Source organism: Pseudoalteromonas sp. XMcav2-N (assembly GCF_024124545.1).
Lineage (GTDB): Bacteria > Pseudomonadota > Gammaproteobacteria > Enterobacterales > Alteromonadaceae > Pseudoalteromonas.
The window spans coordinates 1-115343 of sequence record NZ_JAMXSF010000002.1; the positions used below are offsets into that span (position 1 = coordinate 1).

Annotated in this window: 73 protein-coding genes, 1 pseudogene and 1 riboswitch; of the genes and pseudogenes, 27 read left to right on the plus strand and 47 right to left on the minus strand. The window is 48.8% G+C overall.

Going from position 1 to position 115343, the window contains the following annotated elements; genetic code table 11:
• The 8 genes from NH568_RS03030 to NH568_RS03065 all read right to left on the minus strand — a co-directional run.
• A partial coding sequence (locus tag NH568_RS03030) for a non-ribosomal peptide synthetase (RefSeq protein ID WP_253044517.1) occupies nucleotides 1-9178 on the minus strand: 9178 nt, incomplete at its 3' end.
• 116 nt (nucleotides 9179-9294) lie between these two features.
• On the minus strand, nucleotides 9295-10968 hold the full coding sequence (locus NH568_RS03035) for a cyclic peptide export ABC transporter (protein ID WP_253044518.1): 1674 nt from the start codon (nucleotides 10966-10968) through the stop codon (nucleotides 9295-9297).
• Between the two features lie 111 nt (nucleotides 10969-11079).
• Nucleotides 11080-18525 (minus strand): non-ribosomal peptide synthetase, encoded by a 7446-nt coding sequence (locus NH568_RS03040; protein ID WP_253044519.1) that lies wholly within the window; start codon nucleotides 18523-18525, stop codon nucleotides 11080-11082.
• The gene (locus NH568_RS03045) at nucleotides 18522-25268 is read right to left on the minus strand and encodes a non-ribosomal peptide synthetase (protein ID WP_253044520.1); all 6747 of its coding nucleotides are present in this window, start codon (nucleotides 25266-25268) and stop codon (nucleotides 18522-18524) included. Before NH568_RS03045 ends, NH568_RS03040 begins: the two co-directional genes overlap by 4 nt.
• 211 nt (nucleotides 25269-25479) lie before the next feature.
• Nucleotides 25480-32169: a non-ribosomal peptide synthetase gene (locus tag NH568_RS03050; protein WP_253044521.1), complete on the minus strand. Its 6690-nt coding sequence runs from the start codon at nucleotides 32167-32169 to the stop codon at nucleotides 25480-25482.
• 358 nt (nucleotides 32170-32527) lie between these two features.
• Nucleotides 32528-32725, minus strand: a complete 198-nt coding sequence (locus NH568_RS03055) for a hypothetical protein (RefSeq protein ID WP_253044522.1) — start codon at nucleotides 32723-32725, stop codon at nucleotides 32528-32530.
• Between the two features lie 879 nt (nucleotides 32726-33604).
• Entirely contained in the window at nucleotides 33605-34669 is a 1065-nt protein-coding gene (locus NH568_RS03060; RefSeq protein ID WP_253044523.1) for a hypothetical protein, read from the minus strand.
• A 206-nt stretch (nucleotides 34670-34875) separates the two neighbouring features.
• On the minus strand, nucleotides 34876-35841 hold the full coding sequence (locus NH568_RS03065) for a hypothetical protein (protein WP_253044524.1): 966 nt from the start codon (nucleotides 35839-35841) through the stop codon (nucleotides 34876-34878).
• A gap of 241 nt (nucleotides 35842-36082) precedes the next feature.
• Here NH568_RS03065 and NH568_RS03070 point away from each other — a divergent pair, with 241 nt between their 5' ends.
• From NH568_RS03070 to NH568_RS03085, 4 genes are all read left to right on the plus strand, one after another.
• Complete coding sequence (locus NH568_RS03070; protein ID WP_253044525.1) at nucleotides 36083-36919, plus strand: pirin family protein; 837 nt, start codon at nucleotides 36083-36085, stop codon at nucleotides 36917-36919.
• Between the two features lie 38 nt (nucleotides 36920-36957).
• Entirely contained in the window at nucleotides 36958-37929 is a 972-nt protein-coding gene (locus tag NH568_RS03075; protein ID WP_253044526.1) for a glutathione S-transferase family protein, read from the plus strand.
• A gap of 411 nt (nucleotides 37930-38340) precedes the next feature.
• Nucleotides 38341-38517, plus strand: coding sequence for a hypothetical protein (locus NH568_RS03080; protein WP_171045266.1), 177 nt, complete (start codon nucleotides 38341-38343; stop codon nucleotides 38515-38517).
• Between the two features lie 71 nt (nucleotides 38518-38588).
• Nucleotides 38589-38903, plus strand: coding sequence for a hypothetical protein (locus tag NH568_RS03085; RefSeq protein WP_253044527.1), 315 nt, complete (start codon nucleotides 38589-38591; stop codon nucleotides 38901-38903).
• 49 nt (nucleotides 38904-38952) lie between these two features.
• Here NH568_RS03085 and NH568_RS03090 read toward each other — a convergent pair whose 3' ends face one another.
• Both NH568_RS03090 and NH568_RS03095 read right to left on the minus strand, forming a co-directional pair.
• Nucleotides 38953-39453: a zf-TFIIB domain-containing protein gene (locus NH568_RS03090; RefSeq protein ID WP_138550930.1), complete on the minus strand. Its 501-nt coding sequence runs from the start codon at nucleotides 39451-39453 to the stop codon at nucleotides 38953-38955.
• Nucleotides 39454-39549: 96 nt separating this feature from the next.
• Nucleotides 39550-40722: an EAL domain-containing protein gene (locus NH568_RS03095; RefSeq protein WP_253044528.1), complete on the minus strand. Its 1173-nt coding sequence runs from the start codon at nucleotides 40720-40722 to the stop codon at nucleotides 39550-39552.
• Nucleotides 40723-40880: 158 nt separating this feature from the next.
• Between NH568_RS03095 and NH568_RS03100 the strand changes: the two genes are divergently transcribed.
• The 3 genes from NH568_RS03100 (at nucleotide 40881) to NH568_RS03110 (ending at nucleotide 43695) form a co-directional block, all read left to right on the plus strand.
• Nucleotides 40881-41474 (plus strand): cytochrome b, encoded by a 594-nt coding sequence (locus NH568_RS03100; protein WP_253044529.1) that lies wholly within the window; start codon nucleotides 40881-40883, stop codon nucleotides 41472-41474.
• A 132-nt stretch (nucleotides 41475-41606) separates the two neighbouring features.
• A complete protein-coding gene (locus tag NH568_RS03105) occupies nucleotides 41607-43232 on the plus strand; it encodes a hypothetical protein (RefSeq protein WP_253044530.1) in 1626 nt (541 codons plus the stop codon).
• A gap of 10 nt (nucleotides 43233-43242) precedes the next feature.
• Nucleotides 43243-43695: a hypothetical protein gene (locus NH568_RS03110; RefSeq protein ID WP_253044531.1), complete on the plus strand. Its 453-nt coding sequence runs from the start codon at nucleotides 43243-43245 to the stop codon at nucleotides 43693-43695.
• 91 nt (nucleotides 43696-43786) lie between these two features.
• Here the strand turns inward: NH568_RS03110 and NH568_RS03115 are convergent, their stop codons facing one another.
• Entirely contained in the window at nucleotides 43787-45142 is a 1356-nt protein-coding gene (locus NH568_RS03115) for a trypsin-like serine protease (RefSeq protein ID WP_253044532.1), read from the minus strand.
• Nucleotides 45143-45599: 457 nt separating this feature from the next.
• On the opposite strand from NH568_RS03115, the gene NH568_RS03120 reads away from it, so the two are divergent.
• Nucleotides 45600-50009: a hypothetical protein gene (locus tag NH568_RS03120; RefSeq protein WP_253044533.1), complete on the plus strand. Its 4410-nt coding sequence runs from the start codon at nucleotides 45600-45602 to the stop codon at nucleotides 50007-50009.
• 99 nt (nucleotides 50010-50108) lie between these two features.
• On the opposite strand, the gene NH568_RS03125 is transcribed toward NH568_RS03120, so the two are convergent.
• The 7 genes from NH568_RS03125 to NH568_RS03155 form a co-directional block, all read right to left on the minus strand.
• Nucleotides 50109-51437 carry an ATP-binding protein gene (locus tag NH568_RS03125; protein ID WP_253044534.1) on the minus strand — a complete coding sequence of 443 codons (1329 nt, stop codon included), beginning with the start codon at nucleotides 51435-51437 and terminating at the stop codon, nucleotides 50109-50111.
• Nucleotides 51437-52822 carry a sigma-54 dependent transcriptional regulator gene (locus NH568_RS03130; RefSeq protein WP_253044535.1) on the minus strand — a complete coding sequence of 462 codons (1386 nt, stop codon included), beginning with the start codon at nucleotides 52820-52822 and terminating at the stop codon, nucleotides 51437-51439. Before NH568_RS03130 ends, NH568_RS03125 begins: the two co-directional genes overlap by 1 nt.
• A 32-nt stretch (nucleotides 52823-52854) precedes the next feature.
• Complete coding sequence (locus NH568_RS03135; protein ID WP_253044536.1) at nucleotides 52855-55281, minus strand: ABC transporter permease; 2427 nt, start codon at nucleotides 55279-55281, stop codon at nucleotides 52855-52857.
• The gene (locus NH568_RS03140) at nucleotides 55278-56015 is read right to left on the minus strand and encodes an ABC transporter ATP-binding protein (RefSeq protein WP_054016253.1); all 738 of its coding nucleotides are present in this window, start codon (nucleotides 56013-56015) and stop codon (nucleotides 55278-55280) included. Before NH568_RS03140 ends, NH568_RS03135 begins: the two co-directional genes overlap by 4 nt.
• A 112-nt stretch (nucleotides 56016-56127) precedes the next feature.
• Nucleotides 56128-57384 (minus strand): HlyD family efflux transporter periplasmic adaptor subunit, encoded by a 1257-nt coding sequence (locus tag NH568_RS03145; RefSeq protein WP_253044537.1) that lies wholly within the window; start codon nucleotides 57382-57384, stop codon nucleotides 56128-56130.
• A gap of 250 nt (nucleotides 57385-57634) precedes the next feature.
• Entirely contained in the window at nucleotides 57635-58150 is a 516-nt protein-coding gene (locus NH568_RS03150) for a hypothetical protein (protein WP_253044538.1), read from the minus strand.
• A 479-nt stretch (nucleotides 58151-58629) separates the two neighbouring features.
• Nucleotides 58630-58953, minus strand: coding sequence for a hypothetical protein (locus NH568_RS03155; protein WP_253044539.1), 324 nt, complete (start codon nucleotides 58951-58953; stop codon nucleotides 58630-58632).
• A 636-nt stretch (nucleotides 58954-59589) separates the two neighbouring features.
• Here NH568_RS03155 and NH568_RS03160 point away from each other — a divergent pair.
• The 4 genes from NH568_RS03160 (at nucleotide 59590) to NH568_RS03175 (ending at nucleotide 64692) form a co-directional block, all read left to right on the plus strand.
• On the plus strand, nucleotides 59590-59988 hold the full coding sequence (locus NH568_RS03160; protein ID WP_253044540.1) for a hypothetical protein: 399 nt from the start codon (nucleotides 59590-59592) through the stop codon (nucleotides 59986-59988).
• A 986-nt stretch (nucleotides 59989-60974) separates the two neighbouring features.
• Complete coding sequence (locus NH568_RS03165; RefSeq protein ID WP_253044541.1) at nucleotides 60975-62336, plus strand: hypothetical protein; 1362 nt, start codon at nucleotides 60975-60977, stop codon at nucleotides 62334-62336.
• A gap of 9 nt (nucleotides 62337-62345) precedes the next feature.
• Nucleotides 62346-63272, plus strand: coding sequence for a hypothetical protein (locus NH568_RS03170; RefSeq protein ID WP_253044542.1), 927 nt, complete (start codon nucleotides 62346-62348; stop codon nucleotides 63270-63272).
• Between the two features lie 1057 nt (nucleotides 63273-64329).
• Entirely contained in the window at nucleotides 64330-64692 is a 363-nt protein-coding gene (locus NH568_RS03175; RefSeq protein ID WP_253044543.1) for a hypothetical protein, read from the plus strand.
• A 24-nt stretch (nucleotides 64693-64716) separates the two neighbouring features.
• Here NH568_RS03175 and NH568_RS03180 read toward each other — a convergent pair whose 3' ends face one another.
• Nucleotides 64717-65499, minus strand: a complete 783-nt coding sequence (locus tag NH568_RS03180; RefSeq protein ID WP_253044544.1) for a class I SAM-dependent methyltransferase — start codon at nucleotides 65497-65499, stop codon at nucleotides 64717-64719.
• A 225-nt stretch (nucleotides 65500-65724) separates the two neighbouring features.
• On the opposite strand from NH568_RS03180, the gene NH568_RS03185 reads away from it, so the two are divergent.
• Nucleotides 65725-66636: a hypothetical protein gene (locus tag NH568_RS03185; RefSeq protein ID WP_253044545.1), complete on the plus strand. Its 912-nt coding sequence runs from the start codon at nucleotides 65725-65727 to the stop codon at nucleotides 66634-66636.
• 107 nt (nucleotides 66637-66743) lie between these two features.
• Here NH568_RS03185 and NH568_RS03190 read toward each other — a convergent pair whose 3' ends face one another.
• Nucleotides 66744-67163: a hypothetical protein gene (locus NH568_RS03190; RefSeq protein WP_253044546.1), complete on the minus strand. Its 420-nt coding sequence runs from the start codon at nucleotides 67161-67163 to the stop codon at nucleotides 66744-66746.
• 465 nt (nucleotides 67164-67628) lie between these two features.
• Nucleotides 67629-67711: riboswitch (cyclic di-GMP riboswitch) on the plus strand.
• A gap of 284 nt (nucleotides 67712-67995) precedes the next feature.
• Between NH568_RS03190 and NH568_RS03195 the strand changes: the two genes are divergently transcribed.
• From NH568_RS03195 to NH568_RS03205, 3 genes are read left to right on the plus strand one after another with little or no spacing between them, the layout of a single operon-like run.
• Nucleotides 67996-69738, plus strand: coding sequence for a cellulose binding domain-containing protein (locus tag NH568_RS03195; RefSeq protein WP_253044547.1), 1743 nt, complete (start codon nucleotides 67996-67998; stop codon nucleotides 69736-69738).
• A 12-nt stretch (nucleotides 69739-69750) separates the two neighbouring features.
• A complete protein-coding gene (locus NH568_RS03200) occupies nucleotides 69751-72921 on the plus strand; it encodes a DUF1592 domain-containing protein (protein ID WP_253044548.1) in 3171 nt (1056 codons plus the stop codon).
• A 30-nt stretch (nucleotides 72922-72951) separates the two neighbouring features.
• Complete coding sequence (locus NH568_RS03205) at nucleotides 72952-74178, plus strand: DUF1552 domain-containing protein (protein ID WP_052713331.1); 1227 nt, start codon at nucleotides 72952-72954, stop codon at nucleotides 74176-74178.
• A gap of 78 nt (nucleotides 74179-74256) precedes the next feature.
• On the opposite strand, the pseudogene NH568_RS03210 reads toward NH568_RS03205, so the two are convergent.
• The 5 genes and pseudogenes from NH568_RS03210 to NH568_RS03230 form a co-directional block, all read right to left on the minus strand.
• A pseudogene (locus NH568_RS03210) lies at nucleotides 74257-74490 on the minus strand (type II toxin-antitoxin system Phd/YefM family antitoxin).
• Between the two features lie 98 nt (nucleotides 74491-74588).
• Complete coding sequence (locus NH568_RS03215; protein ID WP_253044549.1) at nucleotides 74589-76514, minus strand: ATP-dependent helicase; 1926 nt, start codon at nucleotides 76512-76514, stop codon at nucleotides 74589-74591.
• A gap of 10 nt (nucleotides 76515-76524) precedes the next feature.
• On the minus strand, nucleotides 76525-78687 hold the full coding sequence (locus NH568_RS03220; RefSeq protein WP_253044550.1) for an AAA family ATPase: 2163 nt from the start codon (nucleotides 78685-78687) through the stop codon (nucleotides 76525-76527).
• 983 nt (nucleotides 78688-79670) lie between these two features.
• On the minus strand, nucleotides 79671-81614 hold the full coding sequence (locus tag NH568_RS03225; protein WP_253044551.1) for a RecQ family ATP-dependent DNA helicase: 1944 nt from the start codon (nucleotides 81612-81614) through the stop codon (nucleotides 79671-79673).
• 566 nt (nucleotides 81615-82180) lie between these two features.
• Nucleotides 82181-82801 (minus strand): glutathione S-transferase family protein, encoded by a 621-nt coding sequence (locus tag NH568_RS03230; RefSeq protein ID WP_253044552.1) that lies wholly within the window; start codon nucleotides 82799-82801, stop codon nucleotides 82181-82183.
• 737 nt (nucleotides 82802-83538) lie between these two features.
• Here NH568_RS03230 and NH568_RS03235 point away from each other — a divergent pair.
• A complete protein-coding gene (locus NH568_RS03235; protein WP_253044553.1) occupies nucleotides 83539-84660 on the plus strand; it encodes a heme-binding protein in 1122 nt (373 codons plus the stop codon).
• A gap of 731 nt (nucleotides 84661-85391) precedes the next feature.
• Here the strand turns inward: NH568_RS03235 and NH568_RS03240 are convergent.
• The gene (locus tag NH568_RS03240) at nucleotides 85392-85697 is read right to left on the minus strand and encodes a hypothetical protein (protein ID WP_253044554.1); all 306 of its coding nucleotides are present in this window, start codon (nucleotides 85695-85697) and stop codon (nucleotides 85392-85394) included.
• 142 nt (nucleotides 85698-85839) lie between these two features.
• Between NH568_RS03240 and NH568_RS03245 the strand changes: the two genes are divergently transcribed.
• The 4 genes from NH568_RS03245 to NH568_RS03260 all read left to right on the plus strand — a co-directional run bounded on the left by NH568_RS03245 (nucleotide 85840) and on the right by NH568_RS03260 (nucleotide 90220).
• Nucleotides 85840-88272 carry a TOMM precursor leader peptide-binding protein gene (locus NH568_RS03245; RefSeq protein ID WP_253044555.1) on the plus strand — a complete coding sequence of 811 codons (2433 nt, stop codon included), beginning with the start codon at nucleotides 85840-85842 and terminating at the stop codon, nucleotides 88270-88272.
• Nucleotides 88273-88286: 14 nt separating this feature from the next.
• Nucleotides 88287-89258: a Gfo/Idh/MocA family oxidoreductase gene (locus NH568_RS03250; protein WP_253044556.1), complete on the plus strand. Its 972-nt coding sequence runs from the start codon at nucleotides 88287-88289 to the stop codon at nucleotides 89256-89258.
• A 201-nt stretch (nucleotides 89259-89459) separates the two neighbouring features.
• A complete protein-coding gene (locus NH568_RS03255; RefSeq protein WP_253044557.1) occupies nucleotides 89460-89783 on the plus strand; it encodes a hypothetical protein in 324 nt (107 codons plus the stop codon).
• Between the two features lie 71 nt (nucleotides 89784-89854).
• Complete coding sequence (locus tag NH568_RS03260; RefSeq protein WP_253044558.1) at nucleotides 89855-90220, plus strand: hypothetical protein; 366 nt, start codon at nucleotides 89855-89857, stop codon at nucleotides 90218-90220.
• A 91-nt stretch (nucleotides 90221-90311) separates the two neighbouring features.
• Here the strand turns inward: NH568_RS03260 and NH568_RS23925 are convergent, their stop codons facing one another.
• Nucleotides 90312-90578: a hypothetical protein gene (locus tag NH568_RS23925; protein ID WP_366040767.1), complete on the minus strand. Its 267-nt coding sequence runs from the start codon at nucleotides 90576-90578 to the stop codon at nucleotides 90312-90314.
• A 427-nt stretch (nucleotides 90579-91005) separates the two neighbouring features.
• On the opposite strand from NH568_RS23925, the gene NH568_RS03265 reads away from it, so the two are divergent.
• Nucleotides 91006-93180, plus strand: a complete 2175-nt coding sequence (locus NH568_RS03265) for a phosphatidylinositol-specific phospholipase C domain-containing protein (RefSeq protein ID WP_253044559.1) — start codon at nucleotides 91006-91008, stop codon at nucleotides 93178-93180.
• Nucleotides 93181-93230: 50 nt separating this feature from the next.
• Here the strand turns inward: NH568_RS03265 and NH568_RS03270 are convergent, their stop codons facing one another.
• The 3 genes from NH568_RS03270 to NH568_RS03280 all read right to left on the minus strand — a co-directional run bounded on the left by NH568_RS03270 (nucleotide 93231) and on the right by NH568_RS03280 (nucleotide 96462).
• A complete protein-coding gene (locus NH568_RS03270) occupies nucleotides 93231-94280 on the minus strand; it encodes a kelch repeat-containing protein (protein ID WP_253044560.1) in 1050 nt (349 codons plus the stop codon).
• 131 nt (nucleotides 94281-94411) lie between these two features.
• The gene (locus NH568_RS03275; RefSeq protein WP_253044561.1) at nucleotides 94412-95458 is read right to left on the minus strand and encodes a methionine synthase; all 1047 of its coding nucleotides are present in this window, start codon (nucleotides 95456-95458) and stop codon (nucleotides 94412-94414) included.
• Nucleotides 95459-95487: 29 nt separating this feature from the next.
• On the minus strand, nucleotides 95488-96462 hold the full coding sequence (locus tag NH568_RS03280; protein ID WP_054016280.1) for a DUF1852 domain-containing protein: 975 nt from the start codon (nucleotides 96460-96462) through the stop codon (nucleotides 95488-95490).
• 435 nt (nucleotides 96463-96897) lie between these two features.
• On the opposite strand from NH568_RS03280, the gene NH568_RS03285 reads away from it, so the two are divergent.
• Nucleotides 96898-97707, plus strand: coding sequence for a sulfite exporter TauE/SafE family protein (locus tag NH568_RS03285; protein ID WP_253044562.1), 810 nt, complete (start codon nucleotides 96898-96900; stop codon nucleotides 97705-97707).
• A gap of 93 nt (nucleotides 97708-97800) precedes the next feature.
• Here NH568_RS03285 and NH568_RS03290 read toward each other — a convergent pair whose 3' ends face one another.
• The 5 genes from NH568_RS03290 to NH568_RS03310 all read right to left on the minus strand — a co-directional run bounded on the left by NH568_RS03290 (nucleotide 97801) and on the right by NH568_RS03310 (nucleotide 101368).
• Complete coding sequence (locus tag NH568_RS03290; protein WP_253044563.1) at nucleotides 97801-97995, minus strand: hypothetical protein; 195 nt, start codon at nucleotides 97993-97995, stop codon at nucleotides 97801-97803.
• A gap of 331 nt (nucleotides 97996-98326) precedes the next feature.
• Nucleotides 98327-98839 (minus strand): hypothetical protein, encoded by a 513-nt coding sequence (locus NH568_RS03295; protein WP_253044564.1) that lies wholly within the window; start codon nucleotides 98837-98839, stop codon nucleotides 98327-98329.
• A gap of 17 nt (nucleotides 98840-98856) precedes the next feature.
• A complete protein-coding gene (locus NH568_RS03300) occupies nucleotides 98857-99948 on the minus strand; it encodes a YHYH protein (RefSeq protein ID WP_253044565.1) in 1092 nt (363 codons plus the stop codon).
• 172 nt (nucleotides 99949-100120) lie between these two features.
• On the minus strand, nucleotides 100121-100597 hold the full coding sequence (locus NH568_RS03305; protein WP_253044566.1) for a GNAT family N-acetyltransferase: 477 nt from the start codon (nucleotides 100595-100597) through the stop codon (nucleotides 100121-100123).
• A gap of 207 nt (nucleotides 100598-100804) precedes the next feature.
• Complete coding sequence (locus NH568_RS03310) at nucleotides 100805-101368, minus strand: TetR/AcrR family transcriptional regulator (protein WP_253044567.1); 564 nt, start codon at nucleotides 101366-101368, stop codon at nucleotides 100805-100807.
• A 98-nt stretch (nucleotides 101369-101466) separates the two neighbouring features.
• Between NH568_RS03310 and NH568_RS03315 the strand changes: the two genes are divergently transcribed.
• Nucleotides 101467-102000: a dihydrofolate reductase family protein gene (locus NH568_RS03315; RefSeq protein WP_253044568.1), complete on the plus strand. Its 534-nt coding sequence runs from the start codon at nucleotides 101467-101469 to the stop codon at nucleotides 101998-102000.
• Between the two features lie 55 nt (nucleotides 102001-102055).
• Here the strand turns inward: NH568_RS03315 and NH568_RS03320 are convergent, their stop codons facing one another.
• The 6 genes from NH568_RS03320 to NH568_RS03345 form a co-directional block, all read right to left on the minus strand.
• On the minus strand, nucleotides 102056-102820 hold the full coding sequence (locus tag NH568_RS03320; protein ID WP_253044569.1) for a DUF429 domain-containing protein: 765 nt from the start codon (nucleotides 102818-102820) through the stop codon (nucleotides 102056-102058).
• A 47-nt stretch (nucleotides 102821-102867) separates the two neighbouring features.
• Nucleotides 102868-103374: a YfiR family protein gene (locus NH568_RS03325; protein ID WP_253044570.1), complete on the minus strand. Its 507-nt coding sequence runs from the start codon at nucleotides 103372-103374 to the stop codon at nucleotides 102868-102870.
• Nucleotides 103367-105346: a TonB-dependent receptor gene (locus NH568_RS03330; RefSeq protein WP_253044571.1), complete on the minus strand. Its 1980-nt coding sequence runs from the start codon at nucleotides 105344-105346 to the stop codon at nucleotides 103367-103369. Before NH568_RS03330 ends, NH568_RS03325 begins: the two co-directional genes overlap by 8 nt.
• Entirely contained in the window at nucleotides 105343-106620 is a 1278-nt protein-coding gene (locus NH568_RS03335) for a sensor domain-containing diguanylate cyclase (protein WP_253044572.1), read from the minus strand. Before NH568_RS03335 ends, NH568_RS03330 begins: the two co-directional genes overlap by 4 nt.
• 180 nt (nucleotides 106621-106800) lie before the next feature.
• Nucleotides 106801-107286, minus strand: coding sequence for a redoxin family protein (locus tag NH568_RS03340; protein ID WP_253044573.1), 486 nt, complete (start codon nucleotides 107284-107286; stop codon nucleotides 106801-106803).
• On the minus strand, nucleotides 107276-109381 hold the full coding sequence (locus NH568_RS03345; RefSeq protein ID WP_253044574.1) for a TonB-dependent receptor: 2106 nt from the start codon (nucleotides 109379-109381) through the stop codon (nucleotides 107276-107278). The genes NH568_RS03340 and NH568_RS03345 overlap by 11 nt, the downstream gene beginning before the upstream one ends.
• A 270-nt stretch (nucleotides 109382-109651) precedes the next feature.
• Between NH568_RS03345 and NH568_RS03350 the strand changes: the two genes are divergently transcribed.
• Nucleotides 109652-110035: a nuclear transport factor 2 family protein gene (locus NH568_RS03350; protein WP_253044575.1), complete on the plus strand. Its 384-nt coding sequence runs from the start codon at nucleotides 109652-109654 to the stop codon at nucleotides 110033-110035.
• 46 nt (nucleotides 110036-110081) lie between these two features.
• On the plus strand, nucleotides 110082-110690 hold the full coding sequence (locus tag NH568_RS03355; protein WP_253044576.1) for a LysE family translocator: 609 nt from the start codon (nucleotides 110082-110084) through the stop codon (nucleotides 110688-110690).
• Nucleotides 110691-110772: 82 nt separating this feature from the next.
• Here the strand turns inward: NH568_RS03355 and NH568_RS03360 are convergent, their stop codons facing one another.
• From NH568_RS03360 to NH568_RS03375, 4 genes are all read right to left on the minus strand, one after another.
• Nucleotides 110773-111273, minus strand: coding sequence for a GNAT family N-acetyltransferase (locus NH568_RS03360; protein WP_253044577.1), 501 nt, complete (start codon nucleotides 111271-111273; stop codon nucleotides 110773-110775).
• 40 nt (nucleotides 111274-111313) lie between these two features.
• Nucleotides 111314-111670 carry a cupin domain-containing protein gene (locus NH568_RS03365; protein ID WP_253044578.1) on the minus strand — a complete coding sequence of 119 codons (357 nt, stop codon included), beginning with the start codon at nucleotides 111668-111670 and terminating at the stop codon, nucleotides 111314-111316.
• 41 nt (nucleotides 111671-111711) lie between these two features.
• Nucleotides 111712-112338 carry a LysE family translocator gene (locus tag NH568_RS03370; RefSeq protein ID WP_253044579.1) on the minus strand — a complete coding sequence of 209 codons (627 nt, stop codon included), beginning with the start codon at nucleotides 112336-112338 and terminating at the stop codon, nucleotides 111712-111714.
• Nucleotides 112339-112470: 132 nt separating this feature from the next.
• A complete protein-coding gene (locus tag NH568_RS03375) occupies nucleotides 112471-112824 on the minus strand; it encodes a DUF5329 family protein (protein ID WP_253044580.1) in 354 nt (117 codons plus the stop codon).
• A gap of 190 nt (nucleotides 112825-113014) precedes the next feature.
• On the opposite strand from NH568_RS03375, the gene NH568_RS03380 reads away from it, so the two are divergent.
• On the plus strand, nucleotides 113015-113359 hold the full coding sequence (locus tag NH568_RS03380; RefSeq protein ID WP_253044581.1) for a LysR substrate-binding domain-containing protein: 345 nt from the start codon (nucleotides 113015-113017) through the stop codon (nucleotides 113357-113359).
• A 26-nt stretch (nucleotides 113360-113385) separates the two neighbouring features.
• On the opposite strand, the gene NH568_RS03385 is transcribed toward NH568_RS03380, so the two are convergent.
• Nucleotides 113386-113550, minus strand: a complete 165-nt coding sequence (locus tag NH568_RS03385) for a hypothetical protein (protein WP_253044582.1) — start codon at nucleotides 113548-113550, stop codon at nucleotides 113386-113388.
• A gap of 94 nt (nucleotides 113551-113644) precedes the next feature.
• Nucleotides 113645-115240 (minus strand): PepSY-associated TM helix domain-containing protein, encoded by a 1596-nt coding sequence (locus NH568_RS03390; protein WP_253044583.1) that lies wholly within the window; start codon nucleotides 115238-115240, stop codon nucleotides 113645-113647.
• Nucleotides 115241-115343: the final 103 nt, after the last annotated feature.

A 115343-nucleotide genomic window follows, 5' to 3' on the forward strand; every position in this document is an offset into this window, starting at 1 on the left:
CCGCCGACTCGACCAGCTCATGGCTCATCAGCTGAGTTTCAATCTCACCCAGTTCGACCCGGAAACCGCGGATCTTGACCTGATCGTCGCTGCGTCCGACAAACTCAATTTCGCCGTCTGCGCCCATGCGCACTAAGTCGCCGGTTTTGTATAAACGGGCGCTCAGCGCAGGATTGGCCGGGTCAAAATACGGGTTGTCAATAAAGCGCTCGGCGGTGAGTTCACTCTGATGCAGATAACCACTGGCCAGACACTGACCACTGACATACAGCTCACCCACCACACCCGGCGGGCATAATGTCAGCTGCTCGCTGAGCACCAGCGTCGCAGTATTGACGTTGGCGCGGCCAATGGGCACCGCACGCGGGTCATCGTACCCGCCGCTGATGGCATAGCCCGATGCGGTGACTGTGGTCTCAGTCGGACCATAGGTATTGAGCAACACAAAACCCGGTTTAAGCGAGGCCACCGATTGTTTATCCAGCGCTTCACCGCCGACAATCACCAGCCGCAGTGCCAGCGCTTCAAGCTCTGTTTCGCTCAGCGCCAGCATATGCCAGAACGCCGTTGGCAAACTGGCTACGCTGATGGCATGGCTGTCACAGAAGGTAATAAAGGCCTCGCGGCTCAGCGACACATCGTCGTCGCGCAGCACCAAAGTGGCGCCCTGAGTTAACGTTGCCAGCCATTCTTCGACGAAAATATCGAAGTTCATGGTAGAGAACTGCAACACGTTGTCGGCTTCGGTGATTTCGTAGCGTTGCTCGCAGTTAGCGGCAAAATTGATGAGGTTGTGATGACTGATCATCACGCCCTTGGGATTACCGGTCGAGCCCGAGGTGTACATCACATAGGCCAGATTTTCCGGGCTCAGCGCCACATCCGGGTTGCTGATTGGGTAGCCTGCGAACTGGCTGGCATCATCCAGCAGCACTGGTGTGACGTTAAAATTGCTCAGCATGGCAGCCACTTTTTGCTGGGTCAGCACTACAGACAGACCGGTGTCTTCGACCATATACGCCAGACGCTCCTGCGGATAATCCGGGTCCAGCGGCACATAGGCGCCGCCGGCTTTTAGAATGCCCAGCACGGCCACCATCATTTCCAGCGAGCGACCCACACACAGGCCAACCAAAGTATCCGGGCCCACCTGATGTTCAGCGCGTAAATAGTGCGCCAGCTGGTTGGCGCGTTCGTTGAGTAAATGGTAGGTCAGGATGTCATCGTCATAGCTGACGGCCACTCTGTCCATGGTTTTCGCGGCCTGCTGCTCAAACAGCTGATTTACCGAAGCTTGTGGTAAGGTCACAATCGGCCCTTGCTGTGCGCTCAGTAATGCCTGGCGCTGCTCGGCAGAATAGGCTGTCCACTGAGCCGGTGATTCTTCGGATTCGCGCATGACATGGTGTAATAAGTTGTCGATGGCGGTATTCATCAGATCTGCCACCAGCGCCAGCGGCACACGCGTATCAGCCTGGAAATCGAGGGTGAACGCATCACCAAAATCATTGACCGACAGATCCAGCGGATAGTTACTGCGCTCACGCACTGCTGCAATGTCGTACAGGCTGCTTTGTTGCTCGTCAAGGTTTTCAGAGTGACGGAAATTCAGCGTGGTACTGAACAGCGGCGAACTGGCATCCACCTGAGAGTGACGCTGCGCCTCGGCAAGTGCCACCTGCTCATAGGGGATCAACCCCTGCAGCTGCTCGTGCACCTGAGTCAGCAGAGTTCTGGCATCCACACCCGCCAGCTGAACACGCACCGGCAAGGTATTGATCAGCATGCCCAGCATACGCTCCACGCCCGCTTCACCGCTCATACGTCCTGACAATACAGTACCAAACACCACATCCTGCATATTACAACAGTGGCTCAGCACCTGTGCCCAGGCGGCATGGAACAGTACTGCCGGGCCCATTTGTAATTGGCGCGACAACTGACGAATACGCTCACCCTGTTCAGGTGCCAGCGCATAGCTAAGCTCCTGCGAATTAGACCCGTCTCCCAGCGTATCGGCCAGACCAAAAGGTAAGGTTGGCATATCAACATCACCCAGACGGGCCGAGAAAAATGCCGCGCTGTCGAGGGTTTTAGCAATGTGTTGTGATTTGGCAACGAACTCGCGATACGGCACCTGAGGTGGCAAGCTTTCCTGCTCACCCGCCACACACATGGCGAGTTCTTCCAGAATCAATTCAACCGACACATGGTCGGTGATCAGGTGATGATGCTTAAACAAAGCATGGACTTTGCCACTGGCCTCGTCCCGAACAACCTGCATGCGTACCAAAGGTGCCTGCTCGACATCAATTTTATGATTGCCGTGTTCAACAAAGTCATTAAAAGCCACCAGCACATCTTGCTCGGCACCAAAGTCCAGCCACTCAACCAGACTGCCTACCTCGCGCTGTACCACCTGAACCGCTTTGTCGCGACCGCGCCAGAGGATTACACTGCGCAAGATATCATGGCGGGCAACCACCTGCTCCAGCGCCGTAACAAAGCGCTCAAACTTGGTGTCATCCGCAAAGGTCAGTGCTGCAGAAATCACATAGGGGTCAAACTCTTGCTGCAAAGAATGCGCAAACAAAATGCCTTCCTGCAGTGGTGCCAGCGGATAGATATCCTGAATGTTTTGCACACCGCCGGGGATCTGCGCACAGACTGAATCAATCTCGCTTTGGGTCAGCGCAATCAATGGTAGCATCTGTGGCGTAATAACCGTGGTATCAGCCGTTATCCCATTCGCGGGCACTTGCCAGCTCAGCTCTTCTTCCAGCTTAGTCACAGTGGAGGCCATTTCAGCCAGTGTCTGGGCCTTAAAGATAGCTGCGGCTTCTGCCGTAAACCCGGCCTGTTTAAGCCGGGCATGGATCTTCATCACCAGCAGTGAATGTCCGCCCAGTTCAAAGAAGTTTGCCGTGCGACTGATGTTGCTCGCTTCAATACCGAGCAGCTGCGACCAGATGTCACTGAGCAAAATTTCCGTGTCCGTTTCAGGCGCTTCGTACTGGCCCTGCCCTGAAGCCATATCTGGTTCTGGCAGCGCGCGTTTATCAATTTTACCATTGGCATTGAGTGGCCATTGCGCCATAGCTACAAACGCTCCCGGAACCATGTAGGCCGGTAAACTATCGCCCAGTGCCTCACTTAACCAGTGACCCAATGTCTGGCCCTCAGGCACCTGAGTTGCAGGCTCCACATAGGCCACTATCATGGCATTATTGCTGAGGTCTTTACGAGCAATCACTAAGGCCTGCTCAACCTGCTCCAATGCATTGAGTGTGTGTTCGATTTCGCCTAACTCGACGCGAAAGCCGCGGATCTTAATCTGGTCGTCTACCCGGCCAACGTACACAATCTGGCCCTGCTCGTCGTAGCGTACCAGGTCGCCGGAGCGATATAAGCGCTGCGGATGTCCTTCACGCCCGGCAAAGGGATTATCAATAAAACGTTCAGCACTGAGCTCAGCCAGGTTGAGATAACCCAGCGCCAGCCCGTCGCCACCGAGATAGAGTTCGCCCACGGCGCCCACCGGCAGCAGTTGCTGCTGTGCAGATAAGACATAACAACGGTCACCACAAATCCCGCGTCCAATCGGCAGCACACCACGAGCAATATCATCGTTGTTCACCGCATACCAGGTTGAGAAAGTGGTGTTTTCTGTGGGTCCATATACATGAATAAACCGACAATTCGGGTTACTGGCCAGGGCTTTTTCCCAGCTGTTCAAACGCGCGGCTTCACCACCGGACAAGACACAACGTAATGAAGTCTGAGTGACGCCAGTTCGGCTCCACTCATCAAAGAGGCCGGTCGTCAGGAACATATCCGTGATCTGTTGTTCACCAATCACCTCATCCAGACGAGACACAGTTAAAAACTCCTCCGGGAACAGCACACAACGACCACCGTTGAGTAAGGGTCCCCAAATCTCTATGGTTGCTGCATCAAAGGCGATATTGGCACATTGCAAAAACGCCGTGTCACTCCCCAACTTAATAAAGTCAGGATTATCTACCAGACGTACCACCGCACGATGTGGCGTCATAACGCCCTTGGGGTTGCCGGTTGAGCCCGAAGTATAAATCACATACGCCAGAGACTGCGGTGACTGCGCGTCATTGCAGAGCGGATTATCCGTACCGTACTTAGCAAACCGGCTGTTGTGGCTATCCACAGACACTAACTCAGCACCACTGAACGAGAGCCGTTCGCACAGCGCTTGTTCAGTCAATATCACCTGCGCACCGCTGTCAGCCAGCATATACTCAAGCCGGGACTGAGGGTAATTGGGCTCCAGCGGTAAATAGGCACCGCCGGCTTTCACAATCGCCAATGTGGCTACCACCAATTGAATGGAGCGGCCAATGCACAGGCCCACTAAAGTGCCATTAGTCACGTTATGTTGCTCACGTAAGTAATGTGCCAGCTGGTTAGCCTGCGCGTTGAGCTCGCCATAACTGAGTGTCTGCTCATTGAGTTGCAGTGCAATGGCATCCGGCGTTTTTGCGGCTTGCGCTTCAAACACCTGTTGGATCTGCATATCACTGCGATACCAGGGCACATCCGCCTGCCACTGCACCAGCTGATGTTGCTGTGCCTGCTCGGGCAGTACGCTGTAAGCAGCGGTTTGCTCCGGTGTGTCTTCTAATGCTGTCACCAGATTTGTCAGCGCATTGGTCAGATAAGCCGCTATCTGCTTTGCATCAACCTGTTGGTCAATCTGGTACTCCAGCGAGAAGCCTTGCCCTAAATCATTTACCGACACGCCAAACGGATAATTGGTGCGCTCTTTGGCGCTCAGTAAAGTCCAGGCAGCATTGCTGTCGTGCAGCGCAGTTATATCGTCCTGCGCAGCAGAATGTCGGTAGTTCAGCATGGCACTGAACAGGGTTGCGCCGCTGGCCAGGCCACTGTATTTTTGTGCTTCGGCCAGCGATACCTGCTCGTAAGGCAACAAGGCTTTGAGGCTCTGATCGACCCGCTTAAGCTGAGTCAGCACAGGAGCCTCATCCAGTGAAACACGCAATGGCAGGGTGTTGATCATCATTCCCATCATGGTCTCAATGCCCGCCATGCCATTCATCCGGCCAGACATCACACTGCCAAATACCACCTCCTGCGACCCACAACAGGCGGCTATCACCTGCGCCCAGGCCAGATGAAACAGGGCTGCCGGACTCAGTCTTTCACGCCGTGCCAGGGTGCGGATTGCGTCACTCAACTCAATCGGTAATGTGTCATGGTGATCAACGATAGTCTCACCACTGCCTGTCACCTCACTCAGACCAAAAGGCAGTGTGGGGGTTTCTATATCGCCCAATTGCGCCGAGAAGAATTCGGCTACCTCAAGCCCTCGATTGTGTTCAAGCGTATGCGCGATAAAGGCACGATAAGGCAAGGGCGTGGGCAATGCCGAGTCGGGTTCATCACATAGCTGTTGTAACTGGGATACCAGGATATCCAGTGAAACGTGATCCGTTGTGAGGTGATGGAAAGTCAATAATGCGTAGTGCTTGCCCTCGTCACAGGCTTCTGTAACAGCCAACTTGATAAGTGGTGCCAGTTCAAGGTCCAGAGTGTGCTGATGCTCTGTCACATAGGCTTCAAATGCGGCTTTGATCGGTTGCTCAGTATCAAACACCAGATGCGACACGCTCAGCTTTGCTTCGCGCATCACCACCTGCACAGCTGTTTCGCGCTCGCGCCACATCACCGCTGTGCGCAGCACATCGTGGGTTGTCAGCATACGTTGCAGCGCCTGCTGGAAGTTCGCAAGCTGTTCAGATCCGGCAAACTCAAACGCCGCTGTGGTAACATACGGGTCAGCCTGGGTGTTTAAGGTATGCACAAATAACACGCCTTCCTGAAGGGGTGCCAGCGGATATATGTCTGCAATATTGCGGTGTGCACCGGGTATTTTTGCGGCAATCTCATCGATTTCATGCTGGCTCAACTCAACCAGATCCAGCATCTCAGGCGTCACATAGCCACAATCAGCCGGGATGCCATTTTCCGGCACTTCAAACGTGCTGCCATCTTTACCCTGCCTGTCCAGCAGTTCTGCCATTTCCCGTAACGACGCGGTAGCAAACAGATCGTGAACCCGCGCTTGCCAGTCCAGGCTTTGCAGCTGACTGGCCAGTTGCATCAGCAACAGGGAATGGCCGCCCAGCTGGAAGAAGTTGGCGGTCGCGCTTACATCATCGACTTTGAGTAACTCAGACCATAAGGCCGCCAACGTAATTTCGGTATTCGTTTGTGGTGCAAGATATTCCCCCTGCAACGCAATGGTTGTACACGCCAACAGAGCTTTCTTATCAATTTTACCGTTCGGGGTCAGTGGCCACTGAGTCAGCAATGTAAAATGCCCCGGCACCATGTGTGCTGGCAGCCCCTGCTCTAGCTCTCGTTGCAGAGCAAAGACAAACTCAGCCTGCTCCGACTCTGCCACCGGCTGCTCCGGGATCACACAGGCCAGTAACTGATTGGTGCCACCCTGGCGCTTTGCCAGCACCACACATGAGTGCACGGCCGAGAGTTTATTCAGGCCGTGCTCAATTTCTCCCAGCTCGACGCGGAACCCGCGCACTTTAACCTGATCGTCAGCACGCCCGACAAACTCCAGCTCACCATCCGGCAAATAACGAACCAGATCGCCACTGCGATACAGACGCGCTCCGGTCTGCGGGTTTTGCTGATAAAAGGGATTAGCGACAAACTTCTCTTCGCTTAATTCAGGGCGATTCAGATAGCCTTGCGCCAATCCGGCACCACCGATATACAGCTCACCAATTGAGCCAACCGGCAGCATTTTTTGATATTCATCCAGGACAAACAAAGACACATTATCGAGCGCCTTACCGATGCGAACCGCATTACCCGGCATCAATTGACACACAGTGGCACACACCGATGCCTCAGACGGACCGTAGGCATTATAAAAACCATAACGTGCAGACCATAAGTCCATCAGCTCTTGCTCGCAGGCTTCACCCGCCACAATCAGACATTGCAGGGCATAGTCTTCCCGATATTCCATGGTCGCCAAAAACGCCGGTGGCAAGGTCACATGGGTGATCTGCTGCTGGACAAATAAATCGGCCACTTTGGCCGGTTCAAGACGTGCCTCATCACTGCTGATCACTAAGGTAGCGCCGTTGAGCAGCGCCATGACCCAGTCCCAGGTGCCCGCATCAAAGCTGATTGACGCGTAGTGTAATACCCGGCTTTGTGGCTTGATGGCAAAACGGGCTTGCTGATTCTGCGCCAGATTGACAATACCACGGTGGGTACACATCACCCCTTTGGGTTTGCCCGTCGACCCCGACGTATAAATCAGGTATGCCAGCTCATCGCTATGCTGCTGTATCTCTGTGCTGAGGTTGTCCAGGCCACACTGAGCCCATTGTCCAGTCTGGGTGTCCAGCGAAATCACTTTGTCAGCGGCAAATGCCAGCGACTCACGACACCGCTCATTGGTCAGGATCACACTGACTGCGGAGTCTTCCATCATGTAAGCAAGGCGCTCCACCGGGTAATTGGGATCCAGGGGCACGTAAACACCACCCGCTTTTAGAGTCGCCAGGATGGCTATCATCATTTCGATAGAGCGGTTGATACACACGCCAACATAGCTGCCCGGCATAACCCCTTGTTGCGCTAAATAGTGAGCCAGCTGATTGGCCCGTTCATTCAGTGCCTGGTAGCTCAGGGACGCCTCACCAAACACCAGGGCGCAGTGTTTAGGCGTGGCAGCAACTTGCTGCTCAAACACTTGCTGTATCGTTAACTGAGAGGCATAGTCAACCTGATTGCCATTCCAGTCGAACAGCTGCTGTTCAACTTCCTGTTCAGTGGCTAACGTGTAATCGCCAATCAGCATGGTTGGGTTGGTTACCACATCGGCAATCATGGTCGTCAGCCGACTGACATGGCCATCAATCTCATCCTCGTTGAAGAAGTTTCGGTCAAAGTTAAACTCAACATGGACGTTATTAATATTATCATGGCTGCGCACATAAATAGACAAAGGGTATGAGCTAAAGCCACTGTTCAGTACCGCCTTGTAACTGGACACTTCGCCAAACTGGGTATCGGAAGGGTGATCTTCCACTGACAGCTGAATATCGAACAACTGACCCTCACCCTCATTCATCGGCCGAAGGTCGCGGATCATTTCATGCAGCGGGTACTTTTGATATTTGTAGCTGCGTTTGAGCTCGGCGGCCACGGCTTTAAAGGTGTCAGCAAAGCTATCGGTACGAGAAAAGGCCACGCCAACGGGGATCACCGACGCCATCATACCTATCGTCTGACGTAATTTAGCCGAGCTGCGGTTGTGGACGGGCATCCCGATGTGGACCAGATCACGCTTATCATTCATCTGCGAAAAATACACCGCGACCAGGGTGGTGAAAAAGTGTGTTGCCGAGCAGCCATAACGCGCGGCAACCGCGCCGATATGATTGTACTGCTGCTGGGTAAATTCGTATTCGCGACGGGCAAATGGCTGGTCATCAAACTGATTGGTTTTCTTCAGCAGCAGCGGATCGGGTAAGGCCTTAAACTTTTCCTGCCAGAAAGCCCGGTCTTTTTCGAACCGGCTACTCTGCCGATAGGCCTGGTCTTTTTCAATAAACTCGCTGTACGACGGGCGTTCTGGCACTTCTTTAATGAAATGCCCCTGAGCATCCATCGCCAGATACGTTTCACTGAGGTACTCAAGGAACAGACTGCCCGCGATACCATCCACTATCAGGTGGTGGAACACCATACACATGGCACTCTCCTGCTCGGAGATTTTTAACCAGTGGATACGCCATAAACAAGGGCCATAAATATCAAAGGGGGTAGACATCTGAGTCTGGCAATAGTCTGCTGCACGCTGATGCGCATCCGTATAGCCACTGAGGTCAATACACTTCCAGTCCAGTTCCAGATCATCATTGATGATTTGCCAGGGTTGGGTGTCTTCCAGTACCAGATTGATACGATAAGCATCTGTGTGCGCCACGACGTGATCCAGTGCATGCTTAAAGCGTATCGGGTCCAGTGCCCCTGTTAATACAAACCGACCCCCAACGTTGTACAGTGGGGATTCACTCTTGAATACTTGCTCCATCCAGACTGGTTGCTGAGATGATGTCAGGGGGTAACGTCTATTATTCATTCTTGGTCTATCCATACTCGCTGGCCCCGATACGCGGAGACCTTGATAATACTCTGGCCTTAAGGCATCACCGTAAGGCACAAAACGTAGCGGGCCAAAAGCCCGCGATCTGGCTTTCAGGCCAGCGCTACAGGCTGTTCAGCAACAGGTTCTGCAGATGAAAATGACGTGGTTACGTCTTCCATCTGACCAGCCTCAAATTTGAGAATACGGTCAGACAGTGAGAAGTAATGTTCGTCGTGACTGATCACGAATACGGTCTTACCCAAAGACTTAAGCTCAGGTAAGAGTTCGCGATAAAAGAAGTTTCTGAAATACGGGTCCTGATCGGCTGCCCATTCATCAAAAATATAAAGCGGTGTGTCTTCCATGTACGACAGCAATAAGCCCAGACGTTTCTTCTGACCCTGAGAAAGCTCAGTGGTCGATAAAATGCCTTTTTCTACCGTGACTTTCTGATCCAGCTTCAGCTTGCTCAGATACTGACGAATTTTGTTGTCATCGGCCAGCATGCCGTTGGCATCGATCACTTGCTCAAACAGGTAGAAGTCAGAAAAGATGGTGCTAAAGTGGCAACGGTACCAATCCATTGCATGCGCGGCATCCCGACCATCAAGGCGGATACTGCCGCGAGTTGGGGTATACAAACCACATAACACTTTGGCGAAGGTAGATTTACCACAGCCATTGCCGCCAATCAGGAAAACGATTTCGCCACGCTGGATTTGCGTACTGATAGGCCCGATGGAGAAGTGGTAGTCGTCGCTGTCATCACGACGGTATTCATATTCGATGGCCTCGATGTCCAGAGTGTGCCAGTTATGCTCAGGGTGCAGTGTGTTGTCCAGCTGATCAGTCAAAATCTCTTCCGATAGTTGCAGCTTTTCTATTTTCTGGCTCGACACTATGCCCTCAGCAACCACAGAGTAGGTGTTGATCAACACCGTCAGTGGACCAATCACATAAACCAGCGTCAGCACAAAGCTCACCACCACCTCAGTGGCTATGCCGCTCAAAAACAGCTGTGACATAAAAACCACAGACCCCAGCGCCAGGAACAAGATCAGATTGGTCCAGTTGCTCAGAATGATAAATATAATGTGCGCTGAAATTGTCGACTTTTTAATTTCCTGAATATTTGGCGTCACCACCTTTTTGTAAAAAAAACGCTTACGGTTGAAGTTAATATTCAGTTCTTTACCACCGTCAATCAGGGCACGAAAGTTCTTAAACAGGCTGTCATCCAGTTCCCGCACAGCCTGAAAGCGCTGAATGCCCAGGCTCATAAGCAGCTGAGCGACCAGCATAGCTAGCAACAACACGCCACCGACAAACAAAAACAGCTGCCAGGACTGATAGCTCATATAAGCAAAACACAGCAACACGGTAGCCAGGTTATAGGCCACATGCGGTACGGCACTCAGGGTTGCGGTGAGTGACTCAATGTCTTTGGTCAAAGTAGCAAAAATCCGATGCCCACCCACGCGCTCAATCTGCTCATAACTGGTCGACAAAACTCGCTGAACCAGATTCTCGCGAATACTTACCATGATCTGAACGGATAACTTAGTGAGAATGTACTGAGAAATCACACTAAAGGTTAGAAACCCCGCCAGTGCGACGAAAAAAATGCCCAGTGCTTTGAGCACATCAGAGTCCGGGTTAGACACATTTTCTATCTCAGCATTGACCAGTGAGATGATGCCGATGCCTGAAAGCGCACTGACAACGCTCAAAAGCGTGGCAAGTATGAGTAGTTTCTTATGAGATAAAACTAGCCGATATAACATAAAACAGCCTTGTAATGGTTACTAATTCTAAAATAGGTATTAGGCAGGCTGAAACTACTTTGCCCCAGCCTGCATGCTTGGGTCAGATAACCCGTTTTACTCTTTGTCTACTCAGGCCAGTAGCGCCATGAGTTTGTCTGCCAGGCCACTGACATAAGGACTTTTCACCATAGTGACATGCTTGCCTTCTGTGTGGATGGTCTCTACCTCTGTGCTGACATATGCCTGCAACTGGGTCTGTTTTTGCTGCCAGTATGCTTCTCCCAGCTCAGGAGTCACTATCATGCTTAGCGCACCATTGAGGCTGGCTTCGGGCTGATAGCGTCTTGACCAGTCCACCTGCTGGAAATACACATTGAACAGGCGCTGAGTCATACCCAGGCTGAGCCAGGACAACAACTGCTCTTCGCTGTCTTCAGGTTTAAGCGCTTTGGCATAGGACAGCATCAATTCCTGCTTTTCAGCATCGCTGATCTCGAACTGGGCTTCATCATCGGTTGCCACTAAACACTCGCACAGTAGCAGCTGTGTTTTACATCCTAATGACTCCAGTTTCAGTGCAGTTGCAAATGCTACGGCTCCCCCTGAACTATGGCCCATCAGTACAGCCGGTTCTGCCTCTGCGCCACGCGCATTGCGCTCACTGACAATGGCATCTGCATAGCAACTGATAAGTTCATCCCAGCTGTCGATAACCGGGTCCTGCTCGCTCATGCCCACAGGCTCCAGGCTCATGATCTGCACCTGAGGTAACGCCCGTGCCAGATCCATGTAGCCGCCGCTGGTCATGCCTGCACCGGGCGCCAGATAAATCGTTACTGTCGGGTCAAAATCCAGTGACAACACGGGGCGAATTGCCTGCCATTGCTGGTCATTATGGTGAGCAATGCACTCGGCCATGGCGCTGAGTGTGGGTCGCTCAACCACTTTGTTGATAGCAATCCCGTGGGTTTTGAAAACCTGATCAATATTCTGCACCAGCTTCATTACCAACAACGAGTGGCCACCCAGTGCAAAGAAGTTGGCGTCACGGCTGATCTGATCGGCGGGCAGTTTAAGCACATCGGCCCACACCTGCGCGAGCATCACTTCAGTATCCCCTTTCGGTGCCTCGTAACCGCCTGCCAGTGCGGACAACTCAGGCGCAGGCAGCGCCTTGCGGTCAATTTTACCGTTTGGCGTCTGTGGCCACTGACTGACATAGATAAAACTATCCGGCACCATGTATTCGGCCAGTGCCTCGCTAAGCTGTGCTCTGATGGCAGTCGTCAGTGCCTGTTCATCGTATTCACCCAGCGGTTTCACATAAGCCACCAGACGCTGACTACCATGCTCATCCGTTAAGGCCATCACCAGCGCCGAGTCTACGTCGCTGTGCTCACCGATATAAAACTCAATTTCGCCCAGCTCAATACGCAAACCGCGGATCTTCACCTGATGATCCAGCCGGCCCATATACTCAATGTTGCCGTCCTCGCGATAACGCACCAGGTCGCCGGTTTTGTACAACCGCTGGCTGCTGTTTGCTGCACAGGCATCGAAAAACGGGTTGGCGATAAAGCGCTCGTCAGTCAGCTCCGGGCGATTCAGATAGCCGCGGGCCAGGCCTTCACCGCCAATGTGTAACTCACCGCACGCCCCTTGCGGTAGCAGGTTCAGTGCTTCATCGAGGATCAGGAGCTGAATATTCTGAATGGGCTTACCTATCGGCACACTGTTGCCATACGGTTGTGCACAATCCCAGTAACTCACGTCGATGGCGGCTTCCGTCGGACCATACAGGTTATGTAACTGCGCAGTTGGTAAGCCGGCCTTAAACTGTTCGACATGACTTATCTGTAATGCCTCACCACTACAGAACACCTGTTTTATTGAGGTGCAGCGGCCCAGGTCGCCCTGTTCCAGCATCACACCCAGCATAGAGGGCACAAAGTGCAGCTTAGTGACGCCGGTGGCCACAACTAACTCACTCAGATAGCCAGGATCTTTGTGTCCACCGGGCTTGGCAATCACCAGCTCGGCACCTTTAAGCATAGGCCAGACGAACTCCCACACTGATACATCAAAACTGTAAGGGGTTTTTTGCAGAATTTTATCTGACGTATCACAACCATATTCTTTGTCCATCCAGTCGATACGGTTATGCAGCGCCTGATGCTCAAGCAGTACACCTTTGGGTTTGCCCGTTGAGCCTGAGGTATAAATCATATAAGCCAGATGCTGCGACGTCAGGCCGATTTCATCGACGGCAATATTTCGCTCGTCATGGGCGTCATAATCAAACTCATCCAGCGCCACTACCGTTGCTTCGCCCAGTTCAACGCGATTAGCCACAGCGCGGGTGCTGAGCACCACATCGGCACTGGCATTCTCAACCAGATAATTAAGTCGCGCAGCGGGTAATTCAGGGTCCAGCGGCACATAAGCACCACCGGCTTTAAGAATGCCCCAGATGCCAATCACCATTTCGAAAGAGCGTTCAACACACAGTCCAACCAGTGAATCCGGGCCAATGTTATGAGTGTTGCGTAAATAGTGTGCCAGCTGATTGGCCTTACTGTTCAGCGCGGTATAGGTGAGGGTCTGCGCCTCGAAGCGTAGTGCAATATTCCCGGGGGTCGCTGCGACCTGTTGTTCAAACAGCTGATGCACACAGGCCTCACGCGCATAACTTTGCTCAGTGTTATTCCACTGTTCCAGATAACGATGTTGCTCGTCATCCGGCAACACTGGCAGCGCAGCAACCGGCTGGAGTGAATCGCTTTGCAGCGCATCCAGTAACTGAGTCAGCGCGGTAACCAGATATGCATTGATACGCTGGCCATTCACCTTGTTGTCGATTTGCAGCGTTAGTGAAAAATCGCTGCCCAGATCGTCAACCGACATCACGCACGGGTAGTTAGTACGCTCTTTGACGCCCAATAGTTTCAGCTCAGCCGCTTCATCGGGCGCGCTCACATCATGAGAATGACGATAATTAAGTACCGCACTGAACAATGGCATATTGCCCTCAACGCCCGAAGCCTGCATGGCCTCAGAAAGCGGCGCCTGCTCATGAGGGAGCAGCGACTGCAAGGCCGCATGCACATCGTGCAAAGCCTCCTGTGCACTGCGCAGGTCCAGTGTGACACGCACAGGCAAGGTATTAATCATCATGCCCAGCATGTTTGCCATTTCAGGACCGCCCTGCATTCGCCCCGATAACACAGTGCCAAACACCACATCCTGCTGACCCGAACAGGCGGCCACTACCCGCCCCCAGGCCAGGTGGAATAACGCAGCCGGGCTCATTGCCTGGCTTTTGGCATAGTCTCTCACTTTACTGGCAAGCTCAGCCGGAATGCGCTGTTTAAACTCATCAATTTGACCACCATCGCCGTTTACTTCACTCAGCCCAAACGGGTAGGCTGGCTGGTCAAAGTCTCCTAGTTGCGCTTTAAAGTATTGCTGAGCGTCGTGATGCTGCTGGTCGTGTAGTACACGAGCGATAAAATGACGATAGGGTGTCACAGCAGGTAAACTGGCTGCGCCTTCGCTTTCTATCCGGGCCAGCTCAGCCATCAGAATATCCAGCGAGACATGGTCAATCAGCAAGTGGTGTACTTTAAGCACAACATAAATTTGCCGGGATTGTTTATCCTCCATCGCCTGTAACTGCATCATAGGTGCCGATTCCAGCTCAAGGCGGTGTGCACCGTGTGCGACATAGTTTTCGAATACCGCTTGCACCTCCTGCCCAACGTTCACCGGCAGCCATTGCGCCGCAATCTGCGCCTCACGCAGCACCACCTGGACGGGCTCTGTCCGGCCGCGCCACAAAATCGCGGTGCGCAATACATCATGACGGGCGATCAGCGCATTGAGCTGCGTCTCCAACAGCTGTAATAACGCTCGCTGAGAGAATGAAAACGCCATGGTTGTGACATAGGGGTCGCGGCCATCGCTGAGTGTATGCATCGCCAGGATCCCCTGCTGCAACGGCGCCAGAGGATAGATATCCTGAATGTTTATAGCACCACCCGGAATCTGCGCCGTTATCTCATTGATCTCGTCCTGCGTAAGGCTAACCAGATCCAGCAGTTCAGGCGTAATTTCAGTACACTCGAGAGGGATCCGGTTTTGCGGCACCACAAAGCCCTGTTCTGCATCTTCACTCAATTGAGCCGCCATCTGCGCCAGTGTGCTGCTGGTAAACAGGGCCTGACTATCAACCTGATACCCTCGCTCTTTGAGTGCAGCAATAAGCTGTATCATCAGCAACGAGTGACCACCCAGCGCAAAGAAATTAGCCGTTGCGCTGAGCTCTGCCGGGTCGCGTTCAAGCAATTCACCACACACGTCAACCACTACCTGTTCCGCCTCAGAGACGGGGGCCGTGTATGCTGCATCTACCTCTGTCAGTGCGGGTTCCGGCAGCGCACGGCGGTCGATTTTTCCGTTGCTGGTTAACGGCCAGTGCTCAATCAGGACCAGCGTATCCGGGACCATATAGCCAGGTAACCGCTGTGCCAGTGTCTGGCTCAGTTGAGTGCTATCCACGGCCCCGAGCTCCCGGGCTGCCCTGGTTAACTCAATGTAAGCAACCAGACGTTTATTTGCTTCGCCGTTTACCACCACCAGCGCACTGGCCACGCTCTCCAGCTGCGTGATTTGTTGCTCGATTTCGCCCAGCTCAACCCGGAAACCGCGGATCTTGATCTGGTTGTCGGTACGGCCCACATAGTCAATGACGCCATCGGCCTGAACACGCACTAAGTCACCGGTACGATAAAGGCGTCGATAGGCATCACTTTGAGCGTCGTCATAGAAAGGGTTCGCGGTGAATTTTTCTGCGCTCAGTGCTGCCAGGTTTAAATAGCCCAGCGCCAGTCCGGGTCCGCTGACACACAGCTCACCCACACTCCCCAGCGGTACCAGTTCATTGCCGCTGAGCACCATCACACAGTCGCCCTGTAGTGCACGACCAATCGGCACCGCATTTGCGGGATCAAAGTCCGCAGGAACCGGATAACAACAGGTAAAGGTGGTGTTTTCGGTTGGACCGTAACCGTTGACCACTTGCACTGTTGGCAAAGCGTGTTGCACCCGGGCCACAGCCTGCGGGTCTAACACATCACCACCGGCCAGCACAGTGCGCAGCGAGTTTAGCTGTGTCTGTGCCTGCGTGCTTACCTTGCTCCACTCACTAAACAGTCCGGCGGTTAACCACATAGCATTAACCCGGTGCGCCTCAATCACCTGATTCAGTGTCTCCAGCGTGATATGAGCTTGCGGATAGATCACGCAGCAACCACCATTGAGCAGCGGCCCCCAAATTTCCAGCGTTGCCGCATCAAACGCCACATTCGCAGCCTGCAAAAACACCGTATCCCGGTTCAAACTCATAAAGTTGGGCGACATCACCAGTCGGCTGATGGCCCGGTGTGGCACCGCAACCCCTTTGGGTAATCCGGTCGAGCCCGATGTATAGATCACATAAGCTGGGTTTTCTGGCTCAGGCAAGTGCTCAGTAAGCTGTGCAGAGCCAAAACGCATAAACGCATCACATCCCTCAATTGTGAGTGCAGGGGTCAGCTCCAGCGCCTGTATATTGCTGTTTTGCAGTATCGGGCGATGTTCAGCACAGGTGATCACCAGGTTAAGATCAGCGTCTGCCACAATATGGTCGATACGTGACTGCGGATAGTCGGGATTCAGCGGTACATAGGTCGCGCCACTTTTGAGCACAGCCAGCATGGCGACTATCATCTCGATACCGCGCGGCAGCAACAAGCCGATATACGCCTGGCGACCTTGTGCTATCAGATAACGGGCAAGTCGACTGGACGCACTGTCGAGTTCACCATAGCTAAGCTGACGCTGACCACACTCCAGTGCGATATGCTGCGGTGCAAGTGCGACGCTGCGGCTGAACAACTCTGTCACCGACTGATGAGCCGCCTCTGTCAGCTCACTGGGGGTCATCAGCGCCGCCAGCTGCGCCTGCTCTGTTGCATGAAGCGCCGAGATTTCACTCAACATTGGCTGACTGGCACTCGCCGCAGCACCTGCCAGCCTTTCGATAACCGCCACCAACTGGGCGTTGAAACGTGTAATGAGCGCCGGGCTGAATAAGGCTTTGTCATATAACCAGCTAATATGAACACCTTGCTCATCCAGACTCAGGTTAATCTCCAGATCAAATTTACAGATAGGTTCATCGCCACTCAGCGGTGTCATGCTCAGCTCGGGCAGTGCCACACTGTGCGCCTGTTCACTGGCTACCCCATAATCAGAGTTAGTAGTCAAAATTATCTGAAATAAAGGTGTATGAGCACTATCACGCTCAATGTTCAGTGCCTCGACAATCTGCTCAAACGGCACATCCTGGTGGGACTGAGCCTGCTGGTTGACGTGGCGAATATGGGCTAAAAAGTCTGCCAGCGTGTCATGCTCTGTGCTTACTCTGAGCACCAGAGAATTGACAAAAAAACCAATCAGGTCTTTCAGCTGGGCATCGCTGCGATTTGCAACCGGGGTGCCTATCACCACATCTGAGGTGCCGCTAAAACGCGACAAGGTCAGTGCCAGCGCACCATGCATGAGCATAAACGGGCTGAGCTGATACTGTTCACCCAGCTGAGTAAGTGCTTTGGCAACAGGTGCCCCCAGCGAGGCATCATGCCTGGCGCCCAGATACCCTTTTTGTGCGGGTCTTGGATAGCTCAGCGGCAGGCTATGCAATGCGGGTAAGTCGGTCAGTGTCTGCTGCCAGAATTTCAGCCCGGATGCGAGCACCTCTTCGCTCAGCCACTCACGCTGCCAGTGCGCATAATCTTTATATTGCAAAGCCAGCGCAGGCAGAGGACACGCATTGCCCTGCACCAGGCTGGCATAAATCGCAAAGAATTCCTGGCTCAGGATCGCCATCGACCAGCCATCAGAAGCAATATGGTGCATATTTAATAACAAGTACCCCACCTGGCCCGGAGCCGTGTGACTCATGCTCACCCAGGTTGCACGGATCATCAGATCCTGGCTCAGGTCAAAGGGCGTCTGAGCATCTTCTTGCAGCAACGCATCCAAAGCCTGTTGCGCTGCATCAGGTGCCTGCACACTTAGATCCACACAGGTTAATGAGAAAACCACATCATCGCGCACAACCTGCACCGCTTTGCCCTGTTGAGACTGGTACACAGTGCGCAACACCTGATGACGCTGCACAATTTGTGCGAGCGCCTGTTCCACCAATGCAGGCTGCAGCTGACCTTCGACACGATAGATCTGCGGCATATTATAGTGCGCACTGCCGCCGTGTAGCTCATTGAGCATCCACAGCCGTTGCTGTGCAAAAGAGAGAGGCGCGCTGCAACCCGGCGTCTTTTTCAGCGCCGGGCGCTTATGGCTGCGGGCATAAAGCTGGTGTAAAAAAGCCTTGAGTGCGTCTTTGTTTTCGGCCAGCTGACGTTTCAGCTGACTGTCCATTTCTTTGGGTAGCTTGAGGGTGATTTTTTCATCCTGAGACTGAAAAATAACACCCGCCTGTTGTAGTTGTTGAAAGAGCAACTCAACACTCATAGCTCAAAATCCTCAAATTCATTGTTGTCTTGCTGCGCTGGCAGCGTCTGGTCATGAATGGCCTGAACCGACTCAATAAACCCGGCAATTTGCTGAATATTTTCGCAGCGATACAGGTCGGCGATTTGCAGTTCAATTTCAAGATGCTGGTTAAGTGCCTGCAGTAACTTCATGACCAACAGTGAATGGCCACCCAGCTCAAAAAAGTTGGCCTGTGTACTGATCTGCTCAGCGGGCAGGTCCAGTAACTCAGACCACAGTGCAACCAGCTGCGTTTCCAGCTCGCTGGCCGGTGCCACATATTCAGCCTGCATCAGACTGAAATCCGCTTCGGGCAGAGCATGTCTGTCGATTTTTCCGTTCGGTGTTAACGGCCAGTCTTGCACCAGTACAAAGGCTGCGGGGATCATATAGGCAGGTAACTGAGCGGCCAGTGCCTGGGCCAGCCCCTGAATATGCGCACCTTGTTCCTCCTGCTTGCCACTGCAGTTTAATTCCACATAGGCAACCAGCTGTTTATCCCCCCCGGTGTGCGCTTTAATGGTGATCAGAGCCGCGGCAACATCGTCCAGCGCTTCCAGCTGGCGTTCAATTTCACCCAGCTCAACCCGAAAGCCACGAATTTTAATTTGATCATCTACCCGGCCGGCATATTCAATCAGTCCGTCAGTATTGCAGCGCACCAGATCGCCGGTGCGATACAAGATTTCAGGCTGGTTGCCCTGAGTCTGATACGGATTGCGAATAAAGCGCTCTTTGCTTAGCGCTGGCTGATTAAGATAACCCAGTGCCAGACCATCCCCCCCAACGCACAGCTCACCAACCACACCTTGTGGTACCCGACGGCCATGCGGCGTTAAGATCAGCAGCTGATCGCCTTGCACAGCGCGACCAATTGGCACGCCTGAACTTAGGTCGCTGTGTTGGGGTACCGGGTAACAACAAGTAAAAGTGGTGTTTTCCGTTGGTCCATAACCATTGATCACTGTGACCTCAGGCAGTGCCCGTTGCACGGCGGAAACCGCTTGCGGATTGAGCACATCCCCACCGGCCAGCACGTTTTGCAGCGCCAGGGTGTCAGCTGCCAGTTCATTACACACTTTGCTCCACTCGGTAAACAGCCCCGAGGTCAGCCACAGCGCCGTGATCTCCTGAGTACGCAATACCCGATTCAGCCCATTCAGTGTGATCAGGCTGTCCGGATACAACACACAGCGCCCGCCATTCAGTAAGGGCCCCCAGATCTCCAGCGTCGCGGCATCGAAGGCAATGTTGGCACTTTGCAGAAATACCGTTTGGCTATCCAGAGCCATAAAATTAGGCGCATGTACCAGGCGATTGACGGCACGGTGTGGGGTCATTACGCCTTTAGGTGTGCCCGTGGAACCAGAGGTGTAAATCACATAGGCCAGCGATTGCGGTGTCAGCGCATCTGCCCGGGTCAGATTGTCTATACTCAGGGCTGACCAGGGCGTGCCAGCGTCATCCAGCATCAGTTTTGTCACCTGACTGAAGGCCAGAGTCTCTTGTTGCGCTCGCTCGGTCAGGATCACACTCAGCTGAGTATCTTCTAACATATAGGCCAGTCGCGATTGCGGATAGTTAGGGTCCAGCGGTACGTACGCACCACCAGCTTTCAGAATCGCCAAACTGGCCACTATCATCTCTACAGAGCGGCCTATACACAGGCCCACTAAAGTTCCGGAACCAACCTGATGCGCTTCGCGCAAATAACGCGCCAGCTGATTGGCTTTGGCATTCAGCTCACCATAACTGAGGGTCTGCTCATTCAGCTGTAAGGCAATACTGTCCGGTGTAGCTCTGGCATGCAGTTCAAACACTTCATGGACACAGGCACTGCGAGGATAACTGGCTTCATCACTTTGCCTCTGACTGAGTTGTGTCAGCTCAGGCTCGCTCAGTACCGCCAGTGTCGCAACCGGCTGCTCACTGTGTTCATTCAGTGCCTCCACCAGCACGTCTAACGCTGTGTGCATTAGCTCAGCGATCCGTACTGCACTGACGCTTTGTTCAATCTGATAGTCCAGGCTAAAACTATTGCCCTCTCCCAGATCATTCACCGATAAATCGAATGGATAATTGGTGCGCTCACGCGTACTAAGCAGCGCCACGCCGGGCGACGTATCCTGTTCCCCCGCAGGTTCCGACTGTGTCGCCGAGTGGCGATAATTCACAATGGCACTGAACAGCGGCGTATTGCCGTCTATCCCACTGTAACTTTGCGCTTCGGCCAGGGATACCTGTTCATAGGGTAACAGCGCCTGCAAGGCATCATTCACTTCTTTAAGTGCAACATGGGCTGCCTGATGACCTAATGACACGCGCAGTGGCAAGGTATTGATAAGCATCCCCATCATACGCTCAATGCCCGCCATACCATTCATTCGACCAGACATCACAGTGCCAAACACCACTTCATCACGGCCACAACAGGCACTAAGTACTTGCGCCCAGGCAAGGTGAAACAAAGCCGCCGGGCTGCACTGATGGCGTTTACATAAAGTGCGGATCAGCTGAGACTGAGTGTCGCCGAGCGTCGAGTGATATTCAACTACCGAATTACCATCCCCGGTGACCTGAGCCAAATCAAACGGCAAGGTGGGTGTATCTGTGTCGCCCAGTTGTTCAGTGAAGAAGGCTTCAGTGTCCAGTTCAGCGCTTTGCGCCATTGAACGAGCGATAAATTCCCGGTAAGGCAGAGGCGCTGGCAGTGCCAACACATTGTCGGCTTCGAGTTCACTCATCAGGATCTCTAATGACACATGATCGGTGATGAGATGATGGAATTTGAGCATGGCGAATACCCGCCCCAGTTCATCCTCTGGCGTGACCACCAGCTGGATCAGCGGTGCAGACTCCAGATCAAACCCATGTGGCCCGCTTGCCACATACTCAGTAAACTGCGCCTCAATGTTGCCCTCACGGAGCGCCAGTTCAGTGACCGGTAGTCTGGCTTCACGCATGACTACTTGCATCGCCTGCTGACGACCACGCCAGAAAATCGCGGTGCGTAGCACATCATGGCGTTGGATCAGCCAGTTCAGCTGAGTCACAAATCCGGACAATTTACCTGCGGATGTGAATTCAAAACTGGCAGTAGTGACGTAGGGGTCATGCTCTGGATTCAGCGTATGAACGAAGAGTACACCCTCTTGCAGAGGCGCCAATGGGTAAATGTCCTGAATATTGCGCATCCCGCCGGATGTTGCTGCGGCGATGGCATCAATCTCAGATTGCTCAAGCGTCGCCAGCGTCAGCATGTCGGGCGTAATGGCATCACACTGAGGCGGTATTTTATTTTCAGGGATGGCAAAGGTGTCGCCGGCCTCGCAAATAACCTCCGCCATAGCCGCCAGATCAACGGCCTGAAACAGCTGCTGGGCGCTGCAACTGAGGTTGTGCTGCTGTAGTTTGGCCAGTAACTGCATAATCAGCAACGAGTGGCCACCCAGTTCAAAGAAGTTAGCGGTGGCACTGATTTTATCCTGCTCCAGCCCCAGCAGCTCGGCCCACAGGCTTGCCAGCAATTGAGCGAGCTCAGTCTCAGGCGCCACATATTGTGCACTACTTTGTTGTAACGCATCCGGCGCTGGCAGGGCTTTTTTGTCAATTTTGCCGTTTGGTGTCAACGGCCACTGTGGCATGACCACAAACAGACCGGGTACCATATGGGCCGGTAATTGTTGTCCCAGACGTAGTCTAATATCACTGATCCAGGCTGCCTGTTGCGTCTCATCCAGGATTGTCTCACACGTGATACAAGGCTGGACATAGGCCACCAATTGTTGCTGACCATCCGCCAGTGTGCGCGCCAGTACCTGTGACAATGCAACATCATCGAGTTGGTTCAGGCGATGCTCAATCTCACCCAGCTCAATACGGAATCCACGGATTTTCACCTGGTCATCGCTGCGACCAATAAACTCCAGTCGTCCGTCCTGCCGATAACGCACTAAGTCACCAGTGCGATAGAGGCGAGGGCTGCAATCCGTGCTGTGTGTCTCGTAATAGGGGTTGGCAATAAAGCGTTCTTCGGTCAGTTCAGGCCGATTGAGATAACCACGGGCAACACCGGCACCACCCAGATAGAGCTCACCAACACAGCCAATCGGCAAGCGCTCCATCGCTTCACCCAGCACATAGGCCTGACTGTTGGCAATGACATAACCTATGTCCGGCACCGACTCTAGCTGTGTGGAAAAGCGCGCACAGGTTGAGTAAGTGGTATCTTCCGACGGCCCATACAGATTACACACCTCAGCCTCGGGCAAGGCTGCAAAAATTTGGTTTACCTGTTGCGCTGTCAGTGGTTCACCGGCCAGATTAACTATGGTCAGGCTTGCGGGTAATGCGCCCACATCCAGCAACGCCTTCATTGCTGAGGGCACGGTATTGATCAGGCTGATATCCAGCGACTGATCCGCCAATGCCAGGGCATTTTTAACCACCACCACTTCGAACCCAAAGCTCAAAGGTAAGAAGATTTCATACACCGACAAGTCAAAGTTCAGTGACGTTGAGGCCAATACCCGGCGCAGCGCCTGATCGCTAAAAGCAGCCCTGGCCCAGTAAAGCATTGCGACTGTGTTTCGGTGTTCGATCATCACGCCTTTTGGTTTGCCCGTCGACCCCGAGGTATAGATCAGATAGGCCAGATGCTGTTCAGTCACGCCACTTTCACAGCGCCCGATATTTGCCGTGGAATAATGCGAGAACGCGCAGCCGGGCTGTGCAATCAGGTCATCCAGCATTACCCTCTGCGTGCCGGGCAATGACACTGTACCGGTAAGCGTTTGCTGGGTCAGGACCACTTTCAGACTGGCGTCTTCAATCAAATAAGCCAGACGCTCCTCAGGATAAGCCGGGTCGAGCGGAACATAAGCGCCACCGGCCTTGAGGATAGCCAGCATTGCAATGATCATTTCCACGCCACGCTCCAGACATATTCCGACCGGACAATCCGGTGCAATGTGATGCTCAAACCGCAAATAGTGAGCCAGCTGGTTGGCTCTGGCATTCAGTTCACCATAACTCACAGCAACATCGCCACACTGCACAGCAATGCGTTCAGGTGTTTGCTCTGCCTGTGCTTCAAACAGCTCGTGTATACAGCGCTGTTGTGGATACTCAATGGCGTTGTCGTTAAACGCGCTGAGCTGTGCAATCTCGTTATCAGTCAGCATAGGGATAGCAGCGGTGCTCAGCGTACTGTCGGCATTGAGCTGTGCCAGAAAAGCCAGTGTGTTGTTGAGGTGCTGCGCCAGGGTTTCGATGCGCTCGCGCGTGAACAGTGCCACATCATAGGTCCATTCAATTGCGCCGCCGTCATCACTTACCGATGCATTGATGTCCAGATCAAACTTAGTCGTTGCGCCATTGCCCTGCAACGCCCTGATGGACAGACCTGCCAGCTCAGTGGTATCAGCATGCGTATCGCGCACACCGTATTCGGAGTTCGTGGTCAGCATGATCTGGAACAGCGGGCTATGGGCTGTGCTGCGCGGTACTTTCAACACTTCAACGAGCTTTTCAAACGGCAGATCCTGGTGAGACTGAGCGTCCAGGTGTACCTGCCGGAGCTGAGCCAGATAGTCACCAAGTGATTGCGCCTGAGTATTCACTCTCAGGATTAATGTATTGACGAAAAAGCCGATCAGCGATTCGAGTTCTACCTGACGGCGGTTGGCCACAGGCGTACCGATGACAATATCATGGTGATTACTGTTGCGAGACAGTACCAACGCCAGCGCCCCATGGATCAGCATAAACGGGGTTAACCCATAGCGACGGGCAACGGCTGCCAGCTGCTGACATAACTGTGCACTCAAAGCCTGTGATACCAATTCGCCCTGATATGTTTTCACCTCAGGTCTGGGGTAATCTAGCCCCAGAGCATGAACTCGGGGCAGTTCGGCCAGTTGCTGCTGCCAATAACTGAGCTGGGTATCCAGCACCTCACCTTGCAGCCAGTCACGTTGCCATTGTGCATAATCGGCATACTGAATAGAAAGTTCAGGCAGTGGATTGGGCTGATCATAACCAAAGGCATGGAACAGGGCAAAGAATTCCCGGAGCAGGATATCCATAGACCAGCCGTCGGTGGCGATATGGTGCATATTGATAAACAACACACCCGCATCACCCGCTGGCAGAGTCGCAAAGCGCACGCGCAGCATAAAGTCTTCAGCCAGATTGAAAGGCTGCTCTGCGGCCTCATGAACAAAGCGCTCAATACCACGTGCCTCGTCCTGACTTGTCAGGTGTGACTGCTCAACGGTAAAGTCTTGCGGGTCAAGCAGGGACTGCTGCAAACCTTGCGCGGATTGCCGGAATACAGCTCTGAGCACCTCATGACGGGAAACAATCTCGCGAAACACCCGCTCTATCAGTGTCACATCTATTTGTCCACTGAGCCTGAACACCATCGGCATATGGTACTCGGCGGAGCCACCCTGGATTTGGTCCAGCGTATACAGGCGTTGCTGTGCAAACGATATTGGATAATGGCTGAGGTCTTCACGACGGGTCACCGGGTTTACCTGCGGGGCATCGCCATAGTGTGTCAGCGCCTCAATAATCGCACTTTTATGTTGTTTGATCTGCTTAGCAATGTCGGGCGTTATAGCCCCTTTTTTGGCTTTAGACTTTAATGCCCCGTCCTGCAGAAATAGCCGGATCCCCGCCAGCTCAAGCTGCACGAGAAGCTGTTTGATATTTTCCATAATGACTGACTAACTCATATCTGTGTTAACTGCAAAAGCGCTGCGCCCGCAACAGGTGTGCTGTTCGTGTATCCGAACAAAACCCCGACACCGGCTTAGCCTCTACGACTTAAAGCCAGCCTGAGTGAACACTCAGGCTGGCAGGTTTATACGTGCTTTTTGGTACCTGTGCTCATGTTGAACGGGCGAATTATGTAACCCGCCATCCCCTTTACCAGTCCATTTCCTCCAGCTCAGTATCATCCTGCGGCTGCAGGTCGCTCTGGCGGCTGAGCAGATAATCAATATGTAATGCCTGCTCTGTGAGCTGAGGCTGGGCAAACAGCTCTTTGATGGAGAACTCCACCGCAAAACGATGTCGGATCTGAGTCTCCAGCCGGGTTACCAAAATGGAGTTGCCCCCTTGCTCAAAGAAACGTGCGTGGCTGCTGATCATTGCGGGATCTATACCCAGTAATTCGGACCAGATCTGGGCCAGCGCCAGCTCAGTTTCAGTCTGTGGCGCCACATAGGGCTGCTCAGAGTCTTCTGCAGATATATCCGGCAGGGCTTTTTTATCAATCTTACCGTTCGGAGTCAGTGGCCATTGCATAACCACCACAAAGCGGCTCGGCACCATATATTCAGGTAATTGCTCATACATACCTTGCTCAACGCTTGGTATAAGCTCTGTGGTGTTGTCAGCCTCAGTGTGTGGCTGAATGTATGCGACCAGCATATCGACCCCGTTACTGGCTTGTTTCACTAATACCACGGCCGATTCCAATTGTGGACAGCGGTTTAATTGCGCTTCAATTTCGCTCAGCTCAATCCGAAAGCCCCTGATTTTAACCTGAGCATCCAGACGACCGACAAAGTCGATACTGCCATCGGGCAGAACCCGGGCCAGATCTCCGGTCTTATACAAGCGTGTGCTGTCACGATGGGCCGGGCAATAATAGAACGGGTTATCGACGAACTTCTCAGCGCTCAGCAGGGGACGTTGATGATAGCCACGAGCCAGACCATCACCGCCAATATGCAACTCCCCGATCACACCCGGTGGCACCAGGTTCATCTGCTTATCCAGGACATACAGGCTGACATTGTTTAGTGGCCTGCCTATGGTGATTGGCGCGCCCGGATAGAGCCGCTGATAGGAAGCACATACAGAGGCTTCCGTCGGGCCATAAGCATTAAAGAAGGGGTAATGTGCCGACCACTGATTGACCAGCTCCGCTTCACACGCTTCACCGGCGACAATCAACGCCTGCAAGGCCAAAGACGTATCGAGCGGCATCATGGCCAGGAAGGCCGGTGGCAAAGTGACATGGCTGATCTGTTGCTCTGCCAGCAGCGCCGTAATGGCCTCAGGCGAGCGTCTTTGTTCGCTCTGTGCAATCACCAAAGTCGCGCCATTTAGCAGCGCCATGGCATATTCCCAGGTACCGGCATCAAAACTCATGGAGGCAAAGTGCAGGATTTTGCTGCGCGGGGTGATAGCAAATGCCCGACGCTGATTATCCGCCAGGTTCACGATCCCCTGATGCTCAAGCAACACGCCTTTTGGCTGGCCTGTTGACCCTGAGGTATAGATCTCATACGCCAAACTGGTAGGCAATAGCCCGAAAGCTCTGCTGTCCGGGTTCTCGTCACTGCAATGACTGAAAGGCCCCAATGCAGCATCACTCAGCAAACCGTCTACAGTAATAAGGTCATAATCCGAGAGGCGCACGGCTTCGCTGATGGTCTCGCTGCTGATAATGGTTTTGATCCCGGCATCTTCGAGCATATAGCTCAGTCGTGCGGGTGGATAAGCCGGGTCAAGCGGTACGTAAGCGCCCCCCGCTTTGAGCACTGCGAGTGTGGCGACGATCATTTCCAGGGAGCGCTCCAGTGCCACACCAATCAATGTGTCTGACTGTATGGCACCGCGTTCACGCAGATAATGTGCAAGCTGGTTGGCCCTGCCATTAAGCTGAGCATAACTCAGTTGTTGATCGGCAAAGATCAGCGCAATATGCTCAGGATTACGCGCTACCTGCTGTTCAAATGCCTGATGGATACATAGCGACCGATCATAGTCATGGTAATTGTCGTTGAGGGCATTAACCAGATACTGGCTTTGCTCGTTAGCCAGCACACTCAGCTGTCCGGGTGAGTTGTTCAGGCTTTGTGTCATCTCAGTTTGCACCAGGCGCTCTAGCAGCAACATCAGGTGCTCGCTCAATTGGGTGATATGCGACTCAGTGAACAGCGAAGTATCGTAAATCCAGTTAGCCTGCAGCCCGGACTCACTCATGGAAAACTCCACTTCGAGATCAAATTTTGCCACGCAACCGGCCTGCATAACGGGTGTGATCATCAAGCCGTCCGGCGCGCTCTGCGTTGAGCCTGACTGAGTCTGGGCGTTGTTGAATGAGGTCATGATCTGACAAAGCGGCGCATGGGCATCACCCCGGGGGATCTGCAATGCATCAACCAGCTGCTCAAACGGCAGGTCCTGATGACTTTGTGCATCCAGATGAACGGCTCTGACGTGTTGCAGATAGCTGTCCAAAGAAGGCTGCTCCGTGTTGACCCGCAGCGCAAGAATATTGACAAAAAAGCCTATCAGCGGCTCAACTTCCGCCTGCATCCGATTCGCTACCGGCGTGCCAATCACCACATCAAGACTGTTGCTGTAACGACTGATGGTCAGTGCCAGTACCGCATGCAGCAGCATAAATGGCGTCATCTGATAGTGCGCAGCCATATCACATAACTGTGTAGCTAGCTGCGCTGACGCTTTGCCCGATACCATGGCGCCGTCATATTGTTTGTCGGCAGGTCTTGGACTATCCAGTGGAATACTGTGTACACCCGGAGCTTCACTCAGCTGCGCCTGCCAGTATTCGAGCTGCTGTTGCAGCACCTCTCCTTGTAGCCAGTTACGTTGCCACTGGGCAAAATCGGCATACTGAATTTTCAGTGCAGGCAATGGGTTGTCCTGACCTGCACTAAATGCGCGATAAAGTGTGAAGAATTCTTCTCTGAATAGATTTAATGACCAGCCATCTGAGGCAATATGATGCATATTAAGCAGTAGCACACCTCGCTGCGAACCCAGGCTAATATAGCTGGCACGTAGCATCAGGTCGGCGGCTAAATCAAAGGCCGCATGCGCATCTTCAGCCAGCAGCTGATCAAGTTGTTGTGCGTGCGCACCGTCCAGGTGACTGAGTTCCAGATGACGTATCACCACAGGTTGCACCGCCATGATCACTTGCTCAGGTCCGTGTTGCCCTTCCTGATAAACAGTCCGCAATACCTCATGACGCGCCACTATCGCCGTCAGTGCCTGCTGGGCCAGAGCCAGGTCAAATGGACCTTCTATTTCAAAAGCCATGGGCATATTGTACTGAGCAGAGCTGCCCTGAAACTGGTCGATAAACCACAGACGCTGCTGAGCATAAGATAACGCAAAGCGATTTGTATTTCTCTCCTGTGGCTCAATGGGTGGCCGAGTGGCTTTTGTGCCTGACTCAATCAAGGCCGCCATTGTCAGTAACGTGCTCGCAGAGAACACCTGTTTAACTGCGATTTCAACCTCAAACTCACTGCGGATCAAAGAAACTAACCTGACTGACAGCAAAGAGTGGCCACCCAGCGCGAAGAAATCAGCATCGCGAGTCAGCTTATCAAGGTCGCACCCTAACAGGGTTGACCAGAGCTGCGCCAGTGTCTGTTCAGTGGCAGTTTGCGGCGCTTCTCCCTGATACTGCGTTTGAGTTAAGTCGATGACAGGCAGTGCACGTCGGTCAATTTTGCCGTTACGGGTCAGCGGCCATTGCTCCACCACCACAATGGCGGCAGGCACCATATAAGCGGGTAACAAATCTTTTAGTTGAGCCTGTAAAGCAGTGATCAGGTGCTGCTGTGTCTCATTTGTCTCACACGTGATACAAGGGCGCACATATGCAATCAGATGTTTATTGTCCACCTCGCCAGTGGCCAACACCAGCGCTGATTCCACCTCAGAGCAAGATTCAAGCACCGCACTTATCTCACCCGGCTCAACTCGAAAACCACGAATTTTTATTTGTTCATCACTGCGGCCCAGGTACTGTAAGTTGCCCTGCGACGTCATGCGCACCAAGTCGCCCGTTTTGTAGACGCACGTGATATCCGTCTGTGGCACCTGCAACTGTGATGTATCAAGAAAACGCGCTTCAGTCAGGCTTGGGTTGTTGTAGTAACCCAATGCCACACCGGGTCCGGCAACATAGAGCTCACCCACACAACCCACAGGCACAGGTGCCAATTCAGCATCCAGGATCAGGCAAGTCGTGTTGGCAATTGCCTGGCCTATACTGACTTCTTCCTGGTTCAGGTTTTGTACATGATAGGTGGTGGCGACGTGCGTCTCTGTCGGGCCGTAATGATTATATAAATCACACTGCGGATGCTGCGCCATAAATGCGCGAATGCTGGGGGTGATCTTCAGCACATCTCCGGCAACACACACTTGCTTAAGTGTCGCCATAGCTATACCCGGATGTTGAGTAGCCTGCTCGGCCAGCAGGTCAAACACAGCTGGTGGCACGAATAAGCGCTCAATATTCTGCTTTGCAACCAGGGTGCCCAGATCCTGTAACTGGTCTTTTTGCTGCTGAGACATGAGCACCAGCGGAGATCCGGTATACCAGCTTGTTGCCAGCTCCTGAGCTGACACATCAAATGTCAGTGGCGTAAATTGCAATGTCCGGTAGGGCTGTGTAATGCCGTCAACATACGCCTGATGCATACACAGATTAACCAACGTGCTGTGGCGCTGGCTGACACCTTTTGGTCTGCCTGTTGAGCCTGAGGTATACAGGATATAAGCCGGGTTGTCGGCTGCCACCTCAGGGAGCTCGGCAGGCAGCTCAGGAGGTTGCCACAGCACGGGGTCGTCCAGCCTTACGCATGGCATTCCGGCAAAAGTGTCCAGCGAGTGAGATAATACCAGCGACAGTGAGAGCTCGCCGACAATATAGTTTAATCTGTCTGCCGGCGCCTGGGGGTCCAGCGGTACATAAGTCCCACCCGCTTTCAGTATTGCGGCAATCCCGCACAAAGTGTCAACACAGCGTTGCGCCACAATGCCCACCGGTTGGCCCATGCTCACCTGATGCTCTGTCAGCAGGCGCGTTGCCAATACATCAGCACGTGCATTTAACTGCGCAAAAGTGACCTGAGCCCCCTGTGTTTCCACTGCCACGGCATCAGGATTGACCTGGGCCTGATGTTCAAGTAATTGATGCACAGCCGGGTACTTGGGGTCAACTACGCGGCCACAGCCTAGCGCTAACGCTTGTTGCTGCTCTTGCTCACTCTCCATCGGTATGGCTGCAAGCCGGGCAGACCAGTCTCCTGCTTTGGCCAACTCAGCCAGAGCACTCAGTACATTGCATAAATGCTGACTCAACTGGCTGATATGTGCTTTGCTGAACAGAGCAATATCGTAAGTCCAGCCCATGGACACGCCCGCCTCATTCATTGACATATGAATGTCCAGATCAAATTTAGTGGTCAGAGCGACTTCGGGCATGGCCTGCAAAGTAGCGGCTCCAAGTTCTGTTCCCTGTGCGTCAGGCGATGCAGTTCCATAGTGGTTATCCGTGGTCAGTAAGATCTGAAACAATGGACTGTAAGCGTTATTTCGGGGCACATTAAGCACTTCAACCAGCTGCTCAAATGGCACATCCTGATTGCTCTGTGCACCCAGATGTACCGCTCTGACGTGGCCCAGATAATCACTCAGAGTGTCATGTGCGGTGCTGACTCTGAACACCAGCGTGTTGACAAAAAAACCGATTAAAGGAGCAAGAGCCGGATCCTGACGGTTAGCGACCGGACTGCCAATAACAATGTCTTTAGTGTTACTGTGTCGGCTTAAGACTAATGCCAGGGCACCATGTAACAACATAAAAGGGGTTAACTGAAAGACTCTGGCCAGTTCCAGCAACTGAGTTGCAATGGCACCGCTTAGCTGTGCCGTAACCAGTTCTCCCTGATACTGTTTTTCAGCAGGCCGGCTTGCATCTAATGGCAGCTGGTGCAGTGCTGGCACATTCTCTAACTGCTGTTGCCAGAAATCTAACTGTTTGTTTAGCCCTTCCCCGGCAAAGATCTGCTGTTGCCAGTGGGCAAAGTCTCGATACTGGATAGGCAACGGCGTCAGTGTACCTGGTGTGCCTTGCTCAAGCGCCTGGTAAATGGCAAAAAACTCTTTGGTCAGCACATCCATCGACCAACCGTCGGAGGCAATATGATGCATATTGAAACTTAAAATGGCCTGGCAAACAGCACTGTCATCATGCGTCAGCTGCAAATAACTGGCCCGCACCATCAAATCCTTGCTCAAATTAAATGTTCTGGCAGCGTCACGAATAAGATAAGCGTCAGCCGTACCGTGGGGGTCTGTCTGCTCGCTCAGATCCTGCACTGTGATGGTTAACGACGTATTGTCCAGCACCGTCTGGCAGGGCTCACCATCGCGTTCATAAAAAACCGTTCTCAATACTTCATGGCGTTGTATTATCTCATTCAGGGCCAGCTCTACCCTGTCGATGTTCAGCTGTCCGTGTACCTCAAACGCCATAGGCATATTGTATTCACTGGAGCCACCATTGAGCTTGTCGATAAACCATAAACGACGCTGAGAAAAGGACAATACAGTATCAGCATGCGGCTCTGATTTTGTGGCTACAATAGGAGACACGGCCGGCACCTTTTGGTGTGCCAGAATAGACTCTATGATCTGCGCTTTATTGTTCTTCAGAAAATCTTTTTCTTCTGTGGTCAGGGCTTTCAACTTGCCTCTGACGAGCAACTTACCTTGTTCATCGACAGTGAGTTTGATCCCTTTTTCACTGAGCTGTAAAAAGAACTGTTTCATATTTTCGCTTTTGCAATCAAATTGATGATAAAGAAAAGCACTGGCAGACATGTCATTAGTTGAAGTCGCCAGGTGCACACAAATCCAATCAGCCATAACCCTTGTACTATCAGCGAGAAAAATCCTATCCTGGCCGTACTTATCCAAAACTTTCGGACAATCATGGCGCATATATTATGTGCCGTGCGAAAACAGCATTCTCAGCGGCAAAATAGCCCACTTAATTAAGCGAATTGGGGTACGAAGAGCAACATGCACACACAGCCTGCCCTCCGGTTTTTATGTTGCTATTGCACAGCGCCAACATGTCTGAATGTCTGGTCGCAATGCTAAGATATGTATAAATTCATAGCCTGACTTACGCGTCGAGCTCACTACCACTTAATGAACGTAATGAAGAAGCAGGGCACACATATACACCACTACAACCGTCTTTATAGCCAAAGTCATAGGCCAGTTTGAAGATATGATGGAGAAGCTGCACATCTATTGCGTCTGAATTCATGTTGTGAATGTTCAGATTGATGCCCAACTCAGTCAATGCGTCATTTTTCATCTTATCAGTCCATGTTAAAAAGTATTGCAAAGTGTTAAATGTTTTACGCAAGCGCATTATTATGTAATCTGCACTTTTTTTCTACACTTTTGTTTCTAAAAATTATAAATTTCATAAAACAAACAAATAAGCCACTATTTTTATTAGGCTTATTTATTTTAAAACTCTGCACACTTAATTAGTAAGCACCATATAATGCAGATAAAACCAAACCAAACAAACCGTTAACAAATAAAACATACGTTAGATTTTAGTCCTTAGACAAACCGCACTCTACCCCACAGACAGCTAGCAGAACCTTCGCCTGATGCAGGTTAATCCAGCCCCTTCAGTCTGCTTCGTTGGGGATATTTATACCCCGTACATCGGGACAATAACATGACGGTTTGAGGAATTATATGTTTCAAAATGTACCGCTGAGAAGGAAATCAGCTTGTCCCAGACAACAAGCTTGCGGTGAACATGACATTTACTGATATGATTATTTTATAGATTATACTTTCATGTGCCAGGTAATAAATGTGACACAATTAAATGACTTTTTACTGTCATATTGCGAAAAAAATGCCGTTTATTTTCAGAACTGCAAAACTGGAATGACGCTAAGCTCCAGGTACCTGAGGGGCGGTTTGAAGCCAAAATATTTAAATGCTTGTCTCAATATACGCGCCAGATTACTCAGATAAAAATACCCAAAAAGTGAACATAATTAATAAGAAAATGCTTATTTACAAGTAATGGCAGTGGGATAATGTTGGCGGGAACATATCGCTAATCTCAATAATCTATCGTCAAGCAATGGCTCTGAGTTGGCGAGATTATGCCGCTATGTTCACTGATACATGCGGCAAAGCACTGATATAATCCAGATTTTTCAGCTTATGACTCTTGCTCAAGGTAAGCAATGACACGCTCCAGCGCTGCGGATACGGCTTTTTTGTCCTGCCAGTCCAGTGATGACCAGTCTACCCCACATGCCAGTTGCGTAACATCTTGCGTGAGCAGTCTTTGCAAAGCCGTATGAGATGAAAACGACGTGGTAATAAAGGGAGAGTTGCTTTTCGCAGGCTGCTTTTTGATCCCCTGTAATTGTTGTTCAATCAGCTCTGACACCGCTCGTTTGTCCATGGCATTCAGAGTCGACTTATTTTGCGCTTCTTTATACTGGGATTCCAATGACAAAATCAGTCGCTTCATTTTGATAAAAGAGTAACTACAACCCCTTTCATACGCGGACATCACCACTGGGTAGCGAGATAAGACCTTGTAATTATCGTACGCGCCCATTGAGATACCAAGCTTAGGTACTATCTCTCTCACTGTGAGACGTGATAACCCGGATTGCAAACGTGCTTTGTTTAACTGTTCGATTTCGGTTACCGCATTTGAAAATGCCTGTAGCTTGCCATACTGAGGTAAGTCTTCACGGCTGGCATTTTCCTGAAACTGCTTCACTTTAGTGAGCAACGGCTTACTGTCGTAGACCTTAAACTGGGCGGCAGCGCCATACCCTTTTGCATATACCAATGCAAAAAAGCGACGGTGGCCGGTTAGAATTTGGAAGCGGCCGTCCTCCAGAGGATACAAAGTAGGTGCCTGGATCATCTCAGACACGGAAATGTTGTCACCCAACTCAATGATAGAGTCTATGGTCTGGGAAGCACGCTTCCAGTCTTCGGAGCCGTGCTTAAGACAGTTAATAATGATGGATTTACCAATCAGAACATGGTTTTCGCCCTGATAAAGCTTAGTGAGTTGCGCCTTGCTTAATTTACGGGCCACAAACAGGCGCGCATCTTCATCATCAATACATATCGAAGGTAAAAAACGGCCATTAGTGGGATCCGGAACAATTGAGCTTAAAAAAATACTTTTATACTCAAAGGACTCATCATCAAGTTCTGCTTTATTGTTCAGATTGCTCAGCAGCATTTGCTCTAACATAATTATTACTCTATTGACTACCGACTCTGACAGCCAGCAAGACGCTCACTAAAAACTAAAAACATGGGCTTTGTCTGCCTACTTTCAGCCCGTAGTGTAACGGAAACAATCCGTTGCAACAATCCAGGCTACTCAGCCTGCCGAGCCGCCTAAATTAAATGCCACATTTTGGTATCGGTCAAGGCAGAGGCCGATTATTTTGCCTTTTACAGAGCAGCTATCAGATTGTTAATGGCCAGCTCCTGCGACACCTGGCCATCGATGTAGGGCTGTAAATACCGCGTTAGCTTAGCTAACTCATCCTGGCGATTTTTATATAATCCTTTCCAGGAGACATAAGGCACAAAGGCATGGCCCTGTGCGGCGAGTGATTGCCGGGTTACCTCACCAACAATATAAAACAACATAGGGTGCCACAATGATTTAAAGGCTTCTAGCTTGCCCTGCTGCTCAGCCTGGCGTTTCAACGCCTGATATAAAGGAGAATCGGGGAAGCTGGTATGCGCCACCTCATGAAATACCATTTCAAGCGCAAACCAGTCTTTATAACCATCCTGAAATGTATTGATAAACGTAAAAAAGTTCCTTCCTGAGGTAAATGCGCCAGCGTGCGTAAAAGGCCGGGCAACCGTAGAAACCTGATGTTGATCCACCACAATCGCGTCTGTTCCTAAGATATCATTCAATCGCGAGCAAACACTGTCGCCATACTCATTGAGTAGTGCGATGCTGTGCTCAGTCCAAGCCTTGTTCTGTGCCTGGTGTTGTGGCCATATCTCATCCCGATAGCTACTCATCACCGCGAAATAGCCGCGTGTCAGGTCGTTGACTGGTAAATCGGTGATAACATTATCGGGCTCCAAAAGGTGCTGAGTCAGCTCACTTAATTCCGAGTCACTGAACAAAGGGTGATATCTGGGTTGGCTTGTCAGCAAACGATATTGCTCGATAGCGGCATGCCATTTTTGCTGATCTTGGTCATTGAATCCGCGAGGAAACATACTAGGATTGCGCGCCAGAAAACTCAGGTAGGCATGTAAGTTGTCCTCAGCTTGATTCTTAAATACCAACGCTTGCTCATTACAGTGCCAGCTTGGTTCCGACGCCTGGGCAGATAAGGGGGTGTGTAAAACAACACTTACCATAGCGGCAAGTAATCCGATTTTATTCATTATGCTTTCCTTATGATGTCTGTCGCTGTTAGTCGCGATTTAGCGTACCCTATAATTATACACTGCCAGTATCCAATCGGTAAACTGAGCGGCCCATGAACGATATAAATTCTATTTAATCGAACAAAACCTTCAATATTTGCAAATTTCATTCTCATGACGTCGTTGCTAAAGTGACTTTATCAGGCAAACACAGCGCATTGGACTAACTTTAGCTGATGGCGCAGGCAACGAGGTTTTTATGCAAATTATTCGTATCAATAAAGCGCAGGCTACGCAGGATGGTGCAGGCGTAAACATCACCCGGATTGCGGGCTTTGATGGTAAAAGTTTGGATCCCTTTTTGATGATCGATGAACTGAAATCAGACAACAGCAGTGACTACATGGCTGGCTTTCCACCACATCCACATCGCGGTATTGAAACTTTTACCTACATTCGTAAGGGCGGCTTTGAACATCAGGATCAGATGGGCAACAAGAAAGCCATTCGCGCCGGAGATGTACAGTGGATGAGTACCGGACGCGGCGTGATCCATTCGGAAATGCCACTGAGTGATGCCGAGCAGGGCATGCACGGTTTTCAGATCTGGCTCAATATGCCCGCCAAAGACAAAATGCGCGCTCCCCGTTACCAGGATACGACAGAGCACAAGGCTCCCGTCATAGTCACCCACTCTGGCGCTGAGCTCAAGGCACTGGCTGGAGAGTGGCAAGTTGAAGGGCAAACAGCCAGTTCACCGATAAATGACTTAGCAGGTAATGGTGCCATTGCAGATGTGGTTTTACCCCCTCAGCAACAGATCACGCTTGATATGTCGGGTTTTGGCAAAGTGCTGCTCTACATTCATACGGGTAGTCTGGCCGACACACGCCTGAGCGCCACTTATCAGCTGGAGCTTGACCCATCTCACCCTGTAGAGCTGCACAGTGGCGAGCAAGGAGCTGGCATGCTGGTGCTGGCAGGCCAGCCAATCGGGGAGAAAATTGCCCATATGGGGCCGTTTGTCATGAATACACAGGAAGAGCTACATCAGGCCGTGCGTGACTATCATGCCGGTAAATTCGGTAGCATTTAACGCATAGTCAGAATTAACCAAATTGAGAGGACAAGACAATGGGACGATTGATTGAAGGTAAATGGCATGATGTCTGGTACGATACTAAAAGTAACCAGGGTAAGTTTCAACGTGAAGACGCCCAGTTGCGCAATTGGGTAACCGCCGATGGCAGCGCAGGACCGAGCGGAGACAGCGGCTTCAAAGCCGAGTCTGGCCGCTATCATTTATATGTGTCGCTGGCATGTCCCTGGGCACATCGAACCCTGATCTTCAGAAAGCTAAAGCAACTTGAAGCCCATATTGACGTCTCTGTAGTGAGCCCGGACATGCTGGAACACGGCTGGACCTTTGACAAGGAGACGCTCAGCAGTGGTGACACGCTATTTGAGCACAGCTACATGCACCAGCTGTATACCCGCAATAAAACAGATTACTCTGGCCGTGTGACTGTGCCTGTCCTTTGGGACAAACACACCAACCGGATTGTCAGTAATGAGTCGAGCGAGATCATTCGCATGTTCAATTCGGCCTTCAATGAACTGACGGGCAACACCGATGATTACTATCCTGAAGCGTTGCGTCAGGACATTGATGAAATCAACGAGTTTGTATATCACAAAATCAACAACGGAGTATATAAAGCGGGGTTTGCGACAGAGCAAGCAGCCTACGAAGAAGCCGTAACAGCCTTGTTTGAAGCTCTTGAACAGCTGGAACAACGACTGAGCAAGCAGCGTTATCTGGTGGGCGATGCACTCACGGAAGCAGACTGGCGCTTGTTTACCACACTGATCCGCTTCGACAGCGTGTACCATGGCCACTTTAAATGTAACCTGAAACAGATCGAAGACTATCCGAATCTGGCAGGGTATATCCGTGAGCTATATCAGTGGTCGAACGTGGCCGAGACGGTGGATTTTTATCATATTAAGCGTCACTACTATTTCAGCCACACTATGATCAACCCAACCCAGGTTGTCCCTGTCGGCCCGGACATAGACTACACACAGCCGCATAATCGCGGATAATAGCTTTCAAGCCACTGTAATACCAATTTCACTTAATACCTGTTCAATTTGACGGAGCAAATATGGCGCTAACGGCGTTAAAAATTTCTTATTTAGAACAACTAAATAGCAAAATTTTTGCCTCGCCTACATGGATGTAGGTGCCTCAGCGATAGCAGGACGCGAGAGCGGTGTTATCGACCCTATTTTCTCGCCTCAAAATAGAACACTTAATTAAGCAAATTGGTATAAACCCCATTTACAGTGGCGTTTAAATACCACAACGACAGATCCCGCCACACGCATTCCGGTTCATATATCACTCTTCCTAATTTAAGGTTTGACTCTGCACTTTCGATAAAATTGCTGGAATAGGAAATCAATTGGTGTAAAATTAGCCATAGTCTAACGTGAGTTTTAAGGAGCGAAATCATGAAGGCAGATAAAGAAACCCGTAAAAAAGCCGCCAGTAAAATAGGTATCAGCATGGTAACGGGCGTAGCAATCGGTACAGCCATTGGTGTTTCATCGGAAAATATTGCCAATGGTGTGGCACTGGGTATCGCAATCGGCGTTGCAGTAGGGATGCTACTGGATATCAACAGTTAGACAGCACCGGAGTCGACTCAATCCACATGCTCGCTTATTTAAGATCAGCCGCAGTGCAGGGTTTGCATTTTTTGTTTGCGCAATATTCATTTTCTCGTTGCCTGGCTTGTCTTGTGGTCGTGTCTGCACTGAATTACTTTGGCTACTCTGTGGAGCAATTTTTCAGCCTGGCAACGCTAAACCTGTTGGTGGGGCTCAGCTGCTTAATCCTGATGAATGACTATAAACTGGGTTTGCCCATGTTTGGTGGTCCGCCTGACTACAAGTACCCTGACAAGCCTGAATTCAAGCAACGACGGCATACATGGTATGCCATTTCTACCTGTGTATTTTGGTGCTGTATTGGCATCCAGTCTGCGGTGCTACTGTTCCATTTTATCGCATAAGTTGTTTAGACACACAAACTTCACAGCTCAGTTATTTGCCGCTTATAGCTCAATCACTTATCATTTCCGCGGCGATTGCAAACGCTTTTTCCAGATTGCTGCGGCCATCTTGCCCGGACAATTTGTAGTGACTGGGACTATCAATATGAAAAGTCTGGTGCTCCTCCAGCATTTTGATCCTTAACATCTCGCGCTCTTTTGCACTCAGGTGATTCTCGTGTAACTTGTCCAGCTCACCAGTATCAAGCCAGATACCGCCACAGCCCGGACATTCGTCAATTTCAACGACGCGTAATGGACTGAAATAACGGCGCATCATTACGATATCGGGACATTTAGGGCAGTTGACTCGGTTACTTTCATCAGCGAGTGGAGCTGAAAACTGGCGTAAATGCTTAGCCAGCACCTCTGCACGCAAGTCAGCTGGATTGGTGAAATTAGCCAATACCTGGTTGTCAAAAAAGACGCCGCCACTGTGTTCAGATATAAACACCTCAATACCACCCACTTTGACCTTTTTCAATGGGTGTAAAGTTCTGGGACACTGCATATTCAAACTCCAATCTTCTAGTAATCTCTGTACTCATTACCGAGCCACAGAGCAAAATAGTATACTTTTTGTGTTCAGGTTTGCAAAATTCAAACACTAAGTGCCAAACTCCTTTGGTCTGTCAAAAAAGTACCCTTGCGCATAATCCACCCCCAGCTCACGGGCAATATCCAGTTGCTGTTGGGTTTCAATGCCTTCGGCCAGTACCTTACCGCCATACAGGTGTACCGTATCAACAACCTGTTTGATCTCCTCGATAATTTTAGCACCATAATCGAGCCGACTAATAATGGTAATACAGAGCTTTGCGACGTCGGGTTTCACGGCATTGATCAGGGCCAGCTCGAAAAAGCCACAGCCAACATCATCTAACCAGAAGGTGTAACCCAGCTGCCGCAGTTCAGCCATTTTCTGTTTGATGGGAGCCCAGTCCTCGACGGGCAGATGTTCTGTTAATTCGATGCAGATCAGGTGAGCATATGGATAGCAACAAAGTGTATCCGATACCTCTGCATCAAATAGTAATCCCGGAGATAGATTAACAGTGAGCCTGTTAGAATGACCTTCCACGGGCGCACAATCACAATGCTGCTGGTGCGCAGAAAAGTGTGTCATAAGCGCCAGCTTTTCCATATCAAATTGCCGCCCCTGCGCCATCGCGGCACCAAATAGTTTATCCGCGCGATGTAATTGTGACTCTTTCGGGCCCCGGATCAGGGCTTCATAGCCAAATATGCCCTCGCTTTGCACTAACTGAATTGACTGCCAATACGGGAGCAGGTTTTTGTTGGCAAAAACCCTCAGCAGCGCTTCTTTGCTATCCGGGTAGAGCTCGTTTAGTGCGCAGGCTGCCTCTGCACGAATAACCTGCTCTTCCCGTGGTTGCTCCGTCACGACAGCTGAACTAATCTGAATCTCCGCCTCATGGACAAGCTGACTATCCAGTTCTTTCAATAGGTGCTGTGCAACGTACTGACTACACGCACGCTCAGCCTGCGCCGGTGTATCAAACTGCGCGGATTCGAACCACAACTCGCCCAGCTCAAAAATATCTTGCTTCAGCCCTGTTGATTCGTTTTGCGACAGTAAAGCAACCAAAGCATGCCACACTTTCTGCGCAGTGGACTGACCGATACGGTCGATGATATCGGGCCATCCCGACAAAGAAACTAAGGTTAAAATACGCAAGCGCCCTCCGGGTAATTGCTGCAGGTGTCCGCTTGCAGTATAGCAGGGGAAATCGTAACCAGCCGGATCGGCCAATACCATTCCCTCTTACTATCTCCATAGAAACCATAAACATTTCAAATAACTAAAAGAGTGTTCTCAAAAACAGAATGCTTTATCCGGATCTTTGAGGCATCCACCCTAACGTTAAACTGTTACCATTTTCGGCATTACAAAAATCACTTTGGAGTAACATTATCATGGGCATGAAAAATACCGCGCGTAACTATGGCACAATAGCCAAATGGCTGCACTGGGGCACAGCGCTGTTATTTCTGGCGGCCTATGTGAGCGTCTATTATCGTCAGTGGTTTACCGACGCCCAAACTGCACAAAACTGGACCGCACTGCAACTGCACTTGTCTTTTGGTATTTCTATAGCGGTGATCGTCACACTCAGAGTTATCTGGCGATGGTTTAATACCACACCCGCAGCCGAGCCGGGAACCCCTATAGAGCACCTGGCAGCTCACTTTGGCCATTACGCCTTATATGCCGTGATCATCATTGCGCCACTCACGGGGTATATCGGCACAGGCGTGGACACCGAGTTTTTCTTTCTATTCGACATTCCTAAATTTGAAACTACCGCGGTATTTACTGTGCTCGTCGAGCACGGCATGGGACTGTCATTTGCCGAGTTTGAGCAACCCATAGATTTTATTCACAAGGAAATTCTGGGTGCCTGGTTGATTTGGATGCTGATCTTAGGCCATGCCGCAGCAGCGCTTTACCATCACTTTGTAAAACGTGATCGAACTTTGCTTAAAATGACACACGGTGGCGAGCGCTAAGCTCGCTTTAAGGCAACATTCTCGGTGAACTAATGACCAACAGAGGGAAATGAGTAAAATTTTAGCGTTGTTTTTCTATTTCTAAAACAGGTAAAATCCGCCCAAACAGGAGCACATTTATTAAGGAAAACAATGAAAAAGCTACTTTTACCCTGTGTTATTGCAGCAACGTTTGGTGCCAATGCCAACGAACAACAACTCCCACACACGTTCCAGGCAAATACCCCGGCTAAAGCTGCTGAGGTCAATGAAAACTTCAACTACCTGTTACAAGCAATTACCGCCGCGGATGACGATGCTCAAACGCAGATTAGTATAATCAGTGGTACGCTAACGCAGCTAGGACAAAGCTTAGAACAACAAAGCCAGACACTGACAGCAGCCAGTAATACGCTCATAACGCACGGTGGTAACATAAGTATGTTGCAGTCGCTGAGCAACACGCAATCTGAGCAGCTCAATCAGTTGCAAACAGCCTCGACTAATCACACGGTTTATTACGGCGAGCTGGCGAGCGCCCTGGCAGCCCAAAGCAGCAGCCTAAATGGGCTCAGTAGTCAGCTGAGCGACCTGCAAGCAGGTTTGCAAACAACCAACTCTCAATTAAGCTCAACCCAAGGTACAGTCCGTGCCCATGGTGAGTTACTGACAAGCCAGGGCACATCACTTGCCAACAACACCAACCAGATCACCCAGCTGAACGCCCAACAAACCGAGCAAAGTGCGCGCTTAACTCAACTAAAAGACCAGGTGTCTACTTTCAACACCACTCAGAGTACGCTCAATCAGGCAACCACTACCCAGATGAGTGCGCTCAATGCACAATTGGGCGACTTGGATACACAAGTGGCCAGGGCTGCAAACCAGGTCACGATAAATACCGGGCAAATTAATCAACTGTCGTTGGAAGCTGCAACTCAGCTGACAATCGTGACAGAGCTGGAAAATACCACAGCCAGCCACTCAAGCACCTTAACAGCCTTAACGACTGAACAATCCGCACTTTCAGCTAAGCAGCAAAAACTGGATCAGGACCTGAGCGCACTGGACACCGGTGTTATGGACCTAAGCAACGCCGTAAACAGCAACACCAGCGCCGTTGCGTCTATGAAAACATCAGTTGATTCGGTGCAAAATACCATGACACAGCACAGTGCCCGGCTCACTGAGTTGGAAAAAGAGCCAGAGCCATACCCAACCTATGATGAGATGATTGACCCTCATAAACCCGAGCATGAATTTGTCTATAACTATCGACCTGCTTCTCTTGGACAGGAAATAACAGTGGGTGATCGGCAGTATAGAATGTTCAGGCTTCCAGTTATAGACATGGAAACCAACCAGAAATATGGTATCGATATTCCTCTGGGTGGCCCTAGATATTACGCAAACTGGAATACAAATCACAATTGCCAAACCTTCAAGCATCAGCCATCAGTTGATATAGGAGGTGGTGCAAAGGCGGTTTTCTCAATCCGTCACGACGACTACCGCAACTATAACTTTAGTAGTGGTGAGTTAGAAACTCGGTACTATGGCACCAATGGAAGTGTCAGTGTAGACATCAAGATTGGTAACTATACCTGTTTCAGTTTTTGGGTAGGTGATAGCAAACGTTTAGATGAAGGACAAGCTGAAATCCAACCAAGCGATTACGATCTGACTGATAATGCCGAGTGGGTCACAAAAGGCGACAGGATGGATGAGTTCCCGGATATGAGTGAGTTGGGTCACTATATCCGTGTTGTTGCGCTATAAGGAAACCAGCATGATACGTATTCTTTTAATTTTGTGCCTGAGCCTGGTAGTAACGGCCTGTGGTGGTGGAGGCTCAGATAGCCCATCGTCCGGCAGTGCGGCATCAGACAGCCAAAACGCTGAAGATAAAGGTAGCACAAGCGGTGATACTGGTAACGGTGATACTGGCGGTGGTGATACTGGCGGTGGTGATACTGGCAGCGGTGATACTGGCAGCGGTGATACTGGTGGTGGTGATACTGGTGGTGGTGATACTGGCGGCGGTGATACTGGCGGCGGTGATACTGGCGGCGGTGATACTGGCGGCGGTGATACTGGCGGCGGTGATACTGGCGGCGGTGATACTGGCGGCGGTGATACTGGCGGCGGTGATACTGGCGGCGGATCGGGAGACAAAGATACCGTACCTGCTGAAAAGAGTCAGTGGGAAGCTGCCAGCTGGGACACGCTACAGTGGCAATAATGCAGTTACTTTAGGAAAAGATATGGGCTGTTAACAGCCCATATCTCAGCCAAATCAAAGCAGCCCTAGCTGCTTTGATTCGTGTTACCGTTTAGCGCGTACAACCGCTGTCGACGCCAATTTGCTTCCAGACGCCCCAGGTACCCGACTCGCTTGGCACATCACCACGCGTCCACCAGCGTGCTTCATACTTAAAGCCCTGGTACGTCACCTGATCTGGCTTATCATACACTTTGCTTGCATCCCAGTTGCCCGGACAACCCGTGTCACCACCTGATGTAACTGTCGCAGTGGCGTTAGCACTGTAGTTCACCTGACTTTCTTCCAGTGTGAAGTTCAGCATCACACCCGCAGTTCCGCTGCGGCTTGCACCAAATTCAACACCGACCTGACAACTCTGGTTTGCCGTCAAGGTGCTCGCGCTACACGTATTTACCGGATTAACCAGACCAGATGTCACGCCGCTGGTGGTCAGGTTGACTGACTTAAAGCTAAAAGGCGTATTGCCTGAGTTGGTGATAGTGAAGGTATGAGTTTTGGTTTCGCCGACTTTAAACCCTGTGAGGATATCGTTTGCCTTGAACGACACAGACACCGGCTCAGCACCGCCTTTCACACTGTCAATCCAGCTACGCAGCGCCGCCACATCTGAGTACACGCCATATTTTTCCGGGCGGGCACAGCCAACACCCCAGCTGACAATCCCCAGCTGAACGACCTGACCACCGGAATTCGCAACAATAGGGCCACCACTGTCACCGCTACACGAATCTTTCTGACCCTGAGGGTAACCTGCACAGAACGCCACACTGCCGACATTCTGATAGGCACCGCCGGATTGACGACATACCTGATCAGAAACAAGTGGTACGTCTACTTCATACAGATTGGTAGGACGGCTCCCCCCCTCGCTCAGGCGACCAAGGCCCGCTACTGAGATTAGATCACCAACCCGTACATATTGCTCAACATTCCCCTGAGCTAATGCAACCGAGCTGCCCTGAGTAGGTGTGCGTACCAGTTTAAGTAATGCAACATCATGGTTCAGGGTGCTGCTGTTATATTGGGGATGTACGTACTTTTCAGCCACAGCAATGCGGTCACCATCATTGCCACCAAGTAAAAAGCCCGCGACCTTAACATTCAAAAAGCGCGCTGACTTATTGTTAACACAATGTGCAGCCGTCAATACGTAACCATCACCCACATAACTGCCGCCACAAAACGCGGTGGTCCCGTTAGAATTAAGGATCTGGGTGTAGAATGGCCAGTCTGCGGTGTTAGCTGGATTACCACCGACAATTTCAGGCTCATAATATTCAGGGCTAATGCTATCAAGTGCGTGTTCACCGACACTGGCCGGCTGAGCGATAGCTACGGCACTCAGGCCCAGCCCCAGCGAAACAGACAGCGCTGTCATTGAGAATGTATTTTTAACCTTTAACATGTATATACCTTGTTTTTCCTTTATTGGGAACCGACAAATATAAACAAAAAGTTTACACTCGCAAACAAAAAAACAAAGTGACTCATTTTTCTGTCAATGCTCCGCGTCCGTAGATCAGGTCTGATAGCTAAAAAGGACCTCACAGGTTTTGCGGCTCATTAATTGGATAGCGAGGTGCCCTTTACCCTATGAAAGTAAAGCTAAGCTCCCCCGGCTCAGCAGGGAGTAAAGTGATAGGAATCCCGGCTCTTCTTTGACCTGTATTAAGTCAACCTCAAGCTATGACATGAATTCACTGTTGCTCAACACAAAACTGACCACTTTTCATTAAATTAGTGTTACATTTCTATATATAAATGCGCCAAAAGCGAAAGGAGTGGATGTGTTATCCCTCTGGGGGCATCCGGTTATAAGCAGTTAGCAAGCAACTGCAACAATAAATTGAATGGTAAAGCAGATGGAAATTGAAGATAACTATAAAGCGCTACATGCATTGATCCAAGAGCAATGCGCAGCAAAAGAATTTCACCTTAAGAAGAAGCTTTCAGGTAAATCCGGTGATTCGGTTTACCTGTGCGACATAATAATCGATAACCCATCCTACTCCGGTTTCGCAGTTATAAAATACAGCACCAACCACCCACAATATTCAAAAGATGAATTCGCGGCCCATCAACTTGCAGCAAAAACACTCCCTGAATTTGCTGAGCAACATATTCCAAAGTTGATCAAAAAAGTTGACGGTGACAATCAGTCGGCTTTCATTATGACGATTGCAGGTAACGGGCTGTCACTCACTGAAGAACTGGCCAGCCTGACGCATGATATTCAAAGTCAGATTATGTGCCATATATCTGAACTACTGCTAGAAAAATGGCACACAGGAAGTATCGCTGCAGAATGCTCCGCACAAACAGTGCTGTCAAACTGGCTCGACTACCGCATTGGAGAGCAAAGCACACTCCCAAAACTCCTTGCTGACTTGCTGGATATCTCGGCTCAGGAAGCGTCTTTTTACTTTGCGGGCAAATCTTTTACCAACCCCTTTTTCCATGCAAAGACCCCGGGGTTGCCGCTAGGTGATATCAAATTAAGGCCACTTGAAGGATATATGCATGGTGACTTACACGGTCATAACTGCTTATATGGAGGACAGGACAGAGGTAAGCAAAGTGCTTTCTTAATTGATTTTGAGCAATTTAAAGAAGGTGTCCCGTTATTCTTTGACCATGCCTATCTTGAATTTTCTTTGCTGCTCAATAATCATACTGAATTATCCATACAAGAGTGGACCAGTGTTATTGATCTGCTGACTGATATCGAAGAGAAAAAAATCTCAGATACCATTGATATAGATGGTGAGATATATAACAGGGTTCGGCAAATTCAGCGCTACCGTAAAAGTATCAGAGATTGGGTCACCAAACACTACAGCGCCAGGTTCGAGGATGTGTATACACAAATCTTACTGGCCAGAGTGGCCGCGGGCCTCAATTTTGCCAATAAGGGCCGCCTGGCAGATGACGACGAGCAATCCAATAAAATGAAGGTGTTCGCTTTCCTTTATGCCGCAACCAACCTGAATCACCTGTACAAAACCAAAAAAGTAGCGATTGATGAACCGCAAGTAATTGCCCAACCTGTATTTGCAACGCCCATTGAGAACAATGAGGTTATAGAGCCCCTGTGGAAAGAATGTGATTACTTTCACCGTCATAAAGCCAAATATCTGCTGATCGCCGGATCTAAGCTCAATAACCTGAGCGCCGAACATGCCGAGTTGCTCACCGCACTGCCTTGGAATCTGGTATTAGATTTTGACACTGAACGTAATGGTTTACTTGGCAAATCAGAGCAGTACATAAAAAATAATAAACCCTGGAAGCGGTACTTTCCGGAACAAATTGATAATACACTTGAAACTGACATCCTGGTCTGGCTGAGTATCAATGGCCATGAGTTGGACGTTAGCTCTATATATAACGGGTTTAAAGCCTGGCGCCGGACGGTGCCCAATAAACTGCGAGTTTTGAGTGAAGAGCTCGCCAAACATACTTCAGTATTGCCGGTAAATCTGGTAGTCATTGCTGATAAAACGGAGTCAAACAAGACGGATAAGATCATCGAAGCACTCGATGAATATTTGGGGGATAAGCTCAAAGTGGTTGTTCTTTGCGACGACGACGACGAACAGCAAGCCTACGAGGAACTTGGCAGCAATCTTGAGTTAGACGAATTTCAGTGTATCCAGTGTCCCTCTCAGGATTTTGTTAAAAGTATTTCGCAGTACTACACCTTACCCTCTCAAAGTGACAAAGTGCTTATTCCAAGCCTAAGCTCCCACAACAATGAATTTTCTAAAGTCGAAGTACCAAAAGAGCTTTATGCACTCAGTTCGAAATGCTTGACCATATTACACCCGGGCCTGGTCCAAGACAAAACTGGTATTGGGCAATTTCGTAAAGGACATAAAATTTCCTGGGCCGAATTAGAACAGGACCTGGCAATTGAAATGCCTCAGGATAGCAAAATCATCAAACAGGCTAGTGGAGCTCTCAAGAAAAACAGTTACGAGAAATTTACCATCTACCACCCACCGGGGTCGGGCGGCAGCACAGCAATCAGAAAAGCAGCCTGGCGCCTGAAAGATGACTGGCCAGCTGTAGAAGTAATTAAAAACAGTGTCAACATCCATGAATATATTGAGAAAATATATAATTTAACCAATCTGCCAGTGCTTGTTGTTGTCGATGGCTCAGTACTAAATTCAACCGAAAAGGAAAAGCTGGTTAATGAATTGAAAGTTCGCGGCGTGATTCACTTATTGCTGGAGTCGGAACGCGGATCCATTACTCCCGCGAAGAAACACAAAGCCGCACTTGCGGTGCCCTGTCCTTTAGAGCTGAAAGATGCCAGGTTATTTTGTAATTATTACACTGCGATTTCAGACCCATCAAGACATGTATCATTGGAAAACCTCACCAATGACGAAAATATGGCTGCGTATCGACAGCCTTTCTTCTACGGCTTTTATGCGTTCGAAGATGAGTATGGGAACATAGAAAGCTTTATTGAAAATTCAACAAAAGACCTCCCGGATGACAAGAAGCGATTGCTGTTATGGGTAGCTTTGATCTCTCGTTACACACAAGAAAGCCTGCCTAAGAGCTTTCTTAATGTGATGCAGGGCAAAGAAGCAAGCAGCGCATTTCGGATCAAAAATGTATTTGGCTCAAGCGCTGAACCACTTTTTAAGGAAAAAAATAACTCTGTCAGCATCATTCACCCCATAATTGCGCAACAACTGCTCTTTAAATTGCTGGGCAAGCATGAACCCATAGCCTACCCGGAGAGACTGCGCGACGCATGTATTGCCTTGATAGACAGTCTCAGCACCAATAAGCTTTGTAACGAAGACAAAACGGGCCAGATCCTCCAGGGGTTATTCATATTCCGTCAGTCCGGAGGTAACCAGGACAGTGGCAACAAAGCCAAGTTTTCGGAGCTTTTACAAGAGATAAAAAGCCCTAACAAGCAACACAACGTGCTTAAGCATTTATGTGAAAAGTTCTCCGATGAGCCTCACTACTACAGCCATTTTGGCAGGCATATAAACTATGATAACAGCCGAGATAGCAATGAAGCTATCCGCTATTTTGAGCGAGCCATAGAACTGGATTCAGAAAATGAAGTGCACTATCACGGCCTGGCCATGGTATACAGCAACTTAGTTATTGCCACTCTTGACGACATTTCGAGAAATCCGGAATCGCAACAAGGGCATCGTATTCGGGCTATTGAAGTCATTGAGCGGATTGAGAAGAATTATGAGCAATCTAAAAGCTTCTTTAAAAAAGCGTATGAATTTACCTGGAAATCTGAGCACGCACTGGTTTCTTATACCAAATTAATTGAAAGAACAGTGGATGCAATATACAGACAGAGTAAACCTGCTGATACCGCGCATGGCGAATATAAATATTGCGACTTCTTTAAACAAAATAACCAGGCTGCCAAGTGGTGCCGAGAAGCATTGGAAGAGCTGGAGTGGGCAATTTCAGAGCTAAAACAACTCCAGGCCGAAGGTGAAATGTCACACCATGCGGAGGAAAGAATTTCAAGAGTTCCCAAATATTATGATGACAAAGCAAGTCTGATTGAGGGGCTATCAAGCCTGATTGCTTCACATGCGGATATCGACCATTCAAACACACGCAGACTGCTGGCCAGCACGTACTTCAAGATCCATGAAGAATCAGGTCTGACAACTCAGAAACTCAGCAAAGTTGTAGAATTAATGGAAAACAATATTGCTGGTAACAATGGGGATGACCGGGATATTAAGTATTGGTTTAGAGCATATCGCATGCTGCCTAACTTTTCATATCCGGAAGCCATAGATAAAATTGAGGCCTGGGAACAACTTAAAAGTTCTCTGCAGGCATCATACTACCTCTATATTCTGCACTACTTTTTCTATCAACAGGGGGTAGGACCCAGCCAACAGAAGGCAAAAGATTATATTGAAAAGTGTAATAGAAACCTCTCCATATCAACGACAAGTAAAAAGTCATTTGAATGGGAGTCGTCAGACAACACAAGAGTACTTCCGCTTGTAAACTCAAATGAGCTTGGCAAATGGGATGGCTTTTTTGAGCATACAAAAAAACTCAGACGAGTCACAGGTATGATTCTTTCCGTTGAAAGCCATGTTAAAGGAACTATCCGCATTAATGGGTTCGAGGCATTTTTCGTACCTAAGAGCGAATTCACAACGGATGATGTCAACACGGAAGTCAGTTTCTATCTGGGTTTCAGTTTTGAAGGACTCAGGGCCTGGAAAGTAGAAAAGCAAAAACGTTCATAACACGTTTTACGTAATATAGGCGTGGCTCCTGACATAGAGGTTCATGTGTCGGGAGCACGCTGCGTACTGCGTTTAGCAAAAACAACGGTTAGATATAGGCTAGCTGTAATAAGGAAAAAACAACCTGACCCGGGCGCCCGGACCATCCGGGTTATTATCCAGTTTAATACTGCCTCCGTGAGAAAACATGATCTGCCGACACAGAGCCAGCCCTATACCACTGCCTTGTGCTTTCGTTGTGTAAAACGGCACAAACACATTTTCCGGATTTGAGATCCCAGTCCCGTTGTCGACCATCGTCAGGACCAGCTGACTCATTTGAGTGGAGGAGGAAAAGGTGATTTCGGGATGCTGATCCGACGGTACCGCTTCCAGCGCATTCTTGGTCAGGTTAAGTAAGATCTGTTCGAACTGTTGTTTATCGACCATCACAGTAGCAGACTCATCGACCGCAAACCGCCAATGGATCTCAGGATAAAGCGCTTCCAGTGTCTGGGTGACAAAACCCAACTTAAGTGGGGTCTTATTGGACTGGGGTAAGTGCGTCAGGCGAGTGTAGCCTTCGAGGAAAGTGCTGAGTGAGTCTGCCCGCTCGCTGATGATCCCCACCCCCTGACGCAGGCTTTGTGCAGACGGCAAATTATCTTGCTGAGCCAGGCGTTTGTTGAGCTGCTGGGCGATAGTACTGATCGGGGTCAGCGAATTGTTTACCTCGTGACTCAACACCCGCAGTAACCCCTGCCAGGCAGTGCGTTCTTTTTCCATTAGCAAGCGCTCGGCATTACTGATGATTAAGAACTGATGGGTTTTGCCATCGCTGATAAATCGCTCTCGCAGCACCAGATACTCTCCACTGAGCCGGCCATCATCCAGTGTCACTATTTTGTCCTCACAGGCCATCAGCTGCTGGCCCAGTGTACTGCTGGTGAGTTTCAGCGGATGCTCTGCACTGGGCTTATGCGTTAAGAGTACCGCCTGAGCAGGCTGATTGGCCATAATCACGCGCTCGTGCTCATCCAGCACCAACACCATGGCATCCATTTGATCGATAAATTTATCCAAGAGCAGGCGGGACTCCACCGCCATGGCTTTATGATGACTCAGACTCTCTGCCAGCAGATTCACCTGGCTCAGCAACTCAGACATTGCCCTGTCACCACTAACCCGACCTCGTAACGAATAGTCGCCAACGGTCATCGCCTCTATCAGATTTGTCAGGGTTCTGAGTTGATGCGCCAGTAAGACTTTACTCGCCACGACCAGATAGCAAAACAGCAAGCCAAATACAGTGGCAATAAACACCACTAAGTAACTATTCCAGCCCGCCATATGCAAACCCGTAATCATCAGCAGATAACACGGCAGACACACCGCAATGATCAGGCGTTGCAGGCGGGTCAGTCCAAACCTGGGTTCTTCAGGCACCATTACTCTGCCACCCCAAACTTTGCCAGTCGACGGTAATATCCACTGCGACTCAGCCCAAGTGAACGGGCCGTTTCACTGGCATTACCTTTATGATGGCGCAGTCGCTGGCGCAGCACGGCTTGTTCGATTTCATCCAGCGTCAGGTCTGGGTTATCAATATTTTGCACCTGCTCTTCAGCTGTCGCAACAATTGCCAGATCTTCGGGCATAATCAAGGCAGAATTGCAGACAAACAAGGCTCTTTCCAGCACATGACGCAGCTCCCGAATATTGCCGGGCCAGTCATAATTGTGCAGTGCGACTGCCGCTTCCTCACTCAGTGTTGGCTCAGGTTTATTGTATTTAGCCGCAAACTGCGCCAAAAAGTAGTCGCTCAGCGGTGCGATATCTTCCGCTCTTTCTCTGAGAGATGGCACTCTGAGTTCAACGGTATTGAGCCGGTAGTACAGATCCTGACGAAACGTCCCCGCCTGAATATGCGCAGGTAAATCGCCATTGGTGGCTGAGATCAGGCGCACATCAGCAACCTGAGACTGGCTGCTGCCAACGGCCTCAAACTTACGCTCCTCCAGCACACTCAGTAGTTTGGCCTGCTGTGACAGCGGTATATTGGCTATCTCATCGAGAAACAAGGTGCCATGACGGGCCATTTCGAAACGCCCTGCCCGCGCAGCCTTAGCATCGGTGAACGCCCCTTTGACATGGCCAAACATCTCGCTTTCAAACAGGCTTTCAACAATCGCGCCCATATTTGCCGTGACAAAAGCCTGTTCAGCCCGCGCAGAGCATCGATGCACATAGGCCGCCAGCATGCTTTTTCCGGTACCATTATCGCCTGTGAGCAAGATGTTCATATCGCTTTGCGCCAGCTGCTCAAGCTGTGTCAGAAGCTGTTGCATCGCCTGAGAGTGCGCCACGATTTCATCGCGAGCTTGCGGATGAGCCGCCTGTTGCAACAGGCGGTTTTGTTGTTTAAGACGCTCATTCAGCCCTTGCGACTGCGCCAGTGTGATATGTGTTTCCAGTGTATGTAGCAAACGTTCATTGTCCCAGGGCTTTTGCACAAAATCCTGAGCACCACTGCGCATCGCATCCACCGCCAGTTCTATGGTCGCCCAACCGGTCATCATGACAATCGGCAGCCGACTATCCAGCTCTCTGAGCTCAGAGATTAAAGCCAGTCCCTCCTGGCCTGAAGTCGTATCCTTACCAAAATTCATGTCCAGCAAAGCGCAGTCAAACGACTGCACTTTGACTTTCTCTAATGCGGCCTGAGCAGTGGTGACACAGCTCACCTCGTACCCTTCGTCCTGCAACAAAAAAGATAAGCCCGCAATGACGTTCATATCATCATCGGCCACCAAAATATGCCGTTTTATGCTCATGCCGTATTTATACTTCCTTCATTTTAAAGCCGCTATTCATAACGCAGCGCTGAACTCGGTTCAAGTTTTATCGCCCTGCTGATGGGCATATAAACTGCCAACAGCACCACCAAAGTCAATGCAATGCTCACTAAACAAGCCATCACAAAATAGGCGCTGACCGGAAACAGGCCTTCAGTGAAACTCTGAAACCCCATTGCAATCACGCTAAACAGGAGCAACGCCAGCCCCAGGCCAATCAACAATTGCGTCGCTCCCTGGCGCATAAACAGCGCAATGATAGTGCAATCACGAGCCCCCACAGCCCGGCGAATGCCGATTTCATGCGTTCGTTGTGCCACCGCATTGGCTGTCAGACCATAGATGCCAATCACCGCCAGTGCCAGTGCAAAAGCGCCCGTTGCGAAGGTCAGGTGAGAAATAAACCTCATTGACTCACGCATCTTGTCACGATTTTTAATCGCTGGCATCACGGTTTGTGTCACGTCCAGGTTAGGCGCCGTGTTATACATGGCACGGTAGAAAATCTCCTCCGCATTCGTGGTGCCAGGCAAGATACGATAGGAAAGCTTTTGAAGCGTTTGCACAAACTGGCTACCACTGAGATATATTTCATCGGCTGAATCCAGCCTGCCGAACAGAGATTTCGGATTCATCAGGTTCGACACCACACCGACAACGTACACCTGTTCACGGTTCCCTTCGATCTCCATCACAAAATGTTGCTCCAGTGCCGATTCTCCTGGCCAGTATCTTTGGGCCATTGAGTCACTGATGATCACGACCTTACGTTTGTCCGCCGTGTCGGCCCGGTTAAACAATCGCCCTTCAAGCAAGCGGACCCCAGTAGTCTGGAAATCACCAATCATCGAGATGGTATCTATCTCAGTGCCTGTTTGCGCTTGGTCAAATTCCTGATCCGAAAAATGTACCTTTCTTGGCCCCAGCCACTGCGCAACCGATACATGAGTGACGGCACTGTGATTTTGCACTTCGTCCATTAATGCATAGGTCAGATTCAGACGTTGCTGCGCGCTTGGATAGGTCCGTTCAGGCGTGCTATAGCGAGTGCTCATCACATTCTGATAGTCATCGCCCAAATCAATATTAACAAACTTGTTGGCGATCAGCGCCGATACAGAGCCTATTAGCATCAGCAGTGCCACCAAAAACACTTGTGTGGTTACTAAAATTCGCGATAAACGGCCTGCTTTTCGGCTTTGCGCCCCCCGTGTTCCGTCTCTGAGTGTGGCATTGATATCTTGTCGGGTGCTGCGCCAGGCCGGTAAAAAAACAGCCATAAACAAAGTACCCAGCATATAAACCAGTGCCATCATCAGGGTTGCACCATCCAGGCCATAACGCCACCAGAATAGTCCGGCGCCAGGTAACCAGGAGCGCAGCCCCACATTGACATAATCCAGTAAGGCACCGACCAGACAAACGCTTAAGAAAGTGCCCAGCACAGTGATCAAAATACCTTCCCACATCAGCTGGCTGATCAAGCGCCCGGAACTGGCTCCCAGTGCATTTCGGATGGCGGTTTCTTTTTGTTTTTCCAGTATTCTGGCCAACAGCAGATTGCCGACATTAATACAGGCCAATAGCAATACCACCCAGGAGATCGCGCTCAGAAATAAAAACACCGTTGCGCCTTCGCCTCCGGTCTGAGCCATTTGAAAAGTCAGAATACGCGCCTGCTTTTGTACAGCTTCCATGCCATAGCTTTGCTGATTTTGCAGCTGTAAAGAGCGCAGCACCTGAGTGATTTCACGCTCGGCGTGTGCAACCTCTACGTCCTCTTTTAGTCGGATATAGACGTTGAACTGCTCACTGATCGGAGCCTGCACATCAAAGATGTTATCCTGCAAAGGTAACCAGATACGGGCAATATGCGGAAAACGGTAGCCTTGTGGCATAATTCCGACAACTTCCGTTTGTACGCCGTTTAGCTCAATAGCCCGGCCAAGCAACTGAGGATCGCGATTAAACTCATCTGCCCACATTTCTTCGCTGATCACAGCCACAGCCGGGGCGCCGGGCAGGCTATCCAGGGCAGTAAAGGTCCGTCCGGCCAATGGTTTAGTTCGGCTGAATTCAAACATACCAGCCTGAACAGCAGCGCCGAAAAAGTTTCGCCCGGCCTCCCCTTTACTCATTCGCACATCCTGATCGCGGTAAACCCCAAGTTCCGAGAAGACCGACACGCCCTGTTTGACGGCCATAAATTCGTTGGCAGTGAGCATGTCGAACTCACCGTCGTTATACACAGCAAGGCGCTGCGCAGTTTCGCCTTCTGGCAAAGGCAACGGCTTGTAGATAGTGGTATACAAAAATGAGAACGTGAACAGTGCTATCGACAAACCGCCCAATAATACCCCGAGCGTCATAACGGTAAATTTCGGCGACTTATAAAGCTGTCGCAACGCGTATTTTAGATCCAGCATCATGGCCATCATAATGCCTCCAGATCGGCGGTGACCTGAGTTGTCGGGCGTGGCGCTTGTGTATTGCGGATGTCGCCGACCAGACGACCATCGAACATTTCGAGGCTACGACCGGCACGCTGCGCCGAAGCAGGGTCGTGCGTAACCATACAAATGGTGGCGCCTTCACTGTGTAACTTGTCAAACAGCGTTAGTACCGCCGTTGCATTCTTTGAATCCAGGTTCCCCGTCGGCTCATCGGCCAGAATTATGGCTGGATCATTCACCAGGGCTCTGGCAACGGCAACACGCTGCTGCTGACCGCCCGAAAGCTGTGACGGGAAATGTGCAGTACGATGACCCATCTCGACTTTCTGCAACACTTCCTGTGCTTTTGCCTGCATCACTTTGCGACTGATACCAGATTGATAGCTCAGTGGCAGCATCACGTTCTCTTCTACCGTCAGATCTGAAATCAGATTAAACGACTGAAAGACAAAGCCAATTTGCTTACTGCGAATGGCTGCGCGCTGATCGCGAGAGAGCGCAGACACATCTTGGTCGCCCAGCATATAGCGCCCCTTTGTGGGCGAATCGAGTAAACCCAGTAAGGAGAGCAGGGTTGACTTGCCGCACCCGGACTGGCCCGTCAGTGAGATATACTCGCCCTTGTTGATACTCAGATTAATGCCATGCAGTGCCTGGGTCTCAATTTCGTCGGTGTAAAAGCTTTTTGTTATATTTTCTAATGTTATGAGTGCGCTCATGAATGACTCCGTTTCAGAGCCAACAGGGTGCAATAAACACCTGCTGTTGGCAAGGTTAAGGCGTAATACCTGTCGTTATTGATAACGACTTTGAGTATGTGATACCGCGTGTTTAATTCAGTTTGATTTCGGCATGATCCTGCCAGTCACTGCTGTCGGAAATAATGATTTCATCGCCGGCTTTGAGCCCAGAGACAATCTGTACCTGATTGACTGAAACCTTGCCCAGCGCCACCACCGTTTTATGTGCAAAGCGACCAGCCTGATCGAGCTTGTAGAGTTGTATCTGGCTGGATTTTGGCGCATAAGTTGGACGCCGGACGTATAAAGCATTGCTGAGATGACTCACCTGGATCTGTGCATCGACAGTCAGCTCAGGGCGCGCATCCGCAGGCAAATCACGCGGCAAAGCAACATCAACCTGGACCATACCATCCACCACGGCCGGATCGATGCGTGTTACCGTACCGGCTATTTCATTGTTGCGGGTATCCAGCATGACAGACTGGCCAGTCTCTATGTCCTGAACTCTGACTTCGGGCACTTGCAGCTCGGCATACAAATTCTGTTGCGAAGCTATCAGTGCGATACTGCCGCCCAGACTGACTTGCTCGCCCAACTCCAGCGAAATTTGCTGCACGACACCGGCTTTGTCGGCGTGCACCAGCAGTGCATCAACCTGCTCCTGCATCCGTCTGAGGTTGTTCTCCAGCAGACCAAACCGAGCAGTTTGTGCCGCCTTAGTTGCTTCAATTTCAGCACGCATTTTGTGCGCCTTTTGCTTTGCTGCCTGCCACTTTTGCTGTTCGCGCTTTACCGCCAGCTGACTTTTCTGATAATCAAGCTGCGACACAGTGGCATTCCCTTGCTCTATCAGCAGCGTTTCGGCATCCAGTTTTAGCTTTTCAGCCTGATAGCCCAGATCGGCTGATACCACCTGATTGTCGAGCCCCACCAGTTGCGATTCCAGCGCCACTATTTTTGCATTGTTTTCGGCTTTCGCCGCAGCCAATTCCCAGCGGGCCTGGTCAAGCTCCCGCTGTAACTGCGGGTTAGACAATTTAAGCAGCAGCTGCCCCACCTGGACCTCGGCACCGGCTTTAACCAGCACCTGCTCTACCCGACCCGACACCTGCGCCGCCACCCAACGGATCTCGGCAGGCTTTAGTACACCAGTGGCCCTAATATTGACCTGAAAGTCGCCCTGCTCCACCCTGGCCGTCACCACAGTTTCCCGGTCAACAAAATACGACGCATCGCCACTAAACTGTCGTATTCCGTAATAACCCAACGCCAGCGCCAACACCGGCAGTAAATAACCCAACTTTTTCCAACGTGCAGGCTGTTTAAGATCTCTTTGTATGTCCATTTTGCCTCTGTGCTTCGAAATGTGTTTGCTACAGAGATTACAAGCTACGTGCCAGAATAAAACACCATTTAAGATGTTGTTTTATAATAGCTTTTAATTTTCATCACTCAGAACAAACAAAGAGGTGTGTCGATTTTGAGACAGGTGAAACTATGAGGTGTGCCAGAAGTGAGACAGGTGTTAAATTGAAAAGGAGTAAGAAGGCGAAACGAAGCATGCCTTCGTTTCTATTGTGCTGGTGCAAACATAACTAGTTATATAAACTTGCAAACCTGCAGCTTTTGCCTTCACATATCTCTTTCATTGCTTTTTTGCAGTGCGGTGCCACGTCTTTGGGATAGTCAATTTCCGCATTTTTCATCGCGAGCACACTAAGCACCCCGACTTGACTCTCATAAGTGGCAGGCAAGTCCACACCGATCTGGCTACCACCCAAGTGTTTGTGCGCCCAGTCGGGCACCCCTATGATCATGTCCCCTGTCAATTCCAGGTCCTGCTCTAAAAAATCACGATTGTTTGGGAATAATGAAGGCCTGCTATTTACTGTGTAATCCACGGAAATCCGAAATGCATAACCTGCATCTACAAAGTAAGTCTCGGATGCATCAAAAGGATGCTTATATAAATTCAGGGTCGACTGATGTTGCGACACGGAATAGGGAGTAAAACAATTTTCCAGCTTAATATTCTCACCAAAAAAGTAGCTGCATCCGCTTAGTAATGACGCAGCAACACACAAAATGGTCATTTTATTTTTTATTATCATAGGATTACCTCGTTTACCAAATCCATTTTACACCACCAAGAAATGGCTCTTTGAAAACCGGTTGGACACTCACAGCGTTCCTGAATTAAAACCAGGTGAAGGATACATTCTTCTTTCACCCAAAACACTAAGTTGAATGTTCAAGAAACATAAAAGCCTGCCTCACAATTGGCCTTTCGTAAGTATAAGACACAGCAACTTAGCATCGAAGCAATTTATTTCAATGACTTACATTTCTGTAAATGACAGATAGTGCTGGTTAATCTGTGTAGAGTCGAGAGCTTGATGAGTAATGCCTATAGTCTGCCAGGACATTACAATTGCGGTTATTACCACCCACATCTGCCTCGAACCTTGTTTAGCAACGGGTGCACTTTCGTTTGGCTAAAGCGATGCAAAGACTACGGTTTCTGCTGAAATTCCTCACCCATGAAGCCACCTCTCGCGGTTTCTCGCTCAATTAAGTCTATATAGCACTCTCATTCATAAACTGAGACCCTAGAAAAGAGACAGACAACGCTGAGTGTCTGTGCTTTGTGTTCGTCAACAACGCTTACATTAACAACCACCTCGTACACCCCCTGGTAAGGGCACTCAGGTATTTTTTTCAAATACCTAGGAACAAGATCATTGATACTTTCAACTGCCTTCCCATTTTCTTTCTCATAAAGCTCTGCAGCTTCAATGATTAAGTATTTATCAAAATCAAATTTAGTTTTTTTTCCCTCAGACAATGTGTCAAAATCAACGCATTGAGCCATAAAAAACAATAAAATAAGCGAAGAAAAAAATAGGAGTTTCATTTTATCTTCCTCCTTTATAAAAGTCATACTCAGGCTGTGGATAATCCTTCAAAGTTGGAAACTCAATAGTACCCATTTCATCTCCACATCTATAAAAACAACAACGCAGACATATATGGACGCTCCAGCGATGTCAAGCCGAGTAGCCTGCGGGATAGCGAATTTTCGTTATCCCGTTCGTTATGTTACCCGTGTTGCCATACCTGATGCTTGGTCCAGTCCGCTATAAATGTGTTGCTCTGACATATATCCGAGCTTGACTGGTTTACTAGGTGTCTGTGTTTTGTTGTTTGCGACCCGACGTGGTTGCCTGACAAATGAATATAGCGGTGAAGCGACCCTGCCAATGCAACATGCAAAGGGGAGTAAGGCTTGCTGTGTCGAAATCACAACACCTTGCCAAATAGGAAAAAAGTGGGTCTAATAATACGCATAAATAACATTGTTCGGGCAGGGAATGAGTCACGTTGTAACGGTTTAAGTCACAAACGGTTCAAAACAGAAGCTACTCATCAAAAGTAAATTCCCATAGCATAAACCACACCAGCCGGATAGGGTGTGCAGGTAGCGGCCCAGTTCAACAAACGATTATGCGTACTGCGTACGCATAAATACTAAAGCGTTAGGTGTTTATCGATGATTCGAGCAATCGTTTTTATTCTTGCCCTCAATTTGGCTGCTTGCTCAACTATGCAACCCACTTCGAAGTATAGAAACGTTTCCGGAGTAAAAGTTGAATCAACAATACCCATCAAAATCGCCGAACAAATTATTAACTATATCGCAAAGTGTTCAGACTTTAGCTGTATCACTAGTGATGAGCATAAATGGATCTTGAATTGGTCCAACGTCTATGAATACGATAAGCCTTACACAATAAGCTTTAATTCTAGAAATAATTTTAAAGTAAAAAATAAGAACGTTTACTTAGTTGAACTAGATGTTAAAGACCATTACGTTCATCTGTCATACTATATTGTCGAAGAAAATGGATACTTTAAAATTATTGGTATTTCACATGGCGAAGTTGGCTAAAAACACCTAACAAGCCAATACATAGCAAACAACGCAGACACACATTCAAAAACTTGTCTGCCAACCTAAAAAAGAGACAGATAACTCTGGGTGTCTGTGTTTTGCTGTTTGTGTTTTACTGTTCACTCGCCATGTGCGAGAAAGTTTAACACGTCGTTCAACTTGGATTCGAACCTATGTGGCACGTAATCAAATTTGGAAATATGCCCCTGACATATGGAAACTGAAGTCTGCTGCTTTTTTAGAAAAAAGATATACTCATTGCTAATACTGAAAGGTATACCACAATCTCCTCTTCCATACCCTGTTGTCACACTTATTCTGCTCGGTGTTTCAGATTTTAAATTTTCCGTTACTAAAATTTCGGCTTGTACACCGTAACTGTCCTGGGCTACTTGCGAATTTGAATACTTTAGCTCTTGTAAATGAATGACTTTCCCTATGAACACTCGGTCTGAGTTTAGAACCCGGCTACTTAAAGCAGGCTCCGAGCATGAGCACGCATTCGCTTTTGCGCTCAATAAAATAAGCGTAACGATTAGTAAGGTAGTTCGCATGGTTTTCCTCTAAATATTCTGCAAAAATGCCACGACTCTGAGACCCGATGCCTAGCTTGCTCAGCTTCGAACTTATTCACGTTTTCACATGAAACATTCCCTCCGGCATCCACTTTAAATCTTGTTTGGCAATGGGTGCACTTTGGTCCAGATAAAAGTACACTCTTTTTAGGTGGCTGTCCTGGTAAACAGCTTAATATTCTCACCGAAAAAGTAGCTGCACCCGCTTAGTAATGACGCGGATACACACAAAATGGTCGCTTTCTTTTTTATTATCACCGTTCTCTCCTTAAGGCATCAAGTTGTTAACATGGAATACCACAATTAAACTATTTTAAAAAAAACTTTTTTTGATAGAATTAAGCCAATAAAAAATAAAATTATTTTTGCAAAATCGCTTTATCATAATAAAAAGGAATGTTCATTGCGATGAATAAAAAGAAATTGACCATCCGAAGTTGTATGTTTATGCTTGTTCCTGCGTTGTCCGCCAATGCAAGCGAAGCTCCTCCCGAGCATATATTTCTTAAACCCGGTACCATTCAGTTGGGTTCTGACAGATCTATAGATCGTACAGATACTTCAGCATTTAGTTTCCGCACCAAAGCAGCAACCAATAAAGAAGGACCCCGTCAGCGCGAGCGTGCATTACTCTACTTCAATGGCATGTTTACAGATAATGATGCACTCGACATAAACACGCCCGCAATCAGAAGTGCCATGAGTTACCAATTCGATGTATTTGAGCATGTCTCCAATGAAAATGAATTTACTACCACACAACTTGCGGAAGTACTTGCTCAGAAAAGACAAGAAGAAAGTCACCTCCCCGAAGCAGGCTTCTGGACCAACGCTGCCTACTACCTTTTAGGTGGAGTATTTTTAGAGCCTTCTGGATTTACTGCAGACTTGATAGATGAATTTAATCAGCCGACCGATCAAGATCTTGAAACCATGATTAGAACAACAATCAATTATATCAATTCAGGTTTCAATGTGGTTATTTTGGCCCACTCTCAGGGGAACTTTTATGCGAACTCCACCTATAACGAAATTGCCAGAAGATATGGAGACACCTTTCTCAGACACCTTGAGGTCGTTGCTGTCGCTACGCCATCCTCGGTAACAAGTGGAGGAGGACCTTACACCACCAATAGCTATGACAAAATCATCAATGGTGTACGAAAACTTAGACCTGAACATCTAGAGCCTAAGCCTGCGAATATCACAATTCCAATTATCGGGGATAAAAGCGGGCATGGATTAGGTGAAACCTATATAAGGCAGGACCCTTTATCTCTCGCCCACCTAGAGTCCAAAGAGAAAATTCGACAAGATGTGATTAATGCATATGAAAAAATGGAAGCACTAAAAGAAAATGAAGACGATGGCGGGAATACCCCCACTTCATCATGCACCCATAACGGTGAGAGGTATTCCGTCACTTTTGATGGATTTGAAGAACATACGCCTTCCCACACACAAAATGACACATTTAGTGGTCACAAACGTACATTTTGGCCACCGGTAGGAACTAAATTCAATTTGGTACTAGAGGTTTGGGGGGCTAGTCCATCCAAACTTTATAACAATGTACAGTTTAATTGGAAGTTTGGAAAATACTCCCACGTTTATAAAAAAGGCGTTCTCAACAATACATTTTCCGAATCAAACGAATTTTACTATAACCCTGAAACTGATGGAAACTTTACCATTGGAGTTAGACACTTAGCAACTGACGAAGCTGCATATTCAGTAAATTGGAGAGCAACACTTTCGTGTGTTAATTAAGGATCAGATATGAAAAATTTATTTTTACTTTTTTTGCTCAGCCTGCTACCCCATTTATGTTTTGCGGTCAATATTTCGGACATCGAAAAAGGCAATGTAGGGGGTATAGTCCCTATTACAGCTGGTGGAATTTTTGTTCCTATTCCTATTGCATTTGAACACAATCTACCACCAGAACCACAGGACGATGGTAGCCTGGGTAGTATAGACTCTGATAATGATGGTGTTCGTGATGATATCGAAAGATATATCGCCCAGCAGTATCCTCTAAATCGAACTACACGAGGCTATTTATATCATGCTGCAGCATATGCCCGAAAAATAGTCTCAGCGCCCAGTTCCCCAGCTCAAAATGGTATGGAAGAAGGGTTAATGGTACCGCACCAAGTATTATATTCGTACTTAGAAGTGCAAAAGGCAACCTACTGTCTGAATACCAATAACAGGGATCAAATTCGATATGTAACTGCAATGAATATGGACTCCAAAGAGCGCTTCACCGCTTTTATGAAAAATACAGCCAAGGTGAAAAAACTAATTAAAATTAGCGATCAAGGTACGGACTGTCGTATTTCAAATACAGAACCTTTACGCCCTGATCATCCAGGCTTTCATAGCAGAACTCCTGATGACCTACATGGCTATATCACTGACGGATACGGTGTTACAGCAGTCAACAAGCATCGGAAAGTGGGTATGGGGATCGATGCACCAAAGCGCTTCACCATATACAACAAAGCAGGCAGTGACGGGGCATTACGCATAAAAGTGTGGCAATCAGACAAACTGATCAAGAACACCCTCGTCGCAAGGGGAAAATTTCATACCTTTACCTTCATACACACTATGGTAGACAACCAATGGTTTGAGTATGAAGTATTTAAAGAAAGCGGTGAAACCGTACTGTTCAATATTAAAATTGATCCCCATATTTAACAGTAACAGTGCTATAAAAAGTAAGTGTTTTTAGGCACAGACTTAAAATATAATTCTTGTATTCAACATGTTTTTAAAGGCCGTTTCAATTTAACGGCCTTTAATTAGATTTACAACGAGTCTCACTTAAAAAATAGCACAAAAAAAGTGCAACTGCATCTCCATAACATATAATAGGATAGAAGTTATATTCTTATTCCCATCCAAAATGTAGAGTAACATATTCAAGACACGAAAAAACATTCCTCACAATTGACAGACCGTCAAGGCCTTGTTGATCAAATCCAGATAGCTTAGGCAACACTGCGATTTCAGCTATTACCTTTATATTCAGGCATACCTGGCCCAGCAATTCTGTTGAGCACTATCACTTTGATCATCGCTGTATTTTTTGCGTCTGTGTTTTTTGCGTCTATGTTTTGCGTCGTGCTACGTGGTTTGCAAAAGCTACGGTTTCTGATGCAATACCTCACCCATGAAGCCGCCTCTCGCGGTTTTTCGCTTATTTAAATCTATATAGCAATCAAATTCATCAACTGAGAACCTAAATAACGCTGAACGTCTGTGTTTTTCTAGGTGTCTGTGTTTTGTGATATTTGACCTTTTAGGAAACCTTCAGTCAGATACATATGTTTTGGAACGGTTTTTCACAAGCGCATGATGTAAGTTAGTTGCTGTGTATGTATTGTTTTCCTGACTAACATGCTCTCGATGAAGCGCATGTTGGTAACTGTGGCGCACTAAACGGGCCACTTACTTTTAAAGTCATTGAGTGGATATTCTTTCCAATTAAATTTGGCTTTATCCTTATGGATCCGCTCCAACACTATTCAAGTATCAGGGCCTTGCACATGTACTCAAACAGCAAAATTCTCTAGGGCAATTTGAACTTGAATTCCATGCAAATGAGATCAAGATATAAGGCCACAAACTCTGATAAGCACACCTTATCGGCGCAGACTCCGCTCAGCTTTTGACAAGGCGATAGCACCAAACTATAGCGCTATGACACGATTAGACTATCCTGAATAATATTTAAAGGATGAAAAGGTGGTCTATGCAACAAATACTTAAGCTGTTACTGTCCATTGTAATCGTGATCATTACTTTTATCGCTTCTGCAACCTTTGCAGGCATGATGGCCGAATATGCAGGTTGGTGGAAAAAACCCGTGATAGGCGGCGTTGCAGCGGCATGTGTGGTGCTTTCAGGTTATATGAGCGCACCAGGCCATAGGCTGTATTATGCAGCCGCATGGCTGGGAATTGGCGCAGTAGCTGCGTGGGTGATGTCTAACGCATTTATGTATGCCGAGGACGCCAATACTTTAGTGCCCCTATATATCACCTATACCTGTGGTTTAGCGGCTTTAATATTTTGCTGGGTCTTGGAGCGTAAACGGTATCACTACCATCAGTAGCATAAAGGGTAGTGATATTATCCATTATAAAAGTGTCTGACTTTTACGCGCCTTAATCGAATACAGCATTGGTACCTGCTGACCCTGGTGCAACTTTTGGTATCCTAGCTCAGACACAAACTCCAGCCCTTCAAAGCAATCGTACGGGCTATACGGATGTTCAGCAAAGAGCTCAATACTCAGGCCTGCCTTTATCAATGCATTGATCACATCACTGACGGAATGGGTCCAGGTCACCGTGGTACTTTTGCTGCCATCGCAGTTTTCTGTATAAGTGCCCTCTTCCTCAATATCCGGCGCACCATGAGGAAAATAAGCATAGCCTGCCAGCAAGTCATTGAAAGGGTGGAACTCAATCAAGTGGAACACACCACCAGGTTTGAGCGCGCCCGCTACAGTTTGTGCCCATGCAGTTAAGTCAGGCAACCAGCACAATACGCCGTAAGAGGTAAACACAATATCAAACCGGCGCTTATTAACTTGGCCAAACTGGAGAACATCGCTTTCAATGAACTCAGCTTTGAGGTCAAGCGCTCCTTTTAGAGCATTTGCCTGCTTTATGGCACTTGCGGATAGGTCTACCCCGGTCACATCGGCGCCCAGACGCGCCCAGGATAAGGTATCCTGGCCAAAATGACATTGCAGGTGCAGCAGAGACTTACCCTGCACATCACCCACCTGTGCCAGTTCAATCGGGTTCAATGAACACTGTCCGGCCTTAAACCCGGCAACATCATAAAATTCAGACGTAACGTGTAATTGGGTTCTTTTGTCCCAGGCTGATTTATTAATGCTTAAGTAATCCATGATCCTTCCATACTTTTTATATTTTCAGGTCAACTAACAAAACACTGTAACTTGAAGTGGAACCAGAGACAAACCTGGCACGATAGGCAATACACAGTTGCTCGCGTCAGCACATTCACAGAGTTAACTTAGATAGTCATTGACTAACAAATAAACACTTCTGATTGACAGGGCTACAAATTTTGATAACTCTAGACTAAGAATCTTTTTCAACCAGTAATTACCATGAAATACAGATACTTATATGCCATTTTTTTGATGTGCTGTATGTCAGTAACCTATGCGAGTGAGACATTGAGACCTGTTAACCTAAAACAACTGCACCAGATCATTGATCAGGCAGACAGGTTGGTAGTAAAAGATCCAATAAACGCACTGGTGAAATTTGAGTCCGAAAAAAGAGAAGACTTATCAGCATTGAAAAACAGCCTGGTAATTGAACGCCCCGAAGCAGATCGACTCTGTTTATGCGTTGGTAACCCCGTAATCTATTTCTACAAAGATGATAAAGAGCTAGGAGTTCTATCACATATTGGCGGTACCAACATACGCTTCTCACACTGGAGCAGTGATGCTTCTGTTGTGGATACAGATAAATGGCTGACCTGGTTTGATGATCGCGGCATGCCATGGCCACGACAGATGTTTGATACGCGAAGGAAAGAGCAAATACAAAACCAGAAAAATGAGCAACGCTGGCTTGGAGCAATGCCCTCGTCAGTCAGAGCAGTCTGGGCTGAGGCTCTAACCCCTTATGGCACAAGGGATACACAGCGATTGATGACTCTATTCACGGCGGCAATACCAGATAAACGCCTACAGGTCCTGGCTTTGCTAAAATGGTTTGGCTCCGGCGCTGGACCTTGGTCAGGTTATCCATCCTATGAGAATGTTGCAAGGAAAATGCTGTTTAACTACTCAACGGCTAACATCATCTCAATCATTAACTCAACCCAGCTAAGTACAGCACAAACAGAAGGAGCAGCCAGGTTTTTTGGAGGTTGGGACTTTTCGCAAAAGCGACCCGATGACCTGGAAAAGATGCCTGATACACTCAAGGAACAATTATGGGAGCACGTATCATCAACAATGGATAAAGATAAACTTGCCAGGGCAAGACATGCATTTAAAAAATAACAGTAACTCCCAGCACATTCATTGCAAAGATACGCTTAGTAACGCCAAAACCAACTGAAAAATCTTTGCAATGGTGTCTGTTACTTACACCCTGATACTGATTTGCTCTACAACCCTAACCTACTACAGCGAGCCGACGTGACATGTAAGTTAGCGATTATATCGGCGAGGTTTTTATCAACCGCCAGGTCAACAATAATTTGAATCTCGGAGTCCAAGTATTTCCTTAGTACATCGTTCGTACAGACAAAGTTCAGCGTCTTTACTTTGTATTGGTTTTTCTTTTCTTCAAATAATGCGTCACTTCGGCTAAAGCTTTCAACGCCAATTTCTAATGAAACCACGTCAGTTGATTCATAAAAAGAGAGTAATTTGGCTTTATCTCCATCTTGAAGGAGCAATTGAGAAACATCCTCTTCAAGCCTGACATGCTCATTCTCACTATTCGTTGCTTTGTATATTATTGAAAAAGTCAGTCCCAATGCCACGACAAACACATGTAACAACTGTCTGCTTTTTTGCTTCAAAACATATCTCCGAAAGACCTGTTAATTATTATTTATCACCATGGCGTCCTCAATAAGAAAGCGTGCTTGTCAGTGAATAAGCACACCTCACTCACTGCTTTACCAAATATTACCCGAGAAACCAACCAGAACCGACCCCGTGCGTCTAACGAAACATCCTAAAAAAGGCACTTTACCAGAATCATCCATTCAATCTGTAGAAAGATTGTCCACCAATCACAAACAGAAAACATACCATAGCCGGACCAAATTTAGGACACACTCCTGCCCCTTTTGCACAATTGAGCCACATTGTGCACATTTCTAAAAATGAGCATAAATCATTAAATTTAAAGGACTTCACAATGGATAAGGGTAAGTTTTAAACAGCCTTTCTGCCTTATTTCAGGTGAAATGTGCAAATAATGTGAAAGTTGCGGTTTGGCCTTTGTGGTTATTGCAATTTTAGGCTACCTTCCACAGACAGGCTTAAAATAGCAAACCTTTCGAAAGGAAGGGACGCAAAGCTTCCGGTCTAAGGTGAGTGCTAAGATAGCGGGGTTGCTGAATGCCAACGAGTAAAAATGAAGTGTGCATACTGTTGTTTTGTATGCGCATTGCGTAGCATATTGGCATTCACGCCTATGGCATCTGTTGTCATACCGCTCTCTTTTAGTCTTTCCTCATCCCTGAGCTTGTCGTTGCGATTTTAACCTGTTCATTCTGGTCGACCGCCTATTCAGCGAAGAACAGCAGGGAAACAACATGTCAGATGACAATGCTCTGGGGAATACTCATGAGACAACATAGATACAACAAGCAGCGCCGGCTTTTTAAAGTCGGGCTCTGTTTAATGGCTTTAGGACACGCGATGCCGGGCCTGGCAGCGCAGTGCGAGTTCAAGGTAAAAAATGAGTGGCAAAGCGGTTATACCGCAGAAGTCACGGTATATAACGATTCCGACGTTGCCTTAGATGGCTGGACGGTCGGGCTTGAGTTTAATCAGGGTGAGTCAATCAACAATGCCTGGCGCGCCCAACTGGGCGGCAGCAACCCCTATCAGTTTGAGAACCTCAGCTGGAACCGAAAGATTAACCCAAACTCGTCAAAGTCTTTTGGTTTTAACGTGCAAAAAGCGGCCGGGCAAACCGCCGTTGCACCTGTCTTCTCTGGCATTTGCGCAAGCAGCGGACAGGATGACAATAACGAAGTCAGTGTTGCTATTACCGCGTCTGACACCCAGGCCACGGCGCCTGCCACCATCCAGTTCAGTAGCGAGCTTGCCAATTCAGCATCAGACACAGTGAGCTATCTGTGGGATTTTGGCAACGGCCACAACTCAGATGAAATGAACCCACAGCATACCTTTGAGCAGCCGGGTGATTACCAGGTGTCATTAACCATCAACGACGGCGCCAATGACTACCAGGCAGCACCAATTTCACTCTCGATTGAACAAGCGCAGCCAGAATCAGCACAATGTGTATTTGAAGTGGAACAGGAATGGATCTCGGGCTTTCGTGGCAAGGTCACCATCACCAACACCGAAAGCGTTGCCATTTCAGGCTGGAAAGTGCTGATGGAATTTGCCGATAACACCAAACTGACCGGCGTCTGGCATGGTAATCACAGTGGCAATAACCCCTATGAGATTGTGAATGAGAACTACAACGGCACCATTAATCCGGGCCAGAGCTTAAACTTTGGCTTTAATGCCCAAAAGGCGCAGGAAAACGATGCCCCAACTACGCCTTCGCTCGGCGGCTTGTGCTCGACAGATGGTAATATTAACCATGCGCCAACGGCCGTTGCATCTGCCTCTGTAACCTCGGGCCAGCGCCCTTTAACAGTGAACTTTGATGGCAGCGGCTCTTCCGATCCAGACGGCGATACCCTGACCTACAGCTGGGATTTTGGTAACGGCAATACATCCAGCGAGCCAAACCCTGCTTATGTTTTCGATCAAACCGGTACATTTACGGTCAAATTAACGGTCAATGACGGGGTTAATACCACAGTCAGCCAGCCTATCAGCATTCAGGTCGCAGAGCCGGATGTAGCGCCAATTACCGGACCGTTTGAGTTAAATCCGCAAAGCTCCAGCCTGTATTTTGTCTCAACCAAGAAACAGCACGTGGTTGAAGCACACACCTTCGAAAACCTCAGCGGCAGTATTTCTGAGCAAGGGGCAGCAAGGCTCACCCTGGATCTGGCCAGTGTTAATACGGGTAATGACACCCGGGATGGCAGAATGAAGGAGCACTTATTCGATACCAGCTTATTCCCCCACGCCGAAGTACTGCTCGCCGTTGATTATGCAGCTCTGACAGCCTTACCTATTGGCAGCACTGACAAGCAGACTGTTACCGCCACGCTCAATCTCAAAGGCGTGATAGCCGAAGTGACAGCAGACGTAGCAGTTCGCCGCCTGACGCACACTAAGGTGATGGTGCAAAGCCTAGCCCCTGTTGTGCTGGACGCAACAGACTTTGGTTTAGAGCCAGGTATAGAGACACTGAGAACATTGGCGAATTTATCTGTGATCAGTTACGCGGTTCCCGTGAGCTTTAACTTAGTTTTTGAAGCTCAACAATAGGAGGGAAAGAAAATGATATTCAATAATTTACCACGATTCTCTACCTTGACTCGTAGCAAATCTGCAGCACCTGCTATTGCAAAGTTTGCCGCCTGCATTAGTTTAATCGCAAGCGCGCCGTTTGCTCAGGCAGCGCAGTGTTCATTCAACATTCCGGATAACTGGAACAACGGCTTTAAAACCGAGATAGTCATAGAGAATGACTCAGATCAGAGCTTTAACACCTGGTCGCTCGAACTCACCTGGAACCCGGGCATATCCCTGCAAAATAGCTGGAACGGCAATTTCGACTGTAACGACACGGGCTGTACCATCACCTCACAAGGTCATACAGTTCATGCAAATCAGTCATTTGGTCTCGGCTTTGTTGCCAATAAAAATGGTCTGAGTGAAGACGTTGTCATTACCCTCAATGGTGATGTGTGCAGCAACTCTGGCCCGACTACGCCCCCGGATGCGGTCACAGAAACGGGCTTGTGGGCACTGGACAGTGCTGAGTCTTCACTCAGTTACGTGTCGGTCAAAAAAGACCATGTGGCAGAGCTGAACCAGTTTGCGTCTCAGAATAACGCTGCTCCTGCGCTATCGGGTAGTATTGATGCCGACGGGCGCGTCACGCTGGCGGTTGATTTAAATAGCGTGTCTACCGGTGTGGATATCAGAAACAGCCGGGTTATGGACTTACTGTTTGAAACAGAATTACTGCCAACAGCGTACTTCAGTACTCAGATTGACCCTGCACTATTGAGCACGCTGGAAGTGGGCAACCCGACGGTTCAAACCGTTACCGGCGAGATGAGCCTGCATGGCGTTAACCATGAACTCAGCCTGGATGTGTTGGTCGTGAAGCTGGCAACGGGCCATGTTAATGTCAGTACGCTTACGCCTTTGATAGTCGACAGTAAAACCTTCGATATGGACTATGGTATTGAGGCACTGAGAGTGGTCGCTAACCTGAGTGGTATTGGCGAGACCGTACCGGTTTACTTTAACCTGACCTTTTTATCTGCCGAGCAAGACGGTTTTGAGCCGGTTAATATGGCGGCTAAGCCCGCTGCGCCTTCCGAGCTCAGCGCCAGTGTGCTTTCTACCGAAGCGCAGGCGCAATTAAGCTGGTACGACAACAGCAATAACGAAACCAACTATCTGGTGCGTTTAAAGTCGCTTGATGGCCGCTGGCACACCGCCGCTACGCTTGCCTCTAACGCAAGTTTTCATGAGTCGGGTTTACCGGAGTCCGGCGAGTTTGATTACAAGGTGATTGCGCTGAACAACTCAGTGCCCTCCCAGCCCAGTAATATTGCCCGTATTACAGTCACGCAAACCGACCCCATTGCCCGTGGCATGGAGTTGTACAAAACCAACTGTGCCGGGTGTCATGGCTCTGAGGGTGGCGGTCTGGGTTCATTCCCTGCGCTCAATACAGAACGCGATGTACAGGCCATGATTGATGTGATCACCGCGACTATGCCTTATGGCGCGCCGGGTGCCTGTGATGAGCAATGTGCCACGGATATCGCGACATATCTGCAAACCCTGTGGCCTGCGCCACTCACCTGTGATGTGGGTGTCGCGCCTGTGGCATACGGTGCAAGACAGCTGAAAATACTGACCCAAACCGAATATCAAAACACAGTAGAAGACTTACTGGGAGTTGATTTTGAAGTATCAGACGGCCTGTCGCCGGATTCTCAGGTGGGCTTTTTCATTAATAATACCCATGCCGCTGTGCAGCCTTCTAACTACAGCAACTACCTGCTGGTTGCCGAAGAAATCGCACAATGGGTGGCTGATAATGGCTATTCGCCCGCTTTAAGTTGTGCAGCCATTAACGAAGACTGTGCCAACCGTTTGATTGATGAGTTAGCGCCGCAGATATTCCGCCGTCCGCTAACGCAGGATGAGTCAGACAGTTATCGACTGATCGCTACGGGCTTTTTCAACAATAACGACGTTGCAGCGGGCATGCAGTTAGCGCTGGAAGGCTTGCTGTCTTCGCCGCAGTTTATTTATCGTCATGAGTTAGGCGAAGCGAACCCTGATAACTCAGAGCTGGATTACGACGCCTTTGAGCTGACCTCATGGGAAATGGCTACCTTCCTGTCTTATACCTTTACCGGTTCATCGCCAGATCAACTCCTGTGGCAAGCCGCTGAGCGTGATGAGCTGCGTGATGAAGCCCATATCATTGCCCATGCAAACCGCCTGGCAGAGCAAGCCAAACCGGTGCTGGGTGACTTTGTAGGCAGCTGGCTGGGCACAGGCAGTTTAGAGGTCGCCAGTAAAGATCAGGACCACTATCCGGGCTTTGCCAATCTGGTACCCGCCATGAAAGCAGAGATCAACGAAACTTTCTCCTACATCATGACTCAGCCGGACGAAAAATTTGGCTCGCTGTATACCGCCAACTTCACGTTCGTCAATCAGATGCTGGCCAACCACTACAACATTCCCGGCGTATCGGGCGATGACATGCAAAAAGTTGAGACCACACAACGTGGGGGTATCTTAGCCAATGGTGCGTTTATGTCACGCTGGGCAGAAGTAGATGAATCGCACCCTATCTTACGCTCGGTCAGAGTGCGCCGCCGTATGCTGTGTCAGGAGCAGCCCGATCCGCCAGCCGGTACCTTTGAAGCCAGAGAGCAAAGGCTTGCCGAGCTGTCTGACTTGTTGCAAGACCCGACGACCACTAACCGACTCAAGTACCACAGCCTGACCGAAGGTCAGCCTTGTTCAAGTTGCCATGAAAAGTACATCAACCCGATGGGCTTTGGTATGGAAGACTTTGATGCCGTGGGCAACATCCGCAATCAAGACAATAACGGTAATGTGATCGACGCATCGGGCACCCTCTACGCCCCTGAGAAATACGCGCAGGTCAGTGACTTTGTGCCATTCAACGGCACTAAACAATTAGGTGCTGTAATAGCCGACCTGTCTTCAGCTCAAAGCTGCTTACCACAGCAAATGTTCCGCTACGTAATGGGTGTGGGTCATGACTCAATCGACCCGACGAGTGAAGAAGACAAGCGCCTGTCTCAGACAGAGCAGGTCGGTTATATGTGTGAAATCGACACACTGACCAACACCATGATGCAGGAAAGCCCGAGAGCCATGCTGGAGAAATTTGGTTCACTCAAGTCGGTGCGTTATCGCAAAGCCTGGTCCAGAAGCGAGTAATGCGGGTCACAACATTAAGAGGTTAGTAACATGAAAAAAGAGCATTTAAATAACATGGCGATATCGCGCCGCAGCTTATTAAAAATGTTTATGGCGTCGGGTATTTCGACCGCCCTGATCCGCACATCGCCGCTGGTATCAGGATTGCTTTACGCACGACATGCCGATGCCATGGACGCCGGGCTGCCCAATAAAACTGTGTCTATTTATATTCCGGGCGGCTCTATTGCGTCGCTTTGGAACCCCACAGGCAGCGGTGAAACCATGCAACTGGGTGTGATGTCGGCAGGCTATGAGCCGGTTAAAACCGAATGTAACTTTATGGTCAATATGGCCCATTCCAATGCGGGTCATGGCCGTATGCCGGTACTGCTCGCCCAGAGCTGGGGCGGCGACAGTTACGACGTCACTATGGGTAACGCACTGGGCCCGAACCTGCCATTTCGTTATCTGAACTTAGGCGTTCACAGTAATGGCCAGGGTCACTTAACCAAAGACAACCGTAACCGTTTGCCGTTCCAGGAAAACCCCTTCACCGTGTATAAAATGGTGTTTGGCGGCGCCCAGGGCAGCAACAGTAAAACGCCTATCATGAATGCGCATATGTCGGCAGCCAACGCGATTAAAAACAGACTCGCTGGCTACGAAATACAGCGCATGAATGACCATCTGGATGCCATTGCAGACACCCAGCGGCGTTTAGATGAACTCTCTGGCGGCACCTCCTGTGGCATTGCCCCCGATGACACTGAGTTCCCGTTAACCTTTGATACCTTTAGTCAGCAGGCAAGGCTGCAAGCAGACATAGCCGTGGCAGCTTTGCAATGTAACCTGACCAGCTCGGTATCGCTGGCCTTTGGTAACCACCAGTCTGAGTTCCGCATTCCTGAGCTGAACTTCCAGGGGCACTATCACAACGCCATTCACGGTGGCAGTAACGGCCAGCCAAACTACCCGTACTACACCGAAATGCGCAGCCACCTGGGCAGCCTGAGCGCCTATTTGATCCAAAAACTCAAAGCAGCCGGCATTTTAGACAGCACAGTGGTACTAGAAACCACCGACATGGGCCACGCAGACAAACACTCTGCCAACCCCTGCGCCTATCTGATCGCCGGCGGTGGCGCCCGCATCAACCGAGGCGTAGTCAGCGACATCGGCTCTGGCTACAACCAGCACGATGTACTGCACACCGCAGCCAAGGCGTGTGGCGTAGACCTTGGGTTTGGTAAGGAAATTCCGGGGGTGATTGTTTAGGTGGTTGTTTTGGTAACTGCTATTTATATTTAGTGAGTAGCTTTGGTTTATAGATAATCAGGACAGCAAAGCCCCTTTTTAGGGGCTTTTTTTGTGGCGTAGCACTTGAGTACGCGCATCCTCATTTGACACGCCAAGACCTGAAGCTAACTGAGCCTCAGCTGCACGCATTTCTTACAGCAATTCAATTTTCTCTTGCATCGCTTCGTACTCGGCCACATCAAGTACAACGGCAACACCTTTACCGCGCTGTGTGATTACCAGTGGACGGCGCGTCTCATTGATTTGCTTGGTATAAGACGCGACCACCAACTATACTTGCCCATAAACTCATAATTCAGCGGTTCACATTCGATCATATGGACTATCGAATGCGTGACTCTATATTAAGTACGGTTTAAGCGGTGAGTTTATAACTTAATAATTTCACCTTCCCGTGCTAACTTCTTTTCCATAAGACTTTCCTCAACTTTAGTCACATCTGATGTATAAATCACATGAGCGAGACTATTCTTAGCACGAGTAGATGTGACATAAAATAATCGTCGGGTTCGATCCAAACCAGTTTCGTCACCTGCATCCCGCTTTTTTTGGCTTTCCCGCGAAAGCTCTTTCGCACCAAAATACTGCTCGTAGGAAAATGAGAACCCGCCAGCTTCATCATCATCCATGACAACCATTACACGCTCGAATTCGTTACCCTTCACGCCTTGATGAGTTCGGAAAATTGAGTTCCCATCAATATAGTCCTTATAGTTCCGAATCTGGAAGAAGTCAGTCTCCAAAACTTCAGCCCAAGCAGCAATTTCACTGCCATCATGCTCTTCAGGTTCTGACTCAGCCTCAGGCTTGGCTCCCGGTTGGACTGACTCTAGTTCAGTCTCAGCGTCTTCTGAATTCGTCACAAACGATTGCAATTTTGGAGGAACTTTCAGCAGGTTGTGCTCAGCGATCACTTCTAGAACTGCTCGAAAGTTGACCTTATCTTTTGAAACCACATCTCGAAATGCATGTTCCGCGGCTCGGGCTGGCGCGAGCGGATCGTCTCTGTTTGCTTGAAATACACAGGCTTCTAAAAGCGGAGACTCGTTTTCTCTCAAAATATACATCAACTCGGCTCGCCTTTTCTTCATGCTTGCTTCAGCCAAAGGAAAAACAATGCTAGAGAAAAAATTTAATTCGGTATTTTTTCCTTCTGCAATCCGATCTTTAATTTTTTCTGATTTTGAGAGCTTGTCCCAAATACCATCAAAGCCAAGCCGACGCCCAGCCATTTTATGTTCCAAAAGTAAGATAGCAGTTTCTTTCGATTGAATATCTGTCCAGTCCGTGTCACCTGTAACTTCCGCCATCGTCTCGCGAATTTTTGCTTCAACTTGATCTTTGTCTGAGACACCGTGCGACAATAAGAAGTACCGGACGTAACCTTCCGCAGCTCCATCTCGGGCAAACTGTCTACGTTTATCCTCATCATTACGAACTTGATTCCCCAAACCAACGATGCGCCGCGCTGAGCGATGGTTCATTTTCTTGTCGAAAGTAGTCCAGTCAATTGGTTTAGTCTTACCCAGCTCAGGCTCTCCCCCGCCAAAGATACGCTGCATCGTATCTCCAAACAGACCGATTACAACTTTGTCCGATTTTGCTTTTTGCAGCTCAAAGAATGCACTAACTACGTCTTTATTTGTATCCTGGCTTTCGTCAATGAATATAAAAGGGTATTTGTTTACTATGACTTCCGCCATCATCGGTTTGGTGGTCAATAAATTAGAGAAAATCTTCAAAACATCCGTGTGCGAAAGGGCATTTGGGGAGGAGTTTATGCCGTTTGGATCGTAATCGAATGAGCGAGGTTGCGCCAACCATTCCATTTTCTTAGTCAGGCGGGTGATATCCCTTTTTCGGGCATCGGATGCCTTGCCTGCACGGCCTTTATCTTCTTTTTCCTTGAGATCTTCTAAATCGGTAGGAATTTTTTCCAAGTACCACTTGCGAATGTCCTCATTGAAGCCGCCAATTGCATCCCAGCAAAAGCTATGAATCGTAGAAACCGCGAAGATCGGGTTTTGCTCGATTCGGTCCTTGATTTCATCTGCAGCGTTGTTAGTAAAGGTTACAACGGCAATTTGCTTTCCTCGCCGAGAAAAGTCGTCAGAGTATTGATTTTTCAGGAAATCCAGAGCATTTTTTAGAGAGTAGGTTTTTCCTGATCCCGCCCCAGCGAAGGTAATAAAGCTTTTTCCTGACCCTATGCGTAGGCACGCCTTAATAGCTTCATCAACATCACTGTCATGATCTATGGGTTTGGTTTCCGCAAAGTAGAATTCTTCTGACATAACTTCCCCCCTATTCTTTTGGTGAAAGCTGAGCTGCCAGCCATTTAAGGCCATCGCTCATGTATTCAGGGGGACTGAAGCTACTCGACTCTCTATCCGCGAGATGGAATAGGCAATCGAAGGCAAAGTCGCCCTTTTTTAAACCTTGTACATATTCATAAAGTGACTCTGACAACGACTTACTGCCATCTTCATGGGCCGATTTGGCAGTTTCGAGTTTGGGTTTCTTCTGAAAATACTCTTGGTCAAAATTAGCCAAAATCAAAGCATCTTCAAATGTTCGGGATAAAACCTCCTTCTCAGAAATCTGGGTCGGTTTCTGAAAAGCAACGTAAAGCGGCGCACCTTCGCTTGTTGTCATATGTTCCGTTTTGGGCAAATCTACTAACTCATCCAAAGTTTCTTTCTGTGGATGCCAGATCTTCAAAGTATCATTGTTGCTCTTTTGATCAGAGTTTCTTTGCGGAAAACAAGACTTCCCGTTGTTATCAACAGAGTCAAGATCCGTCAGCACTAGAGTCGTGACCCCAAGCTTCTCGACTAACGCTTTGTATTTGTGCGTGTGAGCACCGTTCACCTCGAGCATCGAGATGTACCGATTAGATAAATCCGGGAAGCTATTGGAAATGAACTCTGGTACCAGAAGACGCTCTGCTTGCCCCTCGACGAATATAACGCCGTCGGCAAAGAAGATGTCACAATGAGTGAGCTTCAAGTGTTTACTTACAAACAAAAGCTCATCTTTCGCATTCGCAAAAAGCTCTGACATGTTTGCAATTGTTGTATGGTCCATTGCGATGGACGTATTTGCATTATTCCGCCGGAAGTAACGTAAATTTTTGAAGTCAATATCATTAATAATATGACTGGAGTGGGTGCTAATCACGAGTTGTGTCTGATATTCAGTCTGAACTTCTTTGCTATTCTTGTCGCGCAAGTCAGGATGATTCCGCAAAGTATCGTAAGCTTTCGATACAAAAACACGCTGAACTTGCGCGTGAAGATTTACTTCCGGTTCTTCAAGTAAGACTAGGTGAATTGGTTCAATCTGCTCTTCAACATTGTCCTCTGAAGCCGCTGATTTACCAACACGCATCCATTTGTCTCGGAATTCTAGTAGCCTAAAGGTCAGATAGATGAGATTCTGATAGCCAAGTCCTAAGTAGCTTTCGGGAATAAATTCTTCATTTTCTTTATCAAAACGGTATCGTATTGATGACGATTTTTGCAACGCATCTATTCCGCTAATTTGCGCGGAAATTTCAACAGTTGGATTACCACCGATACCTGGATACCCCATGCTTTTTAACTCTTCGAAGGGATCCTCAAACTGTTTATTCAACCTTTCGGTGAATTCCTTTTCTAAATCTTGTTGTTGCCCCAAGACTTTGAGATCGCCAGCCTCTGGATAATCTTCTGGATTTAAAATACGCTCATAATAGTCTCGAAGTAACTTGTTGAGTCGCTGTTTTTCTGAATATGGCCCTGTTTGTTCTGCGTTATCTTGAGCACCTAGCCCTCGCTGCTCGGATATAACATCTACTCGAATTAATTTTTTTAAAGCTTCAGATTTTAGCGGCTGTAAAATTTCGTTCGAACTCGGCTCAGCGTCTTTGCTCAAAATGTAGTGCTTTTGCTTTATGAATTTACTGAAATTACGGCCTTTCTCTAAGAAATCACATAGATCTTTAGGCCATAGGCTTACTTCACCTTGATGCTTGGTTACTACCTCTCTCGTATTAACAAACTCACCAAATAGTTTGGATACATCAATCACTTCATAATTTATGCGAACGGATAGAGCTCCACCTTTCCACTCTAGGTCTGGTAAGATGTCACGAACCTTATATGCTTCACTAGCTTCTGCTGTTATCTCGATATCTAAACTAGGCAATAAGCCAATAAGGATATCGGATAGATCCTGCATTTTCTCGATGGAGGGAAACTCTTCTTCGACTTCTTTACCCAGATTTTGGATGTGCTTCCAATTACTCTTAGATATATCTCTAACCTTAAGATTTTCCGGGCTTTTTAGAAATGTATGAAGAGCACCAATGCAAGACGTTTTTCCACTATTATTAGCACCTACAAGAACTGCTGTTTTATCGTCAAGCACTAAGGTTACATCGGCTAGCCGCCGGTAATTCTTTAAAGTGAAGGAAGTAATTTGCATGTATCAAAACCTTAAAAAACGGGCCAAAGACAAGGGGACTTACATTTAATATTATTTCTTTTTGCTACTTTTCGACCAATGCCCGCTTACGGTAGAAAACGCACACTCGAGCGATGCCTTACAACGCTTTAATATTCATGCAAACACATAATCGCTAGTTGAATTGGGCCGCAAGCCGTCTCCGGCTAATGTAGTTTATGCTTTGGGAATTTACTTTTGATGAGTAACTTTTGTTTTGAACCGTTTATGACTCAAACCATTACAACGCGACTCATTCCCTGCCTGAACAACGTTATTTATGAGTATCATTAGACCCACTTTTTTCTTATTTGGCAAGATGCTGTGGTTTCGGCACAACATGACTTAGTCCCCAGCATATCGCATTGGCAAAGTGATCATCCCCGTATTCCTTAGCCAGCAATACAGACTACAGATACAAAGAAGCTTTTTGCTCGGCTCGAAAGACCCCGGGATCACAGTGGGTTTGTGATGAATTTTCGCTTGGACACCCAACCTAAATTAGTACACTTCAGGAAACTGCTGCGTTTAACGTTAATAGATCCTAGCTCGTAAGCGTCCGGGGTGACGCTGGGGTTTGTGATTTCGACTGCAAAGGGATACCGCTGTGCCGCACGTTGGCAGATCCCGGCTCGCAAGCGTCCGGGATGACGGAGGGGTTTGTGAGTTCGACTGCAAAGGGATACCGCTGTGCCGCATGTTGGTAGATCCCGGCTCGCAGGCGTCCGGATGACGGTGTGGTTTGTAAGTTCGACAGCAAGGGATACCGCTGTGCCGCACGTTAGTAGATCCCGGCTCGCAAGCGTCCGGGATGACGGAGATGGACACCAGCGTTAAAGGCACCAATTTTGAAAGGAAAGTTCGGCCGTGTCAGCTTTGACTGCCAGGCCGATGCTCATCCAAACACTGTCACGCTTTGATTTTGGTGCTATCTGATAAAGATGTGCTACTTCTTTGATCCGCCGTTACATCCCAAAACCTAATTGCTTTACTTTACTCAAAACCTGCTGATAGCGGATGTCTGCGCAGCTGCCAAACCCGGCGCGTTGTCTGAATTTGGAAGACGTGGCCAATGGCGAGGTCATGCCGGTTAGGAATCGGGTCAGTATTGCGGAGCTTGGCGTAACGCCAATTTGCATCAAATGCTGTTTTAGCGCATTTAAGTCGTTTCGTAATGTATCGTCCGACGGAAATTCGGCCTGTTTTGACTGGGCTAGTTGAGCAGTTTGACCTCGGCACGCTGAGCAGTGCCCGCATTGCACAGGGGCATTTTCGTCGTCAAAATAGCGCGCTAAGTTGTAACTTAAACAGGTGTTTAACTCAAAAAAGCGCAGCATGGCGGCGATGCGTTTGACCTCGGCTTGCTCCTTATCTAAAAAGTAATCGGCAAGTTCTTTGGCCAGATTTGGTTCTGCCAGCTTAGTTTCATCTACCTGATAAACCTGCATCATGCGCTTTGACTCAAGCTCGATGTGCCCTTGCTCATGCAGGTAGTCCAGCGCCGCTACAATCCGGTTTCTGTCGTGCCCTAGTTGCACTAAGGCCTGAATATCAACGGTGCCCCATACTTTCTTAAATTGCGTATTGGCAATTATCTGCTGAATAAACTGCTGACGGTTCGCGTCGAACATGCTGATGACGTCCTGCTCTGTGCGTAACCACTTGAATCTAAAGTCGGCGTAAAACGCGTATTTGGCCTCAATTACGCCTTTGAGTTCGAGCTGCACCAGTAAGGTTTTTAACGCCAGCAATCGGATATTGCTGACTTTAGAGGCGCTGAGTTCCTGCATTTCCCACAAACCCTGCTGTTGCTGCGATTGAATTTCGTCAATCAGTGCCTGAATGCTGGCTTGCTCCGGGGTGTCGGCGTAAACAAAGTTCTCAAGCGTCGCTACGCCATCTAAGTTAGCCAAAGTAATGCATTCAGAAAATTGTCCGTCGCGCCCTGCGCGGCCTATCTCCTGGCTGTAATTCTCTATCGATTTTGGCAGGTCGTAGTGCACCACAAACCGAATATCGGATTTGTCTATGCCCATACCAAAGGCAATCGTGGCAACGATCACTTGCTTGTGATTGTTCATGAAATCGTTTTGGATACTCTGACGAAGGCTGTCATCCAGCCCGGCATGATAAGCAGCGGCGTTTACGCCCGCCGCCTGCAATTGCTTAGCCACCTGCTCGGCCTGTTGTTGCAGCGTGACATACACAATACCTGCGCCAGCTTGTTGCTTTAAATAACCAATCAGTGCCTGCACTTTTTGCGCTTCCGGGTAGGCATACACGCTTAAATCCAGGTTAGCGCGATAAAAGCCCGTCTGCACAATATGCTCGGGTTTTATATCAAACCGGTTCGCCATGTCGCGCTTTACTTTTTTGGTCGCCGTGGCGGTAAGCAGCAACACTAATGGGATGTTTAACTCATTACGATAGTCGGGTAGCTTAAGATAATCAGGCCTGAAATTATGGCCCCACTCAGAGATACAGTGCGCTTCATCAACCACCAGCATAGAAATAGGCACTTGCTTAATGAATTCTCTGAAGCGCTCGTTTTTAAAGCGCTCAACCGAGATCATCAGCACTTTAATGCTGCCATTTCTGACATTTTGCATCACAGACTGGCTTTGCTCTCGGGTTAACGTTGAATCTAAACTGGCCGCATTGATGTTTTTGCTGTGTAAAAACTCAAGCTGATCTTTCATAAGCGCCAGCAGTGGCGAGATAACTAAGGTTAAATGGGGTAGCTGTAAGGCCGTCAGCTGATAACACAAGGACTTACCAGAACCAGTTGGGAATATTGCGAGGCTAGAGTGGCCGTTGACCAGCTGGGTGACTGTTTGTTCCTGGCCCGGCCTGAATGCTGAAAAGCCAAAACGCTGCGATAAGGTTTGGTGGAACACCGATTCGTTCATGAGGCAAAATTCCGTGTTAACAACTGCCGTGTAAGATAACACATTACAGTTCTCCAGTAATACCTAGCCAGTTTGACGAGTGGCAGGCTTCCACGTGACGGCGAAGCTGGTTGGGTTCGTTACCAGAAGGAGCCTCGGTATTGCCGGTTAGTAGATCCCGGCTCGCATGCGTCCGGGATGACTGAGGGGTTGGTTGGGTACGCGATCAGAAGGAATCACCGTATTGCCGGTTAGTAGATCCCGGCTCTCGTGCGTCCGGGATGACCGAAGGGATGGTTGGGTTCGCGACCAGAAGGAACCACGGTATTGCCGGTTAGTAGATCCCGGCTCGCACGCGTCCGGGATGACCGAGGGGTTGGTAGGGTTCGTGACCAGAAGGAACCACGGTATTGCCGGTTAGTAGATCCCGGCTCGCACGCGTCCGGGATGACCGTGGGGTTGGTAGGGTTTGCGAACAGACGGAACCACGGTATTGCCGGTTAGTAGATCCCGGCTCGCATACTTCCGGGATGACGGCGGGGTTTGTGAGTTCGACGAGCACAAACCACTAAGACGCTAAGCAGCCCCTATGGTTTTTTTAACGTACAGTGCTCGCGGTTATAGAGTCGATCCATATACTCATTAATGTTCGCAAAGTCATCCAGTAGTTTTTGTTCTTGTCCCCAACAAAGTGTGTATGCAAGTACAATATCTGTAACTGAGAATTGGTCGTCAACTAAGTAGTCTTGTTGAGAAAAATGCTTTTCTAAAGCTGCGGCAGCTTTTTTATACAACATATTATTTTGCGGGATAATTTCCCGAACGTGCTGCTCTGCTGGCAAAACAAAATCCATTGAGTTGATCTCGGTAGACTGCACAAAAGGTTCCAGCTCACTCAACGTAAAACAAACCCATTGGTTATGAAGGTTTCTCGACCAGCTTGAAGGTGCTGCTATTAACTTTTTATCTGGCACTAAATCGGCTATCGCCGTGACGATGGCCGCTGATTCAAACAAAGGCTGTCCATTGATTAGTGCCGCAGGTAACTTGCCCAATGGGTGAATATTTAGCAGCTCCTGAGACTTAAAAATGTCTACTCCGTTTTGCACAGACTCGAATGTTAACCCAGCCTCACGCAACGCCCAGAGTACCCGGGCGCTCCTCGTGGGACCCAGCTCAAACAATTTGATATTAATTTCTTCAACCATAATCGCTAGTTATTTTTCTTTATTCAAAGTTGCCATGATTTTGCTGCGTACTACCTGTCACTTTTGCAGCGAGGTGATGGGTATCATACCCATAACAAAGACAAATTGCTAAATAGCTGCTGCCGAGTAGCTTGTGAGGTTCTTGACCAGAAAGAGCCCCCTGCGTTGCAGGTTGGTAGATCCCGGCTCGCAAGCGTCCGGGATGACGGTGGGGTTAGGGAAGTTAGACGTGCACAGGATACTTCGGCGCTGTATGTTGGTAGATCCCGGCTCGCAAGCGTCCGGGATGACGGTGGGGTTGGGGAGGTTCGACGTGCACAGGATACTTCGGCGCTGTATGTTGGTAGATTCCGGCTCGCAAGCGTCTGGGATGACGGTGGGGTTGGAGAGGTTCGACGTGCACAGGATACTTCGGCGCTGTATGTTGGCAGATCCCGGCTCGCACGCGTCCGGGATGACGACGGGGTTGATTGGGTTCGATGTGAGCAGAATATAACGGCGCTGTATGTTGGTAAATCCCGGCTTAACAGCGAGCTTATGTATTTCAAAAAGCAAATAAACAGTAAGCACTTACATTAAGCATTCCATTTAATCAAAGCGACTCAGATTATACATGCGTTCTAAATGTTACTTTTGTGTAATGGGGTGTAATAATATTTCGAAAACCTTGCTGATAGACTCAAAGACTGTTGAAAAATTAATCTACCGATAATTTTACACAGCAAGGAAAGTACACCATGAGTAAGCAAGACCCCATTGCGCAATTACAAGTTGAAATCGCGCAGCTTCAATCAGCATTTGAAGATCTAAACAAACACTGTTCTAAAACCAATTCGCACGGTGCCATATTCCGCTGCGCCTCGTGCATCCCACAGCAGTTTAGTCACTGCACAAACAAACCCACTAACCCGCAACAGCCGAATTTTGTGCCAGATTTTAATGTGCCGCTCATCGCTGACGGTGGTGGCAACCAAGACTGTGAGATCCTGGAAAAACTCGGCCCATTAGCCGGGTTAATTGGGACTTGGGTCAGTACCCGGTATGGCGGATTTAATGTTATGCCCATCCCGCAAGATAACGCCCCAAATGGCTTTATCTTAAAAAACATGTCCTACTACGAGGTCATGACGTTTAGCGCTATCCAGGGCAAAGTGGCTAATCGGGCGGGTAACTACGAGCAAGATGCGTACACCATTTTTTATTCGCAGCGGGTGTTTTTTGCCGATGGCCCGCAAAAAGATGAGCTCATCCATGCTGAAAATGGCAGCTGGTTACATCAGGTGATTGCACCTCAGGGGCAAGGTACCCTGAACAAACAACCCTGGGTGCCGGATACCCCCAACCCGCTCCCGGTACAAGCGCAGGATCGGACGCTCGTAAAACAAGTGTCTGTGCCGCATGGCAACTCGATTTTAGCATTGGGAGGTCACGATTGCTTTAGAGGCGCGCCCAGCATTCCTGTTGCCAATGCTCTGCCTGCGGCTGGCGGCGCAAGTTTTAAGGCTCCTTATGGTACCGATATTCCTGAAAACCCCAATGTTAATCCTAACATTGTGCTGCAGGTTGCCTTAGACAGCCTTTACCAACAAGGCATAGGTGTAATCGATACCACTTTGCTGAATGTCGATACGCAGGCCGATGGCGATATCGCTAATACACCCTTTATGCAAGCGCATTCTAATGTGCCTCGGTTCAAAAACACTATGTGGTTAGAGCGACTATCCAATGGCCAGAATATGCTGCAATACACCCAGGATATTTCGCTGGACTTTAGCCTGGCAAGCGGCAAAGACCACAGCAAACGCAGCCGCTATACGTTTCCACACATAACGGCCAATACGCTATTTAAAGTGCAATAAATACCCTATTGCAATGTGATGAATGTGTCTTTTAAAGACATGCTGTTTGCCACTGATTACACGCATGGGGCAAGCAACAAACCTAGGTTGTTGTTGGTATGCGATACCAAATAACACAATAAACTTAACTTAAGGAAAGTACGATGAGCGAACAAGCTATCAAAGAACTTCAGTTACAGGTAACTGAGCTCACCTCAAAAGTCAAAGCACTAGAAGCACGCTGTAACCCGTCTGGCATTGCAGACTGTGCAGTCTGTTACTACTGCACACCGTGTGCGCCATGTGCCGCACCAACCGTCTTATGTGCCCCGTGTACAATCACACTCTGTGCAACCTGTGCACCTGTTGGTACCAGCTATCAGCCGCTGGGCCCACCAACCCCCTGTGTTGCCTGCGTACAATGTGAGTCAACCCATAAATGCGTAACCTGTGAACCTGTGACTAACTGTGTCACCTGTTATCCATGTATCGTGACTTTCTGCGTACAGTGCCAACAGGGCCAGAATCTGCAATGTCAACAATGCGCACCTGTCACTCAATGCGATACTTGCTACCCTTGTATCGTTAACTTCTGTCAGCAATGTGCCCCAGTCACGCAATGCGTCTATTGCTACCCCTGTACCGTTACCCTCTGTCAACAATGTGAGTCTGTCACTAAGTGTGATACTTGTTATCCATGTATTGTGACTTTCTGTGTTATGTGCCAGCCGGGTCAAAACGGGCAATGCCAGCTATGTGCCACCAGAAAGTGCGAAACCTGTTATCCGTGCATCGTTAACTTCTGCCAGCAGTGCCAGCCGGTTACCAAATGTGATACCTGCTACCCCTGTGTGGTGAACTTCTGTGCGCAGTGTTATCAGTGTACGTCTCAATGTGTCCAATGCGCTCAGCAGTGTCTTCAATGCACTTATCATTGTGCTCAGTGCACCCAACAATGTGTGCAGTGTGCTCATCAATGTCTTCAATGCACCCACCAGTGTTTGCAGTGTACCCATCAATGCGTTCAGTGTACCCACCAGTGTTTGCAGTGTACTCATCAATGCGTTCAATGCGCCCACCAGTGTGTGCAGTGTTACCAATGTGTAACTTGCACACCATGCAGTACCGGCGGCTAGCACGCGGTTATTGACACTCCCCGCTTTGTGCGGGGAGTGTCTTCTGAAATTGGATGTTTAATTTATGAAAAAGCTAAGATTAACCCCGGCTGCGAGTATTAATCCCAACAGTAACGGTGTGTTATTAAGTTCAGATTTGGGAGACTTTCAGGTTCACGGTCGGGATACCTCAGACTTTGTTGAAAAGATCCTGCCACTGCTACAGGGCGAGCTGACGCAGGCTGAAATTTGCACCCGCTTACCTGAGTATGCCGATTCAAGTATAGAGGCTGTGCTGCAACTGCTTAGTCAGTATGGTTTGTTAGAAGAAGTCTCTGAACAACTCGAGTTTAAGCCGCCCGGTTTAGTACAAACGCGCTTTTTACGGCCCTGGCAGCAAACTAACCAGCAACCTCATAGCCAAAGTCAGGTGTACTCCCTTGATCCCTGCCGGGTACTCGTCGTCGGTCTCGAGCCCTGGGCAATCACACTGCTGGAAGAGCTGGGCACGGCGGGAGTCGGCCATATTCATTTATTAGATAAAGAAAATATCACCAGTGACGACTCAACATGCCACCGCTTTCTTACACCACAAGACATTGGCAAACCCAGAGCCCAAGTGTTTAAAGAGGCCCTGCAACAGCGCAACCCCTGGATGCAGATCAGCCACTCAACGCTCACCAGCGAGCACCCGCACTTAGGCAGCCCATCAAATGACTGGGATTTGGCCATTGTCACTTTCAGTAAAGATGCGCATTTTTGGTCACACACAGTCTCTGAATATGTGCATCAACACAAGATTAAAACCCTTTATGGTCACCTGGATGGTCTGGAGAGCTGGATAGGCCCGGTGGTCAATGTAGACGACGCTCACTCAGGCTCATGCTGGAACTGTTTGCGACTCAGAAAGCTGGGCACAGAGCAACATGGCGAACTGGCGCACGAATTAGAAAAAAGCCATAAAAAGAATCGCGAAGGCCGTGCCCGCAGCATGCTCACGCCTATGTCTGCCATCACGGGCCAACAGCTTGCCATGGAGGCGTTAAAACTCCTTTGGGGCTATAGCGAAAGCGAACTGGTATCGCGTGTTATGGTACAAAATCTGGTTACGCACCAGGCTGAAAAACATGCCATTATCCCTATTCCCTGGTGTGAGGTATGTGGGTTTGATCATAGCCATGCAACCACCCATGCGTTATCCATGCACCGCGATAACCAGCCTGCTGACAATCCTCTTAATCAGCTCCAGGATGTTGAGCAATTTAAATCGCTATTTGAAGGCTGGGTGGACCCGGTAACTGGGATAGTCCGTCAGCTCACAGGACATGCGCCACATTTACCAGACTACCCGATCACCGCATCTGCCGGGGTCTCCTCGTTCACTGAGGGCGAGTTTGACCCAAGAGCTGCAGGCCAGGTCGGATCCGGTAAAGGGTTAGATACAATTTCAGCACATATCAGTGCGGTTGGTGAGGCACTGGAGCGCTACTCGGCGGCCAGATACCAATTGAGTGATTGTAAATATGCCTCAATTAGCCAGTTAAACGGTGACTATGTCGACCCGGATACTTTGGTACTGTATTCCAATAAGCAATACAGCACCCCTAATTTCCCGTTTCATAAATGGCACAGAAAACAAAAAATACACTGGTGTCGCGGCAGCTGGCTGGCAACCAATGACCCAGTCTGGGTGCCGGCGTTGGTCAGCTATTTTAATTTTGCCTGCCCTTACAAAGAGCAGTTTAGCCAGGTGTCGTCAAACGGGCTCGCAGCTGGTCAAAACAATGATGATGCTGCGCTCAGAGCCTGTTATGAACTCATTGAGCGCGACGCCATGATGCTCACCTGGTATGCACAACAGCCCTGCGAACGGCTCAGTTATGAGGCACTTAACCGTGGCAAAATGCGCTTAATGATTGAGGAGTTAACTGAACTGGGCATTGAGCTTGAGTGTTACTTACTGGATGTGGGATTACACGTACCCACAGTTGTATGTCTGGCACTGGGAGACGGCTATCGCACTCCTGCTGCCTCTGTGGCCCTGGCCACGCATGGCGATATCAAAGTGGCTATGCGCAAAGCGCTGCTGGAGCAAGGCCATGTGATGCCTTATCTGTGCCAGTTGATGCGCTCAGGGCAAAAAATCCCTCAGCAGGTCAGTGAGGTAACCGGCCTGGAAGATCACGCGGCTTATTATTTTAGTAACAGCAAACTTGCTGCCTTTGACTTTATGCGCCGACCAATCAGCGAGGCGAAAACGCTGGAAGACTGGCCGTATGAAGTGATCACACACGTCAGCCAACTCAAACAACGCCTGGATGAAGCAGGCGTAGAAATCGCTATTGTAGATGTTACTTCACCCGATATGGCACTCAGCCCGTTCAGGGTTGCGCGTGCCATCGGTGTCAACATGCAGCCCATCCACTTTGGTGAGCAGTTTAAACGGGTAGACAATCCAAGGCTGCGCAAGTTACTGCAAGGACGTCCGGTTAATAAAGAACCACATCCAATTGCTTAGAAAAGGACAATATTATGAAAGTACTCGTTTGTGGTACCCACTACGGTTCCACCTATATTCGCGCTTTAACCCAGTTTCCACAAGACAGCTTCACCTGTGTGGGTGTCCTGTCAAAAGGCAGTGAGCATTCTCAGCAAATTGCACAGCAACTGGGCGTGCCCTATTACACAGATGTTTCCACAGTGCCGGCTGATTCTATTGATATCGCATGTGTCGCGATATCGGGCGACGCTGGCCAGGCCATTGTATTATCTCTGTTAAAACAAGGTATCTCTGTGTTATGTGAGCACCCCGTTGACCAGGCGTTTGTACAAAAAGCACTGGCACTTGCCAAGCAGCATCAGGCGTATTTTCATGTCAATGGACACTTTGCCGACCTCTACGCCCCCCAGGCATTTTTACAATCAATTCTGAGCGCTTATCAGCAAGGGTTTAGCTGTATGCATTATGCCATGGGGGCTAATTTAAGAACGCTTTATTCAGCGCTGGATCTGTTGGGCCGCGCACTCGGTGGGTATGCAGGACTCGAGGTCATCAAATACAGCGGCGAGCCTATGGCGTTTCAGCCGATTATGCTCAAAACCGACAACCTCACAATCTCGCTCTTGTGCCAGAACTTTTCGTCCGCTGAGGATGACGGCAGCGCGACTTTTTTAAACCATCAGTGCTCAGCGCTATTTCCGCATGGCACCTTAACACTCAGTGAAACCACCGGCCCGTTAAGCTGGTTTCCTTCAAGCCAAAGCCTGCCGGGTGAGACCTGGCGAACCTATATGCCTGTTGAGCTTGCGCCCATGGACAAACAACAGCTAATGGGCCACAGAGATCAGTGCAACCTTGCCGCCGTTGCGGCTTTGGCAGCGACAATACAAGGCGAAACACAGCCGGTATACCAACAGCCAGATTACTTATTAGCCCTGAGCAGGTTATGGCAGGCTGTGCTAATGGAATTACAGCCCCAGGCCAAAGACGACTGCGCCGCATAATGATGTGCTTTCCACCGGGTGTATTTAGCGCCCGGTGGAAATTAAAAGAGACAGTTCAACTTAGAGCATAGTTATGATATTCGGGTGGTAGCCCACAAAATTATTTTGCTCGATGTAAGCTCCTGGTCAGCTAATTCATGTTTGAACTTTTTCTCAAAGCCGATACTCTTGCAGTACCTATTCACAATGAGCATGTAGATTATGAAGCTCGTAATGTCGCTACTGTTCTTGTTCACCTTCTCCGTACACGCTGAATTGACTCTTAAAAAAGTCGAAAGTGATATTTTTGGTGAGTATAAACTCGATAAGGAAGAAGTGCTGCCTTTTTTACTGTCGGACTCCCATCAAGATAAAAATCTCGCTAATTATTTACGCTCTTTAGTATACGGGTTTGGACTTTATGGCGCTGAGAAAAGTATAGTTAAATCAGAAATGTACTTTCTTCCCTTGCTAAGTTTGGAATACCGAAACATTTTCTTTTTCGCAGGACCTTTTGGTCAAACTCAAGTAACCCCGAGAAAGTAAAAAGAGGAGGTAAACTGCTTGAGCAGGCTTCTGAATCAGGGGATCCAGACGCGATATATAACCTGTATGCAATGCACGATAATGGTCGTTACGACAACAAAACGAAGCTCAGGTCAATTTTAGCGCAAAATTACGACAAAGGTGATACGGAAATTGCTCTGCTATATGGACGTTTCATGAGAGACCTACTAATTGAAAAACAAGACAAACCTGAAATGCTCAGAGTATTGGACAAACTAAGTAGAATTAGCTTTAAAGGGTATGAAGGTGAGTATTACTATATATTATCGGGCTATTATGGTTTGCAAAAATCTCCCTTGTTCGATGAGGATAAAAGAGATTATTACCTTATTCTCTCTTATAAAAATGGCTCTCAAGCCGCCGAAAAGCTGCTGAAAGGAATGGGGATATTGCCGGAATTGCCGAGCACGAAATAAATCTCTGCAAGGCCATTTTGAAAGACGAAAAGCACCTTGCTGATCACTTGTTCATTTAACCAGGGCCCTATGACCGTTTCAAACAGCTAGACTATGTGGATTTTGTACTTTTCAATAAATGCCTGTCTGATTCTGTCGGAGGATTGTCAGCGGTGAATTTGGATAAATCCCGGATAAATCCCTCAGAGGGGCCTGATGGTGTATTGATAACGAGTACGTGACTGTCGGTGAGCGCCTTAAAACGTCTTTTTACATTGAGACCGGCAATAACAAGGTCGCCAGCATTTGCAACAAACTCGTCGTTTTCTACACCGAACTCTATTTCTCCTAAGATAATGTAAAAGATCTCATCATCAATCTCATGAAAATGCTACGGAGCATCATTGCCGTTAGGCAGTTTGCTATCAAAAATAGAAACCCGGTTATCTGTATCTGAGCCAGATGCAAGAATGGACGTGATTTCCCCCTGTTCAAGATCATATCTCTCAGCATTACCGGCTTTGACGTGCTTGTATCTTATTGTATGCCCTCGACTATTCAACGCGCTTTAGCGACACTTTCACTCTTGCGCTCTTTATAAATGGCTCACCTGATTACATCATTATGTGTGATGCTACCTGCTAATAAAGGGCAATACTAAAACTAATCACAGCTAGAGCTAAAACTCTTATCTTCACACTTTTTGCACTTTTGAAGCCTATATTTGCCGCGGTTGCTCGTACGGGGTGCGTAAACGGCACTCTGATTAAGGACCAGCTTCACACTAAAAGGAGAGGATTTTGACTATGAAACCAAGCAATACACTGGCGTTGCTGCTGGCAGGTGCAGTCGCAGCATCTGGTGCATCGTTTGCGGTACATGCCGCAATAGATACCGATGATGAGAAAGTGACACGACTGGACCTGCAAGGGCAGATAGATAACTTTGCGCCCTTTTCTAAAACTCTGTGGGCCGGGGCGCACAATGCATATGCCTCACATGCCTGGAGTAAAGGTACGTATACCGATGTAAATCAGTACTATTCTCCCAAGAGCCTGCTAAAACGCGGCATACGGGTGATGGAATTTGATATATACCCGGAAGGCACTTTTGATTCAACCCCTATGCTGTGCCACAACTCATTGGAAAATAAAGCCATTTGTTCAAGCTTTCACGCGAAACTGTCGGAAGGGTTAGACGACATTAAAGACTTTCTGAAAGGCAACCCGGACGAAGTGGTGTTACTGAAAATCGAATCGTACAAGCATAACGACCATAAAAACTGGCACAACAAAATTGGCGAGCGCCTGCAAAAAGATATCGGCGATTATTTGCTGATGCCCTCTGACTGGGGTTATGCAGATAAAAGCTGTGCCTCTTTGCCGGTGTCGCACCTCACCAAGCGCGATATTCTGGCAGCGGGTAAGCAGCTGGTCGCGGTGGTGCAAACCCCCAGGGATCACAGCAACCTGTGTTCTTATCACAGCAGTGGCAGTTACTCTAAATTCTGGAATACCGTGTTTATCGGCGTCGATGCCTTCGATGCCAGTGGCAACCTGCAAAGCAATCAACCGTTTTGCCAGAACGGCAGCAATGAGTGTTTGAACGGCGATCAGACCGCGCATTATCTTGCCAACAATATGACGGTGATCATTGATGGCGCGACGCAGCTGAATCCGGATGGTCCCAGTTCAAGTAAAACTGGCAGCAATGTGATCAGCAAGTGGGCCAACAAAGGCGCACAAATTCTCGAGCTTGCGCTGGTCGAGGCCAATAACACCAGCGCTGCCAGCGGCTATGGTGCCAATGAAGTCCAGATTGAAGACTTTATCTGGTCGTGGAAATCGAACCGGCCCAATGGTTCGGGCAACTGTGCCAGCCTCGAAAGCGATGCCGCTATTGTCGACAAAGCCTGCTCTACCTATCAGTACCACGCCTGTGTAGATGATAACCGTAACTGGAAGCTGACCACCAGCAAGGGCAGCTGGGAGATGGGGTTTGCGAACTGTCAGAGCCTGGGCGGCAGCTATACCTTCGCGATGCCATTCAATGCCTATGAACATGTGCAACTACAAAACACCATAGGTGCCAGTTCCGAGCACCACTGGGTTAACTATTACAAGGCGTTCGATGATTTCTGGCTGTCTAACGCGGATGAGCATATCGACTGGCAGTATGTAAAAAACACTGCAGTGGGTTCGACCAACAAGGGCGACACTTTCAATGACATTGCTTTATTAAAGCGTAAAGCTCTGGTGGGCGGCACCTTTAATCTCAGCTCAGTGCGGGTTCGCTCAAACAATCGGGTGGATGGCTTTCAGGCCTGTTACGAGACCAAGCAGAGCTTGTCGCATGCCAGCGTGGGCACATCAGAAATGTGCGTTACCTATGGCGGCAGCGGCGGTAGCTGGGGTGATAAACTGACCTTTGATAGCAGCAAGGGCGAGCACCTCAAGAGCCTGCAGATCTGTAAAGACGATGGCAAATATGGCTATGATACGGTGTACTATCTGAAGCTGACTTCCAGCAATGGCAGTTCAATCAAAGGCGGTACTTCGTCTGGCAGTTGTACAACCTACTCGGCCAGTACCAGCCAGCAATTGTTCGCCTTTCATGGCACAGATAATAAAGAACTTAACGCACTGGGTGTATACCGCATCGCCAGTTCACAGGTAAACGGTGGGCTCTACGCCACCGGCTGGCTTGACCGAGATGATCCAGCCAGTGGCGATAATGAATTATTCAGTTCCCACCAGTCAGTGGGTAACATCGGTGCCAGTTGCAGTACCAGTGATGTTGCGGGGGTAATTGCACGGGTCAAAGACAGTAAGCTGGACTCAAGCCTGACCGGGCAAAACCTGGTCAATAACAGCTCTGGCTTTGCCTGCTGGAACTCCAGCAATGGCGGAAGCAGCAGTTACACAACCTGTGAGGACTACGAAGTGCGGTACTTCTTCACCAAGGCCAGTTGTTTGCCTTAACTGAGTGAAGCAGCCTGAACTCTTACAAAGCGCTTTCGGGCGCTTTTTCATTATTCAACTGCTTGTATCGACAACGTCATGGTCGACGACAAGGTTTCCTGTGGCCCTACTTTGGCAGCGCCTCCGATAATATGCAGCTGCTCGTTAAACGAGACTGAACCATGGCCATGGCGCGGTTGAGGCAAATCGGGCAGAGCCTGCCACAGATCCGTTTGCGGATCGTATGCCCATACGTTATCGAGCGCTTTACCTGCCTGCCAGTCTCCATTGGCACCGAACACTTCGCCACCCGACACTATAATTTTGCCATCCAGCACACTGGCTGATAACCCGGCCGATGCAACGGGTAAGGGCGCAATCGGTGACCAGCTATCCGTTTTGGTGTTATAGACTTCGGCATGACTGAGGTTTACACCCTCTTTACCGCTGGTGCGTCCGCCAATGACGTAAATTTTATGACCAATCACCGCACTGGCGGCCGAATTGCGCGCCACACTCGCAGACGTAACCTTACGCCAGTAAGCATTATTAACCAGCACATAGTGTGCGTCGGTATCCATGTTTTTACCACTGCCCCGGCTGAGCGTTTTACCACCGATCACATGAATGTTTTTGCCCACGCTGGCATACACAGATTCAGCAAGCGGTATGGGTAAAGACGGCGCGTTGCGCCAGGCCTGCATGTTGCCATCGAGCCTGAATACCGAGCGCTGAATTTGCCAGGCATTATCCTTAGCCCCCGTAAAACCACCAATGGCATACAGAAAATGCTGGTTAGCGACCATGCCCAGATGATGGCGGGCTGCGGGCAAAGCAGGGGCTTTGGTCCAGCGCGCGTGAGCCGGGTGAAGTAAAAACACGTCAGTGGTGGGACCTAAATCAGAAAACGACGGGAGATCGGAAGGCGTAAAGCCGCCCCCCACAAAAATACGCTTGTTAAAAACCGCAGGATACACTTCCTGCAGCGCAATGGGTAAGTGGGGCCCGGCCGACCAGCTAAATGGCGTCCGAGGCTCAACGTTTTGCTCTGCCCCAAGCGATCCCGATAGCAACATTGCTGTCATTACCATAAAGACCCGACTTGCAGAGAATAGGCGCATTCTGACTCCTTAAAATTTAATCAAACTATGATACGGTAATGCCAGGGCGCAAGATCAGTGTGCGCGTCATCCTATACAGTTACCGTAAAACATCAGCAACATCAAATAAAAGAGCCAGCATGCGAGCCTGGTTAGGCATCAGGCAGCGGTGTGCTGAGGATTTCCTTACGCACAATTTCAGCCCCGGCACTGAGGGCATTTAATTTGCCCCGAGCCACGTCCCGTGCAAGCGGTGCCATGCCACAGTTAGTGCAGGGGTAAAGCTTATCGGCATCCACATATCTGAGCGCTTCTCTGAGTGTTGCGGCGACTTCTTCTGGCGTTTCTATGGTATCCGTCGCCACATCAATGGCACCGACCATGACCTTTTTGCCGCGCACCAGAGATAATAGCTCCACCGGCACTCGCGAGTTATGGCACTCCAGCGAGATAATATTTATGTTCGACTTTTGCAGCTTAGGCAACACTTCCTCGTACTGACGCCACTGTGAACCCAAGGTTTTTTTCCAGTCGGTGTTGGCTTTAATGCCGTAGCCATAGCAAATGTGTACGGCCGTTTCGCACTTCAACCCTTCAATGGCACGCTCCAGGCAGGCTATGCCCCATTCATTCACTTCATCAAAGAACACATTGAATGCCGGCTCATCAAACTGAATGATGTCGACGCCGGCCGCTTCCAGCTCTTTGGCTTCCTGATTTAATACCTTGGCAAATTCCCAGGCCAGCTTTTCACGGCTCTTATAATGGTCGTCGTACAAGGTGTCTACCATGGTCATCGGGCCGGGCAGCGCCCACTTTATTGGTTGCTTGGTTTGCTGGCGCAAAAACGTCGCGTCTGCAACAAATACCGGCTTCTGGCGGCTGATGGGACCCACCACGGTTGGTACACTGGCATCGTACCGGTCGCGAATTTTAACCGTTTTACGGTTTTCAAAATCCACGCCGTCGAGGTGTTCAATAAAGGTAGTCACAAAGTGCTGACGGGTTTGCTCGCCATCGCTGACAATATCAACCCCTGCCAGCTGCTGCTCCTGCAACGACACACGCAGTGCATCTTGTTTGCCGTCAATCAGTGCCTGTCCTTCGAGCTTCCAGGGCGACCACAGTACCTCTGGCTGTGCCAGCCAGGCAGGTTTAGGCAAGCTGCCCGCAGTGGAGGTGGGTAAAAGTGTTTTCATAATTTCTGCCGCTTCTTTGTCGTTAACTATCAGGCGTAATTCGCCGACCACTGCTCAAGTACATTCTGGTAAGGTTTAATAAAGTGCTCATGGGCAAATTTACCCTGCTCCACTGCCAGCCTGCTGCGCTCCTCACGGTCGTACACAATTTGCGTCAGTGAGTGGTCCTGGTTTTTAAGATTTGGCTGGTAGCGTCTGCCTGCCACTGCATTGGCGTTATAAATCTCCGGGCGGTAGATTTTCTGGAACGTTTCCATCGTACTGATGGTGCTGATCAGCTCCAGGTTGGTGTAGTCATTCAGCAAGTCGCCAAAGAAGTAAAACGCCAGCGGGGCAACACTGTTTGGCGGCATAAAGTAGCGCACCTGCAAACCCATTTTCTTAAAGTATTGCTCGGTCAGCGACGACTCGTTTGGTTCATATTCAAAACCCAGTACCGGGTGTTGGTTTTCGGTTCTGACATAGGTTTTGCTGTCCGACACACTCAGGCAGATCACCGGACGCTTTTTAAAGTTTTGCTGATAGGCACTGGAGTTCACAAAGTGCTTAAACAGCTTGCCGTGCAATTCTCCAAAGCCTTCGGGGATACTAAACTGCGGTTTACCTTTATTGTGATCGAGCAGTACCACACTGAAATCGTAGTCGCGCACATAAGATGAAAAGTTGTTACCGACGATGCCTTCGGTGCGCTCACCGGTTTTGTGGTCAATAATATTGGTTTTCAATACTTCGATTGAAGGAAAAGCTTCGCCGCTGCCCGCAATGTCGATATCTACCGAGATGATCTCCAGCTCAATGGCATATCTGTCGCCATTTGGGTTGTCCCAGCTCGCCAGCGCATTAAAACGGTTATCGATCATCTTTAATGCATTACGCAGGTTCGCCTGACGACTTTCCCCTCTGGCCAGGTTGGCAAAGTTGGTTGTGATCCGTGTATTGTCTGACGGATGGTAGTGCTCATCAAAAATGAGGCTTTTGACTGTAAAAGTAAACTCGTTGTTCATGGCGTTCTGGTATCCAATTTTCTTTATTTAACCCAAATGTACAGTGCTCTACCCGGTGCAGTGTTTGCACTTAGCCATAATCAAGTAGGTCCGGCGTTGAGAGCAGTTACATTGTTACCCGGGCAAGCACTTGAAGAAAAACGGTTTAATTTCACCTAAAACTTGAGCTGTGTTCATGCTTGTTACCAGGCCCCGCTTTTTTGCCGGCTAGCCACAAGAAAAAAGGCACAAAAACACCTAGAAATTTAAACACCCAGATGGCTAGATGTTTAAATTGAAATTCCTTCAACTAAAACGTGAGGAATATTCAAAGCTTATCTGAAAAGCCTGCGCTCTTATCTTGATATACTCGTGTGGAACGTGGCGAGCCGATTACCTGCTGGGTAACCCACTCGCCATCCGTCTAACTCCGAATAATAAAATGAGACAAACACAATGAGTGACTTGTTGTTATTAATAATATGCTGTGCCGTGCTGGGCAGCGGTGTGGGCTTTCTGGCCGGGCTTCTGGGCATTGGCGGCGGTCTGGTGATTGTCCCGGTACTAAGCAGTATCTTGTTGTACTTTGCGGTGCTGCCTCCTGAGCAGGTCATTGTCGCCGCCATTGCCACGTCTTTGGCCTCTATTTTGTTTACTTCTACTTCCTCGGCCATCGCCCACCACAAAAATGGCAATGTGCCCTGGGAGTTGGCTCCCTGGATCATGACAGGGGTGGCACTGGGTGCGCTGATCAGCGGCTTTTTAGCGGCCATGCTGCCAGAGCAAATTGTACGCTGGGTGTTTGCTATCAGCGTGGTCCTGATTGCACTGAAGATGTTTTTTGGCAATAACAAGCCCGCTGCTGACGAGCGCAGTATGCCCAATAAAGGGGTGTTAACGGGGTTTACAACCTTAACTGGCGGGCTCTCAGCCATGATTGGTATCGGAGGCGGTGCACTACTGGTGCCCCTGCTGACGTTTTTCTCCATTGATATGAAAAAAGCCATTGGCTGCGCGTCTGCCTGTGGCATCGTGATTGCCCTGTTTGGCTCTGTCGGTTACATCACATCGGGCAGTGCTCAATTTGCCTTAGCAGATGGGTTTGCCGGGTTTGTCTACCTGCCAGCACTGCTGGGAATTGTCTGTACCTCCTGGTTTACCGCACCGCTGGGCGCTAAAGCGACCCACCATTTACCCGTACCAACCATCAAGAAAATTTTTGCTGGGTTACTGGTTCTGGTTGCGGCGAATATGACACTCGCTTAACTCGGTGTTAGTTCGCCTTAACCGGTATCACCCAGTTCACACTCAGAACAAAAACAGAGTTGCAGCGCTAAACGCGCCGCAACTCAAATACATTTAACATATGAATGTCGTTTCGCAAGCAGTCGGATAATATGAAGGGCAGTCGTTGGCAAGACTTGGAAAAGTAGGGTTGATAGTTACCTGGTTTAGGTCTCTTCCACCAGCCACATTGGGTGTGGCTTCAAGTACCAAAGTTGCCTGTGTGTTGCTCAAGTTTTTAATCTGTTTTTTCTTAAATGTCAGTTTCATTATCATTCCTTGTGTCGATAAATAAGTTTCATTAATTATCTTAACTTAATCCAGATTGTTTGCAATAGAGGAACAAACTTTTAGTTCCCCCATTCAGAGCGAGCTATTGAGTGGTATTCGTTGTGCCGCTTTCATATACCCGGCTTCACTCAGTTGTTGTCAGAATGCTAACAGGGCACTTTTACCGTCCGGATAATGCTCAAAAAAGAAACGGGGGCTATACGAGCAACCAGGCATGCGCCAGCAGCTCATAACAATCAAATAATGAAGGTGCATGAGTCACTCCGTCAAACAGGCCTCAGCTCGTGCTCTTCAGTCACCCCACTGTCATTCAAAACACTTTTGCGGCCTGCTGCTTTGCGGTTAACGTAAAACGCTGTGATAAACCAAGGCGCTTGTATTTAGCCCGCATAGCCAGCTTCTTGTCATTACCCTTGCCGTAAAATCCGTTGTGAAATCGCAGCCCTTGCTTGTGGTCAACGCCGACAAACTTGCCCATCACCACAATCTGATCTACCTCGGTCTGGTCGCCGTGATGAGCGGTCTGCGGTGAGAGGATCAGCCCTTCAATCTTCTGTGTGGTCTCGCCCTGAGTCATAAAGACTTGCTGCTGAATTGCGTTAAAGATATCCCTGTGCGCTCCTTTAAATTCATGAACTGACAAATGCCCATCGTTATCAGTATCCGCGCCTGGAAAGCTCGACGGGTCGATGGCCACGACCAGGTAAGCACCCGACTCGTCAAAGTTCAGCGTACCCTGCTCGGCCACCATTAAGTGAGCGCTGGCCGCTGCCGACGTGACCAAACAGGCGATCATAGCGATACGTTTGATAAAATAAAACATGATTAAACCTCCTATGACTAAAGCTGGCCCTTCACACAACGCTGAAAATACGGATAGGTGTCGGTGGCATAGTAATGGTAAATGCCTTGCGGAAACTCAGGAGTGACGCCATAGCGGCCATTGCACTCATCCAGATCGCCACTGCCCGCCACATACTCCCAATCCTGCGCAAAGGTCCCGAGTGCATAAACAGACGTTGAGGGTCGGTTGCTGCTGACGCTCTCCACCAGCTGGTAACTTCCCGTCATCACCTTTAATGACGATGTTGAATCCTGTGCATCGCTGTAACCATATCGGGCGTAAATTGGGAAGCCATCTGCGGCCCAGCCAATCAGAGTCATGCTGGTTTCAGAACCGCCACGCAGGGCAATAAAGCCTTCCGGCATGCCGTGGTAATGATAAGCACCATTGGGCTGTACATGGGCATTGTTGTCATCGGTGCCAAAGTCAAAACTGGTCTGGCCAAGCGCTTCGATATGCCAGTTGCCGGTGTTGCCGACCAAACTACAACTGTTGCCGGAATCATCGCATGAGCCTGCCGTATTGGCGTCTATTTTTACGCCGTTCAATACGTACCCCGTTGCGCCTCTTGGCCCGCCGAGCGTTAAAACCGTATCCGTTTGTTCGGGCGTTAGAGTGTAACTGACAGAAACCGCGGTTTCGCTGATGGTATTGGGGTTTGCCGGATTAGGAAAAGTACCCGTTTCATGGTCTGGAATGCCGTTGGCTGTGAGTTGCCGGGTGCTTCCGGTACAGCTCCAGTCGGCATTGCTGGTCATTTGTACCGAGGCGGAATCATTGAACTCGCTGTAGAAGTAATCACACAGCACGCCGTCGGTAGAGCCGGATGTCACTGCGGTACCATTGTCAGTATCAAGTCCTGTTCCCGAATCCTGAGAGCCAGAGTCATCAGTTTCGGACCCGTTGCCGGAATCCTCGGTACCCGAGTTGTTAGCCTGCGTTGCAGAACCTGAACTCGTGCTACTGACATCTGTGATTACAGAGTCATTCTGAGTACTTGCCTCACCACCCGATCCGGATCCACATGCCGACAATAAAAACATCGATACCCACAGCGCTAAAACAGACTTTTTATGTATTGTAACCATATCTGATACTCCCACAGTGCTAACCACTTGGTAGCCTGTTGGCTACCTCTGGTTTTCACTATATAAGTGGATTGTGCAAACACGGCGCAAAAAAAGTGCAAATAGTATGCAAGTTGCAAACTCTCACTGGGGATGGACAGCCTGAGATTAAACCGCTCGACCAACAACAAGGCTAACCTTTCTGGGTTTGGAGTGACTTTTCCATAAATAGCAAGGGCTGCCCATTGTGCTCCCCCTGTTTAAACTGCCTGTAACCAAGCTTCTGATAGATATGAATACCGCGGGTATTTTCGGCAAATACATCAAGCCAGATGCGCTTGCACCCCAGCTCATCGACACAATATTGTTCCATCTTGCTAATGGCGTGCTGACCAATACCGCGGCCTTTAGCACTGACCACAATTCTGCGAAATTCCACACAGGTTTCACCATCGCGTGCCAGAATAATAAAACCGACCAGCGACTGATTGTCATAGATAGACAAATACACTGTATGCGGTTGTGCCAAAGCTGCGCGGTGCTGCTCTGCACTATTCGGGAGAATAAAGCCAGATGTATCTGCAGCCCCTTCCATTTCAACAAACCGCGCTATGTCTGATGGTTTTGATTTTTTTAGTTCAATAGTGCGTGGGTCAGTAGTAGGGTCCATATTGAACTTCCTGTATCTGATATCTTTTGGTTTCAAAATCAAAGAATAAACAATTATGCACCTTACTAAAAGCGGATTGCCGTGTAATTACTTCGCATTTGCTGGGTGCCTGCTAGCCGTTGAAAGCAAACGCTGTCAGATTTATTCAGATATGGAGTAGCTATAGAACCTGAGCCTACATACTTAACCAGACAGGTTCTGTAAGCCCTAAGTTTGTGATTCCAAAGAGTGACACAAAAGTGCCAGGGGTCCGTCCATCATTTCGGACTTAATCAGAGCCTTATCGTGGCAACAGCTGGCAGACAAAGCAAAGCCATGTAAGTAATCCGCCAATAAATTCAGCCCGTCTTCTTCTGTTTCCTGGTGCAAGCCCAACGGGCCAACAATCGTTTTATAGCGCTCCGTAAATACCTGAGCAGGACCATATGATTTCATGCTCAGTATGGTTTGTAATAATCCATTGTATTCGCTCAGCAGCTCAATATAGCTGATACATAAACGCTTTAACTCAGCTTGCCAATCAGGATTTTGGCTGGGCTGATAGATTTGAGCAACAAGCGATGTGGTCAGTGCTTCCAGTAGTACATTCTTATTCTTAAAGTAGTGATAGATAGCCATAGGGTCCACTGCTAAGTGCGTTGCGATGGCGCGGACACTTGGCACTTTGCCATCTCTTTTCATTAAGAACTTTGCGGTGTCCAGGATACTTTCAGCACTTAAAAGCGACCGCTTGCCAGCCGGTCGTCCGCGTTTCTTTTCATTGACGGCCATCTGCCTTTCCTTATAAACTAAAAATATTCTACAGTGTAGAATAAATTCTAAGTGATTTATTACCTAAACTCAACCACGGCGAGTGTGAGGAGAAACTAATGGCAAACATTGTATTTATAGCGACGAGCCTGGATGGATATATTGCAGATAAACACGGTAAACTCGACTGGCTAAGGTCTGTACCTAACCCGGACAATGTCGATACTGGTTTTAATTCCTTGATGGCACGAATTGACGCTATAGTGATGGGACGCAATACCTTCGATATGGTTATGAGCTTTGATTGTGACTGGCCTTACACCAAGCCTGTATTCGTCGTCAGCAATATGATGACAAAAGTACCACAAGGCTTTGAAGAAAAAGTATTTCTGCTCAAAGGTGAGCCAAAAGATATTGTTGATAAGCTCAATGCGCAAGGGTTTAATGAGCTGTATATCGACGGTGGCGTGACAATTCAAAGCTTCCTGCAAGACGATCTGATTGATGAAGTGGTGATCACCCGCTTTCCTGTGCTGCTTGGCGGGGGCTCTCCTTTGTTTGGCGAACTCACCCAGCCATTGCAGTTTAGAGTTGCCAGAAGTGAAATAGTGCTGAAAGACTTAGTTCAAACCACTTACGTACGACAGGTATAACCGTTATTTATATGAGTACTGGCCATGAAATGGCGCGCCTCAGCGGTTAATTACCTCAAGGCTGCGCATATTTTTCCTGACTGGGTGGCGACCACGAAATACACTGAACTTGCGGCACCCAGATATAGCCTTGCTGGTCGCAACCATAGGTTATTCCGGGCACTTTTATCTGGTAAAGCCCGGCAATGTATAAACAGAAAATGGCATCCAGTGCGTCTTCATTGCCTTTGAGAGCTTGCCCGCTCAATGACTCTATGTAGTCCTCAGACAAAATATGCGAGAACGACTCTGGCACCTCAAGCGCTAAAACCGGTGAAGACGCTAGTTGCGTAATTAAGCTGGCCAACGCTATCTGACCTGCCTTGCGCGTAGCAACCTCTCCCTTTTTATAAAGTAACCTCTCGGGAAGTTCAAAACACTCGATCATCGCGGGATGCGGATAGCACTCAATTTGCCATTGTGCCAATGCCAGATGCCCAAACCCCTTGTCCTGTAGGGCCAACGAGAGGTCGACACTGGCAGCGGCGGGATATAAGGTGGTGTTTGAGGTATGGCAAGATGCTTTACGCGACCCATAGTCTCTGCTGAGCTGCTTTTCACATTCCCGCTGGCCCGTTTGATTTTCGATGATTAGCGGCGCATCAATTGCAATGCCAGTGAGCAACGGCTGATTTGAGATAAAAGCCAAAATATCGCCAAGCCCAAATAAAGCAGGCTCCAGCTCCTCCAGTGACAAAACCCCGTTGTCCAAACGACCCACCGCGGCTGCAGAGGGGTTCTTTTCGCTATGCCAGGCCAGATCCAGACCCATCAATTTCATAAAACTCTCCTTAACGCTTTCCCTATTTTACACTCGCCTTGTTTACCTCACCGTACCTCAGTGGCCAGTTTCAGTAAATGGGCGCTAAAGTTCAGGCCCCGGCGCTTTGCATCAGTCAGGTTTACCCGAAAACTGAGGTTATTGGCATCGGCTATCAGGCCTATCATGGCGCCCTGACGAAACCCCTCGCTGGTATCCGACACCACCAGTACAGGAGAGTGCTCCAGATCTTCGAGCCAGTACTGAGTTTGCTGCCGGTTTTGCTGGCTCAGAAACAGAATGTCGCAGCGTGATATTTGTTCGTTGTTTGGCAATTCCATCACTTCGGTATCATCATCCATATCCTGCGTGTGCAGTAGTGAAGTAACTGCCTGATACAGCTCTGAGTTGCCCACAACACAAAAACGCAATTTGTTGGGCGGCGGCGGAGGCCACTTGCTAAACTGACTGAAACGATATAAAAACGCCGCTTTGAGCTCATTTTCGCTCAGGCTTTGTGCTTTCCCCTCGCAAGCAAATATTAATAAACACAGCGCAACCAGATGTTTAATCATTATTCCAGCTCCAGTTAACCGACAAATGCACTTGCCGGCGGCGCTGCAAATAAGGGGTAAAACCATCATCGGTGATTTCAAGTATGTCTTTATCTGTGATATTTCTGACTCCCAAAGCAACAAACAGGTCCGGGCTATTTTGCCAGTTTAAGCTAACGTCATGGCTGACATACCCAGGTAAATGGCTATCAAAGGTTCTCCTTTTGCTAACACCATTAGCATTCAGGCTCAGCGTAAAATCAGAGTTGCCAAGAGGCATGCTAAAACGCATTTTGCCAATGAATTCAGGTGAGTTCGCTATGCCGAATCCACCTCTCAATCTGGAGCGTTGGACGGCCAAATTGGCAATCAAAGACATTCCCCTCGCCCAGCGTTTATCCACCCCGAATTCGACCCCATGGCTCCTGATAGGCGGCGGATTAAAGTAAATTGGCCGAAAGAAGTCCTGATGGATCAGGTTATTTATGTCGGCGTAATAAAAAGTGGCAAAAGACGACAACGAGTCACTCCAGCGCTGTACAAGACTCAGCTCGTTGTAATCTATCGTTTCGTTTTGCGGATTTGGTTCACTGAACACGCTGTTGGCGTTGCGTTCCAGAAAGTTCGCCACTCTGAATGCCCGGCTGTGACGCAATAACAGATGATGACCTTCCAGGAAGCTGTATTTAAGGGTAAAACTGGGTGACCACCTGGCTGGACTAAAATCAGAGTCGTCGTGTCTTAAGGCCCACTGAAACTTAAATCTTGGCGTAATACGCCACAGATCCTGAAAATACAGGCCGTAGCGGCTTTCATTGCTTTTTTGTTCAAAGTTAAACTGAGACGGTAAACTGGAACGAGAGCTAAATTCCTGTCGGTGATCCTTCTGAAAATCAACACCTATCATCAGTTCATGATTTTCGACTCCTAAAAAGACCAACTGCCCGTCCAGATTGCTCCAGCGCCCGGAATTCATGGGCCGAACAAACTCCACTTCACCGCTTTGCAGTGTCAATGGCACGCTGCGTACCAGATCATTGCCATGGGTGGAGACATGAAAGTAGGCTTCCATATCATCTGAAATCTTGTCATCAAAGGTTAAAGCCAGAAAATAAGCTTCATTATCCAGCGTTTCAAGTTCAGGTGTCGCCTGTTCAGCGCCGCCGCTAAATAACACGCTAAAACCATCGGGAAAACTACGCTGACGCCTCGAAGCCGCAGCCTGCAGTTGCAAACTACCCGCTTGATGACTGAGCATAATTCTGCTGCTGCTCTCCTTGTTCAGATCTTGCCACACCAGCAACTCTGCTGGCGCGCCGGGCACAGGAAAGTCCTTTGCTCTTAATCTGGAACCACTGAGGGATAACCAGCTGTCGGCACCTGAGTCAGAGCGCATTCCGACAGTTACCCGGCCATGCTGTGTGTCATCATTGGTCACCGAAAAGGCGGTGTTCAGGCCTCGTAACTTACTACTGGTTTTAGTGACTATGTTAATCACACCCAAGAGCGCATTGTTCCCATATAAAGCAGCGGACGCGCCCGGGCTGTATTCAACCCGCTCAATCAAACCTACATCGACAAAGTTTTCGTAACCCAACAGCCCTGCATCCAGCAGGTTTTCATTCATTCTGGTGCCATCAAGCAAAAACAAAAACCGCGAGTTAAAGTCGCCCGGTCTGCCTATGCCTCGCGCGCCCAGATAAATAAACGAGCTGTTATCCCGCGTAGTGATACCCACAAACATGGTTAGTATGTCGGCAAGTGATTGCAGGTTGAATTGTCTGATGTCTTTATCCGTGATCACATGGGTCACGGCCATACTGTCGCTACTGGAACGTTCGATCCGCGACCCGGCAGATATTTGCGTATTGCTGGGCAATTGATTGAGCTGCTGACTGAGCAAGTCTTCAAGATCCGGGAGTGGGTCATTTTTTGCCTGAACACAGAGCGACAACACGCCCATAAGTCCGGCAATAAGATAACACTGTTTCATACTGATGCCTGTTTACTAAAGACCTTAAAGTTGTTCTTACCCGCACGTTTTGCCGCGTACATGGCATCGTCGGCGCAATTTAACAAGTCCATAGGTGCGCTGGCATCCAGCGGAGTATAAGCAAGGCCAATACTGATACCAATTGGCATCACAGTATCCTTTATAACAATAGGCCGGTTAATAATGGTGACTATCCTTGCAGCCAGTTTTTCTGCGTTTTCTGTCGACTCTATGCTTGGCAGAAGCAATGCAAACTCGTCGCCCCCTAATCGACATAACAAATCATCACTGCGGATCATGGCACTAATCCGCTTACCAACTTCAATGAGGGTTTCGTCGCCGGCATCATGCCCATAGTTGTCATTGACGAATTTAAAGTTGTCTAAATCAATGAACATAAGACAACTGAGCGGTCTTGGCATACATGCCTCGCAGGTAATCTCTTTGAGCATTTGATTTAATGCAACCCGATTAGGGAGGTTAGTGAGCGCGTCGGTTCGTACCATTTGTTTGAGTTGCTGACCCTGCGCCTGTTCCTGCTCTAATTGTTGGCGCAGTTCCGCCTGAGAAATATCGACACGTTTAAGCAGCTCATTAAAACTGCGGGTCAGAATGCCGATTTCATCGTCCCGGATCACATTTGCCCGCAACTGAAAGTTATGCTCACTGGATACCCGCTGGGCCAGCTCTGACAGAGCTATCAGAGGTGTCAGGGCTTTGCGCTGTACACGCGATAGCAGAAAAGCCGACACCGTAAACAAGGCGGCAATCAGTAGCGCTAACATCAGCACCAGATGCAAATACCAGTACATCATACTGGTTAAATCTATCACCATAATGAGATCGCCTTCGACTTTGCCTTTAATGGCAACCGGGTAATATAAGCGCATTCGCACGCCCTCGTACTCGCGCTGAGGCTCAGATCCTATTTGCCGGTATAGTGCAGAAGCAGGAACAAAACTGGGGTCGGCATATTCACTGAATACTTCGCCGGAGGTTTTTCGTAAAGACACAAACAGTACATCCTTTTTGATCCCAACCAGTGTGAGCTCTTTGGTTGCTGTATCTACATCGTTGAATACCAGCATAGGCACCACATTGTGTGCCAGTTGAGCAAGATTAATTTCAGCAGCTTCGGCCTGGCGGTCACGAACGACAAACCACAGCAAAATGGATGTCAGTGAGAACACCAACAGCATGCTACTTGCCATCACCGACAAATTTAGCTGGGTGAGTCTCTTTACCAGAGACATAGATGGTAACGGCTCGCGCAAGTGCCCCCCAATAAACCAGATGACTGTATTGTCTTAATAAATATAGAAGAGAGCTGTACAAAAAACAGTAAGTAGCAGGCAATTCACGAAGTTTATTGGGTTTATTGCAATTCAGTAGCGTCAGTGGAGCAGTTCATTCCTCTCAGCAACTCGCGCACAGAGTGTCAGTGGCGTATCCGATTAAAGGCACTCTGTAACTTGATGTTCCTTCAGCAAGGCTGATAATGTGTCCTGCGAGCGGTAACCCTGGGTGTAAAAAATAAGCTCGCCCTGCGCATTAAATATCAAAGTCATGGGCACAGGTGGCTTTTTCCCCAGAGATTGAGTGATTGCCGGGCTACTCAGAAAGGCCGGAAATGTATTGTGTGTACGTCGTAAAGCGCGCCGCAGGTCTTGTCGATTGCCATTGACCCCCATCATAATCGGCTGTACCCCGGCGCAGTGCTCAACCAGATTACTTAATGCCGTATGCTGCTTTTCACACCAGCGACAGTTTGGCATAAAAAAAGACATCACGACTGGCGTCCCACTAAAAGGGGTCAGCGTTTGCTGCTCACCATGTGCAGCGTCATCAAGACGCTGCATAGGTTGGGTATAAAAGTCAGTCGCCTGACTCTCAAACCCCAGGCAAGTGACCAGCAACATGGCTACCCATTTAAAACTCATAGGTGAGCCCAAGGTAAGCCTGCCTGCCCCTCAAAGGACCGTGGATATACACCACATCATAGCCCCCTTCAGCATCGTACATAAGCGGGCTCCCCATATCTTCAGCCTGGTTATAATCAAACAGATTGCTGGCACCAGCATAGAGGCTGAGAGCTTTGGAAAGAGGCTTTACCACTTTAACGTCAACCGTGACATAACTCTCAGCCGTGGTGGGTTTGGCAAACTCTCCGTTGGCATCGTTAAAGCCTTCATAGCCATATTCTGTCAGATCTCGACTCGCAACCCAGATAGCGCTGGTTATGATTTCCCACTCATTTACGTGCAGATCTGCACTAAGCGTCGCGCGCTTTTCAATGGGTGCGATGCCAAATGAGGCTTTAAAGGTTTTATCATAGTGATATTGCTCGACAATGGCCGACACTGTCAGAGTGTCAGAGAGCTGCCAGTTTGCAGAAATATCCGTCGCTGTCACGGCCGCGGTTTCTGTTAACTGAGTGAGTAGCGGCGTGCCTGAATCGGTATGAGATAAAGTTGCCAGGTGATCCACTTTGGTGTGAGCGGCTGACGCTGTCACAGTGAGCATTTCTGTTTCGTAACTGAGAGAGTAAGTTGCCGACTTAGAGCGCTCCGGCTCACTGACGTTTACCTGAAACCCTTTACCTGAATCCAGGATGCCATGATCACTTTCAAAGAAGGATAATGGCGCACGATAGCCCTGGCCCAATGACAGGCGTGAGGTAAAGGTTTCGTTGTGGAAATAACGCATATCAACTCTGGGAGAAAAGATGGTTTTATCAATTTCTATGCCGGGCTTTTGCGGGTCAACAAAGTCGGCCTGGATCTGATCCAAACGCAGCGCCGCTGACACTTCAAATGATTCATCAGGTAACCAGGTATCCTGAATATAGAGGCCGGTTGTATCGTAATCGAAGCTGTCGGATACATAGTTTGCCGTGTTTTGCAGTGCAGCTGACGATGAGCGCATCTTCTCATCTCGTTTATCCACCCCAAAGGTAAGCAGGTGTTCTGCATTCAAATCATAATTAAAACGTACCGAGTAATAGTACATAGTGTCTTCAGCATAATAATCTGTGCTTTCGTAGAATGAGTCCTGAATATGATCCACATAAGCCAAGCTCGATGTGACATTCAGGCGCGAAGAAATTTCATGTAACCAACTGATGCTGGCCTCTTCTCGCTCTGTTTTAACCCACTCTGCGGTTTCCCAGGCATTGCCGATATAGCGATTTCTCACATCATCGTTCACAAACAAAGCGTCAGCTTCTCCCTGGCTGACGCTGGCCAAAGTAGCAGAAATACTGGTTGCGGTATCACCCAGAACCGGACCGCCAAAAACCTCGGATTGCGTTTGATTCAGTCGTACACGGATATTGTCTGAATAACCAATATCATGAGAGACCATTAACGTCAGTGACTGATTGGTCAGAGCCGGGTTTTCACTGACGCCATTGGCATCGCCGTCAAATTGGTCTTTGTTATCATACTGCCCTATCAGGGTTGCGCGGGTATTGCCGTCTGCACTAATACCGCTGGCCAATGCCGAGATGAGCTTGTATCCATCTGTCCCCGTCGCCATATCAAGCTCAATTTTATCTTCAGTGGGCTCAGCAGTTACCAGGTTAACTGTGCCTCCAATCGCCTCTGGTGCAGTCAGTGACGCGCCAGCTCCACGGGCAATCTCTATTCGACCAATTCCGGATGCCGCCACTGAGTCCATACCATAAAAACCGGAAATCATGGTATGCATTGGAATACCGTCAACCAGGACGTTCGTGTGCTCCCCTTTAAGGCCATTGATCATGATCCGCTTTGCGCCACACATAGCGCACTCATTGGACACCCGAATGCCAATGGCATTTTGGATTGCATCAGCCAAACTGGAGGACTGGGTATTTTTTATATACTCGTTTGAAAGCAGCTCTGTTTTAGCAATATCGTCTTTTAATGCACCCGACTTGATCAGACGTGAGCGCACGCCTTGTACCTCTATTTTTTCTACCGGCTTTTCTACCCCTGTTGCAGGCGCAGATGCAGCTGACGCAATAACCGTTAGCGTTGGCAATAGCAATGACATGTTTGTAAGTCCTAGTTCTTATCTTAGTTACAACCAGAAATGTTATAATATAACATTTCAATTATCACCAAATTGGGGTTAATTACTAAAAACGTAAGACGAAGTGAATAATTTAGTCGAATGAAGACCGACTGCTGGCCGTCAGGATCGCTCGTATTTTAGCACTGCTTACCAGTAAGCCACTTGCCAAACAATGCGCCAGTCGATTTAATGACTTTACCCTGTGCAAAGTCAGGGCGACCCACATGTTTTTAAATAAGGAGGATTTACATGTCAGAACACAACTATATTGATCTGGTCGAGGCTTATATCCACGCTTATAACACCTTTGACATTAGCGCTATGCTGGCGTTGTTGGATGAACATATTGTTTTTGAAAACGAATCTAATGGGGAAGTCACGGCAAGCGCACATGGTAAGGCGGCGTTTGAGCAACTCGCTGTACAGGGTGCTGCATTATTCGAAACTCGCCAACAGACAATCAGAGAATTAGCACTCGAAGAGCATGCTGTCACAGCCTACATTCAATATCAGGCAACCCTGGCAGCCGACTTGCCAAATGGCTTGAGCGCAGGAGATACACTAGAACTTAAGGGCGAAACCCAATTTCGATTTCACAATAACAAAATCACTTATATTAAAGACGTGAGCTGAGATATGAACCGTCTGGATGTTTTTTGAGCTAAAAAGGATAAAGTGCATGACCTTTGAACATTACCTCGCATTATTTATTGCCATGTTTCTTGTCGCCGTCATACCCGGCCCCGCCGTATTCGCGATTACTTCAGCCTCCGTTGCCAGTGGCTATAAGCGAGGTATAAGTATGACACTGGGCTTACTGCTGGCCGACTATGTGTTCATTTTACTTGCGATTTCAGGTCTGGCTGTCGTCGCCGAAGTGCTGGGCAGCGCCTTTGTCATCATCAAGTACCTCTGTGCCGCTTATCTGATCTGGATGGGAATTTCCCTGCTATTGTCCAAGCCCGATACAACGCCTACAGACACCGCAACACCCAGCACACGCTCGGCCATACTCAGCGGCTTTTTGCTCACGCTGAGTAACCCTAAAGCCATTGTTTTTTATGTTGCCCTGTTTCCCACCTTTGTGGCCATAGAAAGTATGACCTATGTAGATATTTTGGGGATCATGGTATGTGCAACGCTGGCATTTGGCTCAGTTAATCTGGGCTATGTTTATTTGGGTGGTCAAGCCAGAAAGCTGATATCAACACCACGACGACTCACCTTGCTCAACCGATGTGCCGGTTCAGCACTGACAGCATCTGGTGTGACGGTTGCTATGCGCTGAGAGTTTCAGTAACGGCCACACTGGCATTTGTGTGGTCCATAACAGACTGAGCTGAGCCTCAAAGACTCGGTTAAGTTCGATGTTATAATCCTATTGAAAGGATACAGCTGTTTTGTGACCCGGCACTACGTTTGTCCGGGTCAAAAAACGTATCCACAATATGAAACCCTGCCTTTCGCATCATACCCGCAGAAGCTAAGTTCTCTTCATGCCGCTCAATTAGGACTACTTCACCACCGGCTTCCTTTGCCTGTTCGATACAAGCTTGCAGCAGAGCTGTGGCAACTCCTTTACCGCTATGCTGACTCGCAACCACCACATCACCGATAAAATACATCGCTCTGTGATTGGTATATTTGACCAGGTAATCCGGGCTGTGGGCGCCTTCAATCAGCACCGCAAAGCCGATAATTTCATCATTCTGTACTGCCACCACAGCACTCGCTGCACCGCACTTGAGCAGCTCAAATTCGGCATTAACGCCAGCTTCGGTGAGGTAGTTCCATTCATTCTGACCGTGCTGCCATAATAGTTTTTTTAAGATGTCAACTTCTGTTGCTAGCGCGAGTCGATAGGTAATCATATGGGTAATCCTTACATTATTATTGTACTTATAATTCGATTCAGTTGTGTGTCGCCACAAGTTCAACCCTATCACCGTGACTGGGCGGCGTTGAAGTAACAATGAATATCAGGTCTTCATGATGTGTATTACTTAGCTGATGAGCAATACCGGCAGGTACATGCAGACCCTGGTGTGACTGCAAAGTATGAACAGTACCATCCACTTCCAGCGTGGCCACGCCACTTAACACAAAGAAAAACTGCTCTGCATGGCTGTGATAATGTCGGCGTTCCGCCCCTGAGGGTGGCACGCGCTCCTGTATCACACTGAGCGCTGTCGACTTGACCAAATGCCAGCCATCACACTGCGGTCCCCACTGATAATGCTCTGCGTTATTTTTTGAAACTGGGGTCATGGTTACTCCTGTGTAAATGCCCTTTACAGTACTTTGTATCACTATGCGGTTAACGGTCCAGCCAACTGCTCTACAATCTCTTTCAACACTGGCAAGATGGATATGACTAATAACGCTGCCATGGTCAGGTTGAAACGTTTTCGACTGGCAGCACTGTTAAGCCAATTCTTAAGCAAAGAGCCAAACAATAACCAGATACCAACACAAGGGAAAGAGACCAACAGAAAGGTTGTAGCAATCAACACGGTCTGGCTATCAACGCCCGCCCCAACCGTTGTAAATGCAGCAACGGCGCCGGTAGCAACCACCCAGGCTTTGCCATTGATCCATTGGAACAAGGCGCCTTTGAGAAATGACAGGGGTTTACTTTGACTTTGGGCGTCCCGGGCATCCGCAGAGCGAGCGACCAACAAAGCAAGGTAAAGCAGATACAATACGCCTGCACATTTGATAATCATATGCAGCGCAGGAAACCACTCAAAAAGCCGTGAAAAACCCAGACCAACCAGTAGCAGCATGAAGGCAAAGCCTATACAAATACCACTGAGTAGCGGCAAACTCCTTTGAATCCCGAAGTTTACCCCTGACGTCATCACCATAATATTATTGGGCCCAGGTGTCACTGAGGATGATATGGCAAAGAGTACAACAGCATAGAGGTAATCCATTTAGCGTCATTCCGTGTTTGTTGTTTAATCCCCTTTTACAGAACAATTAGTGATCACACAAGTACCATCGGTGATATCAATTCTTTCGTCAGAGCCTTGATTACAATCCCACATAATTCAGGCAGCAGGCACTTACTTTTTTTCACTGCTATTTGTCGACAAGCGATACGTGGACAGTACACCCAACAACCAGTCTTTACTTCTTAATGGCGGTTGCCCGTCACAATGCACCTGATAGTGCTTGCCCGACAATTTGCTTTTGGTTGCAGCATACTGAATGAATTCTTCTGCTGTCTCTATATCTTCATAGAAATAGTCGTATTTTTTCTTTATGTGTTCAACAGCTTCTGCACCGGTGTGCAGCGTACCATTACGTTCATACTGGCACTGGGTCTTTGCGACATACATTAGAAGATGGTTGATTTCACTTATCGAAGCGCTTTGAGCAGTCAACAGTACCGTACCAAACAAAAAGACACTCAACATAGCAGTTTCCAATTATAAAAAAAGTATGGGTTGTTTGACGCACCCTCAGGGCGATTAGTTTAAATTCATCATATTTTTTTGACGTTCACTATGTTGCACTTACACGGTAAACCTGCCTCACGGAGCCGGTTGTCATTCACTTTGTGAACATACCCGGCTTCATCAATGAGCGAAATATTGCAGGCTTAATATGGAGTACATTAGCTATCCACGCCATCTGCACCCAGAGCTCTATGATGAAATAAATCAGGCATTTGTCATGACAAACGTGACGCCAAAGTTGGTCCAGCAAGTCAAAACCAAATCAGCCACACTGGCGCTGGTTGCCAATCAGGTGGGGTTTGCGATTGTGCCGAAGTCACTTAGTCAGAACGACAACAATCAGATTGAATTTTTACCCATTAAGCAAGCATTACCCAGTGTTGATTACTACCTCTATTGCCGTGACTTAGAGCGACACCCGGGGCTCAGAGCACTGCTGCGTATGCTCAAAGAAGAGTTAGAAGAAGCAACCCCTCCTTCGCTTTTACCGTAGAAAAGATGGACTAGAGTCATTTTTCTTCATTCAGCGCGTGCATATCTGATCACCCACTTTAGGCAAGGCGCCTCACTGAGTCGACCATTTTGCTGTTCCAGCGTACCATAACGATAGATAAGCTGATCCACAGAGTCGAATAACCAACGAGATTCATTGTTACTGGCATTGGTCAAAATAGCGTTTTTCATAATAAAGCATCGCCAGGTGTATTGTGAAAGTTACGATACACGGCGTTCATTTAGGCACAAAAAAGGCGCTGTGATAGCGCCTTTTCTTTATGAGCTATGCCTGGGAAGCGATGGGCTCCACATCTGTGGGTGCCACCTGTTTCTCGCCTGCATAAACCCGTTTCATAGCCCCAACACAGATTGCAGACAATAACAGTAAGATAGCATCTACCAGTAAAACGTCGCGTAACACACTCCCTTCAAGCTGGCTGGAAACACCATACATCAAGGTCCAGTCTGCAACTGCGACCAGAGCAAACAATGCAGCACATATACCGAGTAGCCCTTTACAGAACAACTTTTGATTGGCAAACAGTTGAGCAATGACGATGCTGGCGATCCACACGGCGTAAAAGCTGCGTTCAATCAAGTCCGCCCTACCAAGCTGCTCTACAGGTAGTACTCTCGCCAAAACAAAGCCTACTGCCGTTGCCAAAACAACCCCGATAAAACCCCCAGAGGTTAGACGTCTGACAAAGTTCAGACTACGTGCACTTTGCTTACGTTGCTTGGCACGCTTGTCGATCCACATTAAATTGCCGGTGATAATCAAATACGCTGTTGCCAGGCCAAACAAGAAAAAGGCCATACGCATGCCATAGCCGGCAAAATCACCAAAATGCAAACTCGCAATGGTTGATAAGCCACCACGTACTGCATTGTCGTAATTGTCCATCGTCAGGTAAATTTGCTCCTGACTACTCATCAGATAACGCACTTCGCGCCAAAGAGAAAAGTCGTCATTGCTGGTTGCCGCAAATACCAGAATGGCACTCTCGTCACCATAGTGCTCTATGCTAATACGCTCTAATGTCACATCGCCCATGGTCGCCATCGCACGCCGGTACATCTCGTCTAAGCCCGTCATGGCCATGCGCTTATCTACCTCTTCCAGGTGAGGCTGGTCGAATCCAGCGGCATCAAGTAAAGCGTCCTGGTTGCCCTGATACAAAATCACGGCATAAGAGATCTGATAAATAATCACCAGGTTGAATACCAAACCAGTAAATGCGTACATAATATGCATCGGCAAACCCATAGTGCCAATGAGGTTGTGTGCATCCAGCCACTTGTCTTTTTTGCCGTCTTTACGGTATTGAAAGAACTTGCTAAACAACTTACGCCAATGGATCACAATGCCGCTGAGTATCGCGACAAAGAAAAACAAGGTCACTAAGCCCACAAAGTACAAACCCGGGCGGTCCAGCCCCAGGTTGTAATGAAGCAAATAGACGAACTCGGCATAGTTATATTCATGACTGTCCCCGACCAGCTCTCCCGTGGTTGCGTCAAACAACAACGTGTGATGTTCATGATCTTCGCCGGTCACAGGATCCGGCTGTGCTAACTCGCTTTCAAAGCCAATTTCGATATAAGGATTGTGTTCGTCAGGGGGAAAGATGAAAAAGCCGCCATGCATTTCCACCTGGTATTGCTCTTCGATGGTTGCCAACGCTTTGTCGAACGCTGGCGTGCCTGTTGCTGCCTTGGCATCGATCAACAAGGGGGTGCGTTCCCAACTGGTGATATTGGCCTTGAACAACGAGATTGCGCCTGCAAAAAAGATCACAAACAGGACAGTAGAGATGATCAGCCCAACCCAGGCATGTGCATTCGTGAGTGATTTTAACGTCTGATTATTCATCGTCATTGCCTACCTTAGCATCATCAGAGTTGTATTAAGTATGACGGAGGGCACAAACATAAGCATAAGCGCCTTAAAAGATTTCCACGCTGATGGATAAGCATATGCC

What these genes read in the sequence shown, in the direction of transcription:
- NH568_RS03270 (WP_253044560.1), bottom strand. Translation starts at nt 94,280, where the DNA reads ATGCGCCTATTCTCTGCAAGTCGGGTCTTTATGGTAATGACAGCAATG.
- NH568_RS03205 (WP_052713331.1), top strand. Translation starts at nt 72,952, where the DNA reads ATGAAAAAAGAGCATTTAAATAACATGGCGATATCGCGCCGCAGCTTA.
- NH568_RS03175 (WP_253044543.1), top strand. Translation starts at nt 64,330, where the DNA reads ATGCAACAAATACTTAAGCTGTTACTGTCCATTGTAATCGTGATCATT.
- NH568_RS03295 (WP_253044564.1), bottom strand. Translation starts at nt 98,839, where the DNA reads ATGTTTTATTTTATCAAACGTATCGCTATGATCGCCTGTTTGGTCACG.
- NH568_RS03035 (WP_253044518.1), bottom strand. Translation starts at nt 10,968, where the DNA reads ATGTTATATCGGCTAGTTTTATCTCATAAGAAACTACTCATACTTGCC.
- NH568_RS03060 (WP_253044523.1), bottom strand. Translation starts at nt 34,669, where the DNA reads ATGTTAGAGCAAATGCTGCTGAGCAATCTGAACAATAAAGCAGAACTT.
- NH568_RS03195 (WP_253044547.1), top strand. Translation starts at nt 67,996, where the DNA reads ATGGCTTTAGGACACGCGATGCCGGGCCTGGCAGCGCAGTGCGAGTTC.
- NH568_RS03120 (WP_253044533.1), top strand. Translation starts at nt 45,600, where the DNA reads ATGGAAATTGAAGATAACTATAAAGCGCTACATGCATTGATCCAAGAG.
- NH568_RS03065 (WP_253044524.1), bottom strand. Translation starts at nt 35,841, where the DNA reads ATGAATAAAATCGGATTACTTGCCGCTATGGTAAGTGTTGTTTTACAC.
- NH568_RS03045 (WP_253044520.1), bottom strand. Translation starts at nt 25,268, where the DNA reads ATGGAAAATATCAAACAGCTTCTCGTGCAGCTTGAGCTGGCGGGGATC.
- NH568_RS03310 (WP_253044567.1), bottom strand. Translation starts at nt 101,368, where the DNA reads ATGGCCGTCAATGAAAAGAAACGCGGACGACCGGCTGGCAAGCGGTCG.
- NH568_RS03250 (WP_253044556.1), top strand. Translation starts at nt 88,287, where the DNA reads ATGAAAGTACTCGTTTGTGGTACCCACTACGGTTCCACCTATATTCGC.
- NH568_RS03220 (WP_253044550.1), bottom strand. Translation starts at nt 78,687, where the DNA reads ATGCAAATTACTTCCTTCACTTTAAAGAATTACCGGCGGCTAGCCGAT.
- NH568_RS03105 (WP_253044530.1), top strand. Translation starts at nt 41,607, where the DNA reads ATGAAAAAGCTACTTTTACCCTGTGTTATTGCAGCAACGTTTGGTGCC.
- NH568_RS03115 (WP_253044532.1), bottom strand. Translation starts at nt 45,142, where the DNA reads ATGTTAAAGGTTAAAAATACATTCTCAATGACAGCGCTGTCTGTTTCG.
- NH568_RS03230 (WP_253044552.1), bottom strand. Translation starts at nt 82,801, where the DNA reads ATGGTTGAAGAAATTAATATCAAATTGTTTGAGCTGGGTCCCACGAGG.
- NH568_RS03070 (WP_253044525.1), top strand. Translation starts at nt 36,083, where the DNA reads ATGCAAATTATTCGTATCAATAAAGCGCAGGCTACGCAGGATGGTGCA.
- NH568_RS03315 (WP_253044568.1), top strand. Translation starts at nt 101,467, where the DNA reads ATGGCAAACATTGTATTTATAGCGACGAGCCTGGATGGATATATTGCA.
- NH568_RS03255 (WP_253044557.1), top strand. Translation starts at nt 89,460, where the DNA reads ATGAAGCTCGTAATGTCGCTACTGTTCTTGTTCACCTTCTCCGTACAC.
- NH568_RS03390 (WP_253044583.1), bottom strand. Translation starts at nt 115,240, where the DNA reads ATGACGATGAATAATCAGACGTTAAAATCACTCACGAATGCACATGCC.
- NH568_RS03165 (WP_253044541.1), top strand. Translation starts at nt 60,975, where the DNA reads ATGAATAAAAAGAAATTGACCATCCGAAGTTGTATGTTTATGCTTGTT.
- NH568_RS03140 (WP_054016253.1), bottom strand. Translation starts at nt 56,015, where the DNA reads ATGAGCGCACTCATAACATTAGAAAATATAACAAAAAGCTTTTACACC.
- NH568_RS03370 (WP_253044579.1), bottom strand. Translation starts at nt 112,338, where the DNA reads ATGGATTACCTCTATGCTGTTGTACTCTTTGCCATATCATCCTCAGTG.
- NH568_RS03275 (WP_253044561.1), bottom strand. Translation starts at nt 95,458, where the DNA reads ATGAAAACACTTTTACCCACCTCCACTGCGGGCAGCTTGCCTAAACCT.
- NH568_RS03150 (WP_253044538.1), bottom strand. Translation starts at nt 58,150, where the DNA reads ATGATAATAAAAAATAAAATGACCATTTTGTGTGTTGCTGCGTCATTA.
- NH568_RS03125 (WP_253044534.1), bottom strand. Translation starts at nt 51,437, where the DNA reads ATGGTGCCTGAAGAACCCAGGTTTGGACTGACCCGCCTGCAACGCCTG.
- NH568_RS03075 (WP_253044526.1), top strand. Translation starts at nt 36,958, where the DNA reads ATGGGACGATTGATTGAAGGTAAATGGCATGATGTCTGGTACGATACT.
- NH568_RS03350 (WP_253044575.1), top strand. Translation starts at nt 109,652, where the DNA reads ATGTCAGAACACAACTATATTGATCTGGTCGAGGCTTATATCCACGCT.
- NH568_RS03145 (WP_253044537.1), bottom strand. Translation starts at nt 57,384, where the DNA reads ATGGACATACAAAGAGATCTTAAACAGCCTGCACGTTGGAAAAAGTTG.
- NH568_RS03040 (WP_253044519.1), bottom strand. Translation starts at nt 18,525, where the DNA reads ATGAGTGTTGAGTTGCTCTTTCAACAACTACAACAGGCGGGTGTTATT.
- NH568_RS03265 (WP_253044559.1), top strand. Translation starts at nt 91,006, where the DNA reads ATGAAACCAAGCAATACACTGGCGTTGCTGCTGGCAGGTGCAGTCGCA.
- NH568_RS03375 (WP_253044580.1), bottom strand. Translation starts at nt 112,824, where the DNA reads ATGTTGAGTGTCTTTTTGTTTGGTACGGTACTGTTGACTGCTCAAAGC.
- NH568_RS03280 (WP_054016280.1), bottom strand. Translation starts at nt 96,462, where the DNA reads ATGAACAACGAGTTTACTTTTACAGTCAAAAGCCTCATTTTTGATGAG.
- NH568_RS03110 (WP_253044531.1), top strand. Translation starts at nt 43,243, where the DNA reads ATGATACGTATTCTTTTAATTTTGTGCCTGAGCCTGGTAGTAACGGCC.
- NH568_RS03300 (WP_253044565.1), bottom strand. Translation starts at nt 99,948, where the DNA reads ATGGTTACAATACATAAAAAGTCTGTTTTAGCGCTGTGGGTATCGATG.
- NH568_RS03185 (WP_253044545.1), top strand. Translation starts at nt 65,725, where the DNA reads ATGAAATACAGATACTTATATGCCATTTTTTTGATGTGCTGTATGTCA.
- NH568_RS03225 (WP_253044551.1), bottom strand. Translation starts at nt 81,614, where the DNA reads ATGAACGAATCGGTGTTCCACCAAACCTTATCGCAGCGTTTTGGCTTT.
- NH568_RS03055 (WP_253044522.1), bottom strand. Translation starts at nt 32,725, where the DNA reads ATGAAAAATGACGCATTGACTGAGTTGGGCATCAATCTGAACATTCAC.
- NH568_RS03100 (WP_253044529.1), top strand. Translation starts at nt 40,881, where the DNA reads ATGGGCATGAAAAATACCGCGCGTAACTATGGCACAATAGCCAAATGG.
- NH568_RS03215 (WP_253044549.1), bottom strand. Translation starts at nt 76,514, where the DNA reads ATGTCAGAAGAATTCTACTTTGCGGAAACCAAACCCATAGATCATGAC.
- NH568_RS03130 (WP_253044535.1), bottom strand. Translation starts at nt 52,822, where the DNA reads ATGAGCATAAAACGGCATATTTTGGTGGCCGATGATGATATGAACGTC.
- NH568_RS03305 (WP_253044566.1), bottom strand. Translation starts at nt 100,597, where the DNA reads ATGGACCCTACTACTGACCCACGCACTATTGAACTAAAAAAATCAAAA.
- NH568_RS03380 (WP_253044581.1), top strand. Translation starts at nt 113,015, where the DNA reads ATGGAGTACATTAGCTATCCACGCCATCTGCACCCAGAGCTCTATGAT.
- NH568_RS03325 (WP_253044570.1), bottom strand. Translation starts at nt 103,374, where the DNA reads ATGATTAAACATCTGGTTGCGCTGTGTTTATTAATATTTGCTTGCGAG.
- NH568_RS03135 (WP_253044536.1), bottom strand. Translation starts at nt 55,281, where the DNA reads ATGATGGCCATGATGCTGGATCTAAAATACGCGTTGCGACAGCTTTAT.
- NH568_RS03340 (WP_253044573.1), bottom strand. Translation starts at nt 107,286, where the DNA reads ATGAGTTTTAAATGGGTAGCCATGTTGCTGGTCACTTGCCTGGGGTTT.
- NH568_RS03320 (WP_253044569.1), bottom strand. Translation starts at nt 102,820, where the DNA reads ATGAAATTGATGGGTCTGGATCTGGCCTGGCATAGCGAAAAGAACCCC.
- NH568_RS03090 (WP_138550930.1), bottom strand. Translation starts at nt 39,453, where the DNA reads ATGCAGTGTCCCAGAACTTTACACCCATTGAAAAAGGTCAAAGTGGGT.
- NH568_RS03245 (WP_253044555.1), top strand. Translation starts at nt 85,840, where the DNA reads ATGAAAAAGCTAAGATTAACCCCGGCTGCGAGTATTAATCCCAACAGT.
- NH568_RS03345 (WP_253044574.1), bottom strand. Translation starts at nt 109,381, where the DNA reads ATGTCATTGCTATTGCCAACGCTAACGGTTATTGCGTCAGCTGCATCT.
- NH568_RS03360 (WP_253044577.1), bottom strand. Translation starts at nt 111,273, where the DNA reads ATGATTACCTATCGACTCGCGCTAGCAACAGAAGTTGACATCTTAAAA.
- NH568_RS03050 (WP_253044521.1), bottom strand. Translation starts at nt 32,169, where the DNA reads ATGAAACAGTTCTTTTTACAGCTCAGTGAAAAAGGGATCAAACTCACT.
- NH568_RS03080 (WP_171045266.1), top strand. Translation starts at nt 38,341, where the DNA reads ATGAAGGCAGATAAAGAAACCCGTAAAAAAGCCGCCAGTAAAATAGGT.
- NH568_RS03285 (WP_253044562.1), top strand. Translation starts at nt 96,898, where the DNA reads ATGAGTGACTTGTTGTTATTAATAATATGCTGTGCCGTGCTGGGCAGC.
- NH568_RS03385 (WP_253044582.1), bottom strand. Translation starts at nt 113,550, where the DNA reads ATGAAAAACGCTATTTTGACCAATGCCAGTAACAATGAATCTCGTTGG.
- NH568_RS03235 (WP_253044553.1), top strand. Translation starts at nt 83,539, where the DNA reads ATGAGTAAGCAAGACCCCATTGCGCAATTACAAGTTGAAATCGCGCAG.
- NH568_RS03155 (WP_253044539.1), bottom strand. Translation starts at nt 58,953, where the DNA reads ATGAAACTCCTATTTTTTTCTTCGCTTATTTTATTGTTTTTTATGGCT.
- NH568_RS03260 (WP_253044558.1), top strand. Translation starts at nt 89,855, where the DNA reads ATGCACGATAATGGTCGTTACGACAACAAAACGAAGCTCAGGTCAATT.
- NH568_RS03290 (WP_253044563.1), bottom strand. Translation starts at nt 97,995, where the DNA reads ATGAAACTGACATTTAAGAAAAAACAGATTAAAAACTTGAGCAACACA.
- NH568_RS03180 (WP_253044544.1), bottom strand. Translation starts at nt 65,499, where the DNA reads ATGGATTACTTAAGCATTAATAAATCAGCCTGGGACAAAAGAACCCAA.
- NH568_RS03330 (WP_253044571.1), bottom strand. Translation starts at nt 105,346, where the DNA reads ATGAAACAGTGTTATCTTATTGCCGGACTTATGGGCGTGTTGTCGCTC.
- NH568_RS03200 (WP_253044548.1), top strand. Translation starts at nt 69,751, where the DNA reads ATGATATTCAATAATTTACCACGATTCTCTACCTTGACTCGTAGCAAA.
- NH568_RS03365 (WP_253044578.1), bottom strand. Translation starts at nt 111,670, where the DNA reads ATGACCCCAGTTTCAAAAAATAACGCAGAGCATTATCAGTGGGGACCG.
- NH568_RS03095 (WP_253044528.1), bottom strand. Translation starts at nt 40,722, where the DNA reads ATGGTATTGGCCGATCCGGCTGGTTACGATTTCCCCTGCTATACTGCA.
- NH568_RS03240 (WP_253044554.1), bottom strand. Translation starts at nt 85,697, where the DNA reads ATGAGTACACTGCAAACACTGGTGGGTACACTGAACGCATTGATGGGT.
- NH568_RS03355 (WP_253044576.1), top strand. Translation starts at nt 110,082, where the DNA reads ATGACCTTTGAACATTACCTCGCATTATTTATTGCCATGTTTCTTGTC.
- NH568_RS03170 (WP_253044542.1), top strand. Translation starts at nt 62,346, where the DNA reads ATGAAAAATTTATTTTTACTTTTTTTGCTCAGCCTGCTACCCCATTTA.
- NH568_RS03160 (WP_253044540.1), top strand. Translation starts at nt 59,590, where the DNA reads ATGATTCGAGCAATCGTTTTTATTCTTGCCCTCAATTTGGCTGCTTGC.